This window comes from Mycobacterium aquaticum (assembly GCF_002086485.1).
In the GTDB taxonomy this organism is placed as follows: Bacteria; Actinomycetota; Actinomycetes; order Mycobacteriales; family Mycobacteriaceae; genus Mycobacterium; species Mycobacterium aquaticum.
This window is the reverse complement of record NZ_MVHF01000012.1, coordinates 1-115,343: the sequence shown is the minus strand read 5'-3', so window position 1 is coordinate 115,343 and position 115,343 is coordinate 1. Positions and strand designations below refer to the sequence as shown.

Here is a 115,343-nt window from a genome sequence, read left to right as displayed (position 1 = left end):
ATTGGTGACGCTGCCTCACCTACCTGACTGCAAGCATCCCCGGGGCGTGAGTTGACGCATCGTCCGGCCGGTGATGCGTGTCCCACAACAGGTTGAGCGGAGGAGTGGCATGACTCGTCTGGTTGGACTCGCGTGCAATCCGCTGGCGGTCGACCTGGCCGATGAGCCGAGGCGGCGCACGAAACTGTCGGCAGCACGAAGGACTATCAGATGAATTGGAACTTTCTCGGTACCGACTGGCGGCTGTTCGGAATTCTGGCGGTGGTGGCCTTCGCAACGCTTATGGTGTTCGCCACCGGCGCTTTCCTCTACATCCGGCGATTGCGGAGCAGCGAGCCGTTGCCGATGAGTGAAGGTATCGGTGCCAAACGTGCGGTGTTGGCGAAAGTGCGTAAACGGGAAGAGCTTTCACCAGAGGAGTTGCAGTTCGCGACCCAGGTGATCAGCGATCAGCGATCGCCGTTGGCATTCTGCATCCCCGCAGCCATCTTCTCGATGGGTTGCTTCTATGTGCTCGGCAGCTTGGAGCAGTTGCACGGCGCCACCCCGTCTGAGCGCACCTTTATCGGGGTGATCCCGATGTTCACCTCGACGAACATCGCCATTCAGCTGCTGCGGGTGATCAAGCTCAAGAGGCGCCTGCCGAGGCCGGCCCCGCCGAACCCGCAGCTGGGTGCCGGCGCGTGACTGCTCCCCCCGGGCCCACATCGACAGTCCCGACCCGCCGTGCGCCCAATTCAACATCTCACCCGGTTCGAAAGGTGGTCAGGTGAGCCCTCGTTCATCCGGCAGCTTTGTCCTGGCACGAGCCTGGATTCCGCTGGTCGCCGTCATCGCCCTCGGCGTGGGTGCGTTGTGTATGTGGAAGGTTCACCAAATGTCCGATCCTGGACCAGTTCTCGCTGTCGAGCCACCTCAGGCCCCACCGGAGTTCACGCCGAAGAAGCTCACCTACGAGGTGTACGGGACTGTGGGGGACAGCGGCATGCTCTCGTACGTCGACGTCGACGGGCATCCCCACAAGGTCGAGCTGGATGCACTGCCCTGGTCGCACTCAGAGACCACGGTGCTCACCGTGGTCTCGGGCAGCATCTCGGTGCAGGTGCACGGCGGTCAGGTCGGCTGCCGGATTCTCGTCGATGACGTCGTGCGCGACGAACAGTCCAACGAGCGTCAAGACGCTGACATCACTTGCCGGGTGAAGTCCGCATGAGCGCACACAGCACCATCAAACCGCCGTTCCTCGCCAGGATGGTGCGGGTTCTGGCGATCCCGATCATCGCTTTCTGGGGTCTGCTCGCCGTCTCGACGAATACCTTTGTGCCGCAGGTCGAAAAGGTCGCCGAAGAACTCGCCGGTCCGATGGTCCCGACGTATGCGTCGTCGCAGTCCGCGATGTTGGAGATAGGCAAGAAGTTCCAGGAGTCCGACTCGACCAGCCTGGCAATGCTGGTGCTCGAGGCCGACCGCCCACTCGCTGAGCAGGATCATCAGTATTACGACGACCTGGTCCGCGCGTTGCAGGCCGACACCGCACATGTGCAGTACGTGATGGACACCTGGGGCAAGCCAATCACCGCGGCGGGCGCTCAGAGCCTCGACGGCAAAGCTGCTTACGTGCTGTTGCGCTTGGCCGGCGACATCGGGCAGATACAGGCCAACGCCTCGGTAGACGCCGTCCGGCATACCGTCGACACCAGTAAGCCCCCACCGGGGCTCAAGGTTTACGTCAGCGGCGCAGCCCCGTTGGCCTCGGACACCTTGGCGATCGCCAACTCGAGCTTGAACAACATCACGATCGTCACGATCTTCCTCATCATCTTCATGCTGCTGTTGGTGTATCGCTCGGTCGTGACCATGCTGGTGCCGCTGTTCGGGGTGTTGATCCTGATGTTGGCTGCCAAGGGCTTCATCTCCACCCTCGGTCACTTCGGCTACATCCCGTTGTCGTCGTTCGCCGTCAACATGGTTGTCTCGCTGACCTTGGGTGCAGGAACGGATTACGGCATCTTCCTGATGGGGCGATATCACGAGGCGCGCCTTGCCGGTCAGAGCCGGGAAGACGCCTACTACACGGCATATCGCGGGGTGTCCCATGTGATCATCGGTTCGGGCCTGACCATCGCCGGTGCGGCATTCTGCCTGAGTTTCGCGCGACTGAATTACTTCAGCACCATGGGCCCTGCGGTGGCCATCAGCATGGTGCTGACGGTCACGGGTGCACTGACGCTCGCGCCGGCCATCCTGAGCACGGGCAGTCTGTTCGGACTGTTCGATCCGAAGCAGAAGGTCAAGGCGCGGTTGTACCGGCGCATCGGTACGAGCGTGGTGCGCTGGCCCAAACCGATCCTCGCGGCCAGCGCCGCCATCGTCACGATCGGGGCCGTGTTCGTCCCGACCTACCAGGTGAGCTACGACGATCGCGCCTACCAACCTGCGAACGCCCCGGCCAATCTGGGCTTTGCGGCCGCCGACCGGCACTTCTCCAAGAGCAAGTTGTTCAGCGAGATGCTGATGGTCGAGTCCGACCACGACATGCGCAACTCGGCCGACTTCATCTCGCTGGACCGGGTGGCCAAGGCGCTGATCCGGCTGCCCGGGGTGGCCATGGTGCAGAGCGTCACCCGGCCCATGGGCCGGCCGCTCGAACATGCGTCCATCCCTTACCTTTTCACCACCCAGGGCAGCGGCAACGGTCAGCAGCTGCCGTTCAGCGAGCACAACAACAACAACACCGATCAGCAGGCCAAGATCACGGCTCACTCCATCACCGTCTTGCAGAAGACCGTCGACCTGACCCAGAAACTCGCCGATGAGCTGCATGCGACGGTGCTGACAATGGATGACATGGAGCAGGTCACCAATGACATGAACGACGAGATCGCCAATCTCGACGACTTCATGCGCCCGTTGCGCAACTATTTCTATTGGGAACCACACTGTTTCGACATTCCGGTGTGCTGGGCGTTCCGGTCACTGTTCGACATGATCGACAAAGTGGACAGCCTGGCTGCCGACATTACGAAGGCGGTCGGCTCCCTCGAGGTGATGGATCAACTGATGCCGCAGCTGGTATCACTGCTGAAACTCACGGTGTCCGACCAGCAGAGCCTGCTGGCGCTGACGGTGAATACATACGGCCCCAACGATATTCAGAATCAGAACACCGATCAGACGTTCGACGACATGATCAACGTCGGTAACGACTTCGACCAGGCCCGCAGCGACGACTTCTTCTACATCCCGCGGGAGGCGTTCGACAACGAGGACGTGAAAACGGGCATCAAGCTGATGATGTCGCCGGATGGGAAGGCGGCCCGGTTCATCGTCACCCACGAGGGCAACGCCATGGGTCCGGAAGGCATTGAGCACGTGAAACAGTTCCCCGACGCGATCACGGTCGCGCTCAAGGAAACCTCGCTCGCGGGTTCGAAGGTCTACATCGGCGGCTCCGCCTCGAACAACAAGGACATCCAGGAATACGCGAAGTCCGATCTGCTCATCGCGGCCATCGCCGCATTCGTTTTGATCTTCCTGATCATGCTGGTGATCACCCGGTCCCTGGTGGCCGCCGTGGTGATTCCCGGAACGGTGGCGTTCTCGTACGCCGGCGCGTTCGGGTTGTCGGTGCTGGTGTGGCAGCACCTGATCGGCCTGCACCTGCACTGGCTGATCCTGCCGTTGACGTTCATCATCCTGGTGGCGGTCGGTTCGGACTACAACCTGCTGCTGATCTCTCGACTCAAAGAGGAGCTACATGCCGGCCTGAACACCGGGTTGATCCGGGCGCTCGGCAGCACCGGTGGCGTCGTGACGTCGGCGGGTCTGGTGTTCGCGTTCACCATGCTGGCGATGCTGTCCAGTGATCTGCGCACGATCGGCCAGGTGGGGTCGACCGTGTGTATCGGCCTACTGCTCGACACGCTGATTGTGCGGTCGTTCATCGTGCCGTCACTCGTCAGGATTTTCGGACCGTGGTTCTGGTGGCCGACGATCGTGCGTCAACGTCCACTTCGTCAGCGTCCGAACCCCGTCAGAGAGGTTTCCGGGCAATGGGTCTGACGGCGTCGGCAATTTCTGGTGCCCGTTGCTCAGACATCCCCATTGGCCTCCCCGAGATCGACGCACGTGTCGCTCCCGTCCGCTCGGTGCGACCCTGGCGTCGAATTCGCGTGGTGAGGGAGTGGTGAGCGAGCCGGGGAGTCAGCCCTTCAACAGGGCGGCGACCTTGTCTTCCAGCTGGACCGGCGGGGCGTCTGGATCGGCGAAGCCGGTGCGCGGCAGAACCACCTCAGGATCGGCGAAGTCCCGGTAGGTCTTGTCGCCGGCCAGCGTGGCCAGCAGATACCCGGTGAGCAGTGCCCGGACCACCTTCTGGGTGCCGCGGTCCGGGCCGGGCAGCCCGATGAACCGGCTGAGCTTGCGGCCCTCCACCAGGCCGGCCGACTCGGCCTTGTCGACGGTGCGCAGCGTCGACCCGCGCCACGCCGCGGCGAGCTCGGCCGCGTTCGAACGGATGTTGAGGGGATCGCCCGTCGAGGCGAGGATCAGACCGGGCACCTTGAGCGTCGCCGCCGGTTGTTCTGCCTCCGGCTTGGTGACCGTGGGGAACAGCGCGGCCACCGCCTTCGGGGCCTGCGGTCCGGATGCCAGCCCGGCCGCCGCGAACACGGCCGCCGATCCACCGAAACCGTGGCCCACGAGGCCCCGCTTGCCCGGGTGCACGCTGATCTTGCCGGAGCCGAGCCGCACGCCGCTGACAATGTCCAGCGTCGCGCCCAGGTCGAAGGCGAAGTTGAGTACCGAGGGTGCCACCCCGGTTTCGGTGCTGGGAGCCCCGGCGACGATGCCCCAGGACGCCAGATGTTCCAGGGTGCGGGTGTAGTTCTCGGCCTTCGCCAGCCAGTCGTGCCCGAACGCCACGCCGGGCAGATTCAGGCCGGCCTCGGGTGTGTACACGACACCGGGAACGCCTGCGAATGCCAGGTCACCGCGCAGTACGCGGTGCGGTCCGCGGCGGGTCAACGCGCTGACGAGCTTCTTGGTGCTGGCCACCCGATGACCGTAGCGCAGGCCGCCTGGCCGTAGCCCGTACTGCACTGCAGTAGGTCGCGTACTGCACTGCATTACGCTGGGTCCCTATGTGTGGAATCGTCGGCTACGTCGGGGTGCGCCCGGCTCGCGACATCGTGGTCGATGCGCTGCGCCGCATGGAGTACCGGGGCTACGACTCGGCAGGCATTGCGCTGGTCGACGGCGAGGGCGGCTTGACGGTACGTCGGCGCGCCGGCCGGTTGGTCAACCTGGAGACCACGCTGGCCGAGACCGACGATGACCTGCTGACCGGCAGCACAGGCCTCGGCCACACCCGCTGGGCGACCCACGGCAGGCCCACCGACCGCAACGCGCACCCGCACCGCGACGCCGCGGGCAAGATCGCCGTGGTCCACAACGGCATCATCGAGAACTTCGCCGGCCTGCGTGCCGAGCTGGAGGCCGCCGGGGTCGAGTTCGCCAGCGACACCGACACCGAGGTGGCCGTGCATCTGGTGGCCCGCCAGTACGCCCAGGGCGATACCGCCGGCGACTTCCCGGCCTCGGTCCTTGCGGTGCTGCAGCGTTTGGAAGGTCACTTCACGCTGGTGTTCGCCAACGCAGACGATCCGGGCACCATCGTGGCGGCGCGCCGGTCCACGCCGCTGGTGGTCGGTGTCGGCAAGGGGGAGATGTTCGTCGGCTCCGACGTCGCGGCTTTCATCGAGCACACCCGTGACGCTGTGGAACTGGGCCAGGATCAGGCCGTCGTGATCACCGCCGACAGCTACCGCATCACCGACTTCTACGGCAACACCGATGTCGACTACCGGGAATTCCACATCGACTGGGATCTCGATGCCGCCGAGAAGGGTGGCTACGACTACTTCATGCTCAAGGAGATCGCCGAGCAGCCTGCGGCCGTGGCCGACACCCTGCTGGGTCACTTCGTCGACGACCGCATCGTGCTCGACGAACAACGCTTGAGCGATCAGGAACTCCGCGAGATCGACAAGGTTTTCATCGTCGCCTGCGGTACCGCCTACCACTCGGGCCTGCTGGCCAAGTACGCGATCGAGCACTGGACCCGGCTGCCCGTCGAGGTCGAGCTCGCCAGCGAGTTCCGCTACCGCGATCCCGTGCTGGACCGCAGCACGCTGGTGATCGCGATCTCGCAGTCCGGTGAGACCGCCGACACGCTGGAGGCGGTGCGACACGCCAAGACACAGAAGGCCAAGGTGCTGGCCATCTGCAACACCAACGGCAGCCAGATTCCGCGCGAGGCCGACGCTGTGCTCTACACGCGTGCCGGGCCGGAGATCGGCGTGGCGGCCACCAAGACCTTCCTGGCGCAGATCGCCGCGAATTACCTGGTCGGGCTGGCGCTCGCGCAGGCGCGGGGTACCAAGTACCCCGACGAGGTGCGCCGCGAATACCACGTGCTGGAGTCCATGCCTGCCCTGGTGAAACGGGTGCTGGCCAGCATCGAGCCGGTGGGCCAGTTGGCGCAGCAGTTCGCGCTGTCATCGGCGGTGCTGTTCCTGGGGCGCCATGTCGGTTACCCGGTCGCGTTGGAGGGTGCGCTCAAGCTCAAGGAGCTCGCCTACATGCACGCCGAGGGCTTCGCGGCCGGTGAGCTCAAACACGGCCCCATCGCACTCATCGAGGAAGACCTCCCGGTGATCGTGGTGATGCCGTCGCCCAAGAACGCGCAGATGTTGCACGCCAAGCTGCTCAGCAACATCCGGGAGATCCAGGCCCGCGGTGCGATCACCATAGTCATCGCCGAGGAGGGCGACGACACGGTACGGCCGTATGCCGATCACCTGATCGAGATACCGTCGGTGTCAACGCTTTTCCAGCCGTTGCTGTCGACCATTCCGTTGCAGGTGTTCGCTGCCGGGGTGGCCCGGGCCCGGGGTTACGACGTCGACAAACCGCGCAACCTGGCCAAGTCCGTCACCGTCGAATAACGCCGCGTGCCCACCGCCAAGGAACTCCGCAAGCTCTGGGACCAACGGATCAAGGACGAGTGCAAGGCGCGGGGTCTGCGATTCGTCGGTGGGAGCGGTTTTCAGGCCGACGCGGTGTATCTGAGCGTTTTCTCCGCGAGCCGGTGGGCGACCAAAGGCGAGGCAGTGCCCCGCTGGCGGTGGACGGCGACCATCAAGCCGCTGGTGCTCGACGAGATCCTGTGGGCCGCGTTCATGCCCGACGAGGATCTCGGCGGTCCGCTCAAGCGGTTGAACCTGCGGGTGAACGGTTGGTTCGCCGTTGACGGACTGGACGTCGGATCAGGCTTCGTCGAGGTGCCCGACCCGGCGCAGCCCGGCACCGCCGTGGCAGCGATGCTCGACGAATTCGAGCGAGCGCGAAGCGAATTCGTCGCTGCGCATCCCGACGTCGCCACATATCTGAAGGCCGCGCAGTCGTTGCCCGCAGAGCAGGCCGGCTGGCCGCGCAACCGGTTGCGCGAGATCCTGAGCCTGATCGCGGTGGGGGACCGGGATGCGGCAGGCGCGCTGGCCGACGCGGAGCTCGCCGAGGGAGAGCACGGACCCATGTCCGGACCGCGGGGCAGTGTCTTCGAACTGCTGTCGGTGTCCTGCAAGCCTGCCGACGTGCAGGCCGAGTACTGGGAAAAGGTCAAGCCCACCCACCGATTGACGCTGGTCTCCGGTACGAGTGGACAGTTCACCGTCACGCTCGCGGCTGGGCGTGAGCGTGACGGCTCCTTCGATCGTCGCCTGCGCAAGTTCAACGGCCGCGACGACTTCGCGCTGATCCTCACGCCGATCGGCGACGAGGACACCTATCTGCAGGCCGCAGGCTCCGGACCGGATCGTATCACCGTCGAGATCCGCAAGCCGGGCGGGCAGCAATGGGGGGTTGAGTCGGTGCGCTACGTCGTCGGCCGCCCAGGCTCTGCCGGCTCCGCGCTGGACCAGCCGATCGAGCTGCCCACCAGTACTCAGATGGTCAGTGCGACAGAGGTTTTCGATGCCGACGAGGCGGCAGCACTGTTCACCGATTTTTACCGGCGCGGTTCGATCCCCGAGACTTGCGCACTGCGCCCGGCCGAAGGCTGGACCGCCGACGGGACCAACGTCGACCTACGCTGAAGGTATGGATCTGGCAGTACCGGAGGTCAACTTCACGGCACGCTGGGCCCGTGGCGGCCTCGGCGGGTTCATCGACGACGCGGCGTTCGATGACTATCTGCGTGCCTACCGCGCCGGCATGGCCCAGCTGCCCGACTGTGAGATATTGGATGTCGCAACCACATTCGGCACGGTCCGGGCGTACCGGTTCGACGGCCCAGACGACGGCCCGCCGGTTGTCCTGTTGCCGGGGCGCAACGCCGCGACACCGATGTACCGGACCAACCTGACGTCACTGCGGACGTATCGCACGATCTACGGCATCGACCTGCTCGGCGAGGCCGGACTATCGGTCCAGCGCAAGGAGATCCGGACCCCGGCCGACCAGGCGCGCTGGCTCGACGATGCCCTGGCAGGCCTCGGCCTGCTGCGGGCTCACCTGCTCGGGGTGTCGATCGGCGGCTGGACAGGGACGAATTGCGCGGTGCACCACCAGGATCGGATCGCCTCGTTGACATTGCTCGACCCGGTGTTCACCTTTGCCCGGATACCCGTCAAGACGATGCTGGCCTCGGTGCTCATGTATGCACCCGGGGTGCCCGAGGGGCTGCGCCGCCGGGTGCTCAGCTGGATATCCGGCGGCGCCGACATCGAAGCGGCCGGCGAATCTGAGCTGATTTCCGCCGGATCCCGGGATTTCGCGCTGCGCACGCCGATGCCCACGCTGTTCACCGATGCGCAGCTGCGCTCGCTGGCGATCCCCGTGCTGGCATTGATCGCCGGCCGCAGCGTGATGCTCGATCCGGACCAGGCGGCTGCGCGGGCGCGTGACCTGCTGCCGCACGGGCAGGTCGAGATATGGGCGCAGGCGTCACACGCCATCAACGGCGAGTACCCGGACGAGATTGCGACGCGTGCGGGCCGGTTCTGGGACGAGGTGGATGCATCGTCCTGACGGCAACCGTCAGACGGCGCAGGTGGGGCGAGCGATCGCCCGGTACTGCCGGGCGCGATTCACCAGGTCCATGTCGGCCGCGTCGAGGGGCAGCTGTTGCGATGCGGACACATCGAGGACCGCGTCGAATCGCTTCATGATCCTGCGGGCGTCCATGCCGAACTGCACGCGTGTGCTTTCGTTCGGCTGCGAGAGCAGGTCGGAGTCCAACACGAAGCTCACGATGCGCCGGTCATACCAATCGAGATGCATCTCAGGTCTCCCGTCTGCTGAGTTCACGTGGTGGGGGCGACCCTGGATCGACCATTGATCGCCATCTGATATATAAGTTCTCCACAAACGGTACGGCAGCCTGGCGGGGCGGTCAAGAGTCCGGCGTCGGGGTGCGTTGTTCCGTGTCCTTGGCGACCTCGAATGCGGCGATGAGGTGCCCGATCTCGCGGCGGCGCGACTCGGCGGGCCAGACCGCCCAGGTGCGCCGCACCGCGGGAGTGCCGACCAGCGGGGCCCACGACACCGAATCGGGCAACGGTTCGAGATGCTTCTCGGGCGCGAAGGCGAACACCTGTCCGGTGCGTACGGCGGTGAATTTGACCGAGGGCAGGAGCATCTGCCCGTCCGGTACCGGCGGACCGGGGTCAAGTCCGTGACCGCGCAGGATGCCGATCAACTCGTCGTACCAGGCCGGACTGCCCGAGCGGGGAAACCCGAGCCACCGCAGGTCGGCAAGGTCTTCCAACGCCACACCCTCGGGGCCGACCCGGCGTGCCGCGATATCCGAATTCAAAAGCACCCCAAGGGGTTCCCGGTATGCGAGCATCGCATCGAACTCCGACCCGACCGGGCGTTCCCGCACCAGGCCGACGTCGAGTTCGTCGCTGCGGAGCGCGGCGAACTGGGCTGCCGTCGACATGTGCACCGGGACCACCCGTACCTCCGGGCAGGAGGCGACGAACCGGGCCAAGGTGGCGGGAAGGATGTCGGGTGCCAATTCCAGGGGAATGCCCAAGCGGATGACATCGCGGGTGTCGGTGCTGTACCGCGCCATCGTGCGCATCGCCGCGTGGTAGCGCGCCAGCACCTCGCGTGCCTCGGTGAGCAGCCGCGCCCCTGCCTCCGTGGGGCGCACCCCGGGATGTTCGCGCTCGAACAGCTTGACCTTGAGTTCGCGCTCGATGGCAGCCACGGTCTGCGACAACGCTGACTGGCTCACGTGCAGGCGGCGCGCGGCACCCGACATACTCCCTTCCTCGGCGACCGCGACGAACGCGCTGAATTCTCGAATCTCCATCAGAAGCCTGTCCTTCAACTGCAGATGCCGGGCGGCCGGCCCAGCCTACGACCTGGCCGCGCTGTGCCGCTGCGGGTTAGCGGCATCGCTAATAGGTGCCATAAGTACGGCGCCGATGGGTGAGGGCCAAGCCGGCATTTATCGGCCCCCGCGTGCGCTAGAGGTACTGCAGTCCACAAACGACCAGACAGGAAGCGACAACAGTGACAACGACATTCGCGGGTATGACGGCTCTCGTGACGGGTGCGACCTCTGGAATCGGCCAGGCGGTGGCCCTGAAACTGGCGCAGCTGGGCGCCGAGGTGATCGTGCACGGTCGCGACGCCGGGCGCGGCGCCGCGACCGTGCAGCAGATCCAGGAGGCGGGTGGCGCCGCGCGGTTCATCGGGGCCACCCTGACCGACCCGGACGAGGTGCGCAGGCTCGCCGCGGAGGCCGGGGCGGTCGACATCCTGATCAACAACGCGGGCATTTACAAGTTCGGACTGTCGGCCGACGTCGACGACGCCTTCTTCGACGATCACTTCAACGTGAACGTGCGGGCCCCGCACATCCTCGTGCAGCAACTGGCTCCCGGCATGGCAGAGCGCGGCCGCGGTTCGATCGTCAATCTCAGCAGCGTCGTTGCGACCACTCCGGCGCGTGCCGGCGGTATCTACGGCGCCAGCAAGGCGGCCGTGGAACTGCTGACTCGGGTATGGGCCGACGAATTCGGCCGTGCCGGCGTCCGCGTGAATGCTGTGCAGGCCGGACCAACCGAGACCCCGGGCACCGATGCCCTTCCCGGACTGGCCGAGGCCCTGGGAAACCTCACCACATTGGGCAGGCCCGCGTCCGTGACGGAGATTGCCAACGCCATCGTCTTCCTCGCCTCGTCCGACGCCAGCTACATCAACGGCGCGGTACTGCAAGCCACCGGCGGGCAAGCCGCCATTGCGGCTTGATTCGCAACCACCCGACAACCCGGAAGGAAATCGACATGTCAACTTATACCGAGGCCGCAGCCACCAAGGTCCTGCAGGCGCTCCCGCGCATCGACACCATCGCGGCGGTACTGAGCCGCTACGGTCTCGTGATCGTCGTCGGCTGGATCGGCTTTCTGAAGTTCGCGCACTACGAAGCGCATCAGATCCAGCCGCTGGTGGCGCACAGTCCCTTCATGGGCTGGCTCTACAACATCTTCCCGGAATACACCTTCTCGGTGCTGCTCGGATTTTTCGAGGTCGGCGCGGCGGTCCTGCTCGCGATCAAGCCGATAGCGCCACGGATCTCGGTGATCGGCAGCCTGCTTTCGGTCGTGCTGTTCCTCTCGACGCTGAGCTTCCTGTTCACCACCCCCGGTATCGGTGAGCCGCTCGGTGGCGGTTTCCCCGCGCTGTCGTTGGTGGGCGAGTTTCTCCTGAAAGACATTGTGTTGCTTGGTGTTTCGTTCTGGACGTTGGCCGACGCGCTGCGCTCGGGCTGGGCGAACTAGCCGACGCAAGCCTGACGCCTCGGTGACAAGGAGACAGACATGACGAACGAAATTAGAATCGGTGTCCAGCTGTGGCCCGGCGGAAGCCCCGACTATCAGACCTGGCGACGGGCTGTGCTGCACGCCGAAGAACTCGGGGTGGACGCGATCTTCGGATACGACCACTTCCACCGGCCGGCGACCGAACCGTCGGAGGACGGCCTGCCGCAGCTGCTTCCAGTGCAACCGGATGTCAACAACTTTGAGGGTTGGACGGCGTTGGCGTCGTGGGCGGAGATCACCGACCGGTCCGATATCGGATTACTTGTCACCGGAATCGGATACCGCAACCCCGATCTCCTCGCTGACATGGCGCGTACGGTCGATCACATCAGCAACGGGCGGCTGATTCTCGGTGTCGGCGCCGGGTGGTACGAAAAGGACTACGCCGTATACGGATACGACTTCGGCACCGTCACGTCACGCATGGATCTCTTCGAGGAGAGCCTTGCGCGCGTCAAGAACCGCCTGGCGCAGCTCATTCCGCCGCCGGTTCGCGACATCCCCATCCTGATCGGCGGGATGGGCGTCAAGCGGACTCTGCCGATCGTCGCCAGATACGCCGACATCTGGCATACGTTCGCCAGTGTCGACGAGTACCGGCGTAAGAACCAGCTCGTCAAGGAGTTGGCCGCGGAAGCAGGACGGGACGCGGGCGCGATCACCCGCGCCGTGCACTGGACCGGCCGGGAGAACGCGGAATCCTTTGTGCAGGAAGGTGTCACGTTCTTCACCACCGAGATTCACCCCACCGCAGCCGGATACGACTTCGCCGAAGTCCGAGACATGCTCGCGTGGCGGGCACGCGACCACTGACCGGTAGCGAAGCCAAGCCCGTCACGGCTCGACGGGCTTGGCCTCGTCGCGATCAGTAGTGGTTATGGCGGGGATAAGTACGACAGATATCCCGTCGATGAGACGGTTGCCGCGAGATTGTGCGGCGTGGAAATGTTCATAGGCGGCTGGTGCCGGTAGTCGAAGGCTGACACCAGGCGGGTCGCAACGGAGGGCGCTATGACCGAAGAGCAATACGACGCGATCGTGATCGGTAGCAGCCAAGGTGGTCGGTTTCTGCCTATCGAATTGGCGAAGGCGGGCCGCAGAGTTGCGCTGGTCGAGCGTGGCCCCATCGGTGGGGTGTGTGTCAACACCGGCTGCACACCGACCAAGACCATGATCGCCAGCGCGCGTCTGGCTTATCTGGCGCGGCGAGGCCCCGAGTACGGTGTGCACACCGGGCCGGTGACGGTGAGCCTCGCCGAGGTGCGCGAGCGCAAGCGGGCCATGGTCGCCGGTGCCCGCGAGAACTACCAGAGTCGCCTGAAACAGGACGGCGTGGACGTCATCGAAGGCGAGGCACATTTCACCGGGCCGCACGCTGTCGAGATCGCGCTGTCCGCCGGAGGAAACCGGCGGCTGAACGCGCCGCTCATCGTGGTCGATGTCGGCACCCGGCCCAAGCCCCCGGATATCAGCGCCGCCGACGGCGCGGGTGCTGGACTCGACGTCGATCATGGAGCTCGACGAACTCCCTGAGCATCTCATCGTCCTGGGTGGTGGCTATATCGGGCTGGAGTTCGGGCAGATGTTCCGGCGCTTCGGCAGTGCCGTCACCATCATCCAGCGCTCGGCCCGGCTACTGAGCAACGAAGACGACGATGTCTCCGAGGAGATCGCGAGCATCATGCGCGACGAGGGCATCGACGTGCTGACGTCGACGACCGCGATCCGGGCGGAAGCCATCGACGGCGGCCGCGCAACGGTGACGGTCCGTGGCGAAGACGGTGAGCGCCAGCTCGAGGCCACCCCCATACTGTCGGCGATCGGCCGGATCCCGAACACCGAGGCCCTGGCGACCGACGCGGCCGGGATTCGTCTCGACACACACGGTTTCATCCAGGTCGACGAGCACCTGCAGACGAGCGTGGCGGGTGTCTACGCGATGGGAGACGTCACCGGTGGCCCGTCATTCACCCACTCGTCCTACGACGACTACCGGATACTGCATGCCCACCTGATCGACCAGCGCACGGTGAGCACGCGAGACCGGGTCGTGCCCTACGCGGTCTTCATCGACCCGCAGCTCGGCCGGGTCGGCATGACCGAACGGGAGGCCAGAGCGCGCGGACACGCCGTCGAGGTGGTCAAGGTACCGATGAATACCGTTGTGCGGGCTATCGAAACCGGGGAAACCCGCGGTTTCATGAAGGCCGTCGTCGACGCCGACACCAAACAAATCCTCGGCTGCGCAGTCCTGGGCAGCGAAGGTGGCGAGATCATGTCCATCGTCCAGGTCGCCATGCTGGGCAAGCTGACCAGCACCGACATGGCCGACGTGATATTCACCCATCCACTGTTGGCCGAAGGGCTCAACACGCTGTTCACCAGGTGATCGCGTACTCCCCGGCAGCGTCGACGAGCCACTCGGCGAGATAGCGGGCGAACGACGACCGCACCAGGATGCGGTAGTCGGTGCCGTTGTCGGCCAACGGAATCAGGACGACAGCGGCAAGCCCGAGCATGGTCTGCGCGGCGGCGCCCGGCGCGAAGGCCGAGGGATGCAGATCCAGTGAGCAGCCCTTGGCCAGGACGTCGCGGGCGTGTTCGCCGCGCAGCCGCAGCGTTGTGCGCTGCGCCGAGACATCGACGGCCGCGCCGTCGTGCTCGGCGACCGCGTCCCGCAGCTGTGCTTCCAGATCCTCGCCGGCCCGGCCGGTGGAGGTGACGAGCCATTCATCGGGCCCGAACCAGATCACCGTGGTGTCCGCGCCGTCCACCGCCGTCGACGGCGTGGTGGGCAGCGCGTCGACACCGAGGACCCCGGCCGCAGCGGCGGCTCCTGCGCCGTCGGGGTCGACCCACAGATCGACCATGGTGACGAAGGGCTCCTCCTCGAGCTGTGCCGACGGCGGCAGCTCGGCGAACCGAGAATGCCAGCCTTGCAACGGGCTTTGGCGGTACAGGGTGTCAGCCATCGCGGCGGGCTCCTTCGGGATCGACCAGGACGCTGCTGGTGACCTCGACGGACACCAGCCTGCCGTCCACGGGAACGTGCAGAGTTTCTCCGATGCGGGCGTGCCCGCCCTTGACCAGTGCCAGGGCGAACGGCCGGCCCAGCTCCGCGCTGCGGTAGCTGGACGTGACCTGCCCGAGCATCGGCACCGGCGGCGGGGGAAGTACGCCGTCGGCGCAGGTCTCGATGATCTGGGCGCCCTCGGGAAGCACGGTCTGCGCGTCGACGGGCAGCAGCCCGACGAACTGCTTGCGCAGCGGGTTGAGGTTCTCGGCGCGGGTGAACGACCGCTTGCCGATGAAGTCCGGCTTCTTCTTGGACACGACCCAGTTCATGCCGAGATCCTGTGGTGTCACGGTGCCGTCGGTGTCCTGCCCGATGATCGGGTAGCCCTTCTCGGCGCGCAGCACGTGCATGGTCTCGGTTCCGTAGGGCGTGATGCCGTACGGCTCGCCCGCGGCGATCAGGCGTTCCCACACCGCGGTCGCGTGCCAGCCGGTGACGTTGACCTCGTAGGCCAGTTCGCCGGAGAAGCTGACGCGGCCGATCCGCACGTGTACGCCGTCGAGCTGAGTATCACGCCACGCCATGAACGGGAACGCCTCGTTGCTGACGTCCACATCGCTGAAGACGGCGCCGATCACGTCGCGAGACTTGGGACCGACGACCGGGAAGGTGTGCCACTGCTCGGTGACCGAGGTCATCCGGACCCGCAGGTGCGGCCACTCGGTCTGCAGCCATTCCTCCATCCACTCCAGGATGTGCGCGGCGCCGCCGGTGGTGGTGAACACCTGGAATCGGTCGTCCGCCAACCGCATCACGGTGCCGTCGTCGATCACCATGCCGTCGATACCGCACATCACGCCGTAGCGGAGCATGCCGACCTTGAGCGTGCTCATCATGTTCGTGTAGAGCATGTCGAGGAAGACGCCCGCGTCGCGGCCCTGCACGTCGATCTTGCCCAGGGTCGAGCCGTCCAGGATGCCGACACCGCCGCGGGTCGCCGCGCACTCGCGCAGCACTGCGGTTTCCATGCTCTCGCCGTTCACCGGGTAGTAGCGCGGCCGCTTCCACTGGCCGACGTCTTCGAACACCGCTCCGCGGGCGACGTGCCAATCATGCACGGCGGTAACACGTTCCGGGTCGAACATGTGGCCCCGGTTGCGGCCCGCGAGGGCCGCGAAGGCCACCGGGGTGTATGGCGCGCGGAAGGTGGTGACACCCAGTTCGGCGACCGGGACGCCGAGCAGGTCGGAGGTGATACCCGAGGCCACCACGCCGGACGTCTTGCCCTGATCGTGTGCGGTGCCGATGGTGGTGTAGCGCTTGATGTGCTCCATCGACCGCATGCCCGCACCGAGCGCGCGCTGGATGTCCGCCACGGTGGCGTCGCGCTGGACGTCGACGAACTGGCTGGCGGTGCCCGCCGGATCGGCGACATGCCACAGCACCATGCCGGCATCGTCGGCGGGCGTCGAATCGGCTTCGCCCGCAAACGGTTCGGCGTCGGCGGTGAACCCGAGCGAATCGAGGGCGGCCGCCGCGGCCTCGCGTCCCTCGCGCAGGCAGCCGGGCAGGGTGAACACACCGTTGGCAGAGCCGACGACGTGCACACCGGCCATGGGCTCACCGGGCACGAACGCGCCGAGCGCCTCGTCGTACCGCAGGACGCCGCGGGCCTGGCTGAACAGGTGCACCGCCGGGTTCCAGCCGCCGCTGACGAGCAGCACGTCGCAGGCCACCGGCGTGGCATCGGTGCTGCCGCAGCGCGCGACGAGGGCGTGGCTGACGCGGTCCTCGCCGCGGGTTCCGCGGACCACCGAGTCGGTCTGCAGATCGATGCCGCGGGCGGCGCATTCGTCGCGCAGCCGTGCTGCGACGTCGGCGCGTGCGTCTACGACGGCGTTGACCGTCACGCCGGCGTCGTGGAGTTCGAAGGCCGCGAGATACGCGCTGTCGTTGGTGGTGAACACCACCGCCTGCTCACCGACCTTGACGCCGTAGCGGTTCAGGAAGGTCCGGGCACCGCCGGCCAGCATGATGCCGGGCCGGTCGTTGTCGGTGAAGACCACCGGACGCTCGTGCGCACCGGCGGCGACGATGACCTGCCGGGCGCGGATGCGCCAGACGCGCTGGCGGCTGATCTCCGCGGGCGCCGCGGCGCCGAGGTGGTCGGTGCGGCGCTGCACCGCGAGCACGAAGCCGTCGTCATAGTGACCGAACGCGGTGGTGCGCTGCAGGTGCAACACCTCCGGGTAAGTGGCCAGTTCGGCGGTGGCGTCGGCGACCCACTCCAGGGCGGGCTTGCCGTCGATGGTGTCGGTGCTGCCGAGCAGGGCGCCTCCGGCTTCACTCTGCTCGTCGAGCAGCACCACCCGGGCACCGGCGCGGGCCGCGGTCAGTGCGGCGGCCAGGCCGGCAGGCCCGGCGCCTGCGACCAGCACGTCGGTGTGGACGTGGGTGGCGTCGTACCGTGCGGGGTCGGCGGTTTCGGCCAGCCGTCCCTGGCCCGGGAGGCCGCGCGCGACGAGCCCGTCGAACAGCTCGACCGTGGTCGCGAGCAGCATCGGCTCGGGGAAGGGGTGCTCGATCTGCACCAGCCCGCCGGTGTCCTCGGCCCAGGCCGAGGTGAAGCCCCGAGGCCGACCCAGCTTGATGCTGGTGGCCACCTGGTGCACGCCGTTGGCCAGCAGGGCCGACGCGAGCGTGTCGCCGGCATGTCCGGTGAGTTCACGATCGTTGAAAGTGAAGGTGTGCACGGTGTTCCGGTCGATACGGCCACCGTCGGGGGTGCGCAGTGATGCGGTCATCAGATTGTCGGCTTCTGCTCGTCGGTGCGGTACACGCGGTGGAATCGGTAGGTGGCGGTGTCGCGCAGCGCGTTGAACCAGCGCCGGCAGCCTGCGCTGTGGGTCCAGCGCTCGGCGAACAATCCCTTCGGATTGCTGCGGAAGAACACGTAGTGGCCCCACTCCTCGTCGGTGAGAGCCTGCGGGTCATCGGGGTAGGCGACGTGTGCCTGACCGCCGTAATGGAACTCGGTCTCTTCGCGCGGCCCGCACCACGGGCATTCGATGAGTTGCATGGTGACTCCTGAGATCTAGTGGGCGACGCCGGCGGCGCCGTGCTCATCGACCAGCGCGCCGGTGATGAATCGGTCGAGGCTGAACGGGGCGACGTACTCGTGCTCGCGGCCGTTGGCGATGGTGTCCGCCAGGCACCAACCGATGCCGGGGGTCACCTTGAAACCTCCTGTGCCCCAACCGGCGTTGAGGTAGAGGTTCTCGTAGCCTGCGCGGCCCACGATGGGCGACGCGTCGGGGCAGACGTCGACGATGCCCGCCCAGGTGCGCAGCAGATGTGCCCTGGCGAAGACGGGGAACAACTCCACCGCGGCGGCCATCTGGCGTTCGATGATGTGGAATGCCCCGCGCTGGCCATAGCCGTTGTACGAGTCGACGCCTGCGCCCATGACCAGCTCGCCCTTGTGCGCCTGAGAGACGTAGACGTGCACGGCATTCGACATGACGATCGTCGGATGAACCGGCTCGAGGAGTTCGGAGACGAGCGCCTGCAGTGGATGGCTCTGCAGCGGGGTGCGGATGCCGAGCATGTCGGTGAGGGTCGAGGTATGGCCGGCTGCACACAACAGAACCTGCCCGGCCGCGATGTCACCACGGGTGGTGCGCACCCCGGTGACCCGGTCGCCGTCGGTGGAGAACCCGGTGACTTCGCAGTTCTGCACGATGTCGATGCCGGCCTCGTCAGCACGGCGCGCGAAACCCCATGCCACGTAATCGTGTTTGGCGATACCGGCCCGCGGCTGATACGTCGCGCCGAGCACGGGGTACCGGATGTCGTCGGAGATGTTCACGATCGGGCACAGCTCTTTGACCTGTTTGGGATCGACCCACTCGGCGTCGATCCCGTTGAGCTTGTTGGCCTCCACGCGCCGCACGCTGTCGCGGACATCCTGCAGGCTGTGCGCGAGGTTGAGAACGCCGCGCTGGCTGAACAGGATCGGATAGTCGAGGTCGTCTTCGAGCCCTTCCCACAGCTTCAGGGCGTGCTCGTAGATGCGGGCGCTCTCGTCCCACAGATAGTTCGAGCGGATCAGGGTGGTGTTGCGGGCCATGTTGCCGCCCGCCAGCCAGCCGCGCTCCAGCACCGCGACGTTGGTGATGCCGTGGTTCTTGGCCAGGTAGTGGGCGGTGGACAGGCCGTGCCCACCGCCGCCGACGATGACGACGTCATAGGACTTCTTGGGTTCCGGGGTGCGCCAGAGGAAATCGGGGTGCTCCGGAAGGTGGGCGCCGGGCGGAGTCGTGGAAGCTGTTGTCACTGTGCGGCCTTCGTCAGGGAGGGGTAGAGCGGGAAGCGGGCGGCCAGGGCGTCGACGCGGTCGCGCAGAGCCGCCAGGCCGGCGTCGTCGGTGTCGGGTCGCAGGGCCAGGCTGATGATGTCGGCGACCTCACGGAACGCGTCGAGGTCGAATCCCCGCGTAGCCAGTGCGGGGGTGCCGATCCGCACGCCCGAGCTGACCATCGGTGGCCGGGGGTCGAACGGAACGGCGTTGCGGTTCACGGTGATTCCGACCCGGTGCAGCCGGTCCTCGGCCTGCTTGCCGTCGAGTTCGGATTCGCGCAGGTCGACCAGGACCAGGTGCACGTCGGTGCCGCCGGAAACGACGTTGATGCCTGCCTTGCGCGAATCCTCTTGCAGCAGACGGTCGGCCAGGATCTTGGCGCCTTCGAGGGTGCGCTGCTGGCGCTCACGGAACTCGGGCTCGCCTGCCAGCTTGAACGACACGGCCTTGGCGGCGATGACGTGCTCCAGTGGGCCGCCCTGCTGGCCGGGGAACACCGAGGAGTTGAACTTCTTGGCCAGCGCCGCATCGTTGGTGAGGATGATTCCGCCGCGCGGGCCGCCGAGCGTCTTGTGGGTCGTCGAGGTGACGACGTGGGCATGTGGCACGGGCGAAGGATGAAGCCCGGCTGCGACGAGACCGGCGAAGTGCGCCATGTCGACCATGAGGTAGGCGCCCACTTCGTCGGCGATCCGGCGGAATTCCGCGAAATCGAGCTGCCGGGGGTAGGCCGACCATCCGGCGATGATCACCTTCGGGCGGTGTTCGCGCGCAAGCTCTTCCACCTGAGCCATGTCGACGCGGTGGTCGTCCTCACGCACGTGGTAGGCGGCGACGTTGTACAGCTTGCCGGAGAAGTTCAGGTGCATGCCGTGGGTCAGGTGACCGCCGTGGGCCAGGGCCAGTCCGAGGATCGTGTCGCCGGGCTGCAGCAGGGCGGCCATGGCGGCCGCGTTGGCCTGCGCGCCCGAGTGGGGCTGGACGTTGGCGTACTCGGCGACGAACAGGGCCTTGATCCGGTCGATGGCGAGCTGCTCGACGACGTCGACATGCTCGCAACCGCCGTAGTAGCGCCGGCCGGGGTAGCCCTCGGCGTACTTGTTGGTCAGCACGCTGCCCTGCGCCTCCATCACCGACAACGGTGCGAAGTTCTCGCTGGCGATCATCTCCAGGGTGCTTTCCTGGCGGCGCTGCTCGTCGGTGACGGCGGCGTAGACCTCCGGGTCGGCGTCGGCGAGGGACTGGCCCAAGACGGTGCCGTGCGCGGCCTCTGTTTGAACACCCATACTGACTCCTCTTGATCCAGACGATTGATATATCAGTTGGCGATCACCTTAGCGGCCGCGTGAGAGGCGGGTCAAGGGTTTCGGTGGGGTTTGGTCACCGCGGGCTGCCTGTGATGCGGCGAACCCGCGGCAAGGGGCAGCGTGTTGCGGCCGGGCAGCGCACGACCCGACGTGTCAAAGGGGTGCCGAGTCGGCGCGAACGGACGAACTCGCGATGGTTTCCGGCGGTGACGCGTCAGATGACGGCGCGCACGCCGACCTCGAAGCCGGTCACGTGCTGCAGCGTGAGTTCGGCGGCCGCGTCACCGTCGCCGGCGATGATGGCCGACAGGATGGCCGAATGCTCGTTGATGTGCTCGGCGACGTGGGTGAGCCGCTCGAGGAACAGGCAGAAGATCCGCGTCACGAGGTTGTGGTAGCGAATCAGTACGTCTTCCAGGTGGGGATTGCCCGCCGCGCGGTAGATGCTGCGGTGGATGGTGATGTCCAGCCGCATCAATTCGGTGGGGTCGGTGGGCAGATCGTCGACCGTCTTGTACGCGTCCAGCAACTGCTGCAACTCGTCGCGCTGTGCGGCGCTGGCGCGTTCGGCCGCGCGTCGGGCGGCCAGCGGTTCGAGCTGTAGGCGAATCTCGTTGATATAGGCCAGATCCGTGATCTCCACGCCGGTGGCGAATGTTCCGCGGCGGGGGTAGGAAATGACGAGGCGATCGTCTTCGAGGCGCTTGAGCGCCTCGCGCACCGGGGTGCGGCCGACATCGAGTTCGCTGGCGACCCGGATGTCGTCGATGGGCTCGCCCGGCCTGATCTGCAGTGTGGTGAGCTGGTCCCGCAGGGCTAGGTACGCACGGTCGGCCAACGAGGCCGGTGCGGTTTCTGAGCCGATGGGGATGATTGCCACGGCCCGATCCTAGCAGTGATATCCAACAGTTATTGCGTGCGAACGCACCTATGCAGATTAAAACGCAGTTGATATATTAATCGCGTATCTAACCGCGAGTGGCGTGTGAGCCTCTTTGGGGTCGTCACCGAACACGAAGGTCAACGGCGTGACTGTCAGCGTTTTCGAGCTGTTCAAGGTGGGCATCGGCCCGTCCAGCTCCCACACGGTCGGGCCGATGAAGGCCGCGTATCTGTTTGTGTCGCGACTCGCGGCCGAGGGGCTCATCGAGAACACCGCCGCGGTGCGCTGCGACCTGTACGGTTCGCTCGGCGCCACGGGCCATGGCCACGGCAGCGTCAAGGCCGTCGTGCTTGGCCTCGAAGGTGAGCAACCGCAACTGGTCGACCCGGTGGCGGCCGATCCGCGCGTCGATGCCATCCGTTCAGAAGGGCAGCTGCGGCTGGCGGGCACCCGGCCGATCCGGTTCGACGTCGACGAAGACATCGTGTTGCACCGCCGCGAACGCCTGGATTTCCACAGCAACGGCATGGTGTTCCAGGCGTTCGACGCGGCAGGCAAGCAGCTGGAACGTCGCGAGTACTACTCCGTCGGTGGAGGTTTCGTCCTCGACGAGGATGAAACCGGCACCCGGATCCTGGTCGTGGATCCCACCCCGGTGCCGTACCCGTTCAGCAGCGGAGCCGAAATGCTCCGGCTCACGGCCGAAACCGGGATGAGCATCAGCGATCTCATGATGGCCAACGAGAAGGTGTGGCGTAGCGAGGCCGAGATCAGGGCAGGCCTGCTGCACATCTGGGACGTCATGCAGCAGTGCGTCGACCGCGGAACCCACGTCACCGGCGTGCTGCCCGGCGGGCTCAAGGTGCGCCGCCGCGCCGCCGAACTGCGCGAGCGTCTGGAGAGTGGCGGCGACGAGCACGATGCACTGCGGGCGATGGAATGGGTGACCATGTACGCGCTCGCGGTCAACGAGGAGAACGCCGCAGGCGGTCGCGTCGTCACCGCGCCCACCAACGGTGCCGCAGGCATCATCCCGGCCGTCCTGCACTACTACCGCCAGTTCATCGGCAGCTTCAGCGAGGACGGCGTGGTGCGATTCCTGCTGACCGCGGGCGCAATCGGCTTGCTGTTCAAGGAGAATGCCTCCATATCCGGCGCCGAGGTGGGCTGCCAGGGCGAGGTGGGCTCCGCGTGCTCGATGGCGGCCGCCGGACTGGCCGAAGTGCTGGGCGCCACGCCCGCCCAGGTGGAGAACGCTGCCGAGATCGGCATCGAGCACAACCTCGGGCTCACCTGCGACCCGGTCGGCGGCTTGGTCCAGATCCCGTGCATCGAGCGCAACGCCGTCGGCTCGATCAAGGCGATCAGCGCCGCTCGGATGGCACTGCACGGCGACGGCACGCATCACGTGTCGTTGGACAAGGCGATCAAGACGATGCGGGAAACCGGCGCCGACATGAGCGTCAAGTACAAGGAGACCGCTCGTGGCGGCCTGGCGCTCAACGTCGTCGAGTTGCCGCTCAACGTGGTCGAGTGCTGAGAGGCGAGCAGTGAACATCTTCACCCTGACCCTGACCTGCCCGCAGCGGCCGGGCATCGTCCACGCCATCACTCGATTTCTGTTCCAGCACCAGGGCGACATAGTCGAGCATCAGCAGTTCGACGACGCGGTGCGCGGTCAGCTCTACCTGCGGACGGCCTTCCAGGTCGATGGAGACTGCACCGAGGATCAGCTGATCAACGAGTTCGCCACCACCGCAGAAGAATTCGGCATGTCGTTCACGATCAGGGGCAACCGGGTGCCGCGGGTGCTCGTCATGGTGTCCAAGCAGGGACACTGCCTCAACGACCTGGTGTTCCGGTGGCGCTCAGGCACTCTCGACGGTGAGCTGGCGGCCGTGGTGTCCAACCACGACGACCTGCGGTCCATGGCCGAGGCGGCGGGGCTGCCGTTCTACCGCATCCCCGTCACCGCGGAGAACAAACCGCATGCCGAGGCCCAATTGCTCGAACTCGTCGACGATCTGGACATAGACCTGGTGGTGCTGGCCCGCTACATGCAGGTGCTCTCCGACGAGGCCTGCACCGCGCTCTACGGGCGCGCCATCAACATCCACCATTCGTTCCTGCCGGGTTTCAAAGGCGCACGGCCGTATCAGCAGGCGTTCCAACGTGGCGTCAAACTGGTGGGGGCCACGGCGCACTACGTGACTCCCGAACTCGACGAGGGGCCGATCATCGAGCAGGAGGTGATCCGCATCGATCACACCTACGACGAGCGCGCCCTGGCCACCGTGGGTCGCGATGCCGAGGCGCTGGCACTGGCCCGGGCCGTGCGCTGGCACTGCCAAAGCCGGGTCCTGCTCAACGGCCACAGCACCGTCGTATTCCGCTGAGCGGTTCTGTGAGTTAGCTGTACGTCGGTTCCGGCCAGGCCAATCCGCATGCGCGGGACCCGGTGGAGCACGACGATTGGGGCATGCAACCCAACCCCCTCGACCCCGTCGCCGGTGAACGGCTGTCGCACGCCGACCGCATCTTCACCTCCGATCTGACGGTCAACGAATTCGTCCTGCTGCACGGGGCCGGATTCGAACCCATCGACCTCGTGATGGGTGTTTCGGTCTATCACGTGGGCTTCCAATTCAGCGGGCTGCGGCAGCAGATGGAGCTGACCGTGCTCACCGAGGCGACCTACCGTGCCCGCTGGAATGCCATGGCGCGCATGCAAGCTGAGGCCGACAACGTCGGCGCCGACGGCGTGGTCGGTGTCGAACTGTACTGGCGCGCGCACGGCGAGTCGGGGGAGCACCTGGAATTCATCGCCGTCGGGACCGCGGTGCGCTACGCCGCACAGCCGGGCGCGTTCCGCCGTCCCAACGGCCAGGCGTTCAGCAGTCATCTTTCGGGGCAGGACCTCATCACGCTGTTACGGGCCGGGTGGGCGCCGGTCGCGTTCGTCATGGGCAACTGTGTCTTCCACGTCGCGGCCCAGGGCTTCCTGCAGACCATGCGCCAGATCGGGCAGAACGTCGAGATGCCGCAGTGGACCCACGGCAACTACCAGGCCCGGGAACTGGCGATGTCGCGCATGCAGGCCGAGGCCGAACGCGACGGTGCGAAAGGGGTGGTCGGGGTGTTCACCGCGGTGGACAACTATTGCTGGGGCTTTCACACGCTGGAGTTCTATGCCGCGGGCACCGCGGTGCGCCAGACCGGATCCGGTGAAGCCATCGAACCGTCGTTCGTCCTGCCGATGAGCGGCTAGTGAGCGCCTTCGACCCGCAGCGGGTCAGCCGGACGATCGCGGCCGCGCTCGATGGGCCGGGCGGGGTCGGACTCGTCGTGACGGTGTTCGCCGGGGTGCCCGGCGTGGTGCACACGCCGGCGCAGCGGGGCATGTTCCGGTCGGCTCCGGAGCGGGTCCAGATCGCCGACTGGCGTTACGAACTGGGACGCGACGGGCGGCTGCACACCGCCCATGTTGTCAACGGCATCGTCATCGCCGAAGAGGCCCTGGCGGCCGCGGCGGTCGGGCCGCACATCGCCCGCGCCCTGGGGCATCTGGTCGGCGGATACGGCGAGACCATTGTGCCGAACATCGATGCGGCACTGGAGGTTCTCCAGCCCGGCAGTACCGGCGCGTGGCCTGCTCAGTGAGGTTTCGGGATCCGGTCGTGGCCTGGCACCCAGCCCAGCGGCCAGCCCGCATGCGATCAGCGCGACGCCGGCCCACACGGGGACCGTGGGCAACGATCCGGTGACAGGGATGCCGATCACCGCCGCGGCGACCGGCGCCACCCCGGTCAGCAGACCGGCGCGCCCGGCGCCCAACCGGCCCACACACGTGTACCACAGGATGAACGCCAGCGCGGTGACGCCCACCGCAAGGTAACCGATGGCGAGGAGCTCTCGGACATCGAATGTGGTTGCCGCACGCCAACCTTCGGTGCTCAGCCCGAGAATGCCGAACATGGCTGCGGCCATCCACGTGGTGTGCACCGACACCCCGGCAGGGCCGAGTGAGCCGAGGACCGGCACCGCGAGCAAGGTGAATCCAGCCTCGCATGCGAAGACGACGAGCGCCCACAACAGGCCTGTCGGATCCGCGTCGCCGAGTCCCTCGACGACGACGGCCCCCGCGCTCACCACCAGGGCGGCGGCGAACAGGCGGCTGGTCGGCCGTCGCCCCTCGAGTACGGGACCGATCGTCGCCAACGCCACCGGCACACAGGCGACGGCAACCGCCAGCACGGCCGGTTCGGCATGCCGCGCGCCGTGTACGAGTGCGACGTTGAACAGCACCAACCCGCTCGTCGTGATGCCTGCGAGCCACAGCCATTCGTTGCCTCGCGGACGCCGCACGCGCCGGCCGGTCAGCCGGGTCCAGCCGAGCAACAAGGCGCACGCCAGCGCGTACCGGAGTGCTTGAGCGGTGAGCGACGGAGCGCCGGCGAGCATCCCCGAGACCGCGACGCTGCCGCCGACGAACGTCATACCGAGGGCGCCGCAGAGTGCTGCGCGGGTGGTGCTGGACATGAGCCCATGCTGGCTGAATCATGGTCCAACAAACAGCACCAAGAATGGACACATTTGGTGGACCAAGCTTCTTTCGGGGCAGATTTCCTTCAGCTCGACCCAGCGACCGCACCGGGCCGTGGTCTCACCGCGTGGCTCACCGATGCGTTCCGTGCCGCGATTTCCGATGGCAGGCTCGTGGCCGGCATCCGATTGCCCGCCACCCGCGTGCTGGCCGGCGAGCTGGGGGTCTCGCGTGGCGTGGTGGTCGAGGCATACCGCAGGCTCACCGACGAAGGTCTGGTCAGCGGGCGCTCCGGCGGCGGGACCGTGGTGCTCGCCCGGCCGGACCGGTCGTCGGCGCGGGCCGCACCTCGCTTCGAGACGCACAGACTTCCGCACCCGCGGTTGACCCTCGCCGAGGGCATCGACCTCTCGCCAGGCGTGCCTGATCTCTCGGCGTTCCCGCGCAGCACGTGGCTGCGCGCCGAACGCGCCGTGCTGGCCGAGGCCGCGCCCGAAGACCTCGGCTACGGAGACCCTCGCGGGCACCCGCGACTGCGCGCCGCGCTGGCTCCCTGGCTGGGACGCACACGCGGACTCCGGGTCGACCCCGAGGACATCCTCGTCGTCGCCGGAGTGGCGCAGTCCATGGCTTTGCTCGCCCAGCAGCTGCACCGGGAGGGAACCGAGGAAATCGCGGTCGAGGATCCCGGCTCGCGCGGTGCCGTCGAAGAACTCGAATACTGGGGCTTGCGCGCGGTGCCGGTGCCGGTCGACGACGACGGCATCCGCGTGGACGCGCTCACCAACTCCGGTGCCGCAGTGGCCTTCCTGACGCCGGCGCACCAGTTCCCGACAGGCGTGGTGCTGGCTCCCCAGCGACGGCGGGAACTGCTGGCGTGGGATGGCGCCTTGATCATCGAGGACGACTACGACGCCGAATATCGCTATGACCGCGCGCCTGTCCCCGCTCTGCACCCGACCGCGCCGGACCGCATCGCCTACACCGGCAGCACCTCGAAGAGCCTGGCGCCCGCGCTGCGGCTGGGATGGCTGGTGCCGCCGCGCAGCCGCTTCGCCGAGCTGGTGGCCGCCAAACATGCCACCGATCTGGGCAGCCCCACTGTGCCGCAGCTGGTGTTGGCGCGGCTGCTCGAATCGGGGGAGTACGACCGGCATGTCAGGCTGGTCCGGGCCAGGCACCGGGCCAGACGAGATGCCCTGCTGCAGAGCCTGTCCGGCGCGTTGCCTGCGGCAACGGTCACCGGGGTGGCCGCGGGGCTGCACCTGTTGGTCACGCTGCCAGCCGGTACCGATGACGTGGCGCTGGCCGACGAGTTGCGTGCAGCCGGTGTTCTGGTGCACCCGTTGTCGTGGCATCGGCGGCTGCCGGGGCCACCAGGGCTCGTGCTGGGCTACGCCTCACACACCCCGGACCGGTTGCGGGCAGCCGGTGGGACCATCGCACGCGTCCTGCGGTGACGACGTCAGAAGCTGTCGCCGACCTCCACAACGTGCACGTCCACTCCCGCAGCCGCGATGAGCCGCAACTGTTCGGCATCGGCCGTGGAATCGGTCACCAGGTGATCGATCTGGTTGAGCGCCACCATCTTTGCCAGTGTCACCTTGCCGATCTTCGAACCGTCGACGGCTACCACGACACGTTGAGCATTGGTCGCCATCGCGATGGCCGTGCGGGCCTCCGCCTCGTCGAATGTCGTCGCACCCACTTCGGCCGACATGCCGTCGGCACCGAGAATCGCGGTGCCCACGGTGATGACCTGAAACGCGTGCTCTGACATAGGACCAACGGCCTCAAGGGAATTCGACCGCACCAGGCCGCCAGTCATGATCACCTTCATGTGCGCATCTACGGCGCAGTCGGCGGCGATGGTGAGCGAGTTGGTGACCACCGTCATCTGCGGGCGTCCCTTCAGCGCGCGGGCCACCTCGCCCGTGGTGATGCCCCCCGTCAATGCGACCGACTGCTGGCCCGCCGGCACAAGTGCGGCCGCATGCTGGGCGATCCGGCGTTTGATCGCGACCATCCGGTGATCACGAAGCCGCACCGGGATCTCGCTGCCGCTGGGGTCGAGCGCGCGCGCTCCGCCATGCGTGCGCACCAGAAGACCCTGGTCCTCGAGTTCGCTGAGATCGCGGCGAAGTGTCGCAGCAGACACTCGCAGCTCGGTGCACAGTACCTGCGAGGCCACTTCGCCACGGTCCCGCAGAAGCGAAAGCACTTCGCGCATTCGGTCGGTGCGTTTGATCGACATCGGTGTGGCTCCCTGGGCTGACGGTAGAGACAATCAGTTTTACTGATCGTTTTGTGGATCAGTATTGCGCGTATTGAGCGAGCTTTTCATGATCGACGAATGTTCGACAGCACCCTCCCACCATCACGGGTGGCCTCGTGACCCTGGCCGCCACCACCGATCTCATTGCATCCGCGACCGCCGCGCGCTCGGTTGTCCTGGCGTTCAACGTCATCACCATCGAGCATGCCGAGGGCATCGCGGCCGGAGCCGAACACGCGGGCGCCGCGGTCATCATGCAGATCAGCGAGAACACCGTGCGCTTCCACGGCGGCCGCATCGTGCCGGTGGCCTCGGCGTGCGCCCGCATCGCCGAGGGCAGTGTGGTGCCAATCGCTGTGCACCTGGACCATTTTCGCGATACGGCTCTGCTCGACGATGCCATCGCCAGCGCTGCAGCGCTGGGCATCACATCGATCATGGTCGACGCCGCCCAGCTGCCGTATCAGGACAATGTCGATCGCACCCGGTCCTTCGCCACAGCCGCGCACCAGGCAGGCCTGTGGGTCGAGGCCGAGCTCGGTGAGATCGGCGGCAAGGGTGATGCGCACGCCTCGGGGGCTCGGACCGACCCCGACGAAGCGGCGGAGTTCGCCGCGCAGACCGGCGTCGACGGCCTCGCGGTGGCCGTGGGCAGCACGCATGCGATGACAGTCCGCGATGCCCGTCTCGACCTCGCCCTGATCAACGAGCTGGCCGAGCGGGTACCGATTCCTCTTGTCCTGCACGGCTCTTCCGGAGTTCCGCACAGCCAGCTCCGGCAGGCCGTGGATGCGGGCATCCGCAAGGTCAACATCGGAACCGCGCTCAACGTCGCCTTGACCGGTGCTGTACGAGACGTGCTCGCCGCCGACGCTGCCGTGACCGACCCGCGCGGGTACCTGAAGGCCGGCCGTCAGGCGATCGGCGACACGGTGGCCGAACTGTGTCGGGCCGTCGGATCGTCGCGGCAGGCCGTGATCGCAGGGGAGGCGCAGACGCGATGACCGATATCCACCCGAACACATTGCCGGACAACCGGATCGCTCGAACAATCCGAGGACACAAGAGCGGTGAATCCGTCGGCGTCTACTCCGTGTGCTCGGCGCATCCGACGGTAGTGGCGGCGGCTCTGACCCAGGCCACCGCCGACCATAGTTATGTGCTCATCGAAGCCACGTCGAATCAGGTCGACCAGTTCGGTGGCTACACCGGTCTGCGCCCGGCAGAATTCCGTGACCTCGTGTTGGGCATCGCCGATGAGTACGGGTTTCCGCGCGACCGCGTCGTGCTCGGCGGAGACCACCTGGGGCCCAACCGGTGGCAGCACGAGAATGCCTGCACGGCAATGGAAAAAGCGGATGTCCTGATCGCCGCGTATGTCGAGGCCGGGTACAGCAAGATCCACATCGACTGCAGCATGTCCTGCGCGGACGACCCGACGGTCCTCTCCGATGAGGTGGTGGCGGCCCGCACTGCACGGTTGATGCGGGTCGCCGAGGATGCCGCGCACCGCGCAGGGCGCGACGGCCCGGTGTACGTCATCGGCACAGAGGTACCGGTACCCGGTGGAGCGCACGAAACCCTGAGCCGGCTCACCCCGACGCCTGCCGAACGAGCCCTGCGCACCATCGCGGCGCACCGGTCGGCCTTCGCGGAGGCGGCACTGGAGCATGTGTGGCCGCGGGTCGTCGCCCTCGTGGTGCAACCCGGTGTGGAATTCGATCATCTGAACGTCATCGACTACCAGCGCGACGCGACCACCGAACTGCGCCACGTCCTCGATGGCGAAGACCACCTCGTCTTCGAGGCGCATTCCACCGACTATCAACGCCCGGCACAGCTGCGGGAGCTGGTGGAGGATCATTGGGCGATACTCAAAGTCGGACCTGCTCACCTTCGCGATGCGCGAGGCGCTCTTCGCGCTGGCGCACGTCGAAGACGAGCTCGTCGCGCGGCCGGCCCGGTCAAACCTCGTCGATGTCGTCGAACGCAGGATGCTCGCCGAGCCAGCGCACTGGCAGGCCTACTACGAAGGTGACCCGGTCACCCAGCGCACCGCTCGCCGGTACAGCTACAGCGATCGGCTCCGCTACTACTGGGCCGACGACGAGGTGGAGACCGCCCGAAACACATTGCTGGCCAACCTCGACCGCAGTGGTATCCCCATGCCCCTCATCAGCCAGTTCCTGCCGACCCAGTACGAACGAATCCGAACCGGCGAGCTGGCGCCCACCGCGCAGGCGTTGGTGATCGACCGAATACGCGACGCCTTGCGGCCCTACGCCGATGCCTGCCGTACCGCACAACCCTTGACCACCGGAGATACCGATGACTAGCTCACAAATTCAAGTTCCCGCCCAAGAAGAGGGTGGCGCAACGATTCTCGAGATCGGCCAGCAGCCGGACGCTTGGCGAGAGGTCGGAGGCGAAACTGATGAGGGTCTCGCCCGCTTCCTCCGCGGGATCACCGAACGGCCCGGCTTGCGGGTCATCCTGACCGGGGCGGGCAGCTCGGCGTTCATCGGTCAGATCGCGGCGCCGGCGCTGCGGCGGCATCTTGGCTGCCGCGTCGAACCCATCGCCACGACCGACATCGTCGCCGCCCCACGCGACCACCTGGAGCCGGACACCCCGACGCTGATGGTGTCGTTCGGCCGGTCCGGCAACAGCCCGGAAAGCCTTGCGACCACGGCGCTTGCCGACGAACTCGTCACCGACATCTGGCATCTGGTCTACACGTGCGACCGCACCGGGGAATTGGGCCGGGCACACCGCGACCGCGCGAACTCCCGCGTGGTCTACCTGCCGGAGCGCACCAACGACACGGGCTTCGCGATGACCTCCAGCCTGACCTCGATGCTGCTGTCGTGCCTGCTGACCCTGGGCCCGGCGGGACGCGGGAACGTCGAGGCCTTGGCGCAGGCCGCCGAGCATGTGGCGACTCTGCAGCCCGATATCCGGGCGCTGGCGCAGAGTGGCCCGCAGCGCATCGTCTACCTCGGCAGCGGAGCCTTGGCGGGGCTGGCACAAGAGTCGGCCCTGAAACTGCTCGAACTCACCGCAGGCGTCGTCGTCACGTATTTCGATTCCCCCCTGGGCTTTCGGCACGGACCCAAGTCGGTTCTCGACGGTTGCACCCTTGTGGTGGTGTACGTTTCGAACGATCCCTACACGCGCCGTTATGACCTGGACATCGTCGCCGAACTGCGCGCCCAGCTGAGCCCCGACGCCGTGAGAGTGCTCAGTTGCGAACCGATTCCGCAGGAGTTGGGCACGGCGACCGTGCTGCCGGGACTAGCCCATCTGGACGACGCGCAGGCCGCATTGCCGTACCTGGTGTTCGCGCAGTACCTCGCGCTGTTCACCGCGCTCGAACACGGCAAGACACCGGACAATCCGTTCCCGTCCGGTGAGGTCAGCCGGGTGGTGCAAGGTGTCACGATCCATCCGATTTCACCTTCCGACCTGGAAGCGCGGTGAGCGACGATGGCGCGTTATCTCGGAGTTGACGGCGGCGGTTCGAAGACCGCGTTCGCCTTGATCGACGATTCCGGGCACATCGTGGCCCGGGCGACGGCACCGACCTCGTACTACTTCAACGACGGTTTCGAGCTCGTAGAACGTGTTCTGGTGCGGGGTATTACCGAGATTTGCGGACTCGCGGGCATCGACACCGCAGATATCGACGCCGCATTCTTCGGCATCCCCGGATACGGTGAGTCCAGCGGCGATATCGACCGGCTCGACGCCGTCCCCGCGCGGGTACTCGGTCACGACCGCTACCGCTGCGACAACGACATGGTGTGCGGCTGGGCCGGCTCGCTGGCGTGCGAGGACGGCGTCAACGTCATCTGCGGTACCGGTTCGATGACGTACGGCGAGCGCCGCGGTGTCGGGCGCCGGGTGGGCGGCTGGGGCGAACTGTTCGGCGACGAAGGTTCGGCGTACTGGGTTGCCACACAAGGGCTGAACGCATTCAGCCGGATGAGTGACGGAAGACTGAAACCCGGTCCGCTGCACGCGCTTCTCAGGGAGCGCCTGCAGCTGCGCGGCGACCTCGACGCCGTGAGTCTGGTGATCGAGAAGTGGTCCGGAAACCGCAGTTCCATTGCTGCCCTGGCGACTACCGTGTGTCAGGCCGCCCGTAGCGGTGACGACGCTGCTCGACAGATCTTGTCGGTTGCGGCGGCCGAACTGGTCGCACTGGTCGAAACCAACCGGACGCTCATCGGATTCACCGAACATGAACCGGTCCCCGTGTCCTACTCGGGCGGAATGTTCTCCGACGAGGGTTTTCGGGATCTGTTCGTCGCCGCGCTCCAAGAGCTCCCCGCCAAGTACGACCTGCAGCGTCCGCTGCTGGACCCCGCGGTCGGTGCGGCCCTCTACGCGGCCAAGCGCAGCGGCCATCCGCTGAGTTCATCTGCGCTCCACCAACTCACAGCCACCCAGGCATGATCCGAACAAAGTGACTCCGACATGACCGATGCGACAGTCCCCACCTCGACCGGCCACCGCCGTGGCTGGATCTTCTACGCCACGCTCCTGATCCTGTTCTGGGGGGTCTGGGGCGCCTGGTCTGCGCTACCCGCAACGAAATACGGCTACCCCGATGAAATGATCTACAGCATCTGGGCGCTGACCATGATCATTCCGGCAGTGTTCGCGCTGCGAGGCCAACGCTTCGACCGGCGGCCACGCGCCGCGGTCTACGGCCTTCTCATCGGGATCACCGGCGCCGGTGGGCAATTGCTGTTGTTCCAGGCGCTCACCATGGGCCCGGCGTATCTGATCTTTCCCATCGTCTCGATCTCGCCGGCCATCACCGTGGTGATGGCGATGGTTCTGCTCCGGGAACGGATCAGCGCCCTCGCGGTTGTCGGCCTCCTCGCCGCACTGGCGGCGATCGTGCTGTTCAGCATCACGAGCGCCGACTCCGCAGGCTCATCCGGTCCATGGCTTCCCCTGGCAGTCCTGATCTGCGTGGCCTGGGGAGTGCAGGCCTACTTCATGCGAAAGACCGCGACGATCGGCGTCAACGAAGCCACTACCTTCGGCTGGATGGCGATCAGCGCGATCCTCCTCATCCCGGTCGCGGTGCTGTCCATGGGTGGTATCCCGACCGGATATCCCTGGCAGGCACCAGTTCTGACGGCGGCAACGCAGCTGCTGAACGCGGTCGGTGCGCTGTTTCTGGTGATGGCGCTGCATCGCGGCAAGGCCAGTATCGTCGCACCCACCACCAACGCGTTGGCGCCTGCGCTGACCATCGTGGTGTCACTGGTCGCCTATCACACCCTGCCCACCCCTTACGGAGCTGTTGGCATCGTGCTGGCGCTGCTGGGCTCCACCCTGATGGTCTACAGCGACGAGAAGCGCGGTGAAGCACCGGCGGCGCCCGCCGTCGCATCCGGTAACGCGCGGACAAGGAGCCTTACGTGAAACCCACAGTTGTCATCATCGGAGCGGGCAGTGTCGAATTCACCCGCGAGCTGCTCGGGGACATCCTGTCGTTCCCCGAACTGGAGTCGATTCGGATCGTGTTGCACGACATCGACTCCGAGCGTCTGGAAACCGCGGAGGCAATCACGCACGCCACCGCTCGAGCGGCGGGGGCCAGCCCAGAGGTGAACGCCACCACCGATCGGCGCCGTGCGCTCGACGGCGCGGACTATGTCATCAACGTCATCCAGGTCGGCATGCACGAGGCGACGCTGCGCGACTTCGAGATCCCCGCGCGTTACGGGCTCAATCAGACCATCGGCGACACCATCGGTATCGGCGGAATCTTCCGCGGCCTGAGGACATTTCCGGTGCTCGCCGGTATCGCGCGTGATATGCAGCAGCTGTGCCCCGAGGCTTGGCTGCTCAATTACACCAACCCGATGGCGATGAATGTCAGCTTCCTGCATCACGTCGCGCCGCGGCTGAGGGTACTCGGGCTGTGCCATTCGGTGTACTGGACGATGGTCGGCCTGTGCGAACTGATCGACGTGCCGTATGACGATGTGTCCTACTGGTCGGCGGGCGTCAACCACCAGGCATGGGTGCTGCGGTGGGAACGCGGCGGGCAGGACCTGTACCCGCTGTTGGACGAGCGCATCCGCACCGATGCGGAACTACGGCGGCGGGTACGGGTGGATATGTACCGGCGCCTGGGCTATTACCCGACCGAGACCAGCGAGCATTCCAGCGAGTACGTGCCGTGGTATCTGCGCCGGCCCGACGAGATCGACCGGCTCCGGATCAACGTGGGCGAATACGTGTCCATCAGCGAAGCGAATCTGGCCGAATACGGCCGGGTCAGAGCACAACTGGCCGACACCGAGACGCTGCCCATCGACACCGGTTCCACCGAGTACGCGCCACAGGTGATCCACTCGTTGGAGACCGGCAGGCGCCGGGTCATCTCGGCCAACGTCGTCAACCAGGGTCTGATCACCAATCTGCCGGACGGCGTTGCCGTGGAGGTTCCCACCGTGCTGGACGCGTCGGGCGCCCATCCCATGAAGGTTGGTGATCTGCCACCGCAATGTGCCGCGCTCAACCGGAATTTCCTGGGGCCCGTGGACTTGGCGGTGCGCGCCGCGGTCAACGAGGATCCGAGGCTCGTGCGGGCGGCCGCGATGGTCGATCCCAATACCGCGGCCACGCTTACCGTCGACCAGATCTGGGACCTGTGCGACGAGCTGACCGCCGCGCACGGCGACCTGCTACCCGAGCCGCTACGCGCGAGGGTGGCGCTGTGAAAACGGCAGGCCATGAACCAGACCCACGCTCCGACGTTGTCAACAAAGGAGTTTCTACCGTGATTCGACGCAGGCTGTGTATCGCAGTGGTAGCTGTCCTCGCTTTCGCACTCGCCGCATGCGGGGGTGGGTCCTCGTCGGGCCCCGTCGAGATCGCGGTGTGGCACGGATATCAGGACACCGAAGGCGAGGTGTTCAAGGGCCTGATCGAGCAGTACAACAAGGCGCATCCCGATGTCCGCGTGCGAGAGCTGTACTCGAGCAACGACCTGGTGTTACAGAAGGTCTTGACCGCGGTGCGTGGCGGCAGTGCCCCCGATGTGGCGTACATGTTCGGGTCGTGGTCCCCGAACATCGCCAAGATCCCGTCCGTGGTCGATATGTCCAAGGTGGTCTCGGCCCCCGACTGGAACTGGGACGACTTCTATCCGGCCGAGCGGCAGGCGGCGACGGTCGGGGACAAGATCGTCGGGGTGCCCGCTCTCGTGGACAATCTCGCGGTCGTCTACAACAAGAAACTGTTCGCCGACGCCGGGGTTGCGCCACCGACAGCGAGCTGGACATGGGACGATTTCCGCAGTGCTGCTGCCAAACTCACCGACCCCGCGAAGGGACAGTACGGCTGGCTCATCCCTGCCGACGGCAGCGAAGACACAGTGTGGCACTACGTCCCGATGCTCTGGGAGGCAGGCGGTGATGTCCTGACACCCGGCAACGATCGGGCGGCGTTCAACTCCGAGGCCGGAGTGAAGGCCCTCACGGCGCTGCAACAGATGGCGGTCACCGACAAGTCGCTCTACCTCGACACCACCAACGAGAACGGCCCGAAGCTGATGAACAGCGGCAAGGTCGCGATGTTGGTCACCGGCCCCTGGGACCTGAGCCAGCTGTCGGACATCGAATACGGTGTGCAGGTGATGCCCACGTTCGCAGGCGGTGCGCATCAGACCATCTCGGGTCCCGACAACTGGGTCGTGTTCAACAACGGGGACAAGCGCAAGCAGGCGGCAATCGATTTCGTGAAATGGTTGACCGCGCCTGAGCAGGTCAGGGCGTTCTCGCTGGGCACCGGTGACCTGCCGACCCGGCTGTCCGTTGGTCAAGATCCGGCGTTCCGCGATCAGCTGAACGAAAAGCTCTCCGGCAGCGCCACATTCGTGGAGAATCTGGCCAACGTGAAGAAGGTACGCCCGACCGTCGAGCAGTATCCGGCGATCTCCGAGGCGCTGGGGCAGGCGATCGTCGCGGTCATGCTCGGCAAGGAACAGCCCGTCGACGCGCTGAACTCCGCTGCACGGGCCGCCGATACCGCACTGGCCGGGAAATAGGCGCGTGTCGACGCGAGGGCTGATGGCCCGCTTCACGTGGCTCGGCCGGTCGGAGACCGTGGCCGGATGGGCATTGGTGAGCCCGGCGATGGTACTCATCGGTGCCTTCGGTCTGCTGCCGGTGCTGATGTCTCTGCTGCTGTCGTTCCAGCAGTCGGATCTGCTCACGCCCGAAACCCCGTGGGTGGGCATGGACAACTACCGCAAGCTGGCCGACGACCCGGTTGTGGTCGAGGCGATCAAACACACCATCATCTACACCGCGCTGTTCGTGCCCGGCACGATGCTGGTGGGTCTGCTGGTCGCTGCGGCGCTGAACCGCTCGGTGCGCTTCATCTCGGTGTATCGGACGGCCGCGTACATCACCATGGCGGTGTCGACCATCTCGCAGGGCATCATCTTCCTGTGGCTGACCGACCGTGACTACGGTCTGGTGAACGCGGCATTGGGCGCCGTCGGCGTGCCGGCGCAGCCCTTTCTGGCCTCCCCGTCGCAGGCCCTGTACGTCGTCGTCGCCATGACGGTCTGGGGCTGGACAGGGTTCTCGGTCATCGTGTATCTCGCTGCCCTGCAGGGGGTTCCCGCCGAGTTGCACGAGGCTGCGGCGATCGACGGGGCCAGTCCCTTCACCCGCTTCCGCACCATCACGGTGCCGCTGCTTGGCCCGGCGAATCTGTTCCTCGTGGTCTGGCTGACCATCAACGCACTGCAACTGTTCGACGAGGTCTACGCAACGACACGCGGCGGACCGCTGCGCGCCACCACGGTCATCGTGTATTACCTGTGGGACCAGGCCTTCGTTCAGTTCGACGCCGGCTATGCCGCGGCGATGGCCTATGCGCTGTTCGTCGTCATCCTGCTGATCACCGCAGTTCAGTTCCGGCTCGCCCGTAAGCATGTGCACATCTCATGATCACCACGCCGATACTCGACACTGAAATCAGTGCGCCGCAGGCACAGTCACACTCACCGCAAAGGCGCAAACTGCGCCTGCCGTTCAGCCCATGGCATCTGGTCCTCATCCCGCTCACCTTCCTGCTGATCGTCCCGCTGTTGTGGATGCTTGTCACGTCCTTGGAGAGCGAAGGGGAGGCCAACCGCTTCCCGCCGGTGCTGCTGCCCGAGCGACCGAGGTTCGAGAACTACGTGGAAGCCTGGAACGCCGCGCCGTTCGGGCATTTCTTCCTCAACAGCCTGCTGGTGACGTCAGTGGTGCTGGTCAGCAACCTGATAGTCTGCAGCCTCGCCGGCTACGCCTTTGCCCGCATCCGATTCCTCGGCAGGGGAGCGCTTTTCGTCACGCTGATGGCCACCCTCATGGTGCCGTTCCAGGTGACGATGATCCCGGTGTTCCTGATCGTCAAGTGGTTCGGCGACAACGTCTGGGCAGGTTTCGGCATCGACCACATCGGTGCGTTGATGCTGCCCAACCTGGCCACGGCATTCGGCATATTTTTCCTGCGCCAGTTCTTTCAGACGGTTCCGGTTGAACTCGAAGAGGCGGCCCGGGTGGACGGGACGTCCCGACTGGGCGTGTTGTTCAAGATCGTGCTGCCGCTCTCGCTGCCCGCGTTGTCGACTCTGGCGGCATTGACGGTGCTGACCTCCTGGAACGACTTCCTGTGGCCGCTGATCGTGATCACCTCGCAGGACCAGATGACGATTCCGTTGGGGCTGAGCTACTTCCAGGGAGCGCACCGGGTCAAGTGGCCGCTGTTGATGGCGGCGAACGTCATGAGCCTGTTGCCGATGCTGTTGGTGTTCGTCGGCGCGCAGCGTTATTTCGTGCAATCGGTGGCAAGTACCGGACTGAAGGGCTGAACGTTGGCAGAAGTGGAATTTCGTGATGTCACCCGCCGGTTTGCCGGAGGAGTACTCGCACTCAAGGGACTGAATCTGACGGTGTCCGACGGTGAATTTCTGATCCTCGTCGGCCCCTCCGGGTGCGGTAAGAGCACCGCGCTGCGGATGCTGGCAGGACTCGACAAGCCGACATCCGGGGAAATCCGGATCGGCGGCACCGTCGTCAACGACCTCGGGCCCGGTCAACGCGACATCGCGATGGTGTTCCAGAACTATGCGCTCTACCCGCACATGTCCGTCTATCGCAACCTTGCGTATGGCCTGCGGCAGCGGCGGACCCCGCGTCCTGAGATCGAGCGCCGGGTCCGCGAAACCGCTGAGTTACTGCAGATCACCGAACTTCTGGACCGCAAGCCCGGCCAACTCTCGGGTGGACAGCGCCAACGGGTGGCCATGGGCCGCGCGCTGGTCCGCGAACCGCAGGCGTTCTTGCTCGACGAGCCGTTGTCGAATCTGGATGCCAAGCTGCGCAACCAGGTGCGCGGCGATCTCAAACGCCTGCACCGCGAGGTCCCGGTCACCTCGATCTACGTGACCCATGACCAAGTGGAGGCGATGACGCTCGGGGACCGGCTGTGTGTGATGTCCGACGGTGAAGTGCAACAGATCGGCACCACCGACGACATCTACAACCGCCCGGCCAACACGTTCGTGGCCGCATTCATGGGCAGCCCGCCGATGAACCTGATCCCCGCCACCATCCGCGCAGGCATGTTGCATGTTGGCGGCGCCGCGGTGACAGCGGCTCGTTGCGCGGACGGCCCGGTGATCGTCGGGGCGCGCCCGGAGCATCTGCAGCTGAACGTCCACTGCGGCGAGGGCACGGTGCCTGCCCGCGTCGACTTCGTCGAACCGCTCGGCAGCCATGTGTTGGTGACTGCCCTCGTGGGCGTCGGCGATGCGCAGACGCGGGTCATCGTCCAGGCGCCTGCGGACACCTCGTTGGTCTCGGGCACGCCGATCGGCCTGGTGTTGCCGCCCGAACGGACCTACTTCTTCGACGCCGAGACCGGTGACGCCCGACGCGAGCGCGAGCGGATCGCTGTTTGAGGCACACCTCCGACGTGGTCGCGCGCGGTGTTTTCGGGGGTGTCGACGCCGTTTGGCCGTCGAACCCATGACTTGACTGTGTGATCCCGCGTAACCTGTTGGCGCGCGGGCATGTCGAGAGTCATCGATCGGGGCGGGAGCTGATGCGGCACTACTACACCGCTGATGCGATCCGAGCCGCCGAGGCTCCGCTGCTGGCATCGTTGCCCGACGGCGCGCTGATGCGCCGTGCCGCCTACGGATTGGCGACGGCCATCGCGCGCGAGTTGCTCGCCCGCACCGGAGGGGTCGCCGGCCGCCGAGTGTGCGCCGTGGTCGGTTCCGGCGACAACGGCGGTGACGCCCTGTGGGCCGCGACGTTCCTGCGTCGTCGGGGCGCAGCGGCCGACGCGGTTCTGCTCAACGCGGACCGCACCCACCCGGCAGCGCTGGCCGCATTCCGCGCCGCCGGCGGCCGCGTGGTGCAAACCGTCTCCGCGGCAACGGATCTGGTGATCGACGGGGTGGTCGGCATCTCGGGCCGTGGTGCGCTGCGGCCGGCCGCCGCCGAGGTGTTCGCGGCGAATGCCGCACCGGTGGTCGCCGTCGACATCCCCAGCGGCATCGATGTGCAGACCGGGGCGACCGACGGCCCGCATGTGAAGGCCGCGCTCACCGTGACCTTCGGCGGGCTGAAACCCGTACACGCACTGGCCGATTGCGGACGCGTCGAACTCGTCGACATCGGCCTGGATCTGCCCGCCACGGACGTGCTCGGACTCGACGCCGACGACGTCAGAGCGTTGTGGCCGGTCCCCGGCCCCGACGATGACAAGTACACGCAGGGCGTGACGGGCCTGCTGTCCGGCTCGGCAACCTATCCCGGGGCGGCGGTGCTGAGCGTCGGGGCTGCGGTGGCCGCGACCTCCGGAATGGTGCGCTACGCGGGAAGCGCTGCACAGCAGGTGCTTTCCCACTGGCCAGAAGTGATCGCCGCGGCAAGCCCCCAGGAAGCCGGGCGCGTGCAGGCCTGGGTGGCGGGCCCCGGCATGGGCACCGACGACGACGCGAAGGCCGCACTGCGGTTCGCCCTCGACACCGACCTGCCGGTACTGGTCGACGCCGACGGGCTCACGCTGCTGTCCAAAGACCCCGGTCTGCTGACGGGGCGTAGTGCCGCGACCGTGCTGACCCCGCACGCGGGCGAGTACCAGCGCCTGGCCGGGGAACCCGTGGGCGATGATCGCGTCGGCGCGGCCCGCAGACTCGCCGACCGCCTCGGCGCCACCGTTCTGCTCAAGGGCAACGTCACCGTCATCGCCGGCGCCGACGGCACCACCTACCTCAATCCGGCCGGCCAATCCTGGGCCGCCACCGCCGGTTCGGGCGACGTGCTCTCCGGCGTCATCGGCTCCCTGCTGGCGGCCGGGCTGCCGCCCGCACAGGCCGCCGCCGCCGGGGCGTTCGTGCATGCCCGTGCGGCCAACCTCTCCGCGGCCGACCCCGGTCCGCGACCGGCACCCACATCGGCGTCGGCCATCCTCGCTCACATCCGCACCGCGATCGCGTCGTTGTAACCGGAAGGAACACCATGTCCCGCAAGCATTCCCACGCCCAGGTCGCCCCGGCCTACACTGGACGACTGGACATGGCGCCGGTCCCGGCGCTGCGCCTGCCCGACGACGCGATGGAACCCGCTGCGGCCTACCGGTTCATCCACGACGAGCTGATGCTCGACGGCAGCTCACGGCTGAACCTGGCGACCTTCGTCACCACCTGGATGGACGACGAGGCCGGAAAGCTGATGGCGGAGACGTTCGACAAGAACATGATCGACAAGGACGAGTACCCGGCGACCGCGGCCATCGAGACTCGGTGCGTGAACATGGTCGCCGACCTCTTCCATGCCGAAGACCTGCGCGACGACGACCCGGCGAGTGCCACCGGGGTGTCCACGATCGGATCCAGTGAGGCCGTCATGCTGGCGGGCCTGGCCCTGAAGTGGCGCTGGCGCGAAAAGGTGGGCGACGGGTGGAAGGGCCGGACCCCCAATCTGGTGATGGGGTCCAACGTCCAGGTGGTGTGGGAGAAGTTCTGCCGCTACTTCGACGTGGAACCCCGATATCTGCCGATGGCGCAGGGCCGCTACGTCATCACCCCAGAACAGGTGCTGGGCGCGGTCGACGAGGACACCATCGGCGTCGTGGGCATCTTGGGCACCACGTTCACCGGTGAGCTCGAACCCATCGCCGAGATCTGCGCGGCGCTGGACGAGCTGGCGGCCGGCGGGGGTGTCGATGTCCCGGTGCACGTCGACGCCGCCAGCGGTGGCTTCGTGGTGCCGTTCCTGCACCCCGACCTGCAGTGGGACTTCCGGCTGCCCCGGGTGGTGTCGATCAACGTCAGCGGGCACAAGTACGGGCTGACCTACCCGGGCATCGGATTCGTGGTGTGGCGCAGCAAAGACCACCTGCCCGAAGACCTGGTGTTCCGGGTGAACTACCTCGGCGGCGACATGCCGACGTTCACCCTGAATTTCTCCCGGCCAGGCAACCAGGTGGTGGGCCAGTACTACAACTTCCTGCGCCTGGGCCGGGCCGGATACACCCAGGTCATGCAGTGCCTGTCACAGACCGCGCGCTGGCTGGGCGACGAGCTGCGGGCCAGCGAGCACTTCGAGATCATCTCCGACGGATCGGCCATCCCGGTGATCAGCTTCCGGCTCAGCGGCGAACCCGGGTACACCGAGTTCGACGTGTCGCAGGCGCTGCGCGCGTTCGGCTGGCAGGTGCCCGCCTACACCATGCCCGACGACGCATCCGACGTCGTCGTGCTGCGGATCGTGGTCCGGGAGGGTTTCTCGGCCGACCTGGCCCGGGCCCTCAAAGAGGACATGATCACGGCCCTGGGCCACCTTGACGAGCTCAAGCCGGGTGGTTTCTTCGACCGCGTGCAGCCCTTCACGCACTGACCGCGCCCGCTCCCATGTGGGGCCGCTCGCCGTTTCTGGGACAATGGCGGGCGGTGATTATGACGATGCAGACGACTGAACTCACGACCCCCCTGACCCCGCACACCACGCCGCAGGCAGTGGTGGATCTCGGCGCCGTCGAGCACAACGTAGGCGTGTTGCGCGAGCTGGCCGGGCCGGCGCAGGTGATGGCGGTGGTCAAGGCCGACGGCTACGGGCACGGGGCCGCTCAGGTCGGCCGCGCCGCGCTTGCCGCCGGGGCCGCCGAACTCGGCGTCGCCACGGTCGGCGAGGCACTGGCGCTGCGCGCCGCCGGCATCACGGCGCCGGTGCTGGCGTGGCTGCACACTCCAGGCACCGACTTCGCCCCGGCCGTCGCGGCCGATGTCCAGGTCGCGGTGTCGTCGGTGCGCCAACTCGACGAGGTGCTCGCGGCGGTCGCTCAGGTCGGTCACCCCGCCACCGTGACGGTGAAGGTTGACACCGGGCTCAGCCGCAACGGGGTGGGTCCCGCCGACTATCCCGCGATGCTCACCGCACTGCACCGCGCACACACCGACGGTGCGATCCGGGTGCGCGGGATCATGAGCCACCTGGCGCACGGCGACGTACCCGAGCACCCGTTCAACGACCTGCAGGCACAGCGGTTGACCGAGATGCGCGACCAGGCCCGCGAGCACGGTGTGCCGGTCGAGATCGCCCATCTGAGCAACTCACCGGCCGCGCTGACCCGGCCGGACCTGGCGTTCGACATGGTGCGGCCCGGCGTCGCGGTCTACGGCTTGAACCCCGTCCCGGACCGCGGAGATGTGGGCCTTCGGCCCGCGATGACACTGAAATGCCCAGTGACACTGGTGCGTTCGGTCCGAGCGGGGGACGGGGTGTCCTACGGTCACATGTGGGTCGCCGACCGTGACACCACCCTGGCGCTGCTGCCGCTCGGTTATGCCGACGGTGTCTACCGGGCCCTCAGTGGCCGGATCGATGTGCTGATCAAGGGCAAACTGCGGCGCGCCGTCGGGCGGGTCTGCATGGACCAGTTCGTCGTCGACCTCGGGCCGGATGCGTCCGATGTCACCGAGGGCGACGACGCGATCCTGTTCGGGCCCGGTACCCAGGGCGAATCCACCGCGCAGGACTGGGCTGATCTGCTCGACACCATCCACTACGAGATCGTCACCAGCCCGCGCGGCCGGGTCGTCCGCAGCTACGTTTCGGGCGAGAGCCATTGAGCGAACGCGCCTCCGATGAGCATCATCACCGGGCCCGCTGGCTGGCGGGCGCAGCGGGGCTGACCGCGGTCGGCACCGTCGCCGGTGCCTCGGTGGCGCGGTCGCTGGGGCGTCGGGTCCTCAAAGACGACCCGTACGCCGGTGAGAATTTCCGCCTTCTCGACGCCGACCGCAGCTCGGTCGTCACCACCGCGGACGGGGTGCCGCTCGCGGTGCGGGAGGTCGGGCCGCTCGACGCGCCGCTGACCGTGGTGTTCGCGCACGGGTTCTGTCTTCAGATGGGCGCCTTCCACTTTCAGCGGGCCCGGTTGGCCGAACAGTGGGGCCCGCAGGTGCGCATGGTGTTCTACGACCAGCGTGGCCACGGCCAGTCGGGAACATCGGACCCCGACACCTACACCGTCGAGCAGCTCGGTCAAGACCTGGAATCCGTACTGGCGGTGACGGTTCCGCGCGGGCCGGTGGTATTGGTCGGCCATTCGATGGGTGGCATGACGGTGTTGTCGCATGCCCGGCAGTTCCCCAAGCGCTACCCGTCGCGGGTGGTCGGTGCCGCGCTGATCGCTTCGGCAGCCGAAGGGGTGACGCGGTCGCCGCTCGGCGAGATCCTGCGTAACCCGGCGCTGGAGGCCGTGCGGTTCGCCGCGCGATACGCCCCGAAGACCGTGCATCGCACGCGTGGTGCCGCGCGGTCGGTCATCGGTCCGATCCTGCGTGCCGCGTCCTACGGTGACGAGAAGATCAGCCCGAGCGTGGTGGAGTTCTCCGAGCAGATGATGCACAGCACGCCGATCGCCACGCTGGTGGAGTTCCTGCATGCACTCGAGGTGCACGACGAGTCCGCGGCGCTCCCCGTGCTCGCCCGGGTGCCCACCTTGATCGCGTGCGGCGACCGGGACCTGCTCACCCCGATGGAATACTCAGAGGCCATGGCCGCGCAGCTCCCCAAATCCGAGTTGGTGATCGTCGGGGGTGCGGGCCACCTGGTTCAACTGGAGGAGCCCGAGGTGATCGACGACGCATTGGTCGGCCTGGTCCAGCGGGCCACCCCGTCCAAACTGGTCACGCTGTCGCGGCGGGTGCGTGACCGGGTCCGGCCCCATGACTGAGCGCACCGCGGGTACCGCGCAACCGTCCACCGCCGACGACACCATCGCCCTCGGCGCGACGCTGGGCGCCGGCCTGCGCGCCGGGGATGTCGTGGTGCTGTCCGGGCCGTTGGGTGCCGGAAAGACGGTGCTGGCCAAGGGGATTGCCCAGGCGATGGATGTCGAGGGGCCTGTGGTGTCGCCGACCTTCGTACTGGCCCGGGTGCACCGGGCCCGCCAGGCCGACCGGCCCGCGATGATCCACGTCGACATGTACCGGCTGCTCGACCATGCCGGCGCCGACCTGCTCGGTGAACTCGACGCGCTGGACCTCGACACCGATCTCGAAGATGCCGTCGTGGTGGTCGAGTGGGGCGAGGGTCTGGCCGAGCGATTGTCCGATCACCATCTCGACATCCGGATCGACCGTGATCCCGACAGTGAGGTCCGCACCGTGACCTGGCAGTGGAACGCGCCATGAATCTGCTGACGATCGACACCGCCACCCCTGCGGTCAGCGCCGGGGTGGTCCGCCGTGCCGACGACGGAGCCGTGACGACGCTGGCAGAACGCGTCACCGTCGACCCCCGAGCACACGCCGAGCAACTCACCCCCAATGTGCTCGGTGCGCTGAGCGACGCTGGGCTGACGGTGGCCGACCTTGACGGAGTCGTCGTCGGTTGCGGTCCCGGCCCGTTCACCGGTCTGCGGGTCGGCATGGCCAGCGCCGCGGCGTTCGGGCATGCCCTCGCTGTCCCGGTGTACGGCGTCTGCAGCCTCGATGCCATCGGGGTCCGCACCTCAGGTGAGGTCCTTGTGGTCACCGACGCCCGTCGCCGCGAGGTGTACTGGGCGCGCTATCGCGACGGGCTGCGGGTGGACGGCCCGGCCGTCAACGCACCCGCCGACGTACCGGAAGGGGCGGAGCAGGTGGCCGGATCGCCGGAGCACGCGGCGTTGTTCGCCCTGCCGCGCCTGGATCCGGTGTACCCGACGCCCGACGGCCTCGTCGCGGCGGTGGGGGACTGGACCCAACCGGCGCCGCTGATTCCGCTGTACCTGCGGCGGCCTGATGCCAAACCGTCTGTGGCGGTGCGGAAATGACCATCACGTACGACGCCCTGACCAAGGCCGACGCGGACCGCTGCGCGGAACTGGAATCCCAGTTGTTCCCCGGGGACGACCCCTGGCCGGCACGGGCGTTCCTCGCCGAGCTGGCCGCCAAGCACAACCATTACATCGCTGCGCGCAGCGAGGGACGCCTGGTCGGCTATGCCGGGATCTCCCGCCTGGGCCGGGTCCGCCCTTACGAGTACGAAGTGCACACCATCGGTGTCGATCCCGACTTCCAAGGTCAGGGCATCGGCCGTCGGCTACTGGACGGCATGCTCGAATTCGCCGCGGGGGGAGTGGTTTTCCTGGAGGTGCGCACCGACAACGTGCCGGCGATCAAGCTCTACGAGAGCGTCGGATTCGTCAATATCGGTCTGCGCAAACGGTATTACCGGGCCAGTGGCGCCGACGCCTACACCATGCAACGCCTTCCTGCGGGGAGCCCATCATGATCATCCTGGCCATCGAAAGTTCGTGTGACGAAACCGGAGTCGGCATCGCAGAACTCGCTGACGACGGAACCATCACGCTGCTTGCCGACGAAGTCGCCTCCAGCGTCGACGAGCACGCCCGGTTCGGTGGCGTCGTCCCCGAGATCGCGTCGCGCGCCCACCTCGAGGCGCTCGGCCCGACCATGCGACGCGCCCTCGACACCGCGGGCATCGAGCGCCCCGACGTTGTCGCCGCCACCATCGGTCCCGGACTGGCCGGGGCGCTGCTGGTCGGCGTGGCGGCCGCCAAGGCCTACGCGGCAGGTTGGAACGTACCGTTCTATGCGGTCAACCATCTCGGCGGGCACCTGGCGGCCGACGTCTACGACCACGGGCCGCTGCCGGAGAGCGTCGGGCTGCTGGTCTCCGGCGGACACACGCACCTGCTGCATGTCCGGTCGCTGGGGGAGCCGATCGTCGAACTGGGCAGCACCGTCGACGACGCAGCCGGTGAGGCCTACGACAAGGTGGCCCGGCTGCTCGGGCTCGGCTATCCCGGCGGCAAGGTGCTCGACGACCTCGCCCGCACCGGCAACCGCGACGCCATCGTCTTCCCGCGGGGGATGACCGGGCCGCGCGACGACCCGTACGTGTTCAGCTTCTCGGGCCTGAAGACCGCGGTGGCGCGGTACTGGGAGAAGGAGGCGGCGCATGCCGATGAGATCAAGGCCGACATCGCCGCCGGGTTCCAGGAGGCGGTCGCCGATGTGTTGACGCGTAAGGCCGTGCGCGCGGCCACCGACCTCGGCGTCTCCACACTGTTGATCGCCGGCGGGGTGGCCGCGAACTCGCGGTTGCGGGAACTGGCCGAAGAGCGTTGTGCTGCAGCAGGTTTGATTCTGCGTGTGCCGCGCCCGCGGTTGTGCACCGACAACGGCGCGATGATCGCGTCGTTCGCCGCGCATCTGATCGCCGCCGGGGCCCGGCCCTCACCGCTAGATGCCGCGAGCGATCCCGGACTGCCCGTGGTGCGGGGGCAGGTGGCATGAGCCCGGCAGACAAGCTGGAGATCACCGAGCTGCTCTACCGCTATGCCGAACTCATCGACGCCGGTGACTTCGACGGTGTCGGGCAACTGCTCGCCAGGGCCACGTTCGGTGGCACCGCATCGCCGGCCACGTCAGGCGCCGAGAACATCGCGAAACTCTTCGCCACGACCACCCGCCGGTATCCCGAACACGGCAACACTCCGCGGACCCGGCACCTTGTGCTCAACCCGATCGTCGAGATCGACGGCGGGCAGGCAACGGCGCGATCGACTTTCGTCGTGATCCAGAACGTTCCCGGGGGCTCGGTGACGCTACCTCTGCAACCCATCGTGGTGGGGCGCTACTTCGATGCGTTCGCCCGCGACGACCACGGCTGGCGCTTCACCGAGCGAAAGGTCGACGTGGAGATGGTCGGGGACGTGTCAGCGCATCTGATGATCGATCCGAGCGCCTATCAGAGGTGATCGCGGGCCCCGTTCACCTGCCCCGTGTTCGCCGTGGACGAACAGGCCGCCGAATAGTCACGGTCCAACCTTGAGTGCTAGCACTCGCATGTATAGAGTGCTAGGTGGCACGCGGCCAACCCCAGCGCCGGCACCCGCGACGACGGAGCGAGGGCACGGACGTATGCCACGAACACCTGTTAAACGGCATCTGGGGATCCCCCCGGATCCACACCCCGACAAGTGGAGGGCTTCCATCGTGGCAGTCAACATCAAGCCACTCGAGGACAAGATCCTCGTTCAGGCCAACGAGGCCGAGACCACGACCGCTTCCGGTCTGGTCATCCCTGACACCGCCAAGGAAAAGCCGCAGGAAGGCACCGTCGTCGCAGTTGGCCCCGGCCGCTGGGATGAGGACGGCGAGAAGCGGATCCCCCTGGACGTTGCCGAGGGCGACACCGTCATCTACAGCAAGTACGGCGGCACCGAGATCAAGTACAACGGCGAGGAGTACCTGATCCTGTCGGCCCGCGACGTGCTGGCTGTCGTCTCCAAGTAAAAGCACTCGTGTCCCGCCCCGGAGATCCCCGTACGCGTACGGGCGATGTCCGGGGCGGTATGCGTGATAAGGAAAGACATCTATGAGCAAGCAGATTGAGTTCAACGAAACTGCGCGGCGTGCCATGGAGGCCGGTGTCGACAAGCTCGCCGACGCCGTCAAGGTGACCCTGGGCCCGCGCGGCCGAAATGTGGTGCTCGCCAAGGCGTTCGGTGGACCGCAGGTCACCAACGACGGTGTCACCATCGCCCGCGAGATCGACCTGGAAGACGCATTCGAGAACCTCGGTGCCCAGCTGGTCAAGTCCGTCGCCACCAAGACCAACGACGTCGCCGGTGACGGCACCACCACCGCGACCGTGCTGGCGCAGGCTCTGGTCAAGGCCGGGCTGCGCAACGTCGCCGCCGGTGCCAACCCCATCGCACTCGGTTCCGGCATCAGCAAGGCCGCCGACGCGGTCTCGGAGGCCCTGCTGGCCGCCGCCAAGCCGGTGTCCGACAAGACCGCCATCGCACAGGTCGCCACAGTCTCCTCGCGTGACGAGCAGATCGGCGAGCTGGTCGGCGAGGCCATGACCAAGGTCGGCCACGACGGCGTGGTGACCGTCGAGGAGTCCTCGACGCTCAACACCGAGCTGGAGATCACCGAAGGCGTCGGCTTCGACAAGGGCTTCATCTCGGCCTACTTCGTCACCGACTTCGACCTGCAGGAAGCAGTGCTCGAGGACGCCGTGGTGCTGCTGCACCGCGACAAGATCAGCTCGCTGCCCGACCTCCTGCCGCTGCTGGAGAAGGTCGCCGAGGCAGGCAAGCCGCTGCTGATCGTGGCCGAGGACGTCGAAGGTGAAGCGCTGTCGACCCTGGTCGTCAACGCCATCCGCAAGACCCTCAAGGCCGTCGCGGTCAAGGCGCCGTTCTTCGGTGACCGTCGCAAGGCGTTCCTGGAGGACCTCGCCATCGTCACCGGCGCCCAGGTGATCAACCCCGACGTGGGCCTGGTGCTGCGCGAGGCCGGTCTGGACGTGCTGGGTTCGGCGCGACGCGTCGTGGTCAGCAAGGACAGCACCGTGATCGTCGACGGCGGCGGCTCCAAGGACGCCGTGGCCGATCGGGTCAAGCAGCTCAAGTCCGAGATCGAGACCACCGACTCCGACTGGGACCGCGAGAAGCTGCAGGAGCGGCTGGCCAAGCTGGCCGGCGGCGTCGCGGTCATCAAGGTCGGCGCGGCCACCGAGACCGACCTCAAGAAGCGCAAGGAAGCGGTCGAGGACGCCGTCGCGGCAGCCAAGGCCGCGGTCGAAGAGGGCATCGTCACCGGTGGTGGCGCCGCACTCGTGCAGGCTCGCGCCGCTCTCGACAAGCTGCGCGGCGAGGTCAAGGGCGACGAGGCCATCGGTGTCGAGGTGTTCTCGTCGGCACTGTCGGCCCCGCTGTACTGGATCGCCACCAACGCCGGCCTCGACGGCTCGGTCGTGGTGAACAAGGTCAGCGAATTGGGCAACGGGCAGGGCTTCAACGCCGCGACGCTGGCCTACGGCGACCTGGTCGCCGAGGGCATCGTCGACCCGGCCAAGGTGACCCGCTCGGCAGTCCTCAACGCCGCATCGGTGGCCCGGATGATCCTGACCACCGAAACCGCCGTCGTGGACAAGCCCGCCGAAGAGGCCGATCACGGCCACGGCCATCACGGGCACGCCCACTAGATCAGGCACTATTACGGAGCACCCCCGGTCCTGAGACCGGGGGTGTTTTGCGTCTGGGGCCGAGAATGCGGCTTGGTACGACTGAGCGTCGGCAGCTCTACATAGACGCCGGTCTGCGGTGGGTGCTGGTCCGCAAGGGCGAACGTAGCTACTTCGATCGGTCTCAACTCCGGCGGCCCCGACGTGGATGGCACGACAAAGAACCGGGAGTATTACCGATCTCAGCTTGGAGTCATAAGGTCGGCCCTGCGATACATTGCAACCACTAGCCGGTGTTTCCGCCGACTGTGGAGAGGGGCAGCATTGCTCATTCGATTCGTGTACCTGGACAAGCCCACTCTAGAAGGATTTGCGGCGCAAATCGACGGCGGTCTCATCGCCGAAACCAAGGTTCACCTGGTTAAGAGGCGGTCGAAGTCCGGCCAGATCACCCTCAAGTTCGTCGGCGGTAAAGCCGAAGTGGGAGATTCTGACGATCACGAATGGACCATGTCATACCCGCCCGAAGCCCAATTTCAAAGGCTTCTAGCGGTCGCTAACGATGACCCCGACACAATCGCATGGATCGACGTCGTAGACCCAAATACCGACTTCGCCTCGGCTCAGGTTGGCGAGACAATCGCCTGGGAATGTGATGTTGACATCGACCAGGGGTCGCGACTCGCGGCGCGAGGGGGCGGTGGTGTCCAGATGGTCGGGATCATGGAACTTCTCGCCTCAGCCGGACAAGTAGGGCTCAAAACGGGAGACGGGAACTTCGACGCCCAAAAGGTCCAACAGATTAAAGCGCAGACGGAAGTTGTCCGCCAACTACTCGACAGTTTGAACTTAAGTCGGATCGCCGTGGGCCGTGACTACTCGTCTACGAACTGGTCCGTCTACGGTCCGCTCTATAGCGATCACCTCCGAGTGGAGGACATCGATAATGAACGCCTTATCATCGTCGGGAAGATCAAACGAATAGTGCCATACGGCCAAACGCGCAAGCTGGTCAATAGCGAAGCAATTCAAATGATGAAGGGGATGTCAAAGTCCTCCGGCCCCGCAGATACATCGAATCCACTGAACAACGAAATTGCTGGGCCAGCATTAGAGCTGGACATAATTGCGATCTATCGCTAGTGGCGGGTAATAACGTAATCGTCGTATCTCGTTCGACGCGATCCGTTGACAAATAACGGATGACCGACGGGATGCCCTGCCGAGGTCGCAGAGTTGCTGCAAACAACGCTTGCAGCACCTCCGCGAACGCGATGGGATCAAATATCACATCGGACCCAGATGTTGGAGATACCCCGGGGAGTCGTGTTGACCTCCCGAGACAGCGGCACTGTCGGAGGGGGATCGAGAGCGGGTCGAGCCGAAGCCCGACCCGCCTCTGCCCCGGAGCCTGGACCCGGCCTTAGCTGCTACCCGGGTGTCGTTCACTCGGTCGGTACCGCTTCGCGCGCTTGGCCGCTTTCGCAGCCAGCCGCTGCCGACTGGTGGGACCTTGCCCGAGTCAAGCGAAATAGGGATCTACTCGCGCGGGCTACCGGCTCGATCGTTTGTCTACTAGTTCCCATAACTGCATGGTCCGATCGTAGACCGGCTGGATACGCGCGGAGATTGCTGGGGGGAGTTGCGTACGCAGCGCCATAAGTGCTTGATAAACCTTCCCCAAACCCTGCATAAGGGGTGTCGCCATGTATTCCTGATGCATCTGGAAAGAGAGTAGTATGTCGATGCCCGCACCGGCTGCATCGAATTCGTTGAGGTGCAACTGAGCGATCACCTCTATGGACTCGACAATGATGCGGTCATAGTCGTGTGAACCTTCAAGGAGGTTCGGAATCATCTCCTTTACAGCGTCGTAATTGTCCGCCTCTATGAAGTCATTGACTCTATCCATTAAATCCTGCATGCTCACGGTCCCGCTGGTGTCAAGCGCGATATACTCATCGAGGGCCGCCACAGCTTGTTGAATGGCCGGAACCGCCAAGTATTCGGTGCGCTTCTTTAGAAATGCTCGAACTGATTTGGCCCGTTCGAATACGAATGACCGAAGGTCGTCACTTGCTGCCGCGACATTGACGGACAAAATGAGAGCGGTTGCCATTTTGGCGAATCCCTCGACGTATTCCACCGACTCGCCGGCGTTCGAGAGGTCCATGACTATAGACGAGATGGCATCAATCGCCAGCTTCATGGTGAGCGGGTTCTTGGGAAGCCCTTGCAAAGTCTCAATAGCTCGTTTCGACATCTGGACGGCCCCTGTCGCGTCGCCTCGCGCCCAGTAGCACTTTCCAAGCTCGAGGTGCAGCATCGCCTTGCAATATCCAAAGATTCGGCTGTGTTGCTCGCTCGCACTCGACAGCGGTTCCTGGCTTTCCAGAAGTTTGAGTAGCGCCTCGGCGTGTAGTAGTAGCTGGTCGACAGCAAAAAACTCAAGATCTGACCGCAAGCCCTCGATCCAGCCGAAAAGCTGATGCATCAGCATTATGGCATGGCTCTGAAGTTCGCCAGGCCGCAGGCGATCGAGGTAGGAAATCTGCAAGATCTCGTGCACGAGCGGATGGATTGCGATCGTTTCACTCGCCGCGTTTTGGTTTCCCGCGTCACCGACATTCATGACCCTCTGGGCGATGCTCTGAGTGCGAAATGTTGAAATTACGCTTCGAGATATTTTCGGGTCGACAAACGCGGGACTTGGTCGGTCGGTGAGATCAATACTCCCCACCTCGGGCGAAGCCGCAATAATAAAATTCAACGGGAGCAGCTCCGGAGCGAGCAGCGCGGCGTGTTCGAGAATTCCTGTAGCGCGGTTTCGCTCCTCGTCCGAAATCAGCCCTTGTCCGAGGTGATCAACGGCGAATTTGATGGCTTGAAATGCCGTCAGATCGAACCCTGCTGGAATGGCCCTCATGTCGTCGAGGGCTTCGATTTTCTCGAAGTAGTTGCTTGATCGTTCGTCTAGTGCACCCTCGGCATTCCGGAAATAGACTCCAGCCATACTTACGGCCAGCGGGACGAGGCCAAGACGCGACACTATTCCTTTAACCGTCTCCTGGTCGTACCCCTCGGGCAGATCCGCATAACTTGCGAAGCAGGCGACTGCTTCTTCCTCGGTGAACTCCTCGACTGGCAGCATCTGTGCCCGCGGGAACCAGCTACCGGTGCTGTTCGTCGTCGTGATGACGACGGCACCGTTACCCATGGTTGGCATGTATTTCTGCAAAGCCAGCATGGATGGAGCGTTGTCGAACACGACCAACCACGGGCCAGGGCGCGCTGCGAGTGCGCCCACGAAGTCCGTTGAAGCATCTGCGCCTTCGCCGAAATCCTTCCCGGTCAGGTCGTGCGTGAGTGAGCGGACGCGTGCAGCCGTAATCGATGGAGCGCGCGAATCGATCCACAGGATCTCGCTGAATGTGTTGTGCTCGATGTGGCAGTAGTCAGCTGCCAGAGCGGATTTTCCATTGCCAGTCCGGCCCGCCAGGATCGCAACGGATGGTGTGCGCCCATTTGAATCCTGCATCCTCTGCTGAACGATCGTATGGACTTGCTCCAACAGCGTTAGCCGGGGGACCGTCGCTTGGAAAGTAGGAATCCCGGCAACAGGGACTCCCCAGTCAAATGCGCCTGCTGCCTCGGCAATCTCGCGATCCGGCATTGACAGCGAGTCGATGATTTCAAGAGCAGTCAACCTGCGTTTGGCCTCACCAGCAGCCGCACTGAAGATCTTGTGCAGAAGGACCACCGCCACGATTCGGCAGCTGACGCGGCCTTGGCTCCTCTTATTTTCAGCCCGGAACTTCCTCACAAGTTCGACAAGAGCGTCAGTCAATTCAGCAATGGTCCTTGAGTCGACTGCGATGGTTCCGCAGCCAGGGCGCTCACTGTCGACCTCAGTCGTTGCGTATTCGACGGTCTGGCCATCTTCACGGACGATCCGGGATGCCTTCTCCAGCTTGGGAGACAAGGGCCTATTCGTGTGCAGCCGGACATTGGGAACTTTTCCGTCGTCAAGTTCTTCGAACACTTCCTTCGCTTCGGATGGGATCAGTTCCCGCCCTACGCGCGACGCCTTCACCTGCGTCCGCGTGTCGATCGTTTCGTCCACCTCAATGGCGAAGTCAACTATGTCGTCGTGTTGTTGCGAATCACCCAGGGACGCGGATTCGATGTGCAGGGTTATGGTGCCGACTCTGTCGAGATTCTCGCGAAGGTGACGTAAGAAGTACTCCGCCGTGGTCACGAACTGGAAGTTGAAACCGTATGCAGCGTTTGTGCCACCGTCAGTTGTCGTCATAAAGACCCGCCCCGTGTAGTGCATGCTATCGAGACAACGATCAGCGCCTGCGAAGTTAGCAGCCCAGAGGGACAAATCGCGGCGTGTTGACGCCCAATTGGTCCGCTCCGGGGGAGAGGCGAGGGCGGGGTGTGGGTTATGAGCGGGTATGGAGTGTTCTGGGGATGCAGGTGAGCACCGGTATGTGGAGGTAGAGAGCGGGAGCACTGGTGTGCTTTGGCCTGGCCTGCTCTTTTGTGACCGGCGCGTGCGTGTCCAGGTCTTTCGCCGTCTTCTTGCCTGGTCGGCCACCCCAGGGGGTATGCCCCCACGGCCCCTTTCTGACCGTGCGGTTATGCGGCCGCGCCATCATGTACGGGTTTCCAAGTCGATCATGCATGGAAGCGCATAGTCATGCACGACGCTGGCAGTACGTCGTTATTACTCTCCGAGAAGCGCGGCCAGCGTGTAGCCCGCTTTGGCGGCTCGGCCCTCCCAATACGCCCGGGTGCTGGCCTTGCCGTTGTCGAGGACGCCGACAGGACACCCCAAGTGCCACCTTGGATCATCCTCGGTGAGAATCTCTCCCAACCCCCGATAATTCTCAACGGTGCAGCGAGTCACGCGAAGGTCAGAGGTCCGGCACTGCGGCCAATGTGCCAGCGGCGGCGCTGCCACCGGTGGTTGCGCCGTTTTCATAGTTGCGGATGGCCTGTCGAATCTGTTCGGCTGCAACTTTGTATATATCGACGACCGATGCAATGTCTCGGCGAACTCCGGCATCCTTCCCCTGCTCAAAGGTGGTCACGAACTTCACGCTCTTGCCATTCAGATTCAATCGGATAATCGGCTTCCGGTTGTTGTCGTCCAGCAGCACGGCGAAGTAGCTCTTGGAATCGCGGTAGACGATTCGCTCCGGTGCCACCTCCGAAACGCCGATGGCCCGCACGATGTTGAACCCCTCCAACTCCTCATCTGTGGTGACGACGTCTGGATCTGGTGTCGCATCGGGTTCCGGGACGTACGGAATTGGAGTGTCTGGCCCCGCCGCGAGGGGCGCCGGTCGTGGTTCCGGCATCCGGGTGGGATCGGGCGCATCGTCACCTAGTGCGGTTTTCAGCCTGCTGTTCACCTGATCACCGACGTACTGGTTCAGCGCCTTGGTTACAAGGGGGCGGAACTGATCAATGACTCGCTGCGTGGTTCTGCCCTCGTAGAGCTTCGAAACAAAGAACCGCACCCATTCGTCGGACGGCTCCTTGACTTCCGCAGCGATGACTCTGCGGATGCCGCCGATGTACTTCAGTTCCTCGGCCGCACTCACAACGGAATCGATGTCGAACGACTCCTTGGACAGCTTTTGAATCTCAGGAATCAGAGTGCGGTCAATATCGTGCAGATCGAATACGAGGAAGGGTTTCTCATCCATCCGGTTCGGCATATCGCCATCCGTGTAGACGTGGTACTCCTGGCCGTTAGTAAGGATGGCGATGCGTGCAGAAGTGACCGCGAAGTAGCGAAACAGTTGTGACGCGTAGCGCAGATCCAAGGGGTCACCGATCTTCTTGCATTCGATGAGGATCTGTACCTGGCCATCTTTGAAGATCGCGTAGTCGACCTTCTCACCTTTCTTGACCCCCACGTCTGCGGTGAACTCCGGAATTACTTCTGACGGGTTGAAAACGTCGTATCCCAGCACGGTGGAGATAAACGGCATGATGAACGCGTTCTTCGTTGCCTCCTCTGTCTCCACCGATGCCTTCATGTCGCGGATTTTCTTGGCGATGACTGCGAGGCTCTCCGAGAACGACATTGCGACCCCTTGACTGTGTAGTTCCTGACGGAAGACTGTAGATCTCCTGTGGGCTTACGCGCGGGGTTTTGGGTCTAGTGGCCGGGGACCTCGCATAAAATCCCGCGCCTACGTATCCCGTTGGAGGCGAATCGGTTATCGGACCGATACCGCGACACATGTTGCGGTGGAGCCGGTTTTGATGCGAGCTGGGCAAGAATTCGGGCATGACGGAACCGCGGGAGTCACCGCGTGGGATCTCGCGTCAGACATTCCTGCGGGGCGCCGTCGGGGCGGTGGCCACTTCGGCGGTGTTCGGAACGAACCGCGCGGGTGCCGAACCCGGAGCATCCTCCGGTTGGGGCGATCTCGCCACCGCGATCAAAGGCCCGGTGATACTGCCGGACAACGGGCAATTCGCCTCGGCCAAAGCCGTTTTCAACACCAACTTCAATGACTTCGCACCTGCTGCGATCGTCACCCCGACCTCGGCGGCCGAGGTGCAACAGGCGATGGCCTTCGCTGCGGCCCACAACGTCAAGGTCGCCCCGCGTGGCGGCGGACACTCCTACGTGGGCGCGTCGACGGCGACCGGCGCCATGATCCTGGACCTGCGCCAACTGCCTGGCGGCGTCAACTACGACGCCGCCACCGGGCATGTCACGGTGACGCCGGCGACCGGTCTGTACACCATCCACCAGGCTCTGGCCGCGAATGGTCGGGGGATCCCGACGGGCACCTGCCCGACGGTCGGCGCGGCCGGGCACGCCCTGGGTGGCGGGTTGGGTGCGCAGTCGCGGCACGCGGGCCTGATGTGTGATCAGTTGGTGTCGGCGACGGTGGTGTTGCCCGGCGGTACTGGTGTCGTCGCGTCGGCCAATGAGCATCCGGATTTGTTCTGGGCGCTCAAGGGTGGGGGCGGCGGCAATTTCGGTGTGACGACGGCGCTGACCTTCGCCACGTTCCCCACCAGCGACGTGGACGCCGTGGGCCTTCATTTCCCGTTGGAGTCGTTCGCGCAGGTTCTCCTCGGGTGGCAGAACTGGCTGCGTACGGCCGACCGCAGCAGCTGGGCCCTGGCCGACACCATCACCGATCCAGGTGGCGCGCACTGTCGCATCCTGGCGACCTGTCCGGCCGGCTCCGGCGACGCCGCGGCGGCCGCTGTCTCCAAAGCGGTGGGACTGCAACCGATGTCGGTGGAGAAACACACGTTCAACTACCTGGACCTGGTGCAGTATCTGGCCGTCAACAATCTCAACCCCTCACCGCTGGGCTATGTCGGAGGATCCGACGTCTTCCCGTCGATCACGCCGGCCGCGGCTCAAGGGATCGCCGCGGCGTTCAATGCCTTTCCCGCGGGCGCCGGTCGGCCGTTGGTGATCATGCATGCCCTCGACGGTGCGCTGGCCACGGTGGGGCCGGGGGACACCGCATTCCCATGGCGGCGGCAGTCGGCTCTGGTCCAGTGGTATGTGGAGACCTCCGGTTCGCCTGCAGCAGCAGCCAACTGGCTCAGCACCGCTCACCAAGCGGTGGCACCGTATTCGGTCGGCGGTTACGTGAACTATCTCGAGGCCAACCAGCCCGCGTCGCGGTATTTCGGCACCAATCTCTCTCGGCTGGCCGCCGTGCGGCAGAAATATGACCCAGGGCGGGTCATGTTCTCCGGTTTGAACTTCTGATGCGGCGGGGTGTTCCTAGGCGACGCGTCGGAGGTGCCGCGTCGTGCGGTCGGCATCGCAATTGCGGATGTGAACGGAAACCAGTGAACCGGTACGAACGACGCCGATAGGTCCGGGTCGCGCGAAACGCGCCAATTCGGGGCTGTGCAACGCGATTCCGGCGCTGGACTGGCGATAACCGATCCGCACGCCGACTGCGCCGAAGGACAGCATGCCGCCCAGACCCGACAATGCCGAGTACAGCAGCGCCCATATCGACACCGCAACGGCGGTGACTGCGTCGGCGATCAGGCCCCGTGCCGAGTGATGTGGATGGATCGCCTGGGCGAGCGCCGCTGCAGGCGACTGCGGCTGCATCGAGGCCAACAGCATGATCCCGGGGTCCACCTCTACGCCACTGAAACCGATCGTCGGGGCGCGGCCGGCGTCGCTTGATAAACCGGCCTCCAGCAGGCGCGAGGGAGCGACCAGGGTCACGAGCCCACCGTCTGGAGCGGACACGAGCACGTGGCGGACCTCGACGCCGGGTGCGACCGAGCCACCAGCTGCGACCCAGGCACCTGGTGCGGCCCACACGATGCCGAGCGCGGCGGAGACATCTGCCGGTAGCTGGATGATGGCCTGGACGACATCGGTGGCTACCGCCAATGTCCGGAGGAAATAGGCGATGGCGTACTGAGGTGTCGGTGTCTTGGCCGGTGTAGCGGCTCCAGTGATCGCCGTGGCGACGCCAGTGTCGAGGACAGACGCCGCAGTGGCCGGCGTCGACGATATCGACGGCTCGTTGGCCGGAATCGAAAGTGGAACGGTCGGGGTCTGGGCGGGCGCGCTCTGCGCCCCATCGGTGAGGGTTGTCGCGTGCGCTGCAGGTTGGCCGGAGGTATCTGATGAGGCTGATGCCGTGGATGTGGTCGCCTCCGCCGCGAGTGTTGAGCTGGGTTTCTCGGGGCTGATGCCGGACACCGTCGTAGTCGTGATGGTGTGGTCGGCGCTGGTCGGATCTTTGGTGGTCCCGGCGGTGGTGGTTGTGTTGTCCGCCGTTTGAGCGGACGTGTTGGTCTGCGCGGAGAGCGTGGAAGTGGGTTTGTTGGGGCCGGTGCCGGATGCCGTCGTGGTCGTGACGGTGTGGTCTGCGCTGGTTGTGTTGTCCACCGGTTGAGCGGATGTGTTGGTCTGCGCGGAGAGTGTTGAACCGGACTTGTCGGCGGTCGCTCCCGAAACCGCCGTGCTCGTGACATTGCGGTCTACGGTGGCAGCGGCGTCGCGGACCGAACCGCTGGAGTTCGCCTGCGCGGCACCTGAGGTGGAGTCGGGCTCGGGATCCGCGGAGGCGATCGCACCGCCCATGACGCTTATCAGGAGCACGACCGTCGAACACACGACGACGATTCGGCGACTATGCGTAACGATCATGACCGTCACCCCGCAACGAGCTCTGGTGTTAGCTGCTGATAGCGAGGATCGAGTGTGACTTAACTAACAGCACCTTAATATGCAGCTGGCGTTCGATTTTTGTCAACGGGCCGTTACTATGCCCGGTTCGGATTAAATTTGCGGATCCGTCAGGACTCGCGGCCAGGAACTCGCCGGGCCGGGAATGGGTGACGAGACATGGTGCGACCGAACGGTTTTCGCTGCCGGGTAGCGCGCAATTCGGGGCACGGCGTCCCTGCGTAGTGTTGTGGACTGCACGGCGGTCGACGGGCCGGATACTTCCACTGTCACGGGTCTACCGATACCCGCGCGTGAGGTGCCGGCGAACCGGCAGGGGCGGCGGCCTCATGGGTCGGAGTTGTTCTCGTGCTTGTGTTCTACGCCGAATTCGTTGCGTTGAGAAACACAATTGCCATACCGGTTTACGTTTCCGTCGATTTTGTATCCCTGCGCCGTAGCTGCCGTATAGCCTCAGTGCATTCGGGTCGTCTGGCCTTCCTGACTGCAGAAGAGGGGAAGCGACGTGCGAGTTATACAGCGCTGCCTGGTTTTCGGAGTAGCCGTGGCGATGGTGCCGGTCGGGTTCATCGCGGGGACTCCCACAGCCAAGGCTGATTGCACGAGTTCGGGCTACGCCACGGTCTGCGCGCAGGGGGATGTGCGCGGTGCCGACGGCGGACCGGTAGCTGCCACACCTGTCGTTCCCTATCCGTGTGAATACGACTGGTACTGCGGTAACGACTGGGATCTCGGAATCGTCTGGAACCCAGGGCGTCCCGGTGGTCCCGGTGGCCCTGGTGGTCCGGGGCGTCCCGGCGGGGGTGGTGGTATCGGCCCACGTTGAGGACCTGCTTCGTGAAGTGTCGACCACCTGCCTGAAGGAGCCACATATGTTGACAACCCGACACACACACCGCGCACTGAGTGCCGCGATCGCTGCCGGTGCGCTGACCGGTCTGGCGCTGTTCGGTGCCGCGACCGCTGTTGCTGACCCGCCGGTGCCGCCTCCGTGCACGGCCGCCGAATTGGCGCGCGTCATGTCCGGCGTCACGTTCGACACGTCGAACTACTTGACCGAGCATCCCGACGTCAACGATTTCTTCACCGGTCTCAAGGGCCAACCCAAGGATCAGATCCGCGACAAGGTCCAGAGTTATCTGGACGCCAATCCCACGGTCCGTGACGATCTTCAGCGGATCAGGCAGCCTTCGGTCGACTTCCGCGATCGCTGCGGGCTGCCGCCAACCCCCTGACCCGTCCCAGTAGCGCGTGAGCAATGGGCGGACTGAGCCTGACAGGCTTATGGCTGTTCCTGGCCGCGGTGCTCGCCACATCGGTCTACCTGGCGGTCTGCGGTGTCTGGGTGGCCAACAAGACGACATACCGACCTGATTCCAAAGAGCACACCGGGTCCCTGTCGCCGTTCTTGACGACCGTCGCCCTGGTCTACGGTGCCCTGCTGGGTTTCACCGTCGTCGTCGCGTGGGAGCAGTTCTCCTCCGCCGAGGCGAACGTCACCAATGAATCGTCCACCCTGGCAACGATGTACCGGCAGACGGTCAGCCTGCCGCCGCCCGAGCAGGCCCCGATGCGTGAGCTGTTGCGCGAGTACACCTCTGCGGCGAGAGCCGAGTGGGGGAGTCGCGGAGACGGCGCGCCCAGCGCCGCGGCGCGGACCGCGATCACCGACATGTACCGGATGCTCGGTCAGCAGCAACCGTCGTCCGCGAATCCGGTCAATGGCGAAATGCGCCAGCAACTCAATGTGCTGACGTCCCAACGCAATACCAGGATCTTGGATGCCAAGCCCCGAATTCCGGGGCTGTTGTGGAGTGGACTGTTGTTCGGCGCCGTCCTGCTGATGGGGTTGATCGGCTTCACTCACCTCAGCAACCCGCTCAATCACATGTTCTTGTCGAGTGCGATCGCCGTACTCCTGGGCTTGCTGCTCTTCCTCATCTTCTGCCTCGACCACCCGTTCGGGCGTGAACTCGGTGTCACCCCGGCCTCATTCGACTACGTCCTACAGGTCTTCGACGGGGTCGACGGCGGCAACTGACCATCGGGCAGGCGCGGCTGGTGCTAGCGTCGGCGAGGACATGGACGAACCGTTGCTGCTGCAGGACCGCGACGATCGCGGGGTCGTGACGCTGACGTTGAACCGGCCCCGGACCTTCAACGCGTTGTCGGAGGCGATGCTCACGGCGCTGGGCGAGGCGATTGACGGGCTGGCCACCGATGACGCGGTGCGCGCCGTGGTGCTGGCGGCGTCGGGTAAGGCGTTCTGTGCGGGCCATGACCTCAAGGAGATGCGCGCCGAACCGTCGCGTGAATACTACGAGCAACTGTTCGCGCAATGCACCGCGGTGATGCTCTCGATCCAACAGCTGCCGGTGCCGGTGATCGCACGGGTGCACGGTATTGCGACCGCCGCGGGCTGCCAGCTTGTCGCGATGTGCGATCTCGCGGTGGCGAGCAATGATGCGCGGTTCGCGGTGAGCGGTGTCAACGTCGGACTGTTCTGCGCGACCCCGGGAGTCGCGTTGTCCCGCAACGTGCCCCGTAAGGCAGCCTTCGAGATGCTGGTCACGGGCGACTTCATCTCCGCCGAGCAGGCGCGATCATTGGGTCTCGTCAACCGGGTGGTGCCGGCCGAGGCGCTCGACGACGAGGTGGAGGCGTTGATCGCGAGCATCGTGGCCAAGCCCGCGGTCGCCATCGCCATGGGTAAGGCGTTGTTCTACCGCCAGATCGAGGTCGGGATCAAAGCCGCCTACGACGACGCGGCCACGACGATGGCGTGCAACATGATGGATCCGAGCGCACTAGAAGGCGTCGAGGCTTTCATCGAGAAGCGCCCGCCCAGCTGGTGAGGACGAGATGGCTGAGACCCTCGCTCAGGGCGTCACCGCGGTCGTGCTGATGCGGACCTCCGAGGTCAGGGTTTGGTGCACCGGGCAGCGTTCGGCGATGGCCATCAGCCTTTGTCGTTGGTCGTCGTCGAGGTCGCCGATCAACTCGATCTCGCGGTCGATCTGATCGAGCATTCCGAGTTTCGTCTCGCATTCGGCGCAGTCTTTGGCGTGGATACGGGAATGCCGCAGGGTCACGCGGACACGTTCCAGTGGCCAGCCCTTGCGGTCGGCGTACATCCGCACCGTCATCGAGGTACAGGCGCCGAGCCCGGCGAGGACGAAGTCGTACGGGTTCGGGCCCGCATCGTCACCGACGGGCAGTGGTTCATCGGCGAGGAACTGGTGGCGTCCGGCGGTGATCTCCTGCGTGTAGGTTCCCGGGCCGGTTTCGGTGACGGTTACATCGGTCGTTGCCATGGAAGGTCCTTACTTCTCGTGTTTTTGGTGGGTCGAGGTCTCGATGAGCGCAGCCGTGCTCAGCGGCGTCGTGCCGAGCTGTTGCTCCAGGCGACTGGCCAGGGCCACGAACAGGTTGGCGGTGGTGACGGCGTCGCCCAATGCGTGATGGGGCGTGTGGACGGGGACGCCCAACTTTGTGGCCGCGTATTCGAGCGAGATGGCACCTTCCTTGACCTGGACTTGAAGGGCCCGTGCGGCCAGCGGAGCGGTGTCGATGAACTGATTGGTCAGACGCCGACCACAGCCGCGATAGGCACGGCGCAGCAGCGTGCGTTCGATGACGGCGCAATGGGCGATGATCGGGCGATCGCCGATGAGCGTGTGCAGTTGTGCGACGGCATCTTTGATCGGCGGTGCCGCGGCGAGGTCCTGGGTGCGGATGCCGTGGATACAGGCCGAGGGCGCTGGAACGGCTTCGGCGATGTGCACCAGGCCGTAGGTGGCGCGAGCCATCAGGATGCGTCCGTGGTGGATCGGGATGGCGCCATAGGAGATGATCTTGTCGCTGCGCAGGTTCAGCCCGGTCGTCTCCAGATCGACCACCCACAGTTCGTCATCGCGCCACGACCGCGTACCGCCACGGTCCCTGCGGTCGAAATACTTGCGCGACAGCACGTTACGCATGGCCGATATCGCCGAGTCCGTAGGGCCAGCGGCCTGCCAGCTTGTCCTGTACGGCGGCGATGACGCGGAAAGCGTCGCGCAGGTGACGCAATTCCAGGCTGTCCAGATCGGACGGAGCAACCGTCGGTTCGATGGGTTTGCCGTCACGCAATGCGCGCATCTGGGTGTCGACCGACAGCTGGTAGCACAGCGTGAAGGCGGTTTTGAGTGATTCGGCGTCGTCGACATTGAGCAGGCCTGCGCGGCGCGCCCGGTCGAGTCGATCGGTGGTGGAACCGCTCAGGTCCCCGGTCTGCAAGGCCAGCGCCTGGGCCATGGTCACGATCGGGCGCATGCCGGCCTTTTTGATGTTGAGGCGGTTCTTGTGTTCGCCGAAGTGGTCGGCGACGAATCCGCGCACGAATCCCCGCGGGGGACGGCTCGCGATGGACAGTCTGGTCAGGGCGCGGGTGAATTGTGCGCGTCCCACCCCCGAGATCAGGGCGGTGCGCATGGGACGGGTCAGGATGGGACGGGTGATCGGCCGCGCGTCGAGCATGGTTGCGGCCAACAAAAGTTCGCCGACGTTGCCCGGATTCTGGCGCCAGCGTTCTGCCGCCGCCCGCCACCCGGACACCGACCGGTTGAACAACGGGAAGGACGCGTTGAGCCCCTGCGGACATGTGCGCAGCCCGCAGCTTTCCAGGGCCTCCATCACCGGTTCGGTTGCGGCGCTGACGATCGCCCTGTCGGGCTCGGCATCGTCGGGTGAGCGGGTGACCCAGGCCAGGGCGCTGTCGACGTCGGAGTTGGGCAGCGGTTCCCGCCGGCCGACCGACCCGAGCAGCATCCAGGCGCAGTCCAGGTCGGGCAGTGGCGGTGAGGTGGCGGTGAGCTCGATGGCCTTGGCGACGATCGCCTCGATCATCGCCGCCAGGAGCGATCCGAAGTGATCGGCGGGCACCCCGGTGTCCCACAGCTCGAGCATGGTGGGCGTGAGCATGGCTGCGGCGTCGCGCAATTGATCGAGATTGGCGGCCGCACCCGTTGCCGTGCGGATCACCAGCGGATGGCGGACTTCGCCGGCCACCATGTCGACCACTCGGGCGATGCCGACCGGGCTGCCGCTGGCGCCGTCGACGACGACGAGGTGGTGAATGCCGCGCTCGTACATCAGCAGATATCCCGCGCCGACAGTACGGTCGGCCGACATGACGATGGCGGGCAAGGACGCGATGGTGTCGATGGGGGCGTCGATGCCGACCTCGCCGGTGACCACCCTGCGGCGGAAGTCGTCGTCGGTGACGATCCCGATGTCGTCGCCGCGCTGGAATACCGCGCATGATCGGTGGTCGTCGGTCATCCGCCGCGCGACGTCACGAATGGACTCAGAAGGCTCACACCAGGTGATGGGGTGCATGACGGCGCCGATGGGCCGCTCGAGCTGACTGAAGGTACCGCCGGAGGAGATCAGCCGGGCACGGGCGATCTGATCCCCGTAGTACGAGAAGGACAGTCGCTCGGGGTGTTCGAGGACATCGCGGGGATTGTCGAGCAGATAGCAGAGCGTGTCCTCGGCGGCCCGCACCGTGAGCGGAGGCGGCTGTCCGGTGAACACCGAGATGTGGCCGAAGGTGTCGCCGGGACCGAGCACGTCGACGACGCGTCCGCGGTCGGTGACCTCGACGCTGCCGGTGCGGACGACGAAAAGTCGCCGCAGCGTGTCGGATTCGGCTTGGACGATGACGGTCCCGGCGGAGAAGTACTCGACTTCGACCGTGGCGGCCAGCCGGTTCACGTCCTTTTCGCCGAGGCGGTCGTAAGGATCGTGGGCAGCCAAGAAGTCGGCGATGTCCTTGATGGTCTACCCTCCTGTCGCGTTGGGATGCCCGGTTGGCCATCGAAGCACTGCGTCACAGTAGACCTCAGAGTTCGGCCGGCAGCGTCGGTTCTGATCGGTGATGGAGATATTCGTAGGCCGCGCGCAGCAAAAGGCCCTCATCCCATTGCGGAATGAGGGCCCTTCTCGTTTGCTGAAGTCAGGCGGTTCGGCGGACGCCGCGCTTCAGTAGGATTTCGCGCTCGGATTCGCTGAGCCCACCCCAGATGCCGTAGGGCTCGGCGACGGCCAGCGCATGCGAGCGGCACTGCGTGATCACGGGGCAACTGCGGCACATCTCCTTGGCGCGCAACTCGCGCTGGGCGCGGGCCCGTCCGCGTTCCCCGTCGGGATGGAAGAACACCGAGGAATCGACGCCCCGGCAAAGTCCTTGCATCTGCCAATCCCAGATGTCCGCATTGGGTCCGGGTAGCTGCTGCGGCTGTGGCATGGAGGAAGCCCCTCTCTGCGCGCCCATTCCGATTACTGAGCGTGCGTGAGTTGGTGGTACCGAACTGAGCACATGTCGCCGATGACTACTCGTGCACACAAACTAGGGGCGCTCATTAATTCGCGTCAATAGCCTGAGCGTGTGCTCAATGACATATCCGCAGGTCGAGAATTTACATCACGTTCATCATTGTGATGCGTGCGCCGCGGGAACTGTGTTATGGCCTCGCTGATCTGATGATGTTTCCGCTGTTCGAAGCGGCTGTGGCAACACCAGGCTTTGATCGTCGCGGCCCGGCAGTTGACGTCTTATTAACGTTGCAGGCATCAATTGTTAACGAATGCCGATTCGGCAATATCTTTTATCCGTACCTCGCGGTATCGGGTTCCCGTGGACCCGGCATTTGCGCGACGTTGATAGCGTCGCAAACCGATGAGCACCACCACCGAGGCAGCAACCGTGCTGGCGAACGCCGCGTTCGGAGACGAGCCGGGCCGCTGGCCGCTGCCGAATGCGGAGACACCGCGAGACCGATGGCTGCGCGCCGTGGCCGCGGGCGGTCAGGGGCGCTACGCCAGCGCGCTGGCCGAGCTGTCGGTGATCGAGCGCAGTGTGGGCTCCGGGCCGTTGCTGTCGCTGAGCCTCAGCACCCGGGCGTCGTTCCTGCGGCAGCTCGGCGGTCACAACGGCGCGCGCGGTGCCGACGGCCGCGCGTGGGCGCTCAGCGGGGGAGAGGATGCCGCAGATCCGGAGGCCCCGGCCGATGCCTTGATCGGCCTGGCCGCCGATGCACTCGGAGTCGGCCGGTTCGCCTTGTCGGCTCGGCTGCTGGAGCGGGCCGATTCGGTGGTCTGCGAGCGCCGTGGGCGCCTGGTGGTGCGCCTGGCATGGGTCAGTGCGGAGTTGGCGATGATGCGCGGTGACGGGGCCATGGCGGTCAGCCACGCCGAACGCGGCGTCGAGGCGGCCGCCGGATACCCGTCGGCGCGGCACGCGGTGAAGTCCGACGTCGTGTTGGCGGCCGCGCTGTGTAGTGCCGGTCAGCCGGACCGAGCCCGGGTCGTCGCGGACGCCGCACTGGCGGCCACCGAGAAGCTCGGTCTCGTCCCGCTGCGATGGGCGCTAGCCTGTCTGCTGGCCGACATCGGCAGTGCGGCCCACTCACCCGCGCAAGTCGGCACGATCCGCGACGTCAGCGCCGATACAGTGCGTCGCAGAGGCGGGGTCTGGTCCGGCGACTGATCCGGTCGCCCCGCGCCGATCGTTATTGTTTAGCTCAACCAAGCGCCTGCGAGTGTCGGTGCCAAGTAACGCTGGAGATACCGCCCACGATGACAAGTTCGGGAGACCGTCTCGACGCTGTCGTTGCTGAGGCTGTGGCCGGCGATCGGAATGCGCTTCAGGAAGTCCTGGAGATCATCCGGCCGATCATCGTTCGCTACGTCCGGGCGCGGGTCGGCACGACCGAGCGAAGTGGTCTTTCAGCGGATGACGTTGCGCAGGAGGTGTGCTTGGCCGCCATTACGGCGCTGCCGCGCTACAAGGATCAGGGACGACCGTTCCTGGCCTTCGTGTATGGCATCGCCGCGCACAAAGTTGCTGACGCGCATCGCGCGGCGGCCCGGAACCGGGCTGAACCGACCGATGCGGTGCCGGAGCGCTACTCGCTGGACGCGGGCCCCGAACAGTCCGCCCTCGATTCCGAGTCATCGGCACGGATGGCGAAGCTGCTGTCGGTGCTGCCGGAGAAACAGCGCGAAATCCTCATCCTGCGGGTCGTCGTCGGCATGAGCGCCGAAGAGACCGCAGAGGCCGTCGGCAGCACTCCCGGCGCGGTTCGTGTGGCCCAGCACCGGGCGCTGAATCGGCTGAAGTCCGAAGTCATGGCGACGGGACGTGACTATGCCTGACTTCGGCCGCTGGACGTCCAATGGTGGCGATCCCTCACTCAACGAGATCAACCGCACCGACCGGTTCATCGAGGCGCTCTCGCTGGAACACCAGGTGTACGCAACCGACCCTGCAGAGGCCGAACTGGCCCAGCTGCTCGCCGGCTGGCGCGACGAGGCGCGGCGTCCCACCTCCGGTGTCGTGACGACGCGCGACGCGATCGCTGCCCTGGACCGCGGTACCAGGGGCAGGCGCCCACGGCTGCCCCTGGCGTTGGTGGGCTCGGTCGCGGCGGCGGTGCTGTGCCTGGGTGGGTTCGGCGCGGCCGTCTATGGCGCAGGCCCCGGTGACGCCCTGTACGGCATGCGCACCACGCTGTTCGGCGAACGGCCCACCCGCGACGTGAACGTCGAGCTGGCCTCCGCGGAACTCGCGCAGGTTCAGCAGCTCATCGACCAAGGGCAGTGGCAGGCGGCGCAGGAGAAGTTGAGCACCGTCACCACCACGGTGGCGACCGTCGACGACACCCAGCGCAAGCAGCAGCTGGTCGATCAGCTGCAGCAGTTGTCGGTCAAGGTCGAGAACCGCGACCCGAACGCGACGGTGCCGCCGAACGCGCCGCCGATCGTGCTGCCCCAGGTGCCTGCGACGCAGAGCAGTCCGAACGGGTCCGACACGTCATCCCCGACGAGCACGCCGTCGACGTCGGCGCCGTCGACCTCGGTGCCGACCAGCACCAGCCCGGTGCCGTCGGACACCACGTCGCCGTCCGACACACCGGGGTCGCCGTCGTCGTCCCCGACATCGGGCTCGCCCGCCCCGTCGGCGTCGACCGAGACCTCGCTGTCCGCCGCGCCGTCGTCGCCGAGCAGCACCACAGTGCCGTCGTCACCCAGTCCACACCCGGAGGTGACGCCGTCGTCGGCGGTGTCCACGGTGCCATCGTCCGTGGTGCAGGCACCGACGCATACCCAGACCACGACCATGCCGACGGTGAGTGTTCCCCCGGCCGCCGAGCCTACGGTGACCGCCCCGGCGCGCGGCGGGTCGACCGGTGGTGACGGGGCAGCGCAGCACGGCGAAGAGGCGCCGCAGCAGCAGCAAGGTGCCGGCACGCCACCAGGGCGCGCGGCCGTACCTCAGCTGCCGGTGACGACGGTCATCGAGATTCCCGGGTTACCCGGGCTGGGCCTTGGCGGCGGCGGTCAGCGGTAGCCGTCGGATTCCGACGTGGCTTCGTTGAGCGAGGCGTCGGCGTAGCCGCGGCAGTAGTCCCAGGTCACGTAGGAGTCGGGCTCGGGATCGTAGGCCGGCTCATGCGGGCGGACGGTGCCGTCGACGAGCAGCTGCAGCAGGTTGGCGCGCAGCATGTCCCAGTCGTGGTAGTGGTCCTGCTGGCATTCGTCGCACGACACGACGAGGCCGCGGATACCTTTGTGCGCCAGCAACGCTTCGTACACCGCCAGGTCTGCGAGGTCGGCCTCGACGGCGGTGCGCTCCTGCGGGTCCAGAGGCTGGCCCGGCTCGATGGCATCAAGTGCCGCCGACGGATCGGACGGATCGTCGGCGAAGGGATCGGGTGGCAAACCAGGTGGTAGTTGGTCACGCACGAGATCCACACTACGCAGCAGCACAGGTATCGCGCCAGCCGCGCAAGGTGCTGCGACGTGCGACGCGGCGACCGGACCGCCGATGCACACGGCGACCCGGCCGCCATCGCGGCGGTGGCGCCGAGCCCGCTTGTCGAGCCGATAGGATTAGGGGTAAAGCTCTGCGACCGCCTGTTATCTGGAGGCCCGCCCATGTCGATCGCTGAAAGCAGCGTTCCCATTGCCGTACCGGTGCCGACCGGCGGCGACGATCCGACCAAGATCGCCATGCTCGGCCTGACGTTCGATGACGTGCTGCTGCTGCCGGCCGCCTCGGACGTGGTGCCCGCTGCCGCGGACACGTCCAGCCAGGTCACCCGCAAGATCCGGCTCAAGGTGCCGCTGGTCAGCTCGGCCATGGACACGGTCACCGAGTCGCGGATGGCCATCGCGATGGCCCGCGCAGGCGGCATGGGCGTGCTGCATCGCAACCTGCCCGTCGCCGAGCAGGCCGGACAGGTGGAGACCGTCAAGCGGTCCGAAGCCGGCATGGTGACCGACCCGGTCACGTGCTCGCCGGACAACACCTTGGCCGAGGTCGACGCGATGTGCGCGCGGTTCCGGATCTCGGGTTTGCCGGTGGTCGACTCCGACGGGGCCCTCGTCGGCATCATCACCAACCGCGACATGCGGTTCGAGGTCGACCAGAACAAACCCGTCTCCGAAGTGATGACCAAGGCGCCGCTGATCACCGCCCGCGAGGGAGTTTCCGCGGAGGCCGCGCTCGGCCTGCTGCGCAGGCACAAGATCGAGAAGCTGCCGATCGTCGACGGACACGGCAAGCTCACCGGACTGATCACGGTCAAGGACTTCGTCAAGACCGAGCAGTTCCCCCTGGCCACCAAGGACAGTGACGGCAGGCTGCTGGTCGGTGCGGCCGTCGGCGTCGGCGACGACGCCTGGACCCGGGCCATGACGCTCGTCGAGGCCGGCGTCGACGTGCTGATCGTCGACACTGCCCACGCGCACAACCGCGGCGTGCTGGACATGGTGTACCGGCTCAAGACGGCAGTCGGCGACCGTGTCGAGGTGGTCGGCGGCAACGTCGCCACCCGCGCCGCCGCGGCCGCGCTCGCGGAGGCAGGCGCCGACGCGGTGAAGGTCGGCGTCGGACCGGGCTCCATCTGCACCACCCGCGTGGTGGCCGGTGTGGGCGCCCCGCAGATCACCGCGATCCTGGAGGCCGTCGCGGCGTGCAAGCCGTTCGGGATCCCCGTGATCGCCGACGGTGGCCTGCAGTACTCCGGTGACATCGCCAAGGCCCTTGCCGCCGGTGCGTCGACGGCCATGCTGGGCTCGCTGCTGGCCGGCACCGCCGAGTCTCCCGGCGACTTGATCTTCGTCAACGGCAAGCAGTTCAAGAGCTACCGCGGCATGGGCTCGCTGGGAGCCATGCAGGGCCGTGGCGCGGCCAAGAGCTACTCCAAGGACCGCTACTTCCAGGACGACGTGCTCTCCGAGGACAAGCTGGTGCCCGAGGGCATCGAGGGCCGGGTACCGTTCCGCGGGCCGCTCTCGACCGTCATCCATCAGCTCACCGGCGGCCTGCGGGCGGCCATGGGCTACACCGGGTCGGCGACCATCGAGCAACTGCAGCAGGCACAGTTCGTGCAGATCACTGCGGCGGGGCTCAAGGAAAGCCACCCGCACGACATCACCATGACCGTCGAAGCACCGAACTACTACACCCGCTGACGGGCGCTCGCGCGCCGAAGCACACGCACAAGAGAGGCTCGTCATGCGTGACATGGTCGAAATCGGCATGGGCAGAACCGCCCGCCGGACCTACGAACTCGACGACATCAACATCGTGCCGTCCCGGCGCACCCGGTCGTCGAAAGACGTGTCGACGGCCTGGCAGCTCGACGCCTACCGGTTCGAGATCCCCGTGGTGGCCCACCCCACCGATGCGCTGGTGTCGGTGGAGTTCGCCATCGAGCTCGGCCGCCTCGGCGGGCTCGGCGTGCTCAACGGTGAAGGCCTGATCGGCAGGCACGCCGACGTCGAGGAGAAGATCGCCCAGGTCATCGAGGCCGCCGCGAAAGAGCCCGAACCCTCGGCCGCGATCCGCCTGCTGCAGCAGCTGCACGCCGCACCGCTGGACCCCGACTTGCTGGGCCAGTCGGTGGCCCGCATCCGGGAAGCCGGCGTGACCACGGCGGTGCGCGTCAGCCCGCAGAACGCGCAAGCGCTCACACCGGCCCTGGTGGCTGCAGGCATCGACCTGCTGGTCATCCAGGGCACCATTATCTCCGCAGAGCGGGTCGCCCAGGACGGCGAGCCGCTCAACCTCAAGAAGTTCATCTCCGAGCTCGACGTGCCTGTGGTGGCCGGCGGCGTGCTGGACCACCGCACCGCCCTGCACCTGATGCGTACCGGCGCGGCAGGCGTCATCGTCGGTTACGGCTCCACCCAGGGCGTCACCACGAGCGACGAGGTGCTGGGTATCAGCGTGCCGATGGCCACGGCGATCGCCGATGCCGCCGCCGCCCGCCGCGAGTACCTCGACGAGACCGGTGGCCGCTACGTGCACGTGCTGGCCGACGGTGACATCCACACCTCGGGCGACCTGGCCAAGGCGATCGCCTGTGGCGCCGACGCCGTGGTGCTGGGGACCCCGTTGTCCTCGGCGGCCGAAGCGCTCGGGGGAGGCTGGTTCTGGCCTTCCGCCGCGGCGCACCCGTCGCTGCCGCGCGGCGCCCTGCTGCAGATCGCGATGGGGGAGCGGCCGTCACTGGGCACCGTGCTCAACGGCCCGTCGGACGACCCGTTCGGCTCGTTGAACCTGGTCGGCGGTCTGCGCCGGGCCATGGCCAAGGCCGGGTACTGCGACCTCAAGGAGTTCCAGAAGGTCGGCTTGACCGTCGGGTCTTAACGCCGAGCAGACAGGGAATCGCATTATTGAGGGCGGTTTTGTGCGATTCTGCGACTGCTCGGCGGCGTCAACCAGCGAGCTGCGCGGCGGTGAGGTGGTATCGGATGCGATCGGCCAGCCGGCTGGGGTATTGACGAACGTCTTGCGCCACGATCGGGATGACGGTCCACGACTGTTCTTGGATACCGGCGAATCGGATCTTGTCCTCGATCATCTTGGCGGGCGCGGAGTGCCAGTCGAGGCCCTCGTATTCCGCGGCGACCAGTGCGTCCGGCCACGCGAAGTCGACACGCCAAATCTGACCGTGCCGGCCCGGGATCTCGTACTGGAGTTCCGGCAGCGGCAGGCCGTGATCGATCATGACGAGGCGGGCCTCGCTTTCCATCGCGGATTCGGCGCGCCCGTCGGCATATTGCAGGAGCTCGCGCACCGCGACGATGCCACGCCGGCCGTGCTGTTCGCCCACGGCCTTGGCGAGGTCGGCGGCAGTGCAGTGCGCTGAGTGAAGCGCGCCGTCGAGGGCGGCGAGTGCGCGGGGCCGCGGCAGCTGGCGGGCGATCTCAACCGCGGTCCACGCCGGTGCCGTCGCCAGACGTCCGGCCACCCGTCGCAGCGGTGCGCCGACCCGTTGATGAACCATCAGGCCGACGGTGGGACGCATGCGCACACCCGGATCGAGCACATGGATTGCCGTCGTGTTCTCGAAGTCGAACCCGTACAGGGCAGCCGCGGTGCCCAGGCACGCGACCGCCTTGGCTCCCATGAACACGTCGAGCGCCGCGAGCCGCCCCATCAAGTCCGGCGGTGCCGCGGCGTAGACGCCGTACCAAACACGGGTCAGTTGTCCATTGCGCACTTGGACGTCCAGTTGTTGACGCGTCATCACGCTCAGCAGTTGTCGGGTGGTGGCGAACCCGCCGACTTCTTCGAGCAGCGCCAACGCAGGTGTGGTCACGATCGAATCGTCGGCCGTCGGGAACCCTCGTTGCGACACCACTTGCGCAATCTGGGGATGAACGCAGGCTTGTGGATAACCCCTCGTCGCCGAGCAGACACAGACTCGCACGTAATCGGCGCGAATCATGCGATTCCGCGTCTGCTCGCCAAAACACCCGTCTTTACAAGTTAGGCCCTCCTGTCTAGCTAGTTACCTATGGGTAGGTCCATACTGTTCGGATGAAGCCTGACTACGACGTCTTGGTTATCGGTTCTGGGTTCGGCGGCAGCGTCAGTGCGCTGCGGCTGACCGAAAAGGGTTACCGCGTCGGTGTACTGGAGGCCGGCCGGCGGTTCACCGACGCCGACTTCGCCAAGACATCGTGGGACCTGCGAAAGTTCCTGTGGGCGCCACAGCTGGGCATGTACGGCATCCAGCGCATCCATCTGCTGCGCAACGTGATGATCCTGGCCGGAGCCGGTGTGGGCGGCGGATCGCTGAACTACGCCAACACGCTCTACGTGCCGCCGGACCCGTTCTTCAACGACCCGCAGTGGAAGGACATCACCGACTGGCGCGCCGAGCTCATGCCGCACTACGAGCAGGCCCAGCGCATGCTCGGCGTGGTGAAGAACCCGACCTTCACCGATGCCGACCGCATCGTCAAAGAGGTCGCCGACGACATGGGCTGCGGGGACACCTTCGTCTCCACACCGGTCGGGGTGTTCTTCGGGCTCGACGGCGAGAAGACTCCGGGCAAGACCGTGCCGGACCCGTTCTTCGGTGGCGCCGGGCCGGCCCGCACCGGCTGCCTGGAGTGCGGCGAATGTATGACGGGCTGCCGCCACGGCGCCAAGAACACGTTGGTCAAGAACTACCTCGGCCTCGCGGAATCGGCAGGCGCGCGCGTGCACCCGATGACGACGGTCACCGGGTTCGAACAGCGCGGCGACGGCCTGTGGGAGGTCACCACGGTCAAGACGGGCAGCAAGCTGCGCCGCGACCGCAAGACCTTCACCGCCACGCACCTGATTCTGGCTGCGGGCACGTACAACACGCAGAAGCTGCTGTTCAAGATGCGCGACACCGGCAAACTGCGCAAGCTGTCCGATCGCCTCGGCGTGCTGACCCGCACCAACTCCGAGTCCATCGTCGGGGCCCAAACCCTCACGGTGTCCCCGGATCTGGACCTCACCCACGGTGTGGCCATCACGTCGTCGGTGCACCCCACCGCCGACACCCATGTCGAACCCGTGCGCTACGGCAAGGGCTCCAACGCGATGGGCCTGCTGCAGACCCTGATGACCGACGGCACGGGGCCCGGTGGCACCGACGTGCCGCGCTGGCGGCAGTTCCTCGACCAGGGCCGCGAACGGCCGGCGTTGCTGATCCGGCTGCTGAACCCGTCCCGATGGAGTGAGCGGACGGTCATCGCCCTGGTGATGCAGCATCTGGACAACTCGATCACCACGTTCACCAAGCGCGGCCCGGGCGGCCGGCGGGTGTTGACGTCCAAACAGGGCCACGGCGAACCGAATCCGACGTGGATCCCGGTGGGCAACGAGTTCACCCGGCGGATGGCGGAGAAGGTCGGCGGCATCGCGGGCGGCACCTGGGGCGAGCTGTTCAACATTCCGTTGACGGCGCACTTCCTCGGCGGCGCGGCGATCGGTGCCGACGCCGAACACGGTGTGATCGATCCGTATCAGCGGGTGTACAACTACCCGACGCTCTACGTCGCCGACGGTGCCGCGATCTCCGCGAATCTCGGTGTGAACCCGTCTCTTTCGATCACCGCGCAGGCCGAACGGGCGGCATCGCTGTGGCCCAACAAGGGACAGGAAGACACCCGGCCGGCCCAGGGCGAGCCCTATCAGCGGCTCGATCCCATCTCACCGTTGCATCCCGTGGTCCCCGCCGAGGCCCCGGGTGCGTTGCGGCGGTTGCCGATCGAACCGGTCAACACAGGAGGCTAGCTCCGGGCGCCGAATCCGGTCCTTACCCGGCGGCTAGGAAAACCTGTCCCATCGTCAGGTGGAATCTGGTAGCGCCGGCGATTACGTGAGCAGGGCGTGATCACGACCATTTGAGTCATGACCACGTACCCACCCGCCACGGCGGCGAGCGATCGCGCAAGCACGCCGCGGTTGCGCGACGTGGCAGGTATCCGCCTCGCCCACAACCTCGATGCGTTGACTCGCGACGAGATCGACGCCGCGCAACGGCACAACCTGCGTGCCACGCTGGCAGCCGCGCGTCGGTCCGTCAACGTGTGGCGGCGTTTCCCCGAACTCCGCGCCGTCGAGACGGTCGACGACCTCGCGGCGCTGCCCCTGCTGTCCGCCGCCGACCTGGCGGCGGGATGCCCACCGCATTCGGCCGACCTCCTGTTCGACCAGAGCCCCGGGCTCGTGCTGCGATCGAGCGGTACGGCCAGCCGGCCCAAAATCCTGTACCACTCATGGGATTTCACCGACCGGGTCCAACATCTCGGCGCGCGCGGCGTGCGGGCAGCGTTGGCGACAGCGCCGAACCGGGTGGCGAACTGCCTGTTCCCCGGGGACCTCAACGGAGCGTTCCTGTTCGTCCAGGACATCGCACGCTCGCTGCCTGCGCTGTCCTTCGCGATGGGCGAGTACACCGCGCCCGCCGACGCCGCAGCAGTCATCGACGCACACGGGATCGACACCCTGGTGGCCTCGCCGGCGTACGGAGCAGAGCTGCTGGCCGGGTATCGGCTGCCGCTGCGGAACTTCCTCTTCATCGGTGAATCGCTGGGAGCCGAGCGTGAGCGCGTCCTGCGCTCTGCCGCACCGGATCTCGTCGTGCGCTCGCTGGCTTATTCGACGTCCGAGACCGGCCCCCTGGGTTACCAGTGCCGCCGCCAGTCGGGCGCGGTGCATCACCTGCACGAGGACGCCAACGTGCTGGAGGTCGTCGACGAGACCGGTCGGCCCGTGCGTGCCGGAACACCCGGCGAGCTCGTCGTCACACCGTTGACGACCTCCGGAATGGCGCTCTTTCGCTATCGGCTCGGCGACAGGGGACAGCTGCTGTCCGGCGGGTGCGCATGTGGGAGCACCGCCCGGTCGATCCTGCTCCTGGGCCGCATGCCGTCGTCGATGACCGTCGACACCATCACGTTCTCCAGCGATCACCTGGTGGCAGCACTCGCGACATTGGGAGTGTCGAGCTCGACCGACTGCCAACTCCAGGTGCTGTGGGAAGGCCACAAATACCGGGTGCGGCTGCTGTTGTCGCAGGCCGCATCGCAAGACATCACGACTGACGTGGTTCATGCGGCTCTGCACGGCGCCCATGAGATCCACGAGGTGATCGTGAGCCCTCGGTGCCTCGATTTCGAGGTGCGGCGAGCAGACATCGGCCAGTTCGCCCGCTCACAGCGCGGGAAAGTGCCCGTCCTCTACCAGGCCGGGATTTGACGAAAGCCCTTGGCGCCCCGGACCTCCGGAGCGCTCCGAGAAGACATTGCCGGGAACAGGAGATCAAGTTATGAGAGACACAGTCAGGCAGCAAGGCACTCTTGAGACACTGCGCGCCGACCTCGATCGGATCGACGCGGAGTTCCTCAGCGCACTCGGTGCACGTATCGACTTGTGCCGCAACATCGCCCACTACAAGCGCGAGCACGGCGTGCCGATGATGCAACCACACCGGATCGGCGTGGTGCAGCAGCGGGCCGCCCGCTTCGCCGAGGCCAACGGGCTGGATCTGACGTTCATGAAGCAGCTCTACGACCTGATCATCGGCGAGACCTGCCGCATCGAGGATCTGATCATCGGCATCGACGGGAGTGCAGCCTGATGCGCGTCCTACTCGTCGACAACTACGACTCGTTCACCTACAACCTCTACCAGCTGATCGGCGAGGTTTCCGGACAGCCGCCGACCGTCGTCCGCAACGACACCCCTTGGGCCGAACTGCGATTCGACGAATTCGATGCCGCCGTGATCTCGCCGGGGCCCGGCCGGCCCGACCGCGACCGCGACTTCGGTGTGAGCGCCCGCGTGATCCTCGACAGTGGCCTTCCGGTGCTCGGCGTGTGCCTCGGGCACCAAGGCCTGTGCCACCTCTTCGGCGGCGAGGTCGTCAACGCACCCGAACCGATGCACGGGCGCATCTCGGATGTTCGACACACGGGCGTCGATCTCTTCGCGGGCATTCCCTCGCCATTCGAGGTGGTGCGCTACCACTCGCTGGCCGTCACATCGCTTCCCGACGAGCTCGAGGAGCTGGCATGGACCGAGGACGGCGTCGTGATGGGTGTGCGGCACCGTGGACTTCCATTGTGGGGCTTGCAGTTTCACCCCGAGTCGATCAGCAGCAGATACGGCCACGAGCTGTTGGCCAACTTCTTGGCCCTCGCCGACGAGCACTCGGCGTCCGCTCCCGCGCAGAACTCCGAGCCGGAGCACCCTCGCTACGACCTGCACGTGCGGCACCTCGATGTCCACCCCGAGGCGCTCGCGGCCTACACCTCTCTCTTCGCGCAAGGCAACCACGGCTTCTGGCTCGACAGCAGCTCGGTGATCGACGGGTTGTCGCGCTTCTCGTTCATGGGCAACGGCGACGGACCCCTGGCCGAACATGTGACGTATCACGTCGCCGACCGCGAGGTCGTGGTCCGGCGGGCCGACGGGACCGCCGAGCGGGTGCACCAACAGTTCTTCGATTACCTCGACGAGCAGCTGCGCGCCCGGGAAGTACCGGCACCCGACAGCCTGCCCTTCGAGTTCAACCTCGGTTACGTCGGCTATCTGGGCTACGAGCTCAAGGCCGAGACCGGCGGTGTCGCGGCGCATGAGTCCGATACACCCGACGCCGCCCTGCTCTTCGCTGACCGGGCTCTCGTCCTGGACCATGCCACCCAGAGCAGTTATCTTCTGGCGCTGTCCCTTTCGGGCGACGCCGCCGACGCCGAGGCGTGGCTCGCGTCGACCGCGCAGGCTCTGCGCACGCTTCCCGCCGCTCCCACCGATCCGGCCCCGAAGCGCACACTGTCCGGGCCGGCCATGACCGATCCGGACATCGGGATGAATGTCGAACTCCGGCACGACCGGGCCGCATATCTCAAGCGGATCGACGAGTGCTTCGACGAGATCAACGCCGGTGAGTCCTACGAGATCTGCATGACCAACATGGTCACCGTCCACACGCAGGTCGACGTGCTGCCCACCTTCGCCCACCTGCGTCGGGTGAGCCCCGTCCCGTTCGGGGCCCTGCTCGACTTCGGCGACGTGGCCGTGCTGAGCGCATCCCCCGAGCGGTTCCTCTCGATCGACCTGCACGGCGCTGTCGAGGCTAAGCCGATCAAGGGCACCCGGCCCAGGGGCGGCGACGCGGCCGAGGACCAGGCCCTGGTGCAGGAGCTGCGTGGCAATCCGAAGGACCGCGCCGAGAACCTCATGATCGTGGATCTGCTCCGCAACGACCTCAACACGGTCTGCTCGGTGGGATCGGTCCACGTGCCCAAGCTGTTCGACGTCGAGACCTACGCTGCGGTGCACCAACTCGTCTCCACGATCCGCGGCACGCTCGCCCCGGGTCGTTCCGCGGTCGACTGCGTCCGCGCCGCGTTCCCCGGTGGGTCGATGACCGGTGCCCCCAAGGTCCGGACGATGGAGATCATCGACCGGCTCGAGCAGGGTCCGCGCGGCGTGTATTCCGGTGCGTTGGGCTGGTTTTCGCTGTCCGGTGCGAGCGACCTGTCGATCGTGATCCGAACCCTGGTGGTCAACGACGGGCGGGTGAGCTTCGGTGTCGGTGGCGCCATCGTCGCACTGTCCGACCCGGCCGGGGAGTTCGACGAGACCGTGGTCAAGTCGAGGGCGATGATGACGGCTCTGGCCGCGGCCGGCCGGCAGGAGGGCACCAAGTGAACCGGGTTGTCGGGCGCGTCGTCGTCGCCGGCGGCTCCGGGTCCGTGGGATCGCTCTTCGCCGAGCGGCTCCACGACTCGGGTAGCGACGTGGTCATCGTCGACCGCACTGTCCCCGCACCGACCCAGAATGTCGCTCGCTTCGTGCGAGGCGACATCAGCGATCCCGGCGCAGAAGTGGCCGACGTCGTCCGAACCGCCGATGTCGTCCTGCTGTGCGTCCCCGAACCGGTGGCCTTGGTCGCCATCGGTCGGTTGGTCGGGACGCTGCGGCCGGACGCCCTCATCGTCGACACGCTGTCGGTGAAGTCCACGGTGGTCCCTGCCCTGCACGCCGTCACCACGATCGCCGGGGAGGCCGAGGCGTTGAGCCTCAACCCGATGTTCGCGCCCTCCTTGGGTTTTGCCGGTCACCCGGTGGCCTCGGTGGTCGTCCGCGACGGCAGGCGTGGGCGCGCGTTGGCCGATCTGATGCAGCACTGGGGCGCCCGGGTGGTCACCGTGACCGCCGACGAACATGACCGGTTGGCGGCCGCCGCCCAGGCCCTCACGCACGCCGCGGTGATCGGATTCGGCGCTGCCCTGGCCGAATTGAACGTCGACATCGCCGATCTCGACCGGATCGCTCCGCCGCCGCACAGCGCACTGCTGGCACTGCTGGCGCGCATCGCCTCAGGCGCACCCGAGGTGTATTGGGACGTACAGGCGGCCAACCCTTACGCTCCGGCGGCACGCCGCGCGCTGTCGCGCGGGGTGGCGCAGCTGTCGGATGTCGTCGAGGACGGCGAGGCGAAAGCATTCGGCGACCTGCTCGATCGGCTCTGCGGAGTGCTCGGCCCCCTGCGCGGCGCTTACCGCGAGCGCAGCGCCAAAGCACTGCGCGCCATCACCACCGACCTCACAAAGGAGACAGTCAAATGACGGAACTCATGGAACGCCAATCCAACTGGGTGGCGTCCCGGGTCAGCAAGACCTCGGACTCGCTCGATCGCGCCTTCGCGGAAGGTCTCACCGGGCACGTCATCACCGCGCGGGACGGCAAGCGGGTCCAGCTCGAAGACGGCTGCGAGGCCGTGGAATTCGTCTCGTGCTCCTACCTCGGTCTGGAGTCGCACCCCGACCTGATCGCGGCGGCGACAGAGGCGATGGGCCGGTTCGGACTGCATTTCTCCACCTCACGGAACCGAGGTCGGCCGCCGTATCTGCGCGAGCTGGAGGAGCTGCTGTCCGTGATGTACGGCGGCGCCCAGGCGGCGGCGTTCACCTCGGTCGGCACCGTCCATCTGGGCCTGCTGCCGCTGCTCGGCGCAGGCGCCCTGCCCAGCTATCCCGTGGCCGACGCAGGCGTCGCGTTCCTCGTCGAGAAGACCGCGCACGCGTCGATCCAGGTGATCCGCGGTGTGCTCGAGCAGATCGGCCCGACGCGGCGTTTCGACATGACCGAGCCCGCAGCACTTCCCGATGCGGTCCGCGAGGTCGCGGCCACCGGTCGGACACCGATCGTGTTGGTCGACGGCGTCGGCTCGATGGGCGGCCTGATCGACGTGGCGGCGATGCTGGCCATCCTCGAGCCGTTCGGTGGCCATCTGTATGTGGATGACGCCCATGGGGTCTCGATCGAAGGCCCGCTCGGCGCGGGCTACGCGTTCGAGGCGCTCGGGGGCACGCTCCCGGCACACGTCGTGCTCGCCGGCTCGCTGTCGAAGGCCTTCGGTGGCGCCGGGGGTTTCGCGGTCGTGCCCAGTCACCAGGACATGCTGGTGCTGCGAAAGTTTGCCAACCCGTTGGTGTTCGGCCATTCGATCATGCTGCCGATGCTCGCGGCCGATGTCGCCGCTGCCCGCTTGCACGTCGACGGCCAGGTGGCGCAGCTGCAAAAGCAGCTCTGGCACAACGCCGCCGAGTTCGACCGGCTGACGGGGCAGACCCTCGTCAACGCGGGCCTGCATTCGCCGGTTCGCGGCGCGTTGTTCGATACCGAGGACGCGGCGTTCGCCGCCGCCCGCCGGTTGAAGCAGGCCGGTGTGCTGGTCCTGCCCGCCTTCTATCCGACGGTCGCGAAGGGCACGGGGCTGATGCGCTTCGCCGTGTCCGCCCTGCATCAACAGCAGGACCTCGAGACGGCCGCCCGCGCACTCGGCTTCTGACATCCCCACACCCGACACCACCTGACGACAAGGAATTTGAGCGATGACGATTTCCACCCGCGCACTGCTGTCACCGGAAGAACGCGCCCGCCTGGCGGCCATGTCCGAGCTCGGCGGGGGCAACCTGCTGGCGACCGCCATGGCCGTGCATCCCGACCCGCACATCCCGTTCATCCGCACGGGCCGCCCGGTGATCAACACCGCAGGCGAGGAGCAGACAGAGTTCACGCTGGCCCAGCTCGATGCGCTCGTCCAGAGCTGGTCGGTCTGGTACCACCAACAGGGCGTCGGCCCGCGAGACCGGGTGGCGCTCTACATGGCAGATACGTTCGCCTACACGATCCACCTCAATGCGCTGGCCCAGTTGGGCGCCATCGGAGTGCTCATCAACAGCAAGGCGTCGCCGGAGCTTGCGCTCGGCCTGTGCGAGCGCACGACACCGGTCGGGATCTACACCGATCGGGCCCGCTTCGCTCGGATCGCCGAAGGAGTCGGAGCGCTCGACGGCCTGCGTTGGGTCCAGTTCGCCGAGCACGTGCCTGCCCCGCCTTCGGCGACACTGCCCGACGCCTGGCGCTTCAAGCACGCACCGGAGGACCCGGTGTCGATCATGCACTCGTCGGGGACGACGGGAATTCCCAAGGCGGTGACGCAAACTCACGCATCCAGCGTTGCCGGTCCACGCTACCGCCTGGTGAACTACACGGAGCCCGTCCACGAGCGGATGATGACCGCCCAACCGCAGTCACACCTCGGATGCATCGTGTACACCGCTTACTCCATCCTCGCGGGCACGCCGCTGGTGGCGCTCTACGACCCGAGCGGCGAAGAACTGGCGGAAGCCGTGCGTCGGCACCAACCGAAGGGCGTCATGGCGTTCGCGCACGCCTACGCCGAATTGGCGGTGCTCGAAACACCAAGAGGCACGGTTGATTCAGTTGACTACTGGGTCAACATGGGCGACGCCATCCACGAGGCCCACATCGGGGCGATCCTGGCCAAGCGCAGCCCGGACCAGGAACCGCCGACGTTCTACGATCGGTTCGGCACGACCGAGCTCGGCTGGGGCTTGGTGGTCCAGCCCCGGACGTTGGGCTCGGAGCGCTCGGACCGGCGGGTCGGCAAGCCCGATCCCGGCCTCGAGGTCGCGGTGCTGCGGCCCGACGGCAGCAAGGCGCCGGTGGGCGAGGTGGGTTTCTTCGGGGCCAAGGGCCCGTCCATCACGGCCGGGTACTGGAACGACTCGGACACCACCTATCGCTCGAAGCTCGGCGGCTACTGGCTCACCGGTGACCTGGTGTACCAGGACGCTGACGGCAATTACTTCGTGGTGGACCGGACCAAGGACGCCATCGAAACCGCCGACGGCACCGGCTATTCGGTGCTCATGGAAGAGATGCTGCTCAACGAGATCGGTGCGATCAGCGACTGCGCCGTCGTTGCGGGCCGCCACGGCGAGCAGATCGTTCCGGTCGCGGTGATCGTGACCGACGATTCGCCTGCCGACGCCGCACGGCTGCTGGCCCAGGCCAACGAAGTACTGGAGAAGGCCGGCCATCCCCGCATCGCCGTGCTGGATGTCGCCCGGACCCCGGACGACTTCCCGGTGGGTGTGACGGGCAAGGTGCTCAAGCGCCAACTGCGGGACCGTTACCGCGATCTGGCGAACAGCTCGCTGCAGGAGAACCGGGCCATCGCCGCGTTCATGACGCCCGAAAGCGTAGTCGCCGGATGATCGGAAACTGGCTGTCGACCCTGGTGCCCGAGCCCGGCGCACGCCGGCGACTGGGCTTGGGCACCGGGATCTACAACATCGGCACCGGCATGTTCATGACGTCGTCGGTCCTGTATTTCACGGAGGGACTGGGATTGTCGGTCACCGAGGTCGGCCTGTGGTTGGCCGTCGCCGGAATGATCGGCCTGTTCGCCGGTGTTCCGATGGGCCACCTGGCCGACCGCCGCGGTCCTCGGGGCGTCGCGGCCCTGAGCCTGGTGGTGCTCGCCGTGACGATGGTGGGCTACGTCTTCGTCACGCACATCTGGATGTTCGTCGTCGTGACTGTCGTCGAGATGCTGGCGACAGCGGCGTCGAGGGCGTCGCGCGGCGGGCTGATCCGCCGCGTCGGCGGCGAGGGCGCGGCCGCCTACCGCTCCCAGCTGAGGGCCATCGAGAACGCCGGCGTCGGGATCGGTGCCGCCGTCGGCGGGTTGGCGCTGACGCTGCACACTCTGGTCGCCTACCAGGTGCTGTTTCTCGCCAATGCGGCAACCTTTCTGATCGGTGCGTGGGTGTGCGCGACGCTGCCGTACTTCGCGCCGTTGCCCGCCCCGCCCGGTACGCGGCCCGGGGTGGCGCTGCGGGACAAGCCGTTCATCGCCTACACGATCCTCAACGGCGTGATGAGTCTGCAGTATGCGGTCATCACCTTCGCCCTGCCGCTCTGGATCGCCACGCAGACCAGCGCCCCCCGCTGGATGGTCGGCGCCGTGTTGCTGGTCAACACGTTCGGTGTTGTGGCGCTGCAGGTTTGGGTCGGCCGCAAGGTCAACACCGTACGCCAGGGCGGCGCTGCCATGCGTGTCGCCGGCTTTGTCTTCCTGGTTGCCTGCGGTGGCATGGCGGTGGCGGCCAACCTGCCCGTGTGGGCCGCCGCCGCGGTTCTGCTGCTGGCGGTCGCCGTCCATTCCGTGGGCGAGATGTGTCATGCGGCGGCGGTTTTCGCGCTGAGTTTCGAGCTGGCGCCGGCCCACGCGCAGAGCGAATACGTCGGCCTGCAGGACATGGGTCTTGGCGCCGCGTTTGCGGTGGCGCCCGCGGTGCTCGGGGCCCTGTGCCTGGGCATCGGCCAGGTCGGCTGGCTGCTGCTCGGTGGACTGCTCGCCGCGGCAGGACTGGCGACCGTGCCCGTCGTCACGTGGGCGATCCGGAGCCGGCCGTTCCCCCTTGCGTCCGAACAGCTCTCGGATGCCGAGCCGCCCACCGTGGTGCTGGCCACCGCCCGGTTCGCGGTCCGCCCACCGGCCCGCCGCCAGCCGCCGGCCCTGCCCGTCACGGGGCCGGCCCGCACGCCGCTCGAATACGTCGTCCTCGACGACAATTCGCGATTCATCCTGGACCGGGACTGCGTGGTCGGACGGTACCCGCACAGCTGCGACGCCGTTCGCAGGGGACTGCGTCCCATCCGGATCGATGTGCGCGCCGACGGGATGTCCCGCGCCCACCTGGAGATCCGTCGCGCCGACGGCCGAGTGTTCATCATCGACCGCCAGTCGAGAAACGGTGTCTCCGTTCGCCCTGCCGGGCAGACGCAATGGACCCGGATCGCGCCGTGGACGCCGATCGTGTGGCTGCCCGGGATGTCCGTGCGGATCGGCCGCCGGATCCTGCGGCTGGAAGGACACGCCCCGCGGCCCGTGGTCGCGGCGACGCCGTCGACTGCACCAACCGTACACATCGACCGCGCCAACCGATTTGCCGTCGCGGCCACCTCAGAAGGGAATGCACAATGAGTGAGCAGCAGCGAGCGGCCAGACCCCGCGCGTTCATCCTGACCGGGTATCTGCCCGTGGTCTGCCGAGATTCGATCTACCTCGACGATCTGCGGGAGCGGGATCTGAGGGTACTGGTGATCACACCGGCCATGTCGCGCTCGTACGCGCAGACGCACGGTGACGATCCCGCTCATCCGGTCTCCAAGCTCGACGAGATCGCCTTCGTCGACGGCTCGGTGGCCAGCGAGGGGTCCTTCCTGCCCGGAGTCATCGAACACGCCGAACGCTGGCGGCGCACCTACGACGTGGTCGGCATCTATGCCGTGGGGGAGACCTTGGTCGAGCCCACGGGCCTGATCGCCGACTACTTCGGCCTCCCGTTCCCGGGGTTGCGGGCAGCACGTGCCTGCCGCAGCAAGTACCTACAGCGTTGGTATCTGCCCGAACTCAGTCCGGTGTCCGTCCTGATCCCGCCCGGGACGCGTGATTCCGTCGATTGCGGGTCCGTTCCGTTCCCGGCCGTGGTGAAACCGGCCACGAGGCACTCGAGCGAGGGCGTTCAGAAGGTGCACGACCACGCCGAACTGGTCGCGCAGCTGGACGACTACCCGCCGCAGGAGACCATCCTCGTCGAGCACATGATCACCGGCCAGGAGTACTCGGTCGAGAGTCTCACGCAGGACGGCAAGACGCTGTTCTCCTCGGTCACCCGCAAGGAGACGACGGATGTCGACTCGCGGTATTTCGTCGAGATGGCCCACACCGTGCCCGCCCCACGCGACGACGCGTGGGATGCGGTGCAGCGCGCCAACATCGCGATGCTCGACCGGTTGGGCGTCGAGAACGGCATCACGCACGCCGAGTGGCGCCTCGACTCGCAGGGGGAGGCCCGCCTCATGGAGGTCGCCGCCCGGACTCCCGGCGACGGCATCATGCTGCTGTACCGGCTGGCGACGGGCCAGCCGATGGAACCCGAGATCCTGCGCATCGCGCTCGGCGAGGCCGCCGACTACCCCAGCGCCCGGCGCTACGCACGCCAGGTGTATGTCGGGCACCGGCCCGGGACACTCGTCGACGTCGAGGTCGACTGGCCCGGGGTCGAGGCCCGCTGGGTCGACGACGGCAATCCCTGGCCCGAGATCCCTGCGCTGCCCGCCGATCACCCGCCGGCACTGCGCGCCGTCTTCGTCTATGAGGCCCGCGGCGCGCAGCTTGGCCCCATTCGCAGCTCCGACGACCGGGCCGTCACGTTCTTCATCGACGCCCCGACCATCGCCGAGCTCGACGAGATCGAGGAGCGCGTGCGCCGATCCATCACGATTCGCACAACTCCACACTGAGTTTTCGCGACGAGAACGACGCCAGGGCTGTGAATCGACCAGATTCACAGCCCTGTTCTCTGTTTGGGGCAAACGCGAGCGGGCCGCACCCTCACCCCACGGATAGAAAAACCTATCCTCGCGACAGGAACAGTCTGGCAGCACAGGCGATTACGCGAGAACGCCCAGATCGCGACCATTTGAGTCATGACTAATCCAGACACATTGCTCGTGTTCGACGAGGCGGTCACCCGCGCCGGTGTCGGGCGGTGGATACAGCACCTGGAATCTGCAGGCACGCCAACCGAGATGTACCGGCTCGGCGGCGCTCACGTGCTGTCGGTCTCCGATACGGATCTCATCGGTACGGCAGGGCCAGAGCTTCCGGTGCCGACCCACCAGGTGCGCAGGAACAGCGATGTCTGGTTGGGCCGCAGAGAATTACGACCCGGTGGGACGGAAGTGTCCTTCGGGCCGACCACGATCGGCGACGGATCCGTTGTGGTGATCGCGGGACCGTGCGCGGTCGAATCGGCGGAACAAACGCTGGCCACCGCGGCTGTCGTCGCCGGACACGGCGCCGTGGGTCTGCGCGGCGGTGTCTTCAAACCTCGGACCTCGCCGCATTCTTTCCAGGGCATGCAGTGGGACGGCCTCGATCTGCTGGCCGAGGCCAGGGAGCGGACCGGTCTTCCGGTCGTGACCGAGGTGGTCGATCCCGAGCACGTCAAGCGGATGGCCGGGGTGGTCGACGCGTTGCAGATCGGCGCCAGGAACATGCAGAACTTCGCCCTGCTGACCGCCGCGGGCCAGAGCGGTGTTCCGGTCGTGCTCAAGCGCGGCTTCGGCTGCACCGTGGAGGAGACCCTGGCCGCGGCCGAATATCTGCTGCTGGAGGGTAACGACCAGGTTGTGCTGTGCGAGAGGGGAATCCGCACATTTGAGCCTGCGGCCCGCTTCACGCTGGATCTCACCGCGGTCGCGTTGTGGAAGCAGCGCACCCACCTGCCGGTCATGGTCGATCCCAGTCATTCAGGTGGGCACCCGGACCTGGTGGAACCGCTGTCGCTGGCGGCGATCGCTGCCGGGGCCGACGCGCTGATCATCGATGTCCACGTCGCCCCCGAGCAGGCGCTGTGCGACGGCAAACAGGCACTGCTGCCACAACAGTTCGCCGACTTGATGGGTCGGCTCGCTCCACTGGCGGCCGGGCTCGGCCGCCACATGAGCGGCGCATAGATCGGGGCACCACGTGTTCACTGAGCAGCTGCAGCTGGCGATCATCGGGCTCGGACCCCGCGGCCTGTCGGTCGCGGAACGCCTGTGCGCCAACGCCGATGCGCTTCTGGCGCCCGGGCAGGAACTCGTCATCCACCTGATCGACCCGCATGTGTTCCACGGCGGCCAGGTGTGGCGCAGCACGCAGGACCGCGTGCTGTTGATGAATACCGTTGCCTGCCAGGTGACCATGTTCGTCGACGACACCGTCGACTGTGAGGGCCCGGTGGTCAGCGGGCCGAACCTCTACGAGTGGGCCCGGTCGATCGCGTTGGTCGGCAGCCCGAGCGTGCCGGAAGCTGTTCGAGCCGAAGCGCTTACGCTCGGGCCGGACGACTACCCGTCCCGGGCCTTCTACGGAAGTTACCTGCAATGGGTGCGGGACCGCATCATCTGGACGGCGCCGCCGGCCGTCAGCTTCACGTCGCACCAGGCCACCGCGGTCGACCTTCGTGACACCCCGAATGGCCTGCAGGAAATCGTGTTGAGTACCGGGGAGACCATCGGCGAGTTGCAGTCGGTGGTGCTCGCACTCGGACACATGCCGCATCGCCTCGGCGAGGCCGAAACAGCCCTGAGTCGGTTCGCGGACCGGCACGACCTGCGGTACATCACGCCAAGCAACCCGGCCGACGTGGCGCTGGCCGACGTACCCGCGGGCGAGGCGGTCATCTTGCGCGGCCTGGGCCTCACCTTCTTCGACTACATGGCGCTGTTCACCATCGGCCGGGGCGGCACATTCGTGCGCGAGCCCGACGAGACCCTGACTTATCTGCCCTCCGGCCAGGAACCCCGACTGATCGCGGGATCTCGACGCGGAGTGCCGTTCCACGCCCGCGGCAAGAACCAGAAGGGCTCGTCCGGCCGTCACACTCCCCGGTACCTGACCGCCGACGTGATCGAGCGGCTGCGGGCCCGCGCCGACGCCGGAACACCCGCGGACTTCCGCCGGGACATCTGGCCGCTGATCGACCGGGAAGTCCGCACGGTGTACTACGCGGCCCTCGTTCGGGAGCGCCAATGCGCCTGTGATGCCGAGGAATTCACTGCTTTGTTCGCGACGGCGCAAGCAGCGACGGTGCCTGTATTCGGCGCACGTGAGGAGCAATCCGGTTTCGGTGACCCGCTGGCCATTGCGGAGAGCGACGCTCAGCAGAACGTGCTCGCCAAGTTCGACATCGAACCCGAAAGGGCTTGGGACTGGCGGAATATCGCGGCACCATACACCGACGACGACATCTCCTCGACGCATCGGTTCCGCAGCTGGCTGCGGTCGTACCTCGACAATGAAGTCAGGGAGGCGAACAAGGGGAACGTTGTCGGTCCGCGCAAGGCCGCCCTGGACGTCCTGCGCGACCTGCGCAACGAGATCCGGTTGCTCGTCGACCACGGTGGCCTCTCCGGCGACTCGTACCGGGACGAACTGCAGCGCTGGTACATGCCGTTGAATGCGTTCCTGTCGATCGGGCCGCCCGCCGAACGCATCGAGCAGTTCGCTGCCCTGATGGATGCCGGCGTGCTCGAGGTGCTCGGGCCCGATCTGCGGGTGGACTGCTCGGATGGGCGCTTCGTCGCCTATTCCGGAGCCTGCCCGGACCTCGCTGTGGCGGCCACGACGATGATCGAGGCACGCCTGCCGGAAACCGACGTGCACCGCACAACAGACCCGCTGCTGCGGACGCTGCTGGACCGCGGCGAGTGCCAGCCGTACCGCATGCCGATCCGCGGCGGTGGGCACTGGGTCGCCGGCGGTGTCGCGGTCACCCGGCGTCCCTACCGGCTGCTCGATGCCGCGGATCGCCCGCACCCGCGGCGTTTCGCGTTCGGTGTGCCGACCGAGTCGGTGCATTGGGTGACCGCGGCGGGCATCCGTCCCGGTGTCAATTCCGTGATCCTCGGTGATGCCGACGCCATCGCCCGGGCCGGCCTACGCGCCGCGACGGACCACGTCGTGGAGAGATCAGCATGACCGACCACGGCATTCTCGCGCCTGCATGGGCGGCGACGGGAGCGGCTGACCTGGTCGACGACGACGCGTTGCTCAGAGCCATGCTCGCAACCGAAGTCGCGCTGGCCGAGGCGCAGGCCGAACTAGACATGATTCCCGCGGGCGCGGCGGTGGCCATCAGAGCCGCCGCCGTGCCCGCATCCATCGACCTCGCGGCGCTGGCTGCCGGAGTGCGCGAGACGGCGAACCCCGTCGTGGCGTTCGTCGAACAGCTCACCGCGGCGGTCCGGTCCGTCGACATGTCCGCCGCCGAATACGTGCACCGCGGTAGCACCAGCCAGGACATCCTCGACACGGCGCTGGCCCTGCTGTGCGCGACGACGCTGGACCGCATCGCCGACGACCTGCTGGCCTGCGCCGACAGCCTGGCCGGGCACGCCGAGCGGCATCGGGACACACCGATGGCGGGACGCACGCTGACCCAGCACGCCGTGCCGGTCACCTTCGGGCTGAAAGCGGCCACCTGGCTGCATCTGGTGCTCGACGCCGTAGCGCGGGTGCGGCAGGCGCGTGCGGCGCTGCCGGTGTCGATCGGCGGGGCGGCGGGAACGCTTGCGGCGTATCACCAGTACGCGCTGGACATGACCTGGGCGAGCGAAGCGACGGGAAATGGAAGTGACCCGGTGAGTGCGACGCTGCGGCTACCCGCATTGGTTGCCGGCCGGCTCGGGCTGGCCGAACCGATCCTGCCCTGGCATGGGATCCGTACGCCGCTGGTCGATGTCGGCGCGAGCTTGATGGTCACCACGGGCGCGCTCGGCAAGCTGGCCGCCGACGTCCTCGTGCTCAGCCGGACCGAGGTCGGCGAGGTCACCGAGGAGCGGGTGCCGGGCCAGGGTGCGTCTTCGGCCATGCCGCAGAAGCACAACCCTGTCTTCGCGACGCTCGTCGCGACCGCCGCTCGCCAACTGCCCCCGATCGCCCTGGTGCTGTTCGGTTCCATGTCAGTAGAGGACGAACGCTCCTCGGGCGGGTGGCATGCCGAGTGGCAACCGCTGCGGGAGTGTCTGCGCATAGGTGCCGGTGCGGCCGCCAACGCTGCCCGCCTCGCCGAGACGCTTCAGGTGTCACCCGGGGCGATGGCGGCCAACCTGCGGCTGACCCGCGGTGCCATCGTCACCGAGCGCGTCAACGCGGTGCTGGCTCCGGTGCTCGGCAAGGGCAACGCCAAACGCTTGCTGGCCGAGGTCACCGCGGCGGCCGAGCAGGACGGCGCCGACGTCGCCGGCCTGCTTGCCATCGCCCTGGAGCGTGAAGGGGTGGTGTGCCCCGATGTCCCGGGCCTGTTCGATCCGTCCGGCTACACCGGGGTTTCCGGTCCACTGGTCGACCGGGTGCTGAAGCATTTCGCATCGATGGAAGAGCGCTGACATGAATGACTTTGCCATGCAACCACTCTCAGTCGAGCGACGCGAAGAACTGCTCGCGACGCCCGGCTTCGGTGACGTCTTCACCGACCACATGGTGACCATGCGGTGGTCCGCGGAGGTGGGCTGGCGCGACGCCAAAGTCGGTCCGCTTGCCGCGATGTCGCTGCACCCGGCCACCATGGCGTTGCACTACGGCCAGACGATTTTCGAAGGTATGAAGGCGTTCTGGCGCCCGAACGGTCAGCGGGCCCTGTTCCGGCCTGCCGACCATGCCCGCCGGTTCAACCGGTCGGCACGTCGGTTGACCATGCCCACGTTGCCCGAGGAGCAGTTCGTCGCGGCACTGGAGGCGCTTGTGCGCATCGATGGCGGCTGGGTGCCACGCACTCGTGGACACAGTTTGTACTTGCGGCCGTTCATGATCGCGGCGGAGACGGGCCTGGGCCTCCGGCCTGCCGAGGAGTACGTGTTCGCCGTGATCGGCACCCCGGCGCGGCCCGGGTCCGTGGAGCCGAAGCCGATGCGGCTGTGGGCCGCGCCCGAGTACATCCGTGCTGCGCCGGGCGGTACGGGTGCGGCCAAGTGTGGCGGCAACTACGGCGGCGCCTTCGTCGCCCAGCAGCAGGCCGTGGCCAATGACTGCGACGAGGTCGTGTGGCTGGACGCCCGCGAGCGTCGGTATGTCGAGGAAGCGGGCGGCTGCAACTTGTTCTTCGTGGAGTCGACCATTGACGGCCCGCGCCTGAAGACGCCTCCATTGAGCGGAACCCTGTTGGCGGGCATTACCCGTGATTCGATCCTGCGGTTGGCGGAAAAGCTTGGCTTCCGGGTCGCGGAGGAACCGATCACGCTCGACGAGTGGGAGCGAGGCTGCCGAGACGGGCGCATCGCCGAGACGTTCGCGTGTGGCACCGCCCGCTCCATTGTGCCCGTCGGGCATGTGGTTTCCGCTGACCGGGATTGGCCGGTGGGCGACGGCACCGCGGGGCCCGTAACGTCGCGCCTGCGTGCGGCAATGCTCGACATCCACCATGGCCAGGCTTCGGACGTATTCGGCTGGATGCGACTCGTCGACACCGACGCTGATGACTCGCCGGTGCGGATCGGCCCAATTCAATAAGCTGTCGACATGCCTTCCCACCTGGAAATCTGGAGACCATCCGGACGGGAGCTGATCTCACTGGGCGGCGAGCGAGTGACCGTCGGCAAGTCCTCGACCAATGTCGTGTCGCTCGATCATGACTCGACCGTCTCGCGGGTACACGCCGTGCTGGAAAATCTCGGGTTCGCCTGGTCGATACGTGACGTCGGTAGCCGCAATGGCACATATCTCAACGGGGAGAAGATCTCTGCCGAACGGGTCCTGCGCTCTGGCGACGAGTTGCGGATTGGCAAGTCACGGTTGGTGTTCTGGCAGGTGAAGGAAGCCGACCACACAACGACTGCCGAAGAAACGGTTTCTGTCGCGCCCAGTCAGCCCGCTCCGCACCTCACCCGGCGCGAGCTCGAGGTTCTGGTCGTTCTGTGTCGTCCGCTGGTATCCGGTGACCCGTTTCCCGAGGCGGTTTCGGTCCGTCAGATGGCTCAGGAGCTGTTCGTCACCGAGGCCGCCATCAAACAGCATCTGCAGAACTTGTACGACAAATTCGGCATACTGCCGGAGGGTGAGCGGCGAGTCCGTCTGGCCAACGAGGCCATCCGGCGTGGAGCTGTCACCCTCGCCATGTTGCGGGACAGTGGCACCGACCAGAAGTGAGTCGCCAGCCATCGGGAAATAGCTTCTGCTGCAAGAAGTTTCGCTGACGCGAGCGTCGCACGCGTCAGGAGAAGTCCAGCGCCTCCACCGTCGCGACCGGGCCTTCATGCGTCGGCCGATTCGCACCGCCGATGGCGTACACGGTGTCGGCGACGGTGGCGACCACCTCACCGTGGCGAGCCGTCGGCATCGGGGGCAGTGAGATCCACTTCGCCTCGGCGATGTCGTACATCTCTGCCGTGGCGAGCACTCGCGTGGGTTCCTCGCCGCCCAGGGCGACGATCCGACCGTCGATGAACGTGGCGCCGTAGCTGCCGCGCGGAGTCGGCATGTCGACCAACTTCGTCCATTCGCCGGACTGCGGGTCGAACCGCTCGAACGCCGCGGAGTTCTTGTCGGCGGACAGGAATCGTCCACCTACCGTGTACACATATGTTCCGTCCGACACGGCGGCCAGGTGTTCACGCGGGGTCGGCAAGTTCGCAGCGTCCTTCCACGACTGGCCGTCGAACACCTCGGTCTGTGCGACCAGTTGCTTCTCGTTCTGCCCGCCGACGACAACGAGTTTGTCGCCGACGACCGCTGCGGCGGCGGCCGCGCGGGGGTGCGTGAGGCTGGGCAGCTCCACCCAGCTACCGCCGCGCAATGCGTACACCTTGTTCGATGCGTTCGCGAGCTCGTCGCCGGCGCCCCCGATGACCACCATCTCGCCGCGGTACGTGGTCGCGGTCGCGTGGTGCAACGGGACCGGCAGCGGCGGCTGGGCCTGCCATGCTCCGGTCTGCGGGTCGTAACTCTGGACTATCGAAAGCGTATTTCCATGGCTCATGCCACCGGCGATCCAGATCTTGTCGTCGAGCACGGTCCAGGCCATCATCAGCCTCGGAGTGGGCGCGTCAGGCAGGGACCGCCACGCAGATGCGGGTTGGAGCTTGCGGGGAGCGAGTTTCAGCGCCTCCGCCGTCGAGGTCACCTCGGCGCCACCGGAACCGGTCGCCCCGCCGATCGCATACACCGATTTCTCGACCGCGGCGACGGCCACGCCGTGCCTCGGGGTGCTCATATCCGGTAAACCGGCCCATGTCTTCGAGGCCAGGTCCATCACCGAAACGCTCTTGAGGGCCTGCCCGGCGGACAGCCCGCCGACAGCCACCAGACGTGCGTCGGCGATGGCCACGCCGAGGTCGCTGCGCGGCTCGGGCAGCGCAGGCAGCGACGTCCATGAGTCCGCTGCCGGGTCGTATGCCTCGACCGTCGGCAGGTCGACCGTCCCGTCAGATCCGCCGACGGCATACACCAGCTTGTCGTCCGACGCTGCGTCGAGCATCTGTCGCGGCGTTGGCATTGCGGCGCCGAGCTTCCATGAGGTGCCGTCGAAAATTTCGGTGGTGTTCAGCAGTTTGCCGTTGGTTCCGACACCGCCGGTGACGATGAGATGATCGCCGACCACAGCCGCTGCGCCCGCCGCGCGGGGTTGCAGCAGCGGCGGCAGCTCCACCCAGCGGCTGTTGACGACTCGCCAGACCCTGTCGGTCGCAATCTCGTTGTTGGTGCCCTCGGTTCGCCAGCCTCCGAGCACGACTGGGGTCCCTTGCCACGTCACCGACATCGCATGCTGCACCGGAACCGGCAGATCGTCGCCGCCCTTCCAGCTGTCGATGGCAGGGTCATAACCCTCGTGCCGTCCGCTGACCCGTCCATCGCTGCCGAGCCCGCCGAAAATCCAGATGGTCCCGTCGGCCTGAGTCGTCGCTGTGGCCTCGCGGGCGACGCGCGCATTCGTGATCGGCTTCCAGCCGGCCTGAGTCTCGGTCGTCGTCGGGCTCGCGCTTGCCGGGCTGTTCGTGCCGCCGGCACTGCCGCCGTTGCCCTTGTCGCGCGATGCAATGAAAAAGATACCGCTTGCCACCAACACCAAGGCCACGAGCACAGCTGCCGCGACCAACAGCAGGGGCCTGAGATTGCGCGCCGTTGGTCTGACTTTCGTTGTCCCGTCGGGATCCGGTAGCGCGCCTTGCGGACTCGGGCTGACCGGTCCGGGTGGGATTGGTGGGATCGGCCCGGGCGGACTCGGCGGGATCGGGCGCGGAGGAATCGCCGAAATGGGCCCGGGCGAGATAGGCCCGGTCGAGCCCGGCAGATTCGAAACCGGTGTCGGCACCGGAGAGCCGTCCGGTGTGAGGGACGCCGGTTCGGACAGATCAGTCTCACCGAATGTCGCGAACCGCATTGCTGCGGTCGCCTGAGGCTGCTCTGGCTCACCGTTGGTCTCACTGAGCACCATCGAATCCGCCATCAACCCGTTGTGGCGCTGTGCCAACTGCATTTCGCGGCCGAAGTCCGCGGCCGATGTGTGTCGTTGCGTCGGGTCCAGCGACATCGCCTTCTCGATGGCGGCGCACACGTCGGCCGGAATCCCCTGGGGACGCATGTCCGGCACGGGCGTCGAACTGATCCGCAGATAATGCGCAATGAGGTCCTCGTCGCCCTTGCGCTCATGCGCGGCGGTCCCGGCGATCAACGCGTAGATCGTGGCACCGAGCGAATACACGTCGGACACGGCCGTCGGCGGACTTCCAGCCAGTACCTCGGGCGCGGTGAAGGCGATGGTGCCGGTGAAAAACCCCGTCGCGGTTTCGTATCCCCCGACGATTCGGGCGATCCCGAAATCGCTCAACTGTGGTTCGCCGTAATCGTTGACGAGCACGTTCCCGGGCTTGATGTCGCGATGCAATGTGCCTGCCCGGTGTGCGGTTTCCAGTGCCCCGCACAGCTTCACCCCGATACGCAGTGCGTCAGGCCACGCGATCCGGCCAACCCGGTGCAGTCGCTGGGCCAGGGAACCCGCCTGGTGGTACGGCATCACGATGTAGGGCCGGTTACTCTCGGTCACTCCGACCTGCAGGATGTTCTCGATGTTCGGGTGGCCGGATAGCTTCCCCATGGCCAAGCCCTCACGCAGAAAGCGTTCCCGGTTGTCTTGGTCGATATCGGACAGCAGCACCTTGATGGCGACGCTTCGCGCGAGCGAGGTCTGGTGGCAGCGATAAACCACCCCCGCGCCGCCTCGACCGACTTCGACGGCATCCAGGAACCCGGCGGCCATCAACTCCTCAGCGATCCCGCCCGTGGGTTTGGTACCGTCCGCGCGTTCTCCGGCCATATCGCCGATGGTCCTCCCATCTGAGTCCGCTGATTCGTGATCGTCAAAAGTAGGGAGCACAAACTCACCGACGTCGGATTGGTGTTCGCCCGCCGCCGGAAAGCCGGCAGTTACATTCTGAACTTGGGCGAAGTCACAGTTTCCCGTTTTGCGCCCGATGATGGGTCAGCGTGTTGCTGTCACGCTCGGCAGGGTGCCGATGACGGCGATCTTCGACGGATTGGACGGCTTGATGGTCCCACCCGAACTCGCAGGCGCAGTGGTGACGACGATCGAGCCGCCGCGGCAGCTCACGATCTTGCCGTCGACAAAAACATCCTGGCCCTCGTCGATCGGGATGTCGTAACCATCCTTGTCCGTGTAGTGGCAACCGCCGCCTTCGTTGTTGTTGACCGGAAGGGCGTGCGCGGTTGCCGGGGCCAACGCGACGACGGCCAGGGCGCCGACGAGCGTCGCTGCGTACTTGAAGCCGGTCAGTTTGCGGTGGGAATCGGTCATTGTGGCATTTCCTCTCTTGGGCTGGTGAGAAGAAATGGTGCCGAAAAAGCCAGGCCGAGATAATCGCCCGGAAGCCATAGTTCTCTTCCGAGGGGAAAGGTTTAGCTATCCTCCGGGTAAGCCTTCGGGCTTGATGCCTAGTTGGCGAAGGGGTTGCGTCCTTCACCGGTATTGAGCAACAGCGGGTTGTTCACCCCGAGGATGAAGCTGCTGCCGGGGGTGAGGGCGAATCCCGCTCCGTCGTAGGAGTTGCTGCACATCGTCACCGTGCCGTCGGTCCCGCAGGTCACATTCCGGAAGCTGATGCGCGATCCGGGCTGCAGCCGGTTGGGCAGCCCCTCGAAGCCGAACAGCGGCCGGTTGTCGTTGAGAAACGTGGGCGGTCCCTGTTGTCCACCCGTGACCGCGTTGGCGCCGTCCGGGGCGGCGGGCAGCGGGCCGGTGCAGCCGTAGTTGCCCGATCTGCGGCTGATGGCGCACGCGATATCGCCCGGCACCGCGAACGCGTAGTACTCGCCGTTCTGCATCGCGAAGTCCGACGGTTTCACCGCCGTGAGTGCGTTGAGGTTGAGCGGTGGCGGGGGCGGAGGTGGCGGCGGGTCGGCCACGGCCACACCGGGGAAGCCGACGCCGGCGCCGACCGCCGCGCTCACCAGTGCCATCAGCATTCTCCTGCGCATCACGACACCTTAAGGCGTTCCAGCCGGACACGCGTTACTACCTGGCGGATTGCCGCCGCTGACCCCGCCAATGAGTACGTTGCTATTCAACCGCTGTGAGGAGTTGACATGACCGACCGTCTCATCGCCGGAGTCATCGGGTTCGGCGTCGCAGGCGAGTTCTTCCACTCGCGCTTTCTCGCCACCAATCCGAACTACGAGCTGCGCGGCGTGGTCACCACGGACGCGGCCCGGGCCGAGCGGGCGCGGGCGCTCGCTCCCACGGTCGAGGTCTTCGCGTCGGCGGACGACATGCTGCAGTCGGGCCAGTTCGACCTCGTCGTCGTCGCGTCGCCTCCCGCACTGCACGTCGAGCACGCCACGGCGGCACTGGAGCGCGGCGCGGCGGTCGTGGTGGACAAGCCTTTCGCGCCGACCGTCGCCGACGCCAACCGCATCGTCGAGGCCGCGCTCACCCACGACCGTCCACTGGTCGTCTACCAGAACCGTCGGTGGGACAGGGATTTTCGGACCATTCGACGCATGCTGGCCGAGGGCGCGTTGGGTACCCCGCACACCTTCGAATCCCGCTTCGAATGGTGGAAACCCGAGCTGGGGCAGAACTGGAAATCCACGACGACGGTCGATGCCGGAGGCGGCGTCCTGCTCGATCTCGGGCCGCATCTGGTGGACCAGGCAGTGCAACTGCTCGGGCCCGTCCGCACTGTCGCACACGCCCGGTTGCGCACGGTGCGCGAAGGCGCTGCCGCGGACGATGACGCCTTCCTCGAGCTGGTGCACGAATCCGGTGTGGTGAGCCGCCTGAGCATGGGGTCGTTGGTGGGTGTGATGGGCCCGCGGTTCCGGTTGTCGGGAAGCAAGGGAACCGTGGTCGTGGAAGGCCTCGATCAACAGGAACGTGCAATGCGGGTCGACGGCGCCATGCCGTCGGACCCGGGCTTCGACCGCGACACCCGCGTCGCGCACTTCGGGGCCGGCGACGAGCGCGTCACCGTCGCGCTGGATCCCGGCAGCTACCAAGACTTTTACGACGCCGTGGCGGCAGCGATCCGCGGCGAAGGACCCGTTCCGGTCGATCCGCGCGATGCCGTCCGCACCATGGAGATCCTGGAAGAGGCGCGGCGGCTGGCGTAGGGGGACAGGCCAGCCCTACCGTTGGTCGGCGTGCGGCGCCGCTTCGACCAATGCCGCGATGAGGCGGGCCAGCATGGTCTCGTCGATGGTTCCGGCTTGGAGCACCTCCTCCATGGCGACCCCCGTCGACATGGTGACGACCAGTTGAGCCAGCGCCAGCAGGTTCTGCCGTGGCAATGCCGTGGTGACGTTGTTGACGACATGCAGGGTCTGCTCGACGGCGGCGCGGCGGCGCGCGATCAGACGGTCGCGCAGTTGCGGATCGCGCACGGCCCGTAGCCAGTATTCGGTGAGGACGAGGTAGAACTCGTTCTGGTCGTGGATCGACTCCAGCATGGAGCGACTCAACGCCTGGGCCGTGGCGACCGTGTCGCCGCCACTGTTGTCGAAGGCGGTCGCGATCAGTTCACCCCGCGTTTCGAACTGGCGGTCCAGCAGCGCCAGGAACAGCTCGTCCTTGGATTCGAAGTTCGAGTACACCGCACCTTTGGTGAATCCCGCGGCTTGACCGATCGCATCGATGGTCGCGCCGGCGAACCCTTCGGCGGCGAACACGGCCAGGGCGGCGTCGAGGATCCGGTCGCGCACCTCGCCACGGGTCGGCCTGGTCCGCGCGGGTTTGACAGACGGCATACCCCGCAGCATACTCGCCAGTATCGAATGGATACCAGTGAGTATCGAAATGTCGGGGATGGCAGACTTTGATCCGGCGGTTCGGTGGGGGACAGCAATGGCATACCGCGCAGAATCGACCGGTGACGGCAACGGGCAACGGAAAGAGCAACCGCATGCACGCAGAGGACCAACCGGGCGAGGCTGACCTGCAGCCCGCCGACGGCCCAGCCGAACCGGCGGACGAGTCGCCGGCCGAGCCGGAGGATGCGGACGCCGACGAACCGGACGACGAACCACTGATCGTCGCGGCCGGCCTCGGCGTGGACGGCGAGCATGAGCCGCTGTTCTCCGGCGTCGATCTGGAGCTGACGCGGGGCTTTCACGCCATCCAGATGCCCGGCGGGTGGGGTCAGACGGCGCTGCTGCTCACCCTGGCCGGCCGGCTCAAGCCGACGCACGGCACGGTGACCGTATGCGGCGACACGCAGCCGCGGGCCATCCGCAAACACTGCTCGATCGCGGCGTTCGACGACATCGACGACCTGCCGGACTCGGTGACCGTGCAGACAGTGCTCGCTGAGCAGCGGCGCTGGCTGGCGCCGTGGTATACGCAGGTGTCGGACCAGGCCGGCGCGGCCGAACTGGCGTTGGTGTTCGGCGACGTGCCGACCCCGTCACCGAAGTCCTTCATCAGCGACCTCTCGGACCTGGAGTTGTTCCTGCTGCGCGTCACACTGTCGTTGTTCTCCAACCGGCCCATCCTGGTGGTCGGCGACCTCGAGCAGGTGCGTGACTACGACAGGCGCGCGACCGCGATCGAACGTCTCGCCGCCATCGCGACCCAACGCACCGTCGTGGTCGGCGTCACCAACCCACTCGGCCCCGACGCCCCCGCGCACGATCTACACGATCACCGCATCCTGACCGGGAAGGACTGATGATGCTGGCTGGACTCGCACTCGGCTCGGAGATCAAGCGCTTCGGTCGCAGCCGGATGACCCGGTTGGCGATCATCGTGCTGATGCTGCTGCCGCTGGTCTACGGCGCGCTGTACCTGTGGGCGTACTGGGATCCGTTCGGGCACGTCAACAAAATGCCTGTGGCACTGGTCAATTCCGACCGCGGGACAGTGGTGTCCGGGGTGCAGGTGAAAGCAGGCGACGAGATCGCCAAGAGCTTGACCGACGATGCCAGCCTGGATTGGCACGTCGTCGATCTCGATGAGGCGCGCCGGGGCGTCGACCACGGCAAGTACTACTTCATGCTGGAGCTGCCGCCGGACTTCAGCGAGGCGATCGCGTCCCCGGTGACGGGGGAACCCAAGCGGGCCAACCTGATTGCCGTCTACAACGACGCCAACAACTACATCTCGTCGAGCATCGGCCGCACCGCCGTCGACCAGGTACTCAACGCCGTCTCCACCCGGATCTCCGGACAGGCGGTCAATCAGGTGCTGTCGGTGGTGGTTTCATCCGGTGCAGGCATCAAACAAGCCGCCGACGGTGCGCAGCAGCTCGCCGACGGTGCGGTGAAGGTCGACGACGGCGCCGGTGAGCTGTCGAACGGCCTGCACACCGCGCGGTCCGGTTCGGCGCAGGTCGCCTCGGGCGCCAAGCAGCTCTCTGACGGAATCATCAAGGCCACCGACCCGCTGGTCACGGTGACCAAGGCGCTGTCGCAGATCGGCGGCAACACCGATCAGCTGCAGAAGGGGGCCACCGCGCTGCAGCAGGCCAACGAACAGATCGGCGGGATCGCGACGGCGCAGGACACCGCAGCCAACTCGCTGACCACCGTGATCGACCAGCTGTCCGGAAGCCCGGACCCGTTGGCCAACAATGCCGCCGGGACGCTGCGCGGGATCCAGGATCAGTTGCGCGGGCATCAGTTCACACCGCAGATCCGGCAACAACTCACCGATGCCGAGAACGCGGCGATCTCGATGACCACAGCCCTGCGCGCTCCCGGCAGCCCGCTCAACTCCGCGCTCAACCAGGTCGGCAGCACGGGGCAGGACCTCAACAACAAGCTGACCCAGCTACGCAGCGGGGCGCAACAGCTGTCTTCCGGGAGCGCCGAATTGGCCACAGGCATCGCCAAACTCGATGACGGTGCGGTGCAGCTGAAGTCGGGCACTGCTCAGCTGCGGTCGGGCTCGGCCGAGCTGGCGACCAAACTCGCTGAAGGCGCGAAGCAGGTGCCCAACTGGAGCACCCAGCAGAAGAACGCGATCGCCGACACCATCGGCGGCCCGGTCAATCTGGAAACCTCGCACGAGAACGCCGCGCCCAACTTCGGTACCGGGATGGCGCCGTTCTTCCTCACGCTGGCGCTGTTCTTCGGCGCCCTGGTGCTGTGGATGATTTTGCGGCCCTTGCAGACCCGGGCCATCGCTGCGGAGGTGCTGGCGATCCGGGTGGTGCTCGCCAGCTACCTGCCCGCGGCGATGATCGGGTTCTTCCAGGCCGTCATCCTGTACTGCGTGGTGCGGTTCGCCCTCGGCATGCACGCGGAGCACCCTTGGGCGATGCTCGGGTTCATGGTGTTGATCTCGTGCGCGTTCGTCGCCGCCACCCAAGCGATCAACGCCCTCGTCGGGCCTGCGGTGGGCCGGGTGCTGGTGATGGCATTGCTGATGCTGCAGCTGGTGAGCGCGGGCGGCATGTATCCCGTCGAGACCACGTCGAAACCGTTCCAGGTGATCCACAAGTACGATCCGATGACCTACGGCGTCAACGGTTTACGTCAGCTGATCCTGGGCGGGATCGATTACCGGTTGTGGCAGGCGATCATCGCGCTGGTGATCATCTGGGCCGGCGCGATGACCATCTCCTGCCTGTCTGCGCGGCGGGACCGGCTGTGGAACCTCAACAGGCTGATACCGGCTATCAAGATGTGAGGCGGGCGCTCAAGCCGCGCTGATCACCCGGCTGGGCCTGCCGTGCACGTCGACCGGCACGTCACCGGCCAGGGTGACGCGGTGCATGACGCGCCGCTGGTCGTCGTAGTCGTCGACCGCTCGGTGCTGCGTGGCGCGGTTGTCCCAGATCGCCACGTCGCCGGGCGCCCAATTCCAGCGGACGGTGTTCTCCGGTGCGGTGATCCGCCGCTGCAGGAGTTCGAACAGCACGTGTGACTCGTGGCTGTCGAGCCCGACGAACCCGCGGGCGAAATCGCCCGCGAGCAGCGTGCGTTCGCCGGTCTCGGGGTGCACCCGCACCACCGGATGTTCGGTGCGGAAATCGGGTTTTTCGAACGCTGCGCGCATGATCTCCTGGGTCTCGGTGCGTTGGACCGCCGGCGCTGCGGCGTAGTCGAAGCGGTTGGAGTGCACAGCGCGCAGGTTCTCGGTGAGGTGTTTGAGGGGCTCGGGCAGCCGGTCGTAGGCAGCGGCGGTGGACGCCCACAGCGTGGATCCGCCGTAGGAGGGCAGCGTCACCGCGCGCAAGACCGAGATGGCGGGGTAGTCCGGCACGAAGGTGACGTCGGTGTGCCAGCGGGTGGCCTTGGCGTATTCAGAGTCGATCGGCGTGATGATCGGGACGCCGTCCTGTTTGAGCGCGTGGTGGCCGATCGGGGTCCCGAGCAGGCGCGCGAACGCGTGTTGCTCGTCATCGGTGAGGTGTTGCTGGTCGCCGAAGAAGATCACCTTGTGCTGCAGCAGCGCTCTGCGGATCTCGGCGACGGTGTCGGCATCGAGATCTCCGCCGAGTCGCACGCCGTCGATGCGTGCGCCGATGCGGCTGCCCAGTTTCGTGACGGTGAGACCGGTGGTGGCAATCGTCATGGTTGAGGTCCTTTGTCGCTGGTGGAACGTGGTGTAGTCGAGTGACTACAGCTTGATGTGGGCTAGTGTAGCCAGGTGACTACAGATGCGCCAGTGCCTCACCCTGGGACCGCTCCCGTCGGTCGTGACGAGGTGGTGGCGGCCACGCTGGCCGCAGCGGCCGAGCTCTTCGCCGAACGCGGCCCGGCTGCCACCTCCATTCGGGATATCGCCACCCGCTCACGGGTGAACCACGGCCTGGTCTACCGGCACTTCGGCACCAAGGAACGTCTGGTCGGGGCGGTGCTCGACCACCTGGGGGAGTCACTGACCGTTCTGCTGGACACGGGCGCTCCGGCCGGTGAGATCGAACAGGCCATGGACCGGCACATGCGGGTCATGGCCCGCGCCCTGCTCGACGGCTACCCCGTGGGGCAGCTGCAGTCCCATTTCCCCAACGTGGCCATGCTGGTGGAGCGGGTGGTACCCCGGTTCGCCGATGACCGCGACGGACGCCTGGCCGCAGCCAATGCCGTTGCGCTGCAAATGGGTTGGCGGTTGTTCGAGCCGTTCTTGCGATCGGCCACCGGTCTCGAGGAGGTCAGCGAGGACGTGGTGCGCGCGGCCGTCGGCGCACAGATCGCCCGGATGCTCACGCCGGAATGAGGATCGGGACGCGTCAACTCCTAGACTGAGCCGGTGGCAGCAGAATCTCCCCGCCCCGTTCTCGTCGTCGACTTCGGCGCGCAGTATGCCCAGCTGATCGCGCGGCGCGTTCGCGAGGCTCGGATCTACTCCGAGGTCGTCCCGCACACCGCCAGCGTCGAGGAGATCAAGGCACGCGATCCGCAGGCGATCGTGCTGTCCGGCGGGCCGGCCAGCGTGTACGCCGACGGCGCGCCGCGCCTGGACCCCGGGCTGTTCGACCTCGACGTGCCGGTGTTCGGCATCTGCTACGGGTTCCAGGCCATGGCCCAGGTGCTCGGCGGCACCGTCGAACACACCGGGACCAGTGAGTACGGCCGCACCGAGCTGACGGTGTCCGGTGGGGATCTGCATTCGGACCTGCCCGCAACGCAGCCCGTGTGGATGAGCCACGGCGACGCCGTCACCGCGGCCCCGGACGGATTCGACGTCATCGCCAGCAGCGCCGGGGCCCCGGTCGCGGGGTTCGAGAACCGGGCCCGCAAGCTGGCCGGGGTGCAGTACCACCCGGAGGTGCTGCATTCACCGCACGGCCAGCAGGTGCTGACCCGCTTCCTGCACGAGTTCGCAGGCATCGGACCGACGTGGACGCCCGCCAACATCGCCGAGCAACTCATCGAGGCGGTCCGCGAGCAGATCGGTGACGGGCAGGCCATCTGCGGGCTGTCCGGTGGTGTCGACTCGGCGGTGGCTGCGGCATTGGTGCAACGCGCCATCGGAGATCGGCTCACGTGTGTGTTCGTCGACCACGGCCTGTTGCGGGCCGGCGAGCGGGCACAGGTCGAGCGCGACTTCGTCGCCGCCACCGGCGCCAAGCTGGTCACGGTCGACGTCGCCGATCGCTTCCTGCAGGCATTGGGCGGGGTGACCAACCCCGAGGGCAAGCGCAAGATCATCGGCCGCGAATTCATCCGGGCCTTCGAGGGCGCGGTGCGGGACACCCTCGGCAGCTCCGGAGCCGAGATCGAATATCTGGTGCAGGGCACGCTGTATCCCGACGTCGTCGAATCAGGGGGCGGCACCGGCACCGCCAACATCAAGAGCCACCACAACGTCGGTGGCCTGCCCGACGACCTGAAGTTCAAACTCGTCGAACCGCTGCGCCTGCTGTTCAAGGACGAGGTGCGCGCGGTCGGCCGTGAACTCGGCTTGCCGGAGGAAATCGTTGGGCGCCAACCGTTCCCGGGCCCCGGGCTGGGTATCCGCATCGTCGGCGAAGTCACCGCGAAGCGGCTGGACACCCTGCGCCGCGCCGACTCGATCGCCCGCGAGGAACTCACGGCCGCGGGTCTGGATCAACAGATCTGGCAGTGCCCGGTGGTACTGCTCGCCGACGTCCGCTCGGTCGGCGTGCAGGGTGACGGGCGCACCTACGGCCACCCGATCGTGCTGCGCCCCGTCTCCAGTGAGGACGCCATGACCGCGGACTGGACCCGGGTGCCTTACGAAGTGCTGGAACGGATTTCGACGCGCATCACCAACGAGGTGCCCGAGGTCAACCGCGTGGTGCTCGACGTCACGAGCAAGCCGCCCGGCACCATCGAGTGGGAGTAGGTTTTCCCGGTCGTTTCTCCCGCGAGCAGACATGGCGGTACCCCGACACGCGCGGTTTGCGGGACCGCTACGTCTGCTCGCCGGCTTTCTCGACGTACTCGGTGAGCAGCTGACCGACGACGGACTCGATGGTCGATTCGATCGAGGACGCGAGCGTGGCGCTGACGGCGGACACGGCCTGGGTGCGGAAGCGCACCAGCATCGTGATCAGTTCGGCCACTTCGGTATCCGGCGGCAGTGATTCGCCGGGCTTGATCCTCCCGGCCACCTGGTCGACGCCGGCCCGCACCAGGATCGAGCTGATCGCGTCGAGATGCGGCAGTACCTGCTCATGGACGTCGATCAGGGTGCCGATCGGCACGCCGTACTGCCGGATCTCGTTGAATGCCTCGATGAGCTTGGGGCGCAAGATGATTGCGTCCTCGCCGTCGAGCTTGATCACGCCGATGCCGACCAGCCGGTCGAACGCTGCGTCGTCGTCGAGCAGATCCCGCGCTTGCGCCAGCGGTATGCGTTCGGGCTTCTCGGTGGCCCAGTTGCCCACGATGGCGCTTTCGAGACCGAGTACGTCGCCGATGTCCTTGCCCTGCTCCCAGGCCGACAGCATCTCGTGGACGTGGGCGATGTTGTAGCCCCGGTCGAGCATCGAGGTGATCAGCCGCAGCCGGGTCAGGTGAGTGTCGTTGAACAGCGCGATGCGGCCGACCCGCAGCGGCGGATGCAGCAACCCACGATCGCGATACACGCGGATGTTGCGGGTGGTGGTCCCGGCCAGCCGGGCCAGCTCGTCGAGACGATATTCGCCAGATGCCGCGACACCGTGCGGCTGCACCGCCGCGTCGAACAGTTGCGTGACGGCGGTTTCGACGACGTCACGCGAACTGCGCCGGATCTGCCGCGGCGCCCGGCGCAGCCCGGTGAGGATGGCCGAGATCGCGCCGGCTTGCTGCCCGGGCGGCTTGGCGCCTGCCATCAGGCCGACGAACTGATCGCGACGTGCGCGTCGCGTCCTGACGTCGGATTTGGCGCGTCCCGCACCGCTGCTTCATAGTCGCCGAACCGGAAATCCCGCATCTGTCGAAGATACTGGGTGGCGAATCCGGGGTACATCGACGCGTTGAATCCGTCGGCGGTCAGGTACCAGCTGTTGCAGCCGGTCATCCAGGTGGTCTTGGTGAGCCGTTTCTGCAGAACTTCGTTGTAACGCTGCTGGACGTCGGCCCGCACGTCGAGGTAGCGAAGGTTGTTGCGCAGCAGCGTCTTGATGCCGGACACGGCGTAGTCGATCTGGCCTTCGACATATACCAGCAGCGAGTTGTGGCCCGGTCCGGAGTTGGGGCCCGTCATGAAGTACAGGTTCGGGTAACCGTGGGCGTTGATGCTCTTGTAGGCCTGCGCGCCGCGCTCCCATTCTTCTGCCAGCGAGCGCCCGCCCAGTCCCGTGATCGGGTAGGGCGGCCCGGTGAGGTGAACGTCGAATCCGGTGGCGAACACGATGGCGTCCAGATGGTGTTCGATACCGTCGCTGGTGCGGATGCCGACCGGGCTGAGGGTGGCGATCGGCCAGTCGATGAGTTTGCAATTCTCGCGTTGCAGCGCGGGGTAGTAGTCGCTGGACACCAGCATGCGTTTGCAGCCCGGGGTGAAATCGGGGGTGAGCTGACGGCGCAGCCACGGGTCGGCGACCTGCCTGCGCAGATGTGCCTTGCCGATGCGGGCCACCAGCCCGGTCAGCGGCGTGTTCCACACCAGCGCCGTCGCACTGGCCTCATGGCCCCAGAACAGGATCTGCCGGGCAAGCTCTTGTACGGCAGGCACTTTCGCGAACAGCGCCCGCGCGGCCGGGGGCGTGGCAACATCCAACCGCGGAATCACCCACCCCGGAGTGCGCTGGAACACCTTGACGAAGCCTGCGGTCTTCACCAGTTCCGGGATGATCTGCACGGCACTGGCGCCGGTACCGATCACCGCGACGCGCTTGCCGGTGAAGTCGTAGTCGTGATCCCAGTTCGCACTGTGGATCTTGTGACCCTCGTAGGTATCCAGGCCACGGATGTCGGGCCACTTGTGGTCAGGCAGGGGCCCCGAGGCCAGTACGACGGAGCGCGCGCGAAAGCGCCCACGGCCTGTGGTTTTCACTGTCCAGACGCCCTCGGCCTCGTCGAACGACAGGCCGTTGACCTCGACGCCGAACTGGATGCGCCTGCGCAGGTCGAAGGCGTCGACCATGTCCTCGATGTGCCGACGGATCTCGTCGGCCGGGGAGTAGGCCCGCGACCAGTCCGGGTTCTTGACGAACGAGAACGAGTACAGCAGCGACGGAACGTCGCATGCCGCACCGGGATACGTGTTGTCCCGCCAGGTTCCCCCGACCCGGTCGGAGCGGTCCAGGATGACGAAGTCGTCGACACCGGCCTCGATGAGCTTGATGGCGGTGCCGATGCCGGTGAACCCGGCACCGACGATCAGTGTGTCGTAGGTGCGCATGTCAGGCCGCCGGCTCGTGGGTCAGCTCTTTGAACCAGCTGGGGATCGGCCGCAGCAGGGCCTTCGGGTAGCGGTCGGACGCCCACACCATGGGGTTGGCCACCCAGTGGTAGGGGTGACGCGGGTTGGTGACCATCCGCCCGTGTAGCTTGAGCAGCTGATAAGCCGGTACCCGCCAGGTGTATTCGGCGCGGCCACCGAGTTCCTTGAACCGCATCATCGCCTTGTACAGCTTCTCGGGCTGCAGCCCCATGTCGACGATGTTGTTGCGCATGCGGTTGAGCAGCGGAACGTACATCAGGGTGCCGATGATGACGCCGGGTGAGGCCACATTGCCGACGAACTCCACCGCGAGCCGCCGCATGCTGGCATGCCCGATCATGTTGAGCACTTCGAAATCCACGGCGATGTGCCGTGATTCGTCGTTGTTGATCTTCTCGAACACCTGGTGGCAGACCGGATCGTCGACCTCTTCGAGCAGAAACTTCAGCAACGCGCCGTCGAGCGCGACCTCGAGCATCGGGATGACGGTGCCGAGGACCGACAGAGACATGTTGTCGGAGAAGGTGTCCAACCATTCGATGGCCAACCGGATGTTGACGTTCGGTTCGGGCATCTCACCGTCTTCGAGCATGCCCCAGCGCTTCATCAGTGCCAGTTCGGCGTTGGCGTGCCGCTGCTCCTCGGCGTGGAAATAGCGGTAGATCTCGGCGATGGTCGGGGTGGGTGCCTTTTTGGCGAGTGCCGCGAAGCCGCGGGCTCCGACGTTCTCGATCCAGCACAGATCGGCCATGAACGCCTTGAGTTTCGGCCGCATCTCGTCGGTGATGGTTTCGGCTCCCGGGGCGTCCCAGTCGATGTCGGCCAGGGCCCATTGCCGGTCCTTGATCTTCGCGAGCATCACATCCATGTCGATGGCCATTACGAAACCTCCTCGTGACTGGTGAAGCGGGTGGTGAGGCCGACGGCGCGGGTGTACACGGTCGGGGTGAGTCGTTTGATGCCCCAACCGATCCGGGCGTCGGGCTGGGGCATGCAGTACAGGCCGCCGCGGTCGTTGGTGTCCAGACACATGCGGGCGACGCGCTCTGGGGAGAAGCCGGTCCATCGCATGAGGCGGTCGGCCAATTGCGTGGATTGTGCTGTGATCCTTCCGGATTCGACGATGTTGGTCTTGACGAACGTCGGGCACAGCACTGTGACGTTGATGCCGGTGCCGGACAGTTCGGCGGACAGGGTCTCCGAAAGTGACAGCGTTCCTGCTTTGCTCACGTTGTAAGCCGCCATGCCGGGTGCCGCCCCGAATGCCGCGGCCGACGCGACATTGATGATGCCGCGCGGCTGTTGACCGTCGGCGCCACGCAGGATCGGGGTGAAAACGTGACAGCCGTGGATCGGACCCCACAGGTTGATGCCGAGCACCCAGTTCCAGTCGTCGTGGCTGATCTCGCCGATGGGCTGCCCGCCCGCCCCGACGCCGGCATTGTTGACGACGAGCGACGGCGGGCCGTCGAACCACGTCTGCGCTGACTCGGCGAGCTGCTCGACCTGCTCGATGCGAGAAACGTCGCAGCGCAGCGCAAGTGCATCACCGCCGGCGGCGGTGATGGCCTGCGCGGTCCGTTGCGCGGCGCCCTCGTCGATGTCGCTGCACACCACCCGGCCACCCCGGCGGGCCAGTTCTGCGGCGAACGCGGCGCCGATGCCGCTGCCCGCGCCGGTGACCACGGCGTCTGCACCGTGGCTGCGTTTGCGGTTGCTGCCGAAGAAGTTCATCCGGCCACCTCTCTGACGGCGTTGTGCTGCAAGGATTCCGAGATGAAACGAGCGATGCGGCCCGTCGCGGCGACCGCGTCGGGGCTCAGCCGCGGCAGGGCTTGGAAGACATGTACCTGGTCCGGCCATACTTCGAGTTCACTGTGCCCGCCGGCGGAGCGGATGTCGGTGTCGAGCTTGCGGGCGTCGGCGACGAGCATCTCGGCGCCGCCGGCCTGGATGAGCGTCGGGGGCATGGCGCGTCCGCGCGCGACGTCGAGGGTGAGCCGTGGATGCGTGAGATCGGCTCCCGCACAATACAGTCCGATCAGACGTGCAGCATCGGAAGCCCTGATCGCCGGGTCGCGGCGCAGTTGTTCGCGGGCTCGGGCGAGTGCGAAGGTGAGGTCGATCAGCGGCGACAGCAACACCAGGCCAGACGGATGCGCCGTATTCGGTTGCAGCAACAGGTCGACAGCCAGGTGTCCTCCGGCGGAGTCGCCCGCCATCACGACGTTCTCGGGGGCCAGCCCGCCGTCGGTGCACAGCCAGTCCCAGCCGGCAGCCACATCGTCTGCGGCAGTGGGGAATCGGTGTTCGGGGGCTAGGCGATAGTCGATGCTGAACACCGGCAGGCCCGTCCGCTGGGAGAGCCACGCCGTGAGACGCCGGTGAGTCCGTGCCGAGCACAGTGCGAACCCGCTGCCGTGCACGTAGTAGATGGCGCGTTCGGGCGTCGCGGTGGAAACACCGGAGCCACGCACCCACTCACCGATCACCCGCCTGCCATCGGCCATCCGTACATCGACGGGCTCCACCCGGGTGCCTGCCAGAGAGGGGCCGAAGGTGTCCATGATCAGGGCGATCAGCCACCGTGATGTCCACAGTCCGAGCATGTGCTCGGGAGGAAGCGCTGCGCTCAACTGTCGCAGCGTCAGGGTGCTGATCGCGGCCGCACCACGGGATCGCAGCGATCCGCGTCGGGGGATGACAGGGTCGGCCATCGAACCTCCTCGTCGAAGTGGTTCGCTGAGTACACCAACAAATGATGACATTTGTCAATGCCATCATTTGGGGACGGCGGTATGGCCGGACGATGCGGTCGATCGATTACCGGGCTGGGTCCCCGCGCCAACGGAAACTGTTGACGTACTTCCCCATATCCAACGCAAGCTGCAGATTGGCGCCGGACGGCTTGCCGGAACCGGAGTCCGGGCCGAACTGGCGGTACGGCCCCACGGCCGCTGCGATGAGCGCCAGATCGTGCTTGACCGCCACCATGATGATCACCCGCATCCGGGCGTAGCTGCTGGTCGAGCCTTGCGGCCAGCAATCGGCGGCAAGCCCGAACCCGGGCTGATAACCGACCATCGTGTTGGGTATCTCGTAGGCCGTCTTGGTGTCCGGGAATGTCTGGTGAACCAGCTGTACCGCAATGTCTTTCGGCGATTTCCCGGCTGCCGGCCTGCTGAACAGCTGCATGGTGCCGCCGTCGCCGGCCAGCAGGTTCGCCATGATGCCGTGATCGTTGGTGGTGACCTTGTAGGCCGCACCCTCGGCCGGATACGCCACCGTGAACGAACCGTCGGGCGCGGTGTAGAGCGGATTGATGGTGACGGGTTGCCCGAGCGGCGGGGAACCGCAGTTCGGTGGGCACACGTAGCGCGCCGCCGGCTTCTGCAGTACCGCCGAGAGCCCGACCAATCCGGCCGCCACGACCACGATGACCACTCCGAGGGCCAGGGCCAGCCCGGTGTAGGACGTCTTGTGCACGGGTGCGGCGGTGAATGTTCCCTTGTGGAGGGAGTATCCGGGCAGCAGCCCGACCGTGATCTCCCCGGGCTCGTCCTGTCGCGTCGGCCGACCTGTCCTGCGGGCCGCACGTGAACTGCGCGACGAGGCATGCGTTGATGCCCCGCAGTGCGCGCAGAACGGCGCGTCGGGCACGACGTGCCCACACTGCGCGCACAGCAGTGGCTCGTCGGTGTGGATCTCGTCCTGCGCCTCGTGCAGCAACGCCAGATGGACCCCGACCCGCAGGAGCAGCAGTGCCACCGCAGCGAGCGCGATGTAGAGCCCGAACTGCAGCCACTGCGGGAATCGCGCGATGTCGATCAGGCCCAGCCCGGCGTAGAGGATCATCACGCCGACCGCGAACAGCAGTAGCGTGATGCGCACGAACCCGCGGTGCACCGAAACCTTGTTCGGCGGCCGGGTGAACCACAGTGCGGCACCGATCAGCCCGCCCACCGCGGCGGCGGTTGTCGGCACGGCGACGCCGCGGATGCCTGCCTCGATCAGCAGCCCGCTCATCGGCCGGTCCCGTGCCACCATGCCGGTGGTGAACTGCGGGGCCAGGCGCGTCATCGTCGCCGCGGCGCAGTAGGTCAACGCCCCGAATGCGCCGATCGCGTAGCCGTCCAACGCTTCTTGCGTCCCCCGGCGGATGAAACGCACCAGCAGCACCGGAACCAGCATCAGCGCCATGCCACCCAGGGACACGCCGATCCCGTCGCGCAGCATGCGCGATCCGGTGATACCCATGCCCAGCGGGACGCCGTATGCGCGGGCCATCGCGCCACCCGTCAAGAGCACCCAGCCGGTCCCGAGGCTCGCTCCCAGCACCGCGGTCAGTATCAGCGTGCTGTGCGGGACGTCGCGGTGAACATCGGACTCGCGCAAGTAGATTCCGAACAGCAGCGGCAGGCCGAGGGCGGCGACCGTGATGAGCGCTGCGGGCAACCGGAACAGGGCAGCGGACACCAGCCCCGCCAGCAACAGCCCGAGCCCGATCAGGAACGCGGTCCGCGACCGCGGCGACAGATGCGGGAACAGCGAACTGGTGACCGACGGGATCAGCAGGTGCTGACCGGGAGCGGCACTGAAAGACCGCACCCGCAGCCAGTGCGGGCCGTTGCCCCGGTGCTCCGACAGCGGAGCTCCGCACAGCCCGCAGTACTGGCCCGCGGGGACCTCGAGTTGGCAGACCTCGCACCGCATCGTCGCGGGACCTGTCGGGTCGAGGCCGGGATCGATACTCATGGGTTCGCTCTCTGCCAGACCAGAATGTTCTTGACGAGGTTGTCCACGTTGGGCGTTCCGAGGCCGGTCACCAGGTCGTAGCCCGGGCCCGCGCTGGCCACCGCATTGCCGCCGAGCGTGACGTCGTGGAAGGCGGGCAGTGGAGCCCCGGCGGCGATGCGGTACAGCAGGGGATTGAGGTCACCCAGCTCGCGGCCGCCGTTGGCGAGCAGGTACTGGTTCATCACCGCGGCCATCCCGGCCCACAGCGGTGCCGACTGCGAGGTGCCTCCGCCGACCAGCAGTTGGTCGTTCAGCACGATCTTCACCCCGGTGAACGGGTCGGCGACCGCGGATACATCCGGGGTGAACCGCCGCTGGGCGCCGCCGTCGTCGGGCGCGGTGAGCCCGCGCTGCCAGTCCGGTCGGACGAACAGCGCCGAGACGCCGCCCCCGGTGCCCTGGGTCAGCGGTACGTCGAACCAGGCCTGCTCGGCCAGCCAGCCGCCGTCCGTGTCGGTGGACAGCGTGGTGCCCCCGACATTGGTGATCTCGGGCAGCGATGCGACCGAGTCCAACCCGACGTCATCGGGACCCGGTGGCGACGACCAGTCTTGTCCGCCTTTGCATTCCAGGCCGGCCAGGTCGCCGCTGGCGTTGAACGCGGTGGTGCCGTGGGAGTGCGCGGTGGCCAGCGCGGAGCGGACCGGGGCGAGGTCGGCGGCAGTGATCAGCTTGTCGCAGCCCCAGCCGATGGAAAAGCTCCAGACCGCACCCGGATAGTCGGCATCCGCCGACTGGAGCATCTGTCCGATCTTCTCGTAGGCCCCGTCGCCCTGGACCGTGGGCCGGGCGTTGATCACCACCTTGCGCGCGTCGGGCGCGATGGCGTGGGCGACCTGCAGGTCCATGGTGGTCTCGCCGTGAGGTTCGCTGGGCTGTCCGCCGACCAGGATCGGGGTGAACCTCGGCAGGTTGAAGGTGGTGGCGAAGGTGTCCAGATCGGTCTGCTTGAAACCGTCGAACGCGAAGATCACGATGGTGGTGCCCTTGCCGGTGTAACCCTGTCGCGCAAGCCCGCTCAGGTTGTAGGTGTTGAGCAGCGCCGTCGGGGTCAGCCCGCGGTCGGGGACATCGGTGGGCAGGTTCGACAGGTCCGGCCGTGACATCCGGGGCGGGGTGTAGCCGAGGAGCCGGCCGACCTCGGTGACCTCGCCGCGCAGTGGTTCGGGTACCTCCGGCTGCTGCGGTGATGCGTAGAACACCTGGCCGCGTCTGCCCAGATAGTCGTGGATGTCGACGCCGAAGGCGGTCGCCATGTCGGCGGGCGCACCGTCGACGATGGCCCACGGGTCGCCGGAGCGCCAGCGCACCGACAGGCGGTGCCCGTCGGCCCAGCTGTACAGCGCCGCCGGCCGTAGCCGGCTCTGCAGGGCCACGGTGAGTTGAACCGAGTCATTGCGGGAAGGCCCGAGATCGGTTGAGGCAGCAAGCAATTGGGCGTAAGGACCCCCGATGGGAGCCCTTACGCCCGGTGCTTGGGTAGCCCGCAGGTCCGAGGCCAGGAGCAGCGCTCCTGCCAGGATCAACGTCAGCAGTGCGTACCCGGGGATGACGCGCGGCCGGGTCATGGATCCACGACTGACGAACGAACCTCGCGTGGTTCTAGTGGTCGCCGGGGATGGCGGTCACCGGCGGCGGCGCCTTCACCGTCGGGGTGAACAGGTTGCCACCGGTGGGGTTGATCGACTTCTCGGTGGGCTCGACCGAAGGCGGCGGCGCAGGATAGGCCGGTGTCGTCGTCGTGGTGGTGGTGGTCGTCGTGGTGGTCGGCGTCGTCGTCTCGGGGGCCTTCTCCTTGGTGCCGCACGACGCGGTGAACGAAATCATCCCGACGACAGCGGCGCCGCCGGCGATGACGGCGAGCCGACGAGTCAATTGCCCAGACCTCATGATGGTGTCCTCACTTGTCCCCCGGTATTTGAGCGCTGGCCTTCGGCGAATCGTTTTGCGATTCCGCACGATCGGGTGATCGTGCACCAGTCCCATCCCGAAGTGGGTTTTGGTAGTCGAACTTTAACTTAAAGCCCAAAAGGGTGCAGGAGCATTCCCGGTGGTGTTGCCGACGGCTGCGATCCGACCGTCCGCGGCTTGACGGTGTCGGGGTGTGGGTGTTTACTCGGGGTATCGAACATATATTCGAATGCAGCGTGGTTTAGATGGTGTTGGAGGTGCTGCTGTGACCATTGCGGCGGACCTTGAACTGGGCCGGCTTACCCGCGCTGAACAGGTGGAACATCTGCGTCGCAAGATCGCCGCAGTGTCAGGGAAGGTCGGTCCGGCGCATCGCGGGGTGGGCCGGGCCGGCGCGGCGATTCCTGCCGGTGATTCTTTGCTGGAGTTGCCTGAATCCCCGGCTGGCCCGACGCCTGCCGGGTTGCCCACGACGCTGCCGCGCGGGACCGTCGCGATGATGTCGGGCGCCCGGTCGCTGCCACTGGGCATGGTGGCGGCGGTGACGGCGGCAGGCGGGCACGCCGCGATCGTCGGGCAACCCGATGTCGGGCTGCTGGCCGCGGTGGAAATGGGTGCCGATCTGAGCCGGCTTGCGGTCATTCCGGATCCGGGGGCCGATCCGGTCGAGGTGGCATCGGTGTTGATGGACGGGATGGACCTGGTACTGCTCGGTCTGGGTGGGCGCGCGGTACCGCCGAGCCGGGCCCGGGTGATGGTGGCGCGGGCCCGGCAGAAAGGATGCACGCTGCTGGTCACCGACGGTGATTGGCAGGGTGCGTCCACCCGGTTGGAGGCCAGGGTCTGCGGTTACGACGTGACCGGTGCGGGCGGGGGCGCGCCCGCACCCGGGCGGGGCCGGATCGGCCGGGTCCGGCTGGCGATGCGGGGTGCCGCCGGATCAGTCTGCGTGGCAGGCGGTTAGACGGTGTCGGCGTCTCGAGTGCTGGCGCTGTGGTGCATGGACTGGCCCGCTGTCGCGGCGGCCACCGCGGCGGGCTTGGAACCGACCGCTCCGGTCGCGGTCACGCTGGCCAACCGGGTCGTCGCGTGCTCGGCGTCGGCGCGGGCGTCGGGGGTGCGGCGTGGGCTGCGTCGGCGGGAGGCCCAGGCCCGGTGTCCGTATCTGCATGTCGTCGCCGCTGATCCGGCTCGCGATGCCCGCCACTTCGAGAACGTCACGGTCGCAGTCGATGACTTGGTGCCGCGGGCCGAGGTGCTGCGGCCGGGTCTGCTGGTGCTGCCGGTGCGCGGGGCGGCACGCTACTTCGGATCCGAGCCGGCCGCAGCCGAACGGCTGGTAGACGCGGTGGCCGCGGCGGGGGCGGAATGTCAGGTGGGCATCGCGGATCAGTTGCCCACCGCGGTCTTCGCCGCCCGGGCAGGGCGCATCATCGAACCCGGTGCGGATGCCCAGTTCCTGTCCCCGCTGTCCATCCGGCAGTTGGCCACCGAACCTGCCTTGGCGGCGCCGGGCCGTGAAGACCTGGCAGACCTGTTGTGGCGCATGGGGATCCGTACCCTCGGTCAGTTCGCCGAACTGTCGCGGACCGATGTGGCCTCCCGGTTCGGGGCCGATGCGGTGGTCGCGCACTCCTTCGCCCGGGGCGAGTCGGCCAGGAGACCGTCGGGCAGGGACCCTGCAGCCGAACTCGACGCCGTGATGAACTGCGATCCGCCGATCGAGCGGATGGACGCGGCCGCTTTCGCCGGGCGATCACTGGCCAGTGCCCTGCATCGCAGCCTGGAGGCGGCGGGTGTCGGCTGCACCCGGTTGGCCATCCATGCCGTCACCGCCAACGGCGAAGAGCTGGAACGGGTGTGGCGGTGCGCCGAACCGCTGACCGAGGATGCCACTGCCGACAGGGTGCGCTGGCAGTTGGACGGCTGGCTGAACCGGCGGACCTCCGAGAAGCCCACCGCGCCGGTCACCGTGCTGCGGTTGCGCCCGGTGGAGGTGGTGTCCGCGGCGGCGCTGCAGCTGCCGTTGTGGGGCGGGGTGGGCG

Annotated in this window: 99 protein-coding genes and 3 pseudogenes; 69 read left to right on the top strand and 33 right to left on the bottom strand. The window is 66.6% G+C overall.

The annotated features are described in order from the left end of the window. Positions 1-210 precede the first annotated feature (210 nt). The 3 genes from BST13_RS14650 to BST13_RS14640 all read left to right on the top strand — a co-directional run bounded on the left by BST13_RS14650 (position 211) and on the right by BST13_RS14640 (position 4,062). On the top strand, positions 211-687 hold the full coding sequence (locus BST13_RS14650; protein ID WP_083164746.1) for a hypothetical protein: 477 nt from the start codon (positions 211-213) through the stop codon (positions 685-687). An 82-nt stretch (positions 688-769) separates the two neighbouring features. After that, positions 770-1,213: an MmpS family transport accessory protein gene (locus BST13_RS14645; RefSeq protein WP_083164781.1), complete on the top strand. Its 444-nt coding sequence runs from the start codon at positions 770-772 to the stop codon at positions 1,211-1,213. 38 nt (positions 1,214-1,251) lie between these two features. Continuing rightward, positions 1,252-4,062, top strand: coding sequence for an MMPL/RND family transporter (locus BST13_RS14640; RefSeq protein WP_083164780.1), 2,811 nt, complete (start codon positions 1,252-1,254; stop codon positions 4,060-4,062). A 141-nt stretch (positions 4,063-4,203) separates the two neighbouring features. Here BST13_RS14640 and BST13_RS14635 read toward each other — a convergent pair whose 3' ends face one another. Further along, complete coding sequence (locus tag BST13_RS14635) at positions 4,204-5,055, bottom strand: dienelactone hydrolase family protein (RefSeq protein WP_095533551.1); 852 nt, start codon at positions 5,053-5,055, stop codon at positions 4,204-4,206. 86 nt (positions 5,056-5,141) lie between these two features. Between BST13_RS14635 and glmS the strand changes: the two genes are divergently transcribed. The 3 genes from glmS to BST13_RS14620 are packed head-to-tail and all read left to right on the top strand — an operon-like array spanning position 5,142 to position 9,090. Continuing rightward, complete coding sequence (gene glmS / locus BST13_RS14630) at positions 5,142-7,007, top strand: glutamine--fructose-6-phosphate transaminase (isomerizing) (protein WP_083164745.1); 1,866 nt, start codon at positions 5,142-5,144, stop codon at positions 7,005-7,007. Positions 7,008-7,013: 6 nt separating this feature from the next. After that, positions 7,014-8,156, top strand: coding sequence for a hypothetical protein (locus BST13_RS14625; RefSeq protein WP_083164744.1), 1,143 nt, complete (start codon positions 7,014-7,016; stop codon positions 8,154-8,156). 4 nt (positions 8,157-8,160) lie between these two features. Then, a complete protein-coding gene (locus tag BST13_RS14620) occupies positions 8,161-9,090 on the top strand; it encodes an alpha/beta fold hydrolase (RefSeq protein ID WP_083164743.1) in 930 nt (309 codons plus the stop codon). 9 nt (positions 9,091-9,099) lie between these two features. On the opposite strand, the gene BST13_RS14615 is transcribed toward BST13_RS14620, so the two are convergent. Together BST13_RS14615 and BST13_RS14610 are read right to left on the bottom strand one after the other, a co-directional pair. Continuing rightward, positions 9,100-9,342, bottom strand: coding sequence for a hypothetical protein (locus tag BST13_RS14615; RefSeq protein ID WP_083164742.1), 243 nt, complete (start codon positions 9,340-9,342; stop codon positions 9,100-9,102). Positions 9,343-9,454: 112 nt separating this feature from the next. Further along, complete coding sequence (locus BST13_RS14610) at positions 9,455-10,381, bottom strand: LysR family transcriptional regulator (RefSeq protein WP_083164741.1); 927 nt, start codon at positions 10,379-10,381, stop codon at positions 9,455-9,457. A 224-nt stretch (positions 10,382-10,605) separates the two neighbouring features. Here BST13_RS14610 and BST13_RS14605 point away from each other — a divergent pair, with 224 nt between their 5' ends. From BST13_RS14605 to BST13_RS39745, 5 genes and pseudogenes are all read left to right on the top strand, one after another. Beyond that, complete coding sequence (locus BST13_RS14605; protein WP_083164740.1) at positions 10,606-11,325, top strand: SDR family NAD(P)-dependent oxidoreductase; 720 nt, start codon at positions 10,606-10,608, stop codon at positions 11,323-11,325. Between the two features lie 35 nt (positions 11,326-11,360). Beyond that, positions 11,361-11,855, top strand: coding sequence for a YkgB family protein (locus BST13_RS14600; protein ID WP_083164739.1), 495 nt, complete (start codon positions 11,361-11,363; stop codon positions 11,853-11,855). A 39-nt stretch (positions 11,856-11,894) separates the two neighbouring features. Then, positions 11,895-12,710, top strand: a complete 816-nt coding sequence (locus BST13_RS14595; protein WP_083164738.1) for an LLM class F420-dependent oxidoreductase — start codon at positions 11,895-11,897, stop codon at positions 12,708-12,710. Between the two features lie 198 nt (positions 12,711-12,908). Further along, positions 12,909-13,818, top strand: a pseudogene (locus BST13_RS14590) (FAD-dependent oxidoreductase); the annotation flags it as partial. 18 nt (positions 13,819-13,836) lie between these two features. After that, positions 13,837-14,286 (top strand): hypothetical protein, encoded by a 450-nt coding sequence (locus BST13_RS39745; protein ID WP_342744294.1) that lies wholly within the window; start codon positions 13,837-13,839, stop codon positions 14,284-14,286. Here BST13_RS39745 and BST13_RS14585 read toward each other — a convergent pair. From BST13_RS14585 to BST13_RS14560, 6 genes are all read right to left on the bottom strand, one after another. Further along, complete coding sequence (locus BST13_RS14585) at positions 14,276-14,869, bottom strand: sarcosine oxidase subunit gamma (protein ID WP_083164737.1); 594 nt, start codon at positions 14,867-14,869, stop codon at positions 14,276-14,278. The genes BST13_RS39745 and BST13_RS14585 overlap by 11 nt on opposite strands. After that, positions 14,862-17,717: a 2Fe-2S iron-sulfur cluster-binding protein gene (locus BST13_RS14580; protein WP_083164736.1), complete on the bottom strand. Its 2,856-nt coding sequence runs from the start codon at positions 17,715-17,717 to the stop codon at positions 14,862-14,864. Before BST13_RS14580 ends, BST13_RS14585 begins: the two co-directional genes overlap by 8 nt. Further along, on the bottom strand, positions 17,717-17,992 hold the full coding sequence (locus BST13_RS14575) for a sarcosine oxidase subunit delta (RefSeq protein WP_083164735.1): 276 nt from the start codon (positions 17,990-17,992) through the stop codon (positions 17,717-17,719). The genes BST13_RS14580 and BST13_RS14575 overlap by 1 nt, the downstream gene beginning before the upstream one ends. Before the next feature lie 15 nt (positions 17,993-18,007). Beyond that, positions 18,008-19,249: a sarcosine oxidase subunit beta family protein gene (locus BST13_RS14570; protein ID WP_062830067.1), complete on the bottom strand. Its 1,242-nt coding sequence runs from the start codon at positions 19,247-19,249 to the stop codon at positions 18,008-18,010. Continuing rightward, entirely contained in the window at positions 19,246-20,559 is a 1,314-nt protein-coding gene (glyA, locus tag BST13_RS14565) for a serine hydroxymethyltransferase (RefSeq protein ID WP_083164734.1), read from the bottom strand. The genes BST13_RS14570 and glyA overlap by 4 nt, the downstream gene beginning before the upstream one ends. Positions 20,560-20,794: 235 nt before the next feature. Further along, entirely contained in the window at positions 20,795-21,460 is a 666-nt protein-coding gene (locus tag BST13_RS14560; protein ID WP_083164733.1) for a GntR family transcriptional regulator, read from the bottom strand. A gap of 148 nt (positions 21,461-21,608) precedes the next feature. On the opposite strand from BST13_RS14560, the gene BST13_RS14555 reads away from it, so the two are divergent. The 4 genes from BST13_RS14555 to BST13_RS14540 all read left to right on the top strand — a co-directional run bounded on the left by BST13_RS14555 (position 21,609) and on the right by BST13_RS14540 (position 25,123). Beyond that, positions 21,609-23,003 (top strand): L-serine ammonia-lyase, encoded by a 1,395-nt coding sequence (locus BST13_RS14555; RefSeq protein ID WP_083164732.1) that lies wholly within the window; start codon positions 21,609-21,611, stop codon positions 23,001-23,003. Between the two features lie 10 nt (positions 23,004-23,013). After that, positions 23,014-23,859 (top strand): formyltetrahydrofolate deformylase, encoded by an 846-nt coding sequence (purU, locus tag BST13_RS14550; protein ID WP_083164731.1) that lies wholly within the window; start codon positions 23,014-23,016, stop codon positions 23,857-23,859. Positions 23,860-23,942: 83 nt separating this feature from the next. Then, complete coding sequence (locus BST13_RS14545; RefSeq protein ID WP_083164778.1) at positions 23,943-24,731, top strand: heavy metal-binding domain-containing protein; 789 nt, start codon at positions 23,943-23,945, stop codon at positions 24,729-24,731. Continuing rightward, positions 24,731-25,123: a DUF5073 family protein gene (locus BST13_RS14540; RefSeq protein WP_083164777.1), complete on the top strand. Its 393-nt coding sequence runs from the start codon at positions 24,731-24,733 to the stop codon at positions 25,121-25,123. The genes BST13_RS14545 and BST13_RS14540 overlap by 1 nt, the downstream gene beginning before the upstream one ends. 99 nt (positions 25,124-25,222) lie before the next feature. Here the strand turns inward: BST13_RS14540 and BST13_RS14535 are convergent. Continuing rightward, positions 25,223-25,924 (bottom strand): annotated as a pseudogene (locus tag BST13_RS14535) (DMT family transporter); the annotation flags it as partial. 135 nt (positions 25,925-26,059) lie between these two features. Here BST13_RS14535 and pdxR point away from each other — a divergent pair. Beyond that, entirely contained in the window at positions 26,060-27,466 is a 1,407-nt protein-coding gene (gene pdxR / locus BST13_RS14530; RefSeq protein WP_245839628.1) for a MocR-like pyridoxine biosynthesis transcription factor PdxR, read from the top strand. 5 nt (positions 27,467-27,471) lie between these two features. Here pdxR and BST13_RS14525 read toward each other — a convergent pair whose 3' ends face one another. Next, a complete protein-coding gene (locus tag BST13_RS14525; protein WP_083164729.1) occupies positions 27,472-28,260 on the bottom strand; it encodes a DeoR/GlpR family DNA-binding transcription regulator in 789 nt (262 codons plus the stop codon). A gap of 137 nt (positions 28,261-28,397) precedes the next feature. Between BST13_RS14525 and BST13_RS14520 the strand changes: the two genes are divergently transcribed. The 22 genes and pseudogenes from BST13_RS14520 to BST13_RS14415 all read left to right on the top strand — a co-directional run bounded on the left by BST13_RS14520 (position 28,398) and on the right by BST13_RS14415 (position 50,960). Further along, the gene (locus tag BST13_RS14520; protein ID WP_083164728.1) at positions 28,398-29,285 is read left to right on the top strand and encodes a class II fructose-bisphosphate aldolase; all 888 of its coding nucleotides are present in this window, start codon (positions 28,398-28,400) and stop codon (positions 29,283-29,285) included. Next, positions 29,282-30,617, top strand: a pseudogene (locus BST13_RS14515) (D-tagatose-bisphosphate aldolase, class II, non-catalytic subunit). Before BST13_RS14520 ends, BST13_RS14515 begins: the two are co-directional and overlap by 4 nt. Beyond that, on the top strand, positions 30,610-31,761 hold the full coding sequence (locus BST13_RS14510; protein WP_083164727.1) for an SIS domain-containing protein: 1,152 nt from the start codon (positions 30,610-30,612) through the stop codon (positions 31,759-31,761). The pseudogene BST13_RS14515 and the gene BST13_RS14510 overlap by 8 nt, the downstream one beginning before the upstream one ends. Before the next feature lie 6 nt (positions 31,762-31,767). Beyond that, positions 31,768-32,739, top strand: coding sequence for a BadF/BadG/BcrA/BcrD ATPase family protein (locus BST13_RS14505; RefSeq protein WP_083164726.1), 972 nt, complete (start codon positions 31,768-31,770; stop codon positions 32,737-32,739). Between the two features lie 21 nt (positions 32,740-32,760). Next, positions 32,761-33,723, top strand: coding sequence for a DMT family transporter (locus tag BST13_RS14500; protein WP_083164725.1), 963 nt, complete (start codon positions 32,761-32,763; stop codon positions 33,721-33,723). Next, the gene (melA, locus tag BST13_RS14495; RefSeq protein WP_083164724.1) at positions 33,720-35,030 is read left to right on the top strand and encodes an alpha-glucosidase/alpha-galactosidase; all 1,311 of its coding nucleotides are present in this window, start codon (positions 33,720-33,722) and stop codon (positions 35,028-35,030) included. Before BST13_RS14500 ends, melA begins: the two co-directional genes overlap by 4 nt. A 59-nt stretch (positions 35,031-35,089) precedes the next feature. Continuing rightward, positions 35,090-36,358 (top strand): ABC transporter substrate-binding protein, encoded by a 1,269-nt coding sequence (locus BST13_RS14490; protein ID WP_083164723.1) that lies wholly within the window; start codon positions 35,090-35,092, stop codon positions 36,356-36,358. 4 nt (positions 36,359-36,362) lie between these two features. Continuing rightward, positions 36,363-37,271 carry a carbohydrate ABC transporter permease gene (locus BST13_RS14485; RefSeq protein ID WP_245839625.1) on the top strand — a complete coding sequence of 303 codons (909 nt, stop codon included), beginning with the start codon at positions 36,363-36,365 and terminating at the stop codon, positions 37,269-37,271. Beyond that, the gene (locus BST13_RS14480) at positions 37,268-38,179 is read left to right on the top strand and encodes a carbohydrate ABC transporter permease (RefSeq protein WP_083164721.1); all 912 of its coding nucleotides are present in this window, start codon (positions 37,268-37,270) and stop codon (positions 38,177-38,179) included. The genes BST13_RS14485 and BST13_RS14480 overlap by 4 nt, the downstream gene beginning before the upstream one ends. Before the next feature lie 3 nt (positions 38,180-38,182). Next, the gene (locus BST13_RS14475) at positions 38,183-39,271 is read left to right on the top strand and encodes an ABC transporter ATP-binding protein (RefSeq protein ID WP_083164720.1); all 1,089 of its coding nucleotides are present in this window, start codon (positions 38,183-38,185) and stop codon (positions 39,269-39,271) included. A 143-nt stretch (positions 39,272-39,414) separates the two neighbouring features. Then, complete coding sequence (locus BST13_RS14470; RefSeq protein ID WP_083164719.1) at positions 39,415-40,827, top strand: NAD(P)H-hydrate dehydratase; 1,413 nt, start codon at positions 39,415-39,417, stop codon at positions 40,825-40,827. Positions 40,828-40,841: 14 nt separating this feature from the next. Next, on the top strand, positions 40,842-42,221 hold the full coding sequence (gene gad / locus BST13_RS14465; protein WP_083164718.1) for a glutamate decarboxylase: 1,380 nt from the start codon (positions 40,842-40,844) through the stop codon (positions 42,219-42,221). A 65-nt stretch (positions 42,222-42,286) separates the two neighbouring features. Beyond that, positions 42,287-43,453 (top strand): alanine racemase, encoded by a 1,167-nt coding sequence (gene alr, locus BST13_RS14460; protein WP_083164776.1) that lies wholly within the window; start codon positions 42,287-42,289, stop codon positions 43,451-43,453. Then, entirely contained in the window at positions 43,450-44,562 is a 1,113-nt protein-coding gene (locus BST13_RS14455; protein ID WP_083164717.1) for an alpha/beta fold hydrolase, read from the top strand. The genes alr and BST13_RS14455 overlap by 4 nt, the downstream gene beginning before the upstream one ends. Further along, entirely contained in the window at positions 44,555-45,022 is a 468-nt protein-coding gene (tsaE, locus tag BST13_RS14450) for a tRNA (adenosine(37)-N6)-threonylcarbamoyltransferase complex ATPase subunit type 1 TsaE (protein ID WP_083164774.1), read from the top strand. Before BST13_RS14455 ends, tsaE begins: the two co-directional genes overlap by 8 nt. Beyond that, positions 45,019-45,645 carry a tRNA (adenosine(37)-N6)-threonylcarbamoyltransferase complex dimerization subunit type 1 TsaB gene (gene tsaB, locus BST13_RS14445; RefSeq protein WP_083164775.1) on the top strand — a complete coding sequence of 209 codons (627 nt, stop codon included), beginning with the start codon at positions 45,019-45,021 and terminating at the stop codon, positions 45,643-45,645. Before tsaE ends, tsaB begins: the two co-directional genes overlap by 4 nt. Then, positions 45,642-46,106, top strand: coding sequence for a ribosomal protein S18-alanine N-acetyltransferase (gene rimI / locus BST13_RS14440; RefSeq protein ID WP_083164716.1), 465 nt, complete (start codon positions 45,642-45,644; stop codon positions 46,104-46,106). Before tsaB ends, rimI begins: the two co-directional genes overlap by 4 nt. After that, positions 46,103-47,134, top strand: coding sequence for a tRNA (adenosine(37)-N6)-threonylcarbamoyltransferase complex transferase subunit TsaD (tsaD, locus tag BST13_RS14435; protein WP_083164715.1), 1,032 nt, complete (start codon positions 46,103-46,105; stop codon positions 47,132-47,134). The genes rimI and tsaD overlap by 4 nt, the downstream gene beginning before the upstream one ends. Further along, a complete protein-coding gene (locus BST13_RS14430; protein WP_083164714.1) occupies positions 47,131-47,598 on the top strand; it encodes a nuclear transport factor 2 family protein in 468 nt (155 codons plus the stop codon). The genes tsaD and BST13_RS14430 overlap by 4 nt, the downstream gene beginning before the upstream one ends. A 235-nt stretch (positions 47,599-47,833) precedes the next feature. Next, positions 47,834-48,136, top strand: coding sequence for a co-chaperone GroES (gene groES / locus BST13_RS14425; protein WP_029367666.1), 303 nt, complete (start codon positions 47,834-47,836; stop codon positions 48,134-48,136). A gap of 82 nt (positions 48,137-48,218) precedes the next feature. After that, positions 48,219-49,838, top strand: a complete 1,620-nt coding sequence (gene groL, locus BST13_RS14420; RefSeq protein ID WP_083164713.1) for a chaperonin GroEL — start codon at positions 48,219-48,221, stop codon at positions 49,836-49,838. A gap of 318 nt (positions 49,839-50,156) precedes the next feature. Beyond that, a complete protein-coding gene (locus BST13_RS14415) occupies positions 50,157-50,960 on the top strand; it encodes a DUF6414 family protein (protein WP_083164712.1) in 804 nt (267 codons plus the stop codon). A 409-nt stretch (positions 50,961-51,369) separates the two neighbouring features. Here the strand turns inward: BST13_RS14415 and BST13_RS39735 are convergent, their stop codons facing one another. Both BST13_RS39735 and BST13_RS14400 read right to left on the bottom strand, forming a co-directional pair. Beyond that, a complete protein-coding gene (locus BST13_RS39735) occupies positions 51,370-54,129 on the bottom strand; it encodes a hypothetical protein (RefSeq protein WP_245839623.1) in 2,760 nt (919 codons plus the stop codon). 610 nt (positions 54,130-54,739) lie between these two features. Further along, positions 54,740-55,921 (bottom strand): type I restriction endonuclease, encoded by a 1,182-nt coding sequence (locus tag BST13_RS14400; protein ID WP_083164710.1) that lies wholly within the window; start codon positions 55,919-55,921, stop codon positions 54,740-54,742. A gap of 206 nt (positions 55,922-56,127) precedes the next feature. Here BST13_RS14400 and BST13_RS14395 point away from each other — a divergent pair, with 206 nt between their 5' ends. Next, on the top strand, positions 56,128-57,585 hold the full coding sequence (locus BST13_RS14395; protein ID WP_083164709.1) for an FAD-dependent oxidoreductase: 1,458 nt from the start codon (positions 56,128-56,130) through the stop codon (positions 57,583-57,585). Positions 57,586-57,600: 15 nt separating this feature from the next. On the opposite strand, the gene BST13_RS14390 is transcribed toward BST13_RS14395, so the two are convergent. Further along, positions 57,601-58,998, bottom strand: coding sequence for a hypothetical protein (locus BST13_RS14390; RefSeq protein ID WP_142282791.1), 1,398 nt, complete (start codon positions 58,996-58,998; stop codon positions 57,601-57,603). Positions 58,999-59,587: 589 nt separating this feature from the next. Between BST13_RS14390 and BST13_RS14385 the strand changes: the two genes are divergently transcribed. The 4 genes from BST13_RS14385 to BST13_RS14370 are packed head-to-tail and all read left to right on the top strand — an operon-like array spanning position 59,588 to position 61,892. Continuing rightward, positions 59,588-59,863 carry a hypothetical protein gene (locus BST13_RS14385; protein ID WP_425437018.1) on the top strand — a complete coding sequence of 92 codons (276 nt, stop codon included), beginning with the start codon at positions 59,588-59,590 and terminating at the stop codon, positions 59,861-59,863. A 46-nt stretch (positions 59,864-59,909) separates the two neighbouring features. Then, positions 59,910-60,272 (top strand): heme-binding protein, encoded by a 363-nt coding sequence (locus BST13_RS14380; RefSeq protein ID WP_083164706.1) that lies wholly within the window; start codon positions 59,910-59,912, stop codon positions 60,270-60,272. Positions 60,273-60,295: 23 nt separating this feature from the next. After that, entirely contained in the window at positions 60,296-61,078 is a 783-nt protein-coding gene (locus tag BST13_RS14375) for a bestrophin-like domain (protein ID WP_083164705.1), read from the top strand. Positions 61,079-61,118: 40 nt separating this feature from the next. After that, complete coding sequence (locus BST13_RS14370) at positions 61,119-61,892, top strand: enoyl-CoA hydratase (protein ID WP_083164704.1); 774 nt, start codon at positions 61,119-61,121, stop codon at positions 61,890-61,892. A gap of 24 nt (positions 61,893-61,916) precedes the next feature. On the opposite strand, the gene BST13_RS14365 is transcribed toward BST13_RS14370, so the two are convergent. The 4 genes from BST13_RS14365 to BST13_RS14350 all read right to left on the bottom strand — a co-directional run bounded on the left by BST13_RS14365 (position 61,917) and on the right by BST13_RS14350 (position 65,326). Further along, a complete protein-coding gene (locus tag BST13_RS14365; RefSeq protein ID WP_083164703.1) occupies positions 61,917-62,351 on the bottom strand; it encodes an OsmC family protein in 435 nt (144 codons plus the stop codon). 9 nt (positions 62,352-62,360) lie between these two features. Continuing rightward, positions 62,361-63,017, bottom strand: a complete 657-nt coding sequence (locus tag BST13_RS14360) for a 3'-5' exonuclease (protein WP_083164702.1) — start codon at positions 63,015-63,017, stop codon at positions 62,361-62,363. After that, positions 63,010-64,836 carry a putative nucleotidyltransferase substrate binding domain-containing protein gene (locus BST13_RS14355; protein WP_245839622.1) on the bottom strand — a complete coding sequence of 609 codons (1,827 nt, stop codon included), beginning with the start codon at positions 64,834-64,836 and terminating at the stop codon, positions 63,010-63,012. The genes BST13_RS14360 and BST13_RS14355 overlap by 8 nt, the downstream gene beginning before the upstream one ends. 199 nt (positions 64,837-65,035) lie before the next feature. Continuing rightward, a complete protein-coding gene (locus BST13_RS14350) occupies positions 65,036-65,326 on the bottom strand; it encodes a WhiB family transcriptional regulator (protein ID WP_083164773.1) in 291 nt (96 codons plus the stop codon). A 432-nt stretch (positions 65,327-65,758) separates the two neighbouring features. Between BST13_RS14350 and BST13_RS14345 the strand changes: the two genes are divergently transcribed. From BST13_RS14345 to BST13_RS14335, 3 genes are all read left to right on the top strand, one after another. Then, a complete protein-coding gene (locus BST13_RS14345) occupies positions 65,759-66,568 on the top strand; it encodes a hypothetical protein (RefSeq protein ID WP_083164700.1) in 810 nt (269 codons plus the stop codon). A gap of 89 nt (positions 66,569-66,657) precedes the next feature. Further along, entirely contained in the window at positions 66,658-67,236 is a 579-nt protein-coding gene (locus BST13_RS14340; RefSeq protein WP_083164699.1) for a sigma-70 family RNA polymerase sigma factor, read from the top strand. Next, positions 67,229-68,431, top strand: coding sequence for an anti-sigma-D factor RsdA (locus BST13_RS14335; protein ID WP_083164698.1), 1,203 nt, complete (start codon positions 67,229-67,231; stop codon positions 68,429-68,431). The genes BST13_RS14340 and BST13_RS14335 overlap by 8 nt, the downstream gene beginning before the upstream one ends. Here BST13_RS14335 and BST13_RS14330 read toward each other — a convergent pair. Further along, on the bottom strand, positions 68,422-68,826 hold the full coding sequence (locus tag BST13_RS14330) for a DUF5319 domain-containing protein (protein ID WP_083164772.1): 405 nt from the start codon (positions 68,824-68,826) through the stop codon (positions 68,422-68,424). The genes BST13_RS14335 and BST13_RS14330 overlap by 10 nt on opposite strands. A 192-nt stretch (positions 68,827-69,018) precedes the next feature. Here BST13_RS14330 and guaB point away from each other — a divergent pair, with 192 nt between their 5' ends. Both guaB and BST13_RS14320 read left to right on the top strand, forming a co-directional pair. Next, a complete protein-coding gene (gene guaB / locus BST13_RS14325; RefSeq protein WP_083164697.1) occupies positions 69,019-70,560 on the top strand; it encodes an IMP dehydrogenase in 1,542 nt (513 codons plus the stop codon). 52 nt (positions 70,561-70,612) lie between these two features. Next, positions 70,613-71,740: a GuaB3 family IMP dehydrogenase-related protein gene (locus tag BST13_RS14320; RefSeq protein WP_211296094.1), complete on the top strand. Its 1,128-nt coding sequence runs from the start codon at positions 70,613-70,615 to the stop codon at positions 71,738-71,740. A 67-nt stretch (positions 71,741-71,807) separates the two neighbouring features. Here the strand turns inward: BST13_RS14320 and BST13_RS14315 are convergent, their stop codons facing one another. Then, positions 71,808-72,695, bottom strand: a complete 888-nt coding sequence (locus BST13_RS14315) for a hypothetical protein (protein WP_083164771.1) — start codon at positions 72,693-72,695, stop codon at positions 71,808-71,810. Between the two features lie 221 nt (positions 72,696-72,916). Here BST13_RS14315 and BST13_RS14310 point away from each other — a divergent pair, with 221 nt between their 5' ends. From BST13_RS14310 to BST13_RS14245, 14 genes are all read left to right on the top strand, one after another. After that, positions 72,917-74,653 carry a GMC oxidoreductase gene (locus BST13_RS14310; RefSeq protein ID WP_083164695.1) on the top strand — a complete coding sequence of 579 codons (1,737 nt, stop codon included), beginning with the start codon at positions 72,917-72,919 and terminating at the stop codon, positions 74,651-74,653. 117 nt (positions 74,654-74,770) lie between these two features. After that, on the top strand, positions 74,771-76,120 hold the full coding sequence (locus tag BST13_RS14305; protein WP_083164694.1) for a phenylacetate--CoA ligase family protein: 1,350 nt from the start codon (positions 74,771-74,773) through the stop codon (positions 76,118-76,120). A 70-nt stretch (positions 76,121-76,190) separates the two neighbouring features. Beyond that, positions 76,191-76,502, top strand: coding sequence for a chorismate mutase family protein (locus BST13_RS14300; RefSeq protein ID WP_083164693.1), 312 nt, complete (start codon positions 76,191-76,193; stop codon positions 76,500-76,502). Beyond that, positions 76,502-78,577, top strand: coding sequence for an aminodeoxychorismate synthase component I (gene pabB / locus BST13_RS14295; protein ID WP_083164692.1), 2,076 nt, complete (start codon positions 76,502-76,504; stop codon positions 78,575-78,577). Before BST13_RS14300 ends, pabB begins: the two co-directional genes overlap by 1 nt. Beyond that, on the top strand, positions 78,574-79,497 hold the full coding sequence (locus BST13_RS14290; protein WP_083164691.1) for a prephenate dehydrogenase/arogenate dehydrogenase family protein: 924 nt from the start codon (positions 78,574-78,576) through the stop codon (positions 79,495-79,497). Before pabB ends, BST13_RS14290 begins: the two co-directional genes overlap by 4 nt. Next, positions 79,494-80,723, top strand: coding sequence for an aminotransferase class I/II-fold pyridoxal phosphate-dependent enzyme (locus BST13_RS14285; protein WP_095533550.1), 1,230 nt, complete (start codon positions 79,494-79,496; stop codon positions 80,721-80,723). Before BST13_RS14290 ends, BST13_RS14285 begins: the two co-directional genes overlap by 4 nt. Positions 80,724-80,766: 43 nt before the next feature. Continuing rightward, entirely contained in the window at positions 80,767-82,458 is a 1,692-nt protein-coding gene (locus tag BST13_RS14280; protein ID WP_083164690.1) for a class I adenylate-forming enzyme family protein, read from the top strand. Then, on the top strand, positions 82,455-84,233 hold the full coding sequence (locus BST13_RS14275) for an MFS transporter (RefSeq protein ID WP_083164689.1): 1,779 nt from the start codon (positions 82,455-82,457) through the stop codon (positions 84,231-84,233). Before BST13_RS14280 ends, BST13_RS14275 begins: the two co-directional genes overlap by 4 nt. Beyond that, entirely contained in the window at positions 84,230-85,555 is a 1,326-nt protein-coding gene (locus tag BST13_RS14270) for an ATP-grasp domain-containing protein (RefSeq protein WP_083164688.1), read from the top strand. Before BST13_RS14275 ends, BST13_RS14270 begins: the two co-directional genes overlap by 4 nt. A 186-nt stretch (positions 85,556-85,741) precedes the next feature. Beyond that, complete coding sequence (gene aroF, locus BST13_RS14265; protein WP_083164687.1) at positions 85,742-86,773, top strand: 3-deoxy-7-phosphoheptulonate synthase; 1,032 nt, start codon at positions 85,742-85,744, stop codon at positions 86,771-86,773. Between the two features lie 13 nt (positions 86,774-86,786). Beyond that, positions 86,787-88,781: an FAD/NAD(P)-binding protein gene (locus BST13_RS14260; RefSeq protein ID WP_083164686.1), complete on the top strand. Its 1,995-nt coding sequence runs from the start codon at positions 86,787-86,789 to the stop codon at positions 88,779-88,781. Then, positions 88,778-90,190, top strand: coding sequence for a lyase family protein (locus tag BST13_RS14255; RefSeq protein WP_083164685.1), 1,413 nt, complete (start codon positions 88,778-88,780; stop codon positions 90,188-90,190). The genes BST13_RS14260 and BST13_RS14255 overlap by 4 nt, the downstream gene beginning before the upstream one ends. Before the next feature lie 16 nt (positions 90,191-90,206). Further along, positions 90,207-91,310, top strand: coding sequence for a branched-chain amino acid aminotransferase (locus tag BST13_RS14250; RefSeq protein WP_245839620.1), 1,104 nt, complete (start codon positions 90,207-90,209; stop codon positions 91,308-91,310). A gap of 9 nt (positions 91,311-91,319) precedes the next feature. Next, a complete protein-coding gene (locus tag BST13_RS14245) occupies positions 91,320-91,946 on the top strand; it encodes an FHA domain-containing protein (protein WP_083164683.1) in 627 nt (208 codons plus the stop codon). A gap of 64 nt (positions 91,947-92,010) precedes the next feature. Here BST13_RS14245 and BST13_RS14240 read toward each other — a convergent pair whose 3' ends face one another. From BST13_RS14240 to BST13_RS14230, 3 genes are all read right to left on the bottom strand, one after another. Continuing rightward, entirely contained in the window at positions 92,011-95,109 is a 3,099-nt protein-coding gene (locus BST13_RS14240) for a serine/threonine-protein kinase (RefSeq protein ID WP_083164682.1), read from the bottom strand. A gap of 165 nt (positions 95,110-95,274) precedes the next feature. After that, complete coding sequence (locus tag BST13_RS14235) at positions 95,275-95,607, bottom strand: hypothetical protein (protein ID WP_083164681.1); 333 nt, start codon at positions 95,605-95,607, stop codon at positions 95,275-95,277. A gap of 137 nt (positions 95,608-95,744) precedes the next feature. Then, a complete protein-coding gene (locus BST13_RS14230; RefSeq protein ID WP_245839614.1) occupies positions 95,745-96,269 on the bottom strand; it encodes a hypothetical protein in 525 nt (174 codons plus the stop codon). Between the two features lie 126 nt (positions 96,270-96,395). Between BST13_RS14230 and BST13_RS14225 the strand changes: the two genes are divergently transcribed. Further along, positions 96,396-97,421, top strand: coding sequence for a Gfo/Idh/MocA family protein (locus tag BST13_RS14225; protein ID WP_083164679.1), 1,026 nt, complete (start codon positions 96,396-96,398; stop codon positions 97,419-97,421). 15 nt (positions 97,422-97,436) lie between these two features. On the opposite strand, the gene BST13_RS14220 is transcribed toward BST13_RS14225, so the two are convergent. Next, positions 97,437-98,066, bottom strand: coding sequence for a TetR/AcrR family transcriptional regulator (locus tag BST13_RS14220; RefSeq protein ID WP_083164678.1), 630 nt, complete (start codon positions 98,064-98,066; stop codon positions 97,437-97,439). 143 nt (positions 98,067-98,209) lie between these two features. Between BST13_RS14220 and BST13_RS14215 the strand changes: the two genes are divergently transcribed. Beyond that, positions 98,210-98,974, top strand: coding sequence for a hypothetical protein (locus BST13_RS14215; RefSeq protein ID WP_211296093.1), 765 nt, complete (start codon positions 98,210-98,212; stop codon positions 98,972-98,974). A gap of 2 nt (positions 98,975-98,976) precedes the next feature. After that, complete coding sequence (locus tag BST13_RS14210; protein ID WP_083164677.1) at positions 98,977-100,935, top strand: YhgE/Pip domain-containing protein; 1,959 nt, start codon at positions 98,977-98,979, stop codon at positions 100,933-100,935. Between the two features lie 9 nt (positions 100,936-100,944). On the opposite strand, the gene BST13_RS14205 is transcribed toward BST13_RS14210, so the two are convergent. Beyond that, complete coding sequence (locus tag BST13_RS14205) at positions 100,945-101,823, bottom strand: TauD/TfdA dioxygenase family protein (protein WP_083164676.1); 879 nt, start codon at positions 101,821-101,823, stop codon at positions 100,945-100,947. A 75-nt stretch (positions 101,824-101,898) separates the two neighbouring features. On the opposite strand from BST13_RS14205, the gene BST13_RS14200 reads away from it, so the two are divergent. Together BST13_RS14200 and guaA are read left to right on the top strand one after the other, a co-directional pair. Next, positions 101,899-102,468 (top strand): TetR/AcrR family transcriptional regulator, encoded by a 570-nt coding sequence (locus BST13_RS14200; protein WP_083164675.1) that lies wholly within the window; start codon positions 101,899-101,901, stop codon positions 102,466-102,468. Between the two features lie 33 nt (positions 102,469-102,501). Continuing rightward, positions 102,502-104,061: a glutamine-hydrolyzing GMP synthase gene (gene guaA, locus BST13_RS14195; protein WP_083164674.1), complete on the top strand. Its 1,560-nt coding sequence runs from the start codon at positions 102,502-102,504 to the stop codon at positions 104,059-104,061. 67 nt (positions 104,062-104,128) lie between these two features. Here guaA and BST13_RS14190 read toward each other — a convergent pair whose 3' ends face one another. From BST13_RS14190 to BST13_RS14155, 8 genes are all read right to left on the bottom strand, one after another. After that, positions 104,129-105,034: a MerR family transcriptional regulator gene (locus BST13_RS14190; RefSeq protein ID WP_083164673.1), complete on the bottom strand. Its 906-nt coding sequence runs from the start codon at positions 105,032-105,034 to the stop codon at positions 104,129-104,131. Further along, positions 105,034-106,548, bottom strand: coding sequence for a flavin-containing monooxygenase (locus BST13_RS14185; RefSeq protein WP_083164672.1), 1,515 nt, complete (start codon positions 106,546-106,548; stop codon positions 105,034-105,036). The genes BST13_RS14190 and BST13_RS14185 overlap by 1 nt, the downstream gene beginning before the upstream one ends. A gap of 1 nt (position 106,549) precedes the next feature. Continuing rightward, positions 106,550-107,470 (bottom strand): ferritin family protein, encoded by a 921-nt coding sequence (locus BST13_RS14180; protein WP_083164671.1) that lies wholly within the window; start codon positions 107,468-107,470, stop codon positions 106,550-106,552. Then, positions 107,470-108,324 carry an SDR family NAD(P)-dependent oxidoreductase gene (locus BST13_RS14175; protein WP_083164670.1) on the bottom strand — a complete coding sequence of 285 codons (855 nt, stop codon included), beginning with the start codon at positions 108,322-108,324 and terminating at the stop codon, positions 107,470-107,472. Before BST13_RS14175 ends, BST13_RS14180 begins: the two co-directional genes overlap by 1 nt. Then, positions 108,321-109,307, bottom strand: coding sequence for an alpha/beta hydrolase (locus BST13_RS14170; protein ID WP_083164669.1), 987 nt, complete (start codon positions 109,305-109,307; stop codon positions 108,321-108,323). Before BST13_RS14170 ends, BST13_RS14175 begins: the two co-directional genes overlap by 4 nt. 106 nt (positions 109,308-109,413) lie before the next feature. Beyond that, positions 109,414-111,345, bottom strand: a complete 1,932-nt coding sequence (locus BST13_RS14165; RefSeq protein ID WP_083164668.1) for a zinc ribbon domain-containing protein — start codon at positions 111,343-111,345, stop codon at positions 109,414-109,416. Continuing rightward, positions 111,342-112,955 carry a S53 family peptidase gene (locus BST13_RS14160; protein WP_083164667.1) on the bottom strand — a complete coding sequence of 538 codons (1,614 nt, stop codon included), beginning with the start codon at positions 112,953-112,955 and terminating at the stop codon, positions 111,342-111,344. The genes BST13_RS14165 and BST13_RS14160 overlap by 4 nt, the downstream gene beginning before the upstream one ends. A gap of 34 nt (positions 112,956-112,989) precedes the next feature. After that, positions 112,990-113,277 (bottom strand): hypothetical protein, encoded by a 288-nt coding sequence (locus BST13_RS14155; protein WP_029367725.1) that lies wholly within the window; start codon positions 113,275-113,277, stop codon positions 112,990-112,992. Positions 113,278-113,563: 286 nt separating this feature from the next. Here BST13_RS14155 and BST13_RS14150 point away from each other — a divergent pair, with 286 nt between their 5' ends. Continuing rightward, the gene (locus tag BST13_RS14150) at positions 113,564-114,262 is read left to right on the top strand and encodes a hypothetical protein (protein WP_083164666.1); all 699 of its coding nucleotides are present in this window, start codon (positions 113,564-113,566) and stop codon (positions 114,260-114,262) included. A gap of 36 nt (positions 114,263-114,298) precedes the next feature. Beyond that, a partial coding sequence (locus BST13_RS14145) for a DNA polymerase Y family protein (RefSeq protein ID WP_095533555.1) occupies positions 114,299-115,343 on the top strand: 1,045 nt, incomplete at its 3' end.

Excerpts from the sequence above, each read along its gene's own strand:
- BST13_RS14225 (WP_083164679.1), top strand. The coding sequence starts at position 96,396 with ATGACCGACCGTCTCATCGCCGGAGTCATCGGGTTCGGCGTCGCAGGC.
- BST13_RS14335 (WP_083164698.1), top strand. The coding sequence starts at position 67,229 with ATGCCTGACTTCGGCCGCTGGACGTCCAATGGTGGCGATCCCTCACTC.
- BST13_RS14470 (WP_083164719.1), top strand. The coding sequence starts at position 39,415 with ATGCGGCACTACTACACCGCTGATGCGATCCGAGCCGCCGAGGCTCCG.
- BST13_RS14365 (WP_083164703.1), bottom strand. The coding sequence starts at position 62,351 with ATGGCAACGACCGATGTAACCGTCACCGAAACCGGCCCGGGAACCTAC.
- gad (WP_083164718.1), top strand. The coding sequence starts at position 40,842 with ATGTCCCGCAAGCATTCCCACGCCCAGGTCGCCCCGGCCTACACTGGA.
- BST13_RS14305 (WP_083164694.1), top strand. The coding sequence starts at position 74,771 with ATGACCACGTACCCACCCGCCACGGCGGCGAGCGATCGCGCAAGCACG.
- BST13_RS14545 (WP_083164778.1), top strand. The coding sequence starts at position 23,943 with ATGCAACCCAACCCCCTCGACCCCGTCGCCGGTGAACGGCTGTCGCAC.
- BST13_RS14605 (WP_083164740.1), top strand. The coding sequence starts at position 10,606 with ATGACGGCTCTCGTGACGGGTGCGACCTCTGGAATCGGCCAGGCGGTG.
- BST13_RS14400 (WP_083164710.1), bottom strand. The coding sequence starts at position 55,921 with ATGTCGTTCTCGGAGAGCCTCGCAGTCATCGCCAAGAAAATCCGCGAC.
- BST13_RS14385 (WP_425437018.1), top strand. The coding sequence starts at position 59,588 with ATGGTGCCGGTCGGGTTCATCGCGGGGACTCCCACAGCCAAGGCTGAT.
- BST13_RS14310 (WP_083164695.1), top strand. The coding sequence starts at position 72,917 with ATGAAGCCTGACTACGACGTCTTGGTTATCGGTTCTGGGTTCGGCGGC.
- BST13_RS14320 (WP_211296094.1), top strand. The coding sequence starts at position 70,613 with ATGGTCGAAATCGGCATGGGCAGAACCGCCCGCCGGACCTACGAACTC.
- BST13_RS14175 (WP_083164670.1), bottom strand. The coding sequence starts at position 108,324 with ATGAACTTCTTCGGCAGCAACCGCAAACGCAGCCACGGTGCAGACGCC.
- BST13_RS14240 (WP_083164682.1), bottom strand. The coding sequence starts at position 95,109 with ATGGCCGGAGAACGCGCGGACGGTACCAAACCCACGGGCGGGATCGCT.
- BST13_RS14615 (WP_083164742.1), bottom strand. The coding sequence starts at position 9,342 with ATGCATCTCGATTGGTATGACCGGCGCATCGTGAGCTTCGTGTTGGAC.
- BST13_RS14180 (WP_083164671.1), bottom strand. The coding sequence starts at position 107,470 with ATGGCCATCGACATGGATGTGATGCTCGCGAAGATCAAGGACCGGCAA.
- BST13_RS14505 (WP_083164726.1), top strand. The coding sequence starts at position 31,768 with ATGGCGCGTTATCTCGGAGTTGACGGCGGCGGTTCGAAGACCGCGTTC.
- BST13_RS14285 (WP_095533550.1), top strand. The coding sequence starts at position 79,494 with ATGACGGAACTCATGGAACGCCAATCCAACTGGGTGGCGTCCCGGGTC.
- BST13_RS14525 (WP_083164729.1), bottom strand. The coding sequence starts at position 28,260 with ATGTCGATCAAACGCACCGACCGAATGCGCGAAGTGCTTTCGCTTCTG.
- BST13_RS14185 (WP_083164672.1), bottom strand. The coding sequence starts at position 106,548 with ATGCGCACCTACGACACACTGATCGTCGGTGCCGGGTTCACCGGCATC.
- BST13_RS14245 (WP_083164683.1), top strand. The coding sequence starts at position 91,320 with ATGCCTTCCCACCTGGAAATCTGGAGACCATCCGGACGGGAGCTGATC.
- tsaB (WP_083164775.1), top strand. The coding sequence starts at position 45,019 with ATGAATCTGCTGACGATCGACACCGCCACCCCTGCGGTCAGCGCCGGG.
- BST13_RS39745 (WP_342744294.1), top strand. The coding sequence starts at position 13,837 with ATGGGAGACGTCACCGGTGGCCCGTCATTCACCCACTCGTCCTACGAC.
- BST13_RS14360 (WP_083164702.1), bottom strand. The coding sequence starts at position 63,017 with ATGCGTAACGTGCTGTCGCGCAAGTATTTCGACCGCAGGGACCGTGGC.
- aroF (WP_083164687.1), top strand. The coding sequence starts at position 85,742 with ATGACTAATCCAGACACATTGCTCGTGTTCGACGAGGCGGTCACCCGC.
- BST13_RS14510 (WP_083164727.1), top strand. The coding sequence starts at position 30,610 with ATGACTAGCTCACAAATTCAAGTTCCCGCCCAAGAAGAGGGTGGCGCA.
- BST13_RS14575 (WP_083164735.1), bottom strand. The coding sequence starts at position 17,992 with ATGCAACTCATCGAATGCCCGTGGTGCGGGCCGCGCGAAGAGACCGAG.
- BST13_RS14235 (WP_083164681.1), bottom strand. The coding sequence starts at position 95,607 with ATGACCGATTCCCACCGCAAACTGACCGGCTTCAAGTACGCAGCGACG.
- BST13_RS14500 (WP_083164725.1), top strand. The coding sequence starts at position 32,761 with ATGACCGATGCGACAGTCCCCACCTCGACCGGCCACCGCCGTGGCTGG.
- BST13_RS14300 (WP_083164693.1), top strand. The coding sequence starts at position 76,191 with ATGAGAGACACAGTCAGGCAGCAAGGCACTCTTGAGACACTGCGCGCC.
- BST13_RS14255 (WP_083164685.1), top strand. The coding sequence starts at position 88,778 with ATGACCGACCACGGCATTCTCGCGCCTGCATGGGCGGCGACGGGAGCG.
- BST13_RS14190 (WP_083164673.1), bottom strand. The coding sequence starts at position 105,034 with ATGGCAGGCGCCAAGCCGCCCGGGCAGCAAGCCGGCGCGATCTCGGCC.
- groL (WP_083164713.1), top strand. The coding sequence starts at position 48,219 with ATGAGCAAGCAGATTGAGTTCAACGAAACTGCGCGGCGTGCCATGGAG.
- BST13_RS14170 (WP_083164669.1), bottom strand. The coding sequence starts at position 109,307 with ATGGCCGACCCTGTCATCCCCCGACGCGGATCGCTGCGATCCCGTGGT.
- BST13_RS14350 (WP_083164773.1), bottom strand. The coding sequence starts at position 65,326 with ATGCCACAGCCGCAGCAGCTACCCGGACCCAATGCGGACATCTGGGAT.
- BST13_RS14395 (WP_083164709.1), top strand. The coding sequence starts at position 56,128 with ATGACGGAACCGCGGGAGTCACCGCGTGGGATCTCGCGTCAGACATTC.
- BST13_RS14155 (WP_029367725.1), bottom strand. The coding sequence starts at position 113,277 with ATGAGGTCTGGGCAATTGACTCGTCGGCTCGCCGTCATCGCCGGCGGC.
- BST13_RS14230 (WP_245839614.1), bottom strand. The coding sequence starts at position 96,269 with ATGGCACTGGTGAGCGCGGCGGTCGGCGCCGGCGTCGGCTTCCCCGGT.
- guaB (WP_083164697.1), top strand. The coding sequence starts at position 69,019 with ATGTCGATCGCTGAAAGCAGCGTTCCCATTGCCGTACCGGTGCCGACC.
- BST13_RS14210 (WP_083164677.1), top strand. The coding sequence starts at position 98,977 with ATGCTGGCTGGACTCGCACTCGGCTCGGAGATCAAGCGCTTCGGTCGC.
- BST13_RS14650 (WP_083164746.1), top strand. The coding sequence starts at position 211 with ATGAATTGGAACTTTCTCGGTACCGACTGGCGGCTGTTCGGAATTCTG.
- BST13_RS14250 (WP_245839620.1), top strand. The coding sequence starts at position 90,207 with ATGCAACCACTCTCAGTCGAGCGACGCGAAGAACTGCTCGCGACGCCC.
- tsaE (WP_083164774.1), top strand. The coding sequence starts at position 44,555 with ATGACTGAGCGCACCGCGGGTACCGCGCAACCGTCCACCGCCGACGAC.
- BST13_RS14215 (WP_211296093.1), top strand. The coding sequence starts at position 98,210 with ATGCACGCAGAGGACCAACCGGGCGAGGCTGACCTGCAGCCCGCCGAC.
- rimI (WP_083164716.1), top strand. The coding sequence starts at position 45,642 with ATGACCATCACGTACGACGCCCTGACCAAGGCCGACGCGGACCGCTGC.
- BST13_RS14345 (WP_083164700.1), top strand. The coding sequence starts at position 65,759 with ATGAGCACCACCACCGAGGCAGCAACCGTGCTGGCGAACGCCGCGTTC.
- BST13_RS14390 (WP_142282791.1), bottom strand. The coding sequence starts at position 58,998 with ATGATCGTTACGCATAGTCGCCGAATCGTCGTCGTGTGTTCGACGGTC.
- tsaD (WP_083164715.1), top strand. The coding sequence starts at position 46,103 with ATGATCATCCTGGCCATCGAAAGTTCGTGTGACGAAACCGGAGTCGGC.
- BST13_RS14275 (WP_083164689.1), top strand. The coding sequence starts at position 82,455 with ATGATCGGAAACTGGCTGTCGACCCTGGTGCCCGAGCCCGGCGCACGC.
- pabB (WP_083164692.1), top strand. The coding sequence starts at position 76,502 with ATGCGCGTCCTACTCGTCGACAACTACGACTCGTTCACCTACAACCTC.
- BST13_RS14340 (WP_083164699.1), top strand. The coding sequence starts at position 66,658 with ATGACAAGTTCGGGAGACCGTCTCGACGCTGTCGTTGCTGAGGCTGTG.
- BST13_RS14480 (WP_083164721.1), top strand. The coding sequence starts at position 37,268 with ATGATCACCACGCCGATACTCGACACTGAAATCAGTGCGCCGCAGGCA.
- BST13_RS14620 (WP_083164743.1), top strand. The coding sequence starts at position 8,161 with ATGGATCTGGCAGTACCGGAGGTCAACTTCACGGCACGCTGGGCCCGT.
- BST13_RS14160 (WP_083164667.1), bottom strand. The coding sequence starts at position 112,955 with ATGACCCGGCCGCGCGTCATCCCCGGGTACGCACTGCTGACGTTGATC.
- BST13_RS39735 (WP_245839623.1), bottom strand. The coding sequence starts at position 54,129 with ATGACGACAACTGACGGTGGCACAAACGCTGCATACGGTTTCAACTTC.
- BST13_RS14205 (WP_083164676.1), bottom strand. The coding sequence starts at position 101,823 with ATGACGATTGCCACCACCGGTCTCACCGTCACGAAACTGGGCAGCCGC.
- BST13_RS14580 (WP_083164736.1), bottom strand. The coding sequence starts at position 17,717 with ATGACCGCATCACTGCGCACCCCCGACGGTGGCCGTATCGACCGGAAC.
- BST13_RS14380 (WP_083164706.1), top strand. The coding sequence starts at position 59,910 with ATGTTGACAACCCGACACACACACCGCGCACTGAGTGCCGCGATCGCT.
- BST13_RS14610 (WP_083164741.1), bottom strand. The coding sequence starts at position 10,381 with ATGGAGATTCGAGAATTCAGCGCGTTCGTCGCGGTCGCCGAGGAAGGG.
- glyA (WP_083164734.1), bottom strand. The coding sequence starts at position 20,559 with ATGGGTGTTCAAACAGAGGCCGCGCACGGCACCGTCTTGGGCCAGTCC.
- BST13_RS14270 (WP_083164688.1), top strand. The coding sequence starts at position 84,230 with ATGAGTGAGCAGCAGCGAGCGGCCAGACCCCGCGCGTTCATCCTGACC.
- alr (WP_083164776.1), top strand. The coding sequence starts at position 42,287 with ATGCAGACGACTGAACTCACGACCCCCCTGACCCCGCACACCACGCCG.
- BST13_RS14585 (WP_083164737.1), bottom strand. The coding sequence starts at position 14,869 with ATGGCTGACACCCTGTACCGCCAAAGCCCGTTGCAAGGCTGGCATTCT.
- BST13_RS14370 (WP_083164704.1), top strand. The coding sequence starts at position 61,119 with ATGGACGAACCGTTGCTGCTGCAGGACCGCGACGATCGCGGGGTCGTG.
- BST13_RS14165 (WP_083164668.1), bottom strand. The coding sequence starts at position 111,345 with ATGAGTATCGATCCCGGCCTCGACCCGACAGGTCCCGCGACGATGCGG.
- glmS (WP_083164745.1), top strand. The coding sequence starts at position 5,142 with ATGTGTGGAATCGTCGGCTACGTCGGGGTGCGCCCGGCTCGCGACATC.
- BST13_RS14220 (WP_083164678.1), bottom strand. The coding sequence starts at position 98,066 with ATGCTGCGGGGTATGCCGTCTGTCAAACCCGCGCGGACCAGGCCGACC.
- BST13_RS14595 (WP_083164738.1), top strand. The coding sequence starts at position 11,895 with ATGACGAACGAAATTAGAATCGGTGTCCAGCTGTGGCCCGGCGGAAGC.
- BST13_RS14375 (WP_083164705.1), top strand. The coding sequence starts at position 60,296 with ATGGGCGGACTGAGCCTGACAGGCTTATGGCTGTTCCTGGCCGCGGTG.
- BST13_RS14430 (WP_083164714.1), top strand. The coding sequence starts at position 47,131 with ATGAGCCCGGCAGACAAGCTGGAGATCACCGAGCTGCTCTACCGCTAT.
- BST13_RS14640 (WP_083164780.1), top strand. The coding sequence starts at position 1,252 with ATGGTGCGGGTTCTGGCGATCCCGATCATCGCTTTCTGGGGTCTGCTC.
- BST13_RS14600 (WP_083164739.1), top strand. The coding sequence starts at position 11,361 with ATGTCAACTTATACCGAGGCCGCAGCCACCAAGGTCCTGCAGGCGCTC.
- BST13_RS14280 (WP_083164690.1), top strand. The coding sequence starts at position 80,767 with ATGACGATTTCCACCCGCGCACTGCTGTCACCGGAAGAACGCGCCCGC.